95 protein-coding genes, 1 tRNA gene and 1 pseudogene are annotated in these 104,272 nt (G+C 69.7%); 46 read left to right on the top strand and 51 right to left on the bottom strand.

Annotation, left to right across the window (positions count from 1 at the left end; translation table 11 throughout):
• Positions 1–439 precede the first annotated feature (439 nt).
• A pseudogene (locus BP68_RS07900) lies at positions 440–556 on the bottom strand (DUF1153 domain-containing protein); the annotation flags it as partial.
• Positions 557–1,305: 749 nt separating this feature from the next.
• Entirely contained in the window at positions 1,306–1,533 is a 228-nt protein-coding gene (locus BP68_RS07895; RefSeq protein ID WP_496370377.1) for a hypothetical protein, read from the bottom strand.
• A gap of 217 nt (positions 1,534–1,750) precedes the next feature.
• On the opposite strand from BP68_RS07895, the gene BP68_RS07890 reads away from it, so the two are divergent.
• The 7 genes from BP68_RS07890 to BP68_RS07860 all read left to right on the top strand — a co-directional run bounded on the left by BP68_RS07890 (position 1,751) and on the right by BP68_RS07860 (position 8,846).
• Positions 1,751–2,125: a CidA/LrgA family protein gene (locus BP68_RS07890; RefSeq protein ID WP_496370375.1), complete on the top strand. Its 375-nt coding sequence runs from the start codon at positions 1,751–1,753 to the stop codon at positions 2,123–2,125.
• A complete protein-coding gene (locus tag BP68_RS07885) occupies positions 2,125–2,844 on the top strand; it encodes an LrgB family protein (RefSeq protein WP_496370373.1) in 720 nt (239 codons plus the stop codon). The genes BP68_RS07890 and BP68_RS07885 overlap by 1 nt, the downstream gene beginning before the upstream one ends.
• A 272-nt stretch (positions 2,845–3,116) precedes the next feature.
• Complete coding sequence (locus BP68_RS07880; protein WP_496370371.1) at positions 3,117–4,328, top strand: urate hydroxylase PuuD; 1,212 nt, start codon at positions 3,117–3,119, stop codon at positions 4,326–4,328.
• Between the two features lie 20 nt (positions 4,329–4,348).
• The gene (guaD, locus tag BP68_RS07875; protein ID WP_496370369.1) at positions 4,349–5,623 is read left to right on the top strand and encodes a guanine deaminase; all 1,275 of its coding nucleotides are present in this window, start codon (positions 4,349–4,351) and stop codon (positions 5,621–5,623) included.
• Positions 5,624–5,711: 88 nt separating this feature from the next.
• A complete protein-coding gene (dcd, locus tag BP68_RS07870; RefSeq protein WP_496370367.1) occupies positions 5,712–6,278 on the top strand; it encodes a dCTP deaminase in 567 nt (188 codons plus the stop codon).
• Positions 6,279–6,443: 165 nt separating this feature from the next.
• Positions 6,444–7,307: a KPN_02809 family neutral zinc metallopeptidase gene (gene ypfJ, locus BP68_RS07865; RefSeq protein ID WP_496370365.1), complete on the top strand. Its 864-nt coding sequence runs from the start codon at positions 6,444–6,446 to the stop codon at positions 7,305–7,307.
• A 99-nt stretch (positions 7,308–7,406) separates the two neighbouring features.
• Complete coding sequence (locus BP68_RS07860; protein ID WP_496370363.1) at positions 7,407–8,846, top strand: DEAD/DEAH box helicase; 1,440 nt, start codon at positions 7,407–7,409, stop codon at positions 8,844–8,846.
• A gap of 71 nt (positions 8,847–8,917) precedes the next feature.
• On the opposite strand, the gene xdhC is transcribed toward BP68_RS07860, so the two are convergent.
• Complete coding sequence (gene xdhC, locus BP68_RS07855; RefSeq protein ID WP_496370361.1) at positions 8,918–9,757, bottom strand: xanthine dehydrogenase accessory protein XdhC; 840 nt, start codon at positions 9,755–9,757, stop codon at positions 8,918–8,920.
• Positions 9,758–9,898: 141 nt separating this feature from the next.
• Here xdhC and BP68_RS07850 point away from each other — a divergent pair, with 141 nt between their 5' ends.
• The gene (locus BP68_RS07850; protein WP_496370403.1) at positions 9,899–10,372 is read left to right on the top strand and encodes a hypothetical protein; all 474 of its coding nucleotides are present in this window, start codon (positions 9,899–9,901) and stop codon (positions 10,370–10,372) included.
• A 16-nt stretch (positions 10,373–10,388) separates the two neighbouring features.
• On the opposite strand, the gene uraH is transcribed toward BP68_RS07850, so the two are convergent.
• Positions 10,389–10,739 carry a hydroxyisourate hydrolase gene (gene uraH, locus BP68_RS07845; RefSeq protein WP_496370359.1) on the bottom strand — a complete coding sequence of 117 codons (351 nt, stop codon included), beginning with the start codon at positions 10,737–10,739 and terminating at the stop codon, positions 10,389–10,391.
• 84 nt (positions 10,740–10,823) lie between these two features.
• Positions 10,824–12,146, bottom strand: a complete 1,323-nt coding sequence (locus BP68_RS07840) for a glycerate kinase type-2 family protein (RefSeq protein ID WP_496370357.1) — start codon at positions 12,144–12,146, stop codon at positions 10,824–10,826.
• Between the two features lie 115 nt (positions 12,147–12,261).
• Here BP68_RS07840 and puuE point away from each other — a divergent pair, with 115 nt between their 5' ends.
• The 6 genes from puuE (at position 12,262) to BP68_RS07810 (ending at position 20,724) form a co-directional block, all read left to right on the top strand.
• Positions 12,262–13,221 (top strand): allantoinase PuuE, encoded by a 960-nt coding sequence (gene puuE / locus BP68_RS07835; protein WP_496370355.1) that lies wholly within the window; start codon positions 12,262–12,264, stop codon positions 13,219–13,221.
• Between the two features lie 72 nt (positions 13,222–13,293).
• On the top strand, positions 13,294–15,066 hold the full coding sequence (gene uraD / locus BP68_RS07830; RefSeq protein WP_496370353.1) for a 2-oxo-4-hydroxy-4-carboxy-5-ureidoimidazoline decarboxylase: 1,773 nt from the start codon (positions 13,294–13,296) through the stop codon (positions 15,064–15,066).
• Between the two features lie 20 nt (positions 15,067–15,086).
• Positions 15,087–16,361 (top strand): M20 family metallopeptidase, encoded by a 1,275-nt coding sequence (locus BP68_RS07825; protein ID WP_496370351.1) that lies wholly within the window; start codon positions 15,087–15,089, stop codon positions 16,359–16,361.
• Between the two features lie 340 nt (positions 16,362–16,701).
• Entirely contained in the window at positions 16,702–19,008 is a 2,307-nt protein-coding gene (locus BP68_RS07820) for an NADP-dependent malic enzyme (protein WP_496370349.1), read from the top strand.
• A gap of 95 nt (positions 19,009–19,103) precedes the next feature.
• Entirely contained in the window at positions 19,104–19,580 is a 477-nt protein-coding gene (locus BP68_RS07815; protein ID WP_496370347.1) for a MarR family winged helix-turn-helix transcriptional regulator, read from the top strand.
• 4 nt (positions 19,581–19,584) lie between these two features.
• Complete coding sequence (locus tag BP68_RS07810) at positions 19,585–20,724, top strand: FUSC family protein (RefSeq protein ID WP_496370345.1); 1,140 nt, start codon at positions 19,585–19,587, stop codon at positions 20,722–20,724.
• 62 nt (positions 20,725–20,786) lie between these two features.
• Here BP68_RS07810 and BP68_RS07805 read toward each other — a convergent pair whose 3' ends face one another.
• From BP68_RS07805 to BP68_RS07790, 4 genes are all read right to left on the bottom strand, one after another.
• Positions 20,787–22,034 (bottom strand): MFS transporter, encoded by a 1,248-nt coding sequence (locus BP68_RS07805; protein ID WP_496370343.1) that lies wholly within the window; start codon positions 22,032–22,034, stop codon positions 20,787–20,789.
• A 205-nt stretch (positions 22,035–22,239) separates the two neighbouring features.
• Complete coding sequence (locus BP68_RS07800; RefSeq protein WP_496370341.1) at positions 22,240–22,815, bottom strand: YceI family protein; 576 nt, start codon at positions 22,813–22,815, stop codon at positions 22,240–22,242.
• 59 nt (positions 22,816–22,874) lie between these two features.
• The gene (locus BP68_RS07795) at positions 22,875–23,456 is read right to left on the bottom strand and encodes a YceI family protein (RefSeq protein ID WP_496370339.1); all 582 of its coding nucleotides are present in this window, start codon (positions 23,454–23,456) and stop codon (positions 22,875–22,877) included.
• A 52-nt stretch (positions 23,457–23,508) separates the two neighbouring features.
• Positions 23,509–24,075 (bottom strand): cytochrome b, encoded by a 567-nt coding sequence (locus BP68_RS07790; RefSeq protein WP_496370337.1) that lies wholly within the window; start codon positions 24,073–24,075, stop codon positions 23,509–23,511.
• A 260-nt stretch (positions 24,076–24,335) separates the two neighbouring features.
• Between BP68_RS07790 and BP68_RS07785 the strand changes: the two genes are divergently transcribed.
• The 3 genes from BP68_RS07785 (at position 24,336) to BP68_RS07775 (ending at position 26,360) form a co-directional block, all read left to right on the top strand.
• Complete coding sequence (locus BP68_RS07785; protein WP_496370335.1) at positions 24,336–25,025, top strand: DUF3334 family protein; 690 nt, start codon at positions 24,336–24,338, stop codon at positions 25,023–25,025.
• Between the two features lie 219 nt (positions 25,026–25,244).
• Positions 25,245–25,332, top strand: a tRNA-Ser gene (locus BP68_RS07780).
• A gap of 215 nt (positions 25,333–25,547) precedes the next feature.
• A complete protein-coding gene (locus BP68_RS07775; protein WP_496370333.1) occupies positions 25,548–26,360 on the top strand; it encodes an IclR family transcriptional regulator in 813 nt (270 codons plus the stop codon).
• Between the two features lie 19 nt (positions 26,361–26,379).
• Here BP68_RS07775 and BP68_RS07770 read toward each other — a convergent pair whose 3' ends face one another.
• The 12 genes from BP68_RS07770 to BP68_RS07715 all read right to left on the bottom strand — a co-directional run bounded on the left by BP68_RS07770 (position 26,380) and on the right by BP68_RS07715 (position 40,881).
• Entirely contained in the window at positions 26,380–27,258 is an 879-nt protein-coding gene (locus BP68_RS07770) for an alpha/beta fold hydrolase (protein ID WP_496370331.1), read from the bottom strand.
• A gap of 52 nt (positions 27,259–27,310) precedes the next feature.
• Positions 27,311–28,465 (bottom strand): ABC transporter substrate-binding protein, encoded by a 1,155-nt coding sequence (locus BP68_RS07765; protein ID WP_496370329.1) that lies wholly within the window; start codon positions 28,463–28,465, stop codon positions 27,311–27,313.
• A gap of 34 nt (positions 28,466–28,499) precedes the next feature.
• Complete coding sequence (locus tag BP68_RS07760; protein WP_496370327.1) at positions 28,500–30,680, bottom strand: 3-hydroxybutyrate oligomer hydrolase family protein; 2,181 nt, start codon at positions 30,678–30,680, stop codon at positions 28,500–28,502.
• Between the two features lie 51 nt (positions 30,681–30,731).
• Complete coding sequence (locus BP68_RS07755; protein ID WP_496370325.1) at positions 30,732–31,799, bottom strand: branched-chain amino acid ABC transporter permease; 1,068 nt, start codon at positions 31,797–31,799, stop codon at positions 30,732–30,734.
• A gap of 156 nt (positions 31,800–31,955) precedes the next feature.
• Entirely contained in the window at positions 31,956–33,014 is a 1,059-nt protein-coding gene (locus BP68_RS07750) for a branched-chain amino acid ABC transporter permease (RefSeq protein WP_496370323.1), read from the bottom strand.
• On the bottom strand, positions 33,011–33,742 hold the full coding sequence (locus tag BP68_RS07745; RefSeq protein WP_496370321.1) for an ABC transporter ATP-binding protein: 732 nt from the start codon (positions 33,740–33,742) through the stop codon (positions 33,011–33,013). The genes BP68_RS07750 and BP68_RS07745 overlap by 4 nt, the downstream gene beginning before the upstream one ends.
• The gene (locus BP68_RS07740) at positions 33,739–34,503 is read right to left on the bottom strand and encodes an ABC transporter ATP-binding protein (RefSeq protein ID WP_496370319.1); all 765 of its coding nucleotides are present in this window, start codon (positions 34,501–34,503) and stop codon (positions 33,739–33,741) included. The genes BP68_RS07745 and BP68_RS07740 overlap by 4 nt, the downstream gene beginning before the upstream one ends.
• A gap of 81 nt (positions 34,504–34,584) precedes the next feature.
• Positions 34,585–35,784, bottom strand: a complete 1,200-nt coding sequence (locus BP68_RS07735; RefSeq protein WP_496370317.1) for a substrate-binding domain-containing protein — start codon at positions 35,782–35,784, stop codon at positions 34,585–34,587.
• A 204-nt stretch (positions 35,785–35,988) separates the two neighbouring features.
• Positions 35,989–37,509 (bottom strand): sigma-54 interaction domain-containing protein, encoded by a 1,521-nt coding sequence (locus BP68_RS07730; RefSeq protein WP_496370315.1) that lies wholly within the window; start codon positions 37,507–37,509, stop codon positions 35,989–35,991.
• A 168-nt stretch (positions 37,510–37,677) separates the two neighbouring features.
• Complete coding sequence (locus BP68_RS07725) at positions 37,678–39,201, bottom strand: tripartite tricarboxylate transporter permease (protein WP_496370313.1); 1,524 nt, start codon at positions 39,199–39,201, stop codon at positions 37,678–37,680.
• On the bottom strand, positions 39,202–39,750 hold the full coding sequence (locus tag BP68_RS07720; protein ID WP_496370311.1) for a tripartite tricarboxylate transporter TctB family protein: 549 nt from the start codon (positions 39,748–39,750) through the stop codon (positions 39,202–39,204).
• Between the two features lie 171 nt (positions 39,751–39,921).
• On the bottom strand, positions 39,922–40,881 hold the full coding sequence (locus BP68_RS07715) for a Bug family tripartite tricarboxylate transporter substrate binding protein (protein ID WP_496370309.1): 960 nt from the start codon (positions 40,879–40,881) through the stop codon (positions 39,922–39,924).
• Positions 40,882–41,038: 157 nt separating this feature from the next.
• Between BP68_RS07715 and BP68_RS07710 the strand changes: the two genes are divergently transcribed.
• The 4 genes from BP68_RS07710 to BP68_RS07695 are packed head-to-tail and all read left to right on the top strand — an operon-like array spanning position 41,039 to position 44,135.
• On the top strand, positions 41,039–41,725 hold the full coding sequence (locus tag BP68_RS07710; protein WP_496370307.1) for a response regulator: 687 nt from the start codon (positions 41,039–41,041) through the stop codon (positions 41,723–41,725).
• A 4-nt stretch (positions 41,726–41,729) separates the two neighbouring features.
• Positions 41,730–43,145: a sensor histidine kinase gene (locus BP68_RS07705; protein ID WP_496370305.1), complete on the top strand. Its 1,416-nt coding sequence runs from the start codon at positions 41,730–41,732 to the stop codon at positions 43,143–43,145.
• Positions 43,146–43,164: 19 nt separating this feature from the next.
• Entirely contained in the window at positions 43,165–43,608 is a 444-nt protein-coding gene (locus tag BP68_RS07700) for an RNA-binding S4 domain-containing protein (protein WP_496370303.1), read from the top strand.
• A 14-nt stretch (positions 43,609–43,622) separates the two neighbouring features.
• Entirely contained in the window at positions 43,623–44,135 is a 513-nt protein-coding gene (locus BP68_RS07695; protein WP_496370301.1) for a GNAT family N-acetyltransferase, read from the top strand.
• 78 nt (positions 44,136–44,213) lie between these two features.
• Here BP68_RS07695 and BP68_RS07690 read toward each other — a convergent pair whose 3' ends face one another.
• Positions 44,214–45,677, bottom strand: coding sequence for a short-chain fatty acyl-CoA regulator family protein (locus BP68_RS07690; RefSeq protein WP_496370299.1), 1,464 nt, complete (start codon positions 45,675–45,677; stop codon positions 44,214–44,216).
• 101 nt (positions 45,678–45,778) lie between these two features.
• On the opposite strand from BP68_RS07690, the gene BP68_RS07685 reads away from it, so the two are divergent.
• The 7 genes from BP68_RS07685 (at position 45,779) to BP68_RS07655 (ending at position 53,157) form a co-directional block, all read left to right on the top strand.
• Positions 45,779–46,174: an acyl-CoA thioesterase gene (locus tag BP68_RS07685; RefSeq protein ID WP_496370297.1), complete on the top strand. Its 396-nt coding sequence runs from the start codon at positions 45,779–45,781 to the stop codon at positions 46,172–46,174.
• Complete coding sequence (gene prpC / locus BP68_RS07680; protein ID WP_496370295.1) at positions 46,171–47,328, top strand: bifunctional 2-methylcitrate synthase/citrate synthase; 1,158 nt, start codon at positions 46,171–46,173, stop codon at positions 47,326–47,328. The genes BP68_RS07685 and prpC overlap by 4 nt, the downstream gene beginning before the upstream one ends.
• A gap of 117 nt (positions 47,329–47,445) precedes the next feature.
• The gene (acnD, locus tag BP68_RS07675) at positions 47,446–50,094 is read left to right on the top strand and encodes a Fe/S-dependent 2-methylisocitrate dehydratase AcnD (protein ID WP_496370293.1); all 2,649 of its coding nucleotides are present in this window, start codon (positions 47,446–47,448) and stop codon (positions 50,092–50,094) included.
• 21 nt (positions 50,095–50,115) lie between these two features.
• A complete protein-coding gene (gene prpF / locus BP68_RS07670) occupies positions 50,116–51,303 on the top strand; it encodes a 2-methylaconitate cis-trans isomerase PrpF (RefSeq protein WP_496370291.1) in 1,188 nt (395 codons plus the stop codon).
• Between the two features lie 10 nt (positions 51,304–51,313).
• On the top strand, positions 51,314–52,171 hold the full coding sequence (locus BP68_RS07665; RefSeq protein ID WP_496370289.1) for an isocitrate lyase/PEP mutase family protein: 858 nt from the start codon (positions 51,314–51,316) through the stop codon (positions 52,169–52,171).
• A gap of 54 nt (positions 52,172–52,225) precedes the next feature.
• Entirely contained in the window at positions 52,226–52,546 is a 321-nt protein-coding gene (locus BP68_RS07660) for a TA system antitoxin ParD family protein (protein ID WP_496370287.1), read from the top strand.
• Between the two features lie 5 nt (positions 52,547–52,551).
• Positions 52,552–53,157, top strand: a complete 606-nt coding sequence (locus tag BP68_RS07655; protein WP_496370285.1) for an ATPase — start codon at positions 52,552–52,554, stop codon at positions 53,155–53,157.
• Between the two features lie 59 nt (positions 53,158–53,216).
• Here BP68_RS07655 and BP68_RS07650 read toward each other — a convergent pair whose 3' ends face one another.
• Entirely contained in the window at positions 53,217–54,143 is a 927-nt protein-coding gene (locus BP68_RS07650; RefSeq protein WP_496370283.1) for a LysR family transcriptional regulator, read from the bottom strand.
• Positions 54,144–54,243: 100 nt separating this feature from the next.
• Here BP68_RS07650 and metE point away from each other — a divergent pair, with 100 nt between their 5' ends.
• The 5 genes from metE (at position 54,244) to BP68_RS07625 (ending at position 58,684) form a co-directional block, all read left to right on the top strand.
• Positions 54,244–56,613 carry a 5-methyltetrahydropteroyltriglutamate--homocysteine S-methyltransferase gene (gene metE, locus BP68_RS07645; protein WP_496370281.1) on the top strand — a complete coding sequence of 790 codons (2,370 nt, stop codon included), beginning with the start codon at positions 54,244–54,246 and terminating at the stop codon, positions 56,611–56,613.
• Positions 56,614–56,700: 87 nt separating this feature from the next.
• Positions 56,701–57,159, top strand: a complete 459-nt coding sequence (locus BP68_RS07640) for a CopD family protein (RefSeq protein ID WP_496370279.1) — start codon at positions 56,701–56,703, stop codon at positions 57,157–57,159.
• Positions 57,160–57,192: 33 nt separating this feature from the next.
• Complete coding sequence (locus BP68_RS07635; protein ID WP_496370277.1) at positions 57,193–57,582, top strand: DUF4260 domain-containing protein; 390 nt, start codon at positions 57,193–57,195, stop codon at positions 57,580–57,582.
• A gap of 7 nt (positions 57,583–57,589) precedes the next feature.
• Complete coding sequence (locus tag BP68_RS07630) at positions 57,590–58,204, top strand: DUF938 domain-containing protein (protein WP_496370275.1); 615 nt, start codon at positions 57,590–57,592, stop codon at positions 58,202–58,204.
• Positions 58,205–58,243: 39 nt separating this feature from the next.
• On the top strand, positions 58,244–58,684 hold the full coding sequence (locus BP68_RS07625; protein ID WP_496370273.1) for a GFA family protein: 441 nt from the start codon (positions 58,244–58,246) through the stop codon (positions 58,682–58,684).
• Between the two features lie 39 nt (positions 58,685–58,723).
• On the opposite strand, the gene BP68_RS07620 is transcribed toward BP68_RS07625, so the two are convergent.
• Together BP68_RS07620 and BP68_RS07615 are read right to left on the bottom strand one after the other, a co-directional pair.
• Positions 58,724–59,635 (bottom strand): bifunctional GNAT family N-acetyltransferase/nucleoside diphosphate kinase regulator, encoded by a 912-nt coding sequence (locus BP68_RS07620; protein ID WP_496370271.1) that lies wholly within the window; start codon positions 59,633–59,635, stop codon positions 58,724–58,726.
• Between the two features lie 266 nt (positions 59,636–59,901).
• Positions 59,902–61,251, bottom strand: coding sequence for a hypothetical protein (locus tag BP68_RS07615; RefSeq protein ID WP_496370269.1), 1,350 nt, complete (start codon positions 61,249–61,251; stop codon positions 59,902–59,904).
• Positions 61,252–61,663: 412 nt separating this feature from the next.
• On the opposite strand from BP68_RS07615, the gene murI reads away from it, so the two are divergent.
• The gene (murI, locus tag BP68_RS07610) at positions 61,664–62,539 is read left to right on the top strand and encodes a glutamate racemase (RefSeq protein WP_496370267.1); all 876 of its coding nucleotides are present in this window, start codon (positions 61,664–61,666) and stop codon (positions 62,537–62,539) included.
• A 67-nt stretch (positions 62,540–62,606) separates the two neighbouring features.
• Here the strand turns inward: murI and BP68_RS07605 are convergent, their stop codons facing one another.
• The 4 genes from BP68_RS07605 to BP68_RS07590 form a co-directional block, all read right to left on the bottom strand.
• Positions 62,607–63,122, bottom strand: a complete 516-nt coding sequence (locus tag BP68_RS07605; RefSeq protein WP_496370265.1) for a M48 metallopeptidase family protein — start codon at positions 63,120–63,122, stop codon at positions 62,607–62,609.
• Between the two features lie 107 nt (positions 63,123–63,229).
• Positions 63,230–64,207: a Bug family tripartite tricarboxylate transporter substrate binding protein gene (locus BP68_RS07600; RefSeq protein WP_496370263.1), complete on the bottom strand. Its 978-nt coding sequence runs from the start codon at positions 64,205–64,207 to the stop codon at positions 63,230–63,232.
• A gap of 34 nt (positions 64,208–64,241) precedes the next feature.
• Entirely contained in the window at positions 64,242–65,222 is a 981-nt protein-coding gene (locus BP68_RS07595) for a hydroxymethylglutaryl-CoA lyase (RefSeq protein ID WP_496370261.1), read from the bottom strand.
• Positions 65,219–66,445 (bottom strand): CaiB/BaiF CoA transferase family protein, encoded by a 1,227-nt coding sequence (locus tag BP68_RS07590; RefSeq protein WP_496370259.1) that lies wholly within the window; start codon positions 66,443–66,445, stop codon positions 65,219–65,221. Before BP68_RS07590 ends, BP68_RS07595 begins: the two co-directional genes overlap by 4 nt.
• 131 nt (positions 66,446–66,576) lie before the next feature.
• On the opposite strand from BP68_RS07590, the gene BP68_RS07585 reads away from it, so the two are divergent.
• From BP68_RS07585 to efp, 3 genes are all read left to right on the top strand, one after another.
• Positions 66,577–67,479: a LysR family transcriptional regulator gene (locus tag BP68_RS07585; RefSeq protein ID WP_496370257.1), complete on the top strand. Its 903-nt coding sequence runs from the start codon at positions 66,577–66,579 to the stop codon at positions 67,477–67,479.
• Positions 67,476–68,573, top strand: a complete 1,098-nt coding sequence (gene earP, locus BP68_RS07580) for an elongation factor P maturation arginine rhamnosyltransferase EarP (protein WP_496370255.1) — start codon at positions 67,476–67,478, stop codon at positions 68,571–68,573. Before BP68_RS07585 ends, earP begins: the two co-directional genes overlap by 4 nt.
• A gap of 154 nt (positions 68,574–68,727) precedes the next feature.
• The gene (efp, locus tag BP68_RS07575) at positions 68,728–69,282 is read left to right on the top strand and encodes an elongation factor P (protein WP_496370253.1); all 555 of its coding nucleotides are present in this window, start codon (positions 68,728–68,730) and stop codon (positions 69,280–69,282) included.
• 108 nt (positions 69,283–69,390) lie between these two features.
• Here efp and BP68_RS07570 read toward each other — a convergent pair whose 3' ends face one another.
• The 4 genes from BP68_RS07570 to ppsA form a co-directional block, all read right to left on the bottom strand.
• Positions 69,391–69,876, bottom strand: a complete 486-nt coding sequence (locus BP68_RS07570; protein ID WP_496370251.1) for a hypothetical protein — start codon at positions 69,874–69,876, stop codon at positions 69,391–69,393.
• Positions 69,877–69,991: 115 nt separating this feature from the next.
• Positions 69,992–72,076 carry a VC_2705 family sodium/solute symporter gene (locus BP68_RS07565; RefSeq protein ID WP_496370249.1) on the bottom strand — a complete coding sequence of 695 codons (2,085 nt, stop codon included), beginning with the start codon at positions 72,074–72,076 and terminating at the stop codon, positions 69,992–69,994.
• A complete protein-coding gene (locus BP68_RS07560) occupies positions 72,069–72,386 on the bottom strand; it encodes a DUF4212 domain-containing protein (protein WP_496370247.1) in 318 nt (105 codons plus the stop codon). The genes BP68_RS07565 and BP68_RS07560 overlap by 8 nt, the downstream gene beginning before the upstream one ends.
• 20 nt (positions 72,387–72,406) lie before the next feature.
• Entirely contained in the window at positions 72,407–74,797 is a 2,391-nt protein-coding gene (gene ppsA / locus BP68_RS07555) for a phosphoenolpyruvate synthase (RefSeq protein ID WP_496370246.1), read from the bottom strand.
• A gap of 238 nt (positions 74,798–75,035) precedes the next feature.
• Between ppsA and ppsR the strand changes: the two genes are divergently transcribed.
• Positions 75,036–75,866, top strand: coding sequence for a posphoenolpyruvate synthetase regulatory kinase/phosphorylase PpsR (gene ppsR / locus BP68_RS07550; RefSeq protein WP_496370244.1), 831 nt, complete (start codon positions 75,036–75,038; stop codon positions 75,864–75,866).
• 94 nt (positions 75,867–75,960) lie between these two features.
• Here ppsR and BP68_RS07545 read toward each other — a convergent pair whose 3' ends face one another.
• From BP68_RS07545 to BP68_RS07535, 3 genes are all read right to left on the bottom strand, one after another.
• Positions 75,961–76,824, bottom strand: a complete 864-nt coding sequence (locus BP68_RS07545) for a YbgC/FadM family acyl-CoA thioesterase (RefSeq protein ID WP_496370242.1) — start codon at positions 76,822–76,824, stop codon at positions 75,961–75,963.
• 8 nt (positions 76,825–76,832) lie between these two features.
• Entirely contained in the window at positions 76,833–77,753 is a 921-nt protein-coding gene (locus BP68_RS07540; protein ID WP_496370401.1) for an alpha/beta hydrolase, read from the bottom strand.
• 77 nt (positions 77,754–77,830) lie between these two features.
• Positions 77,831–78,706: a 2-keto-4-pentenoate hydratase gene (locus BP68_RS07535; protein ID WP_496370240.1), complete on the bottom strand. Its 876-nt coding sequence runs from the start codon at positions 78,704–78,706 to the stop codon at positions 77,831–77,833.
• 62 nt (positions 78,707–78,768) lie between these two features.
• On the opposite strand from BP68_RS07535, the gene gbd reads away from it, so the two are divergent.
• Positions 78,769–79,917, top strand: coding sequence for a 4-hydroxybutyrate dehydrogenase (gbd, locus tag BP68_RS07530; protein WP_496370238.1), 1,149 nt, complete (start codon positions 78,769–78,771; stop codon positions 79,915–79,917).
• Positions 79,918–79,972: 55 nt separating this feature from the next.
• Here gbd and BP68_RS07525 read toward each other — a convergent pair whose 3' ends face one another.
• From BP68_RS07525 to BP68_RS07515, 3 genes are all read right to left on the bottom strand, one after another.
• Positions 79,973–81,118: a patatin-like phospholipase domain-containing protein gene (locus BP68_RS07525; RefSeq protein ID WP_496370236.1), complete on the bottom strand. Its 1,146-nt coding sequence runs from the start codon at positions 81,116–81,118 to the stop codon at positions 79,973–79,975.
• Positions 81,119–81,134: 16 nt separating this feature from the next.
• Positions 81,135–81,959, bottom strand: coding sequence for an HDOD domain-containing protein (locus BP68_RS07520; RefSeq protein WP_496370234.1), 825 nt, complete (start codon positions 81,957–81,959; stop codon positions 81,135–81,137).
• Between the two features lie 74 nt (positions 81,960–82,033).
• Positions 82,034–84,409, bottom strand: coding sequence for a Tex family protein (locus BP68_RS07515; RefSeq protein ID WP_496370232.1), 2,376 nt, complete (start codon positions 84,407–84,409; stop codon positions 82,034–82,036).
• Between the two features lie 103 nt (positions 84,410–84,512).
• Between BP68_RS07515 and BP68_RS07510 the strand changes: the two genes are divergently transcribed.
• Both BP68_RS07510 and BP68_RS07505 read left to right on the top strand, forming a co-directional pair.
• On the top strand, positions 84,513–84,917 hold the full coding sequence (locus BP68_RS07510; RefSeq protein ID WP_496370230.1) for a hypothetical protein: 405 nt from the start codon (positions 84,513–84,515) through the stop codon (positions 84,915–84,917).
• A 3-nt stretch (positions 84,918–84,920) separates the two neighbouring features.
• Complete coding sequence (locus tag BP68_RS07505) at positions 84,921–85,976, top strand: DUF72 domain-containing protein (protein WP_496370228.1); 1,056 nt, start codon at positions 84,921–84,923, stop codon at positions 85,974–85,976.
• A gap of 117 nt (positions 85,977–86,093) precedes the next feature.
• On the opposite strand, the gene BP68_RS07500 is transcribed toward BP68_RS07505, so the two are convergent.
• From BP68_RS07500 to BP68_RS07490, 3 genes are read right to left on the bottom strand one after another with little or no spacing between them, the layout of a single operon-like run.
• Positions 86,094–87,587: a cryptochrome/photolyase family protein gene (locus BP68_RS07500; RefSeq protein ID WP_496370226.1), complete on the bottom strand. Its 1,494-nt coding sequence runs from the start codon at positions 87,585–87,587 to the stop codon at positions 86,094–86,096.
• A complete protein-coding gene (locus BP68_RS07495; protein WP_496370399.1) occupies positions 87,584–89,005 on the bottom strand; it encodes an MFS transporter in 1,422 nt (473 codons plus the stop codon). Before BP68_RS07495 ends, BP68_RS07500 begins: the two co-directional genes overlap by 4 nt.
• Positions 89,006–89,019: 14 nt before the next feature.
• On the bottom strand, positions 89,020–90,234 hold the full coding sequence (locus BP68_RS07490) for a multidrug effflux MFS transporter (protein WP_496370224.1): 1,215 nt from the start codon (positions 90,232–90,234) through the stop codon (positions 89,020–89,022).
• Positions 90,235–90,420: 186 nt separating this feature from the next.
• Between BP68_RS07490 and BP68_RS07485 the strand changes: the two genes are divergently transcribed.
• Entirely contained in the window at positions 90,421–91,062 is a 642-nt protein-coding gene (locus tag BP68_RS07485) for an Lcl C-terminal domain-containing protein (protein ID WP_496370222.1), read from the top strand.
• On the opposite strand, the gene BP68_RS07480 is transcribed toward BP68_RS07485, so the two are convergent.
• From BP68_RS07480 to BP68_RS07450, 7 genes are all read right to left on the bottom strand, one after another.
• Complete coding sequence (locus tag BP68_RS07480; RefSeq protein ID WP_496370220.1) at positions 91,063–91,635, bottom strand: methylated-DNA--[protein]-cysteine S-methyltransferase; 573 nt, start codon at positions 91,633–91,635, stop codon at positions 91,063–91,065.
• Positions 91,636–91,863: 228 nt separating this feature from the next.
• The gene (locus tag BP68_RS07475) at positions 91,864–92,769 is read right to left on the bottom strand and encodes an SDR family oxidoreductase (RefSeq protein ID WP_496370218.1); all 906 of its coding nucleotides are present in this window, start codon (positions 92,767–92,769) and stop codon (positions 91,864–91,866) included.
• Between the two features lie 60 nt (positions 92,770–92,829).
• Complete coding sequence (locus BP68_RS07470) at positions 92,830–93,771, bottom strand: glutathione S-transferase family protein (RefSeq protein ID WP_496370216.1); 942 nt, start codon at positions 93,769–93,771, stop codon at positions 92,830–92,832.
• A 62-nt stretch (positions 93,772–93,833) separates the two neighbouring features.
• The gene (locus BP68_RS07465; protein WP_496370214.1) at positions 93,834–94,292 is read right to left on the bottom strand and encodes a GNAT family N-acetyltransferase; all 459 of its coding nucleotides are present in this window, start codon (positions 94,290–94,292) and stop codon (positions 93,834–93,836) included.
• A 9-nt stretch (positions 94,293–94,301) separates the two neighbouring features.
• The gene (locus BP68_RS07460) at positions 94,302–95,318 is read right to left on the bottom strand and encodes an NADP-dependent oxidoreductase (protein ID WP_496370212.1); all 1,017 of its coding nucleotides are present in this window, start codon (positions 95,316–95,318) and stop codon (positions 94,302–94,304) included.
• Between the two features lie 90 nt (positions 95,319–95,408).
• Positions 95,409–95,816: a PaaI family thioesterase gene (locus BP68_RS07455; RefSeq protein WP_496370397.1), complete on the bottom strand. Its 408-nt coding sequence runs from the start codon at positions 95,814–95,816 to the stop codon at positions 95,409–95,411.
• Between the two features lie 82 nt (positions 95,817–95,898).
• A complete protein-coding gene (locus BP68_RS07450; RefSeq protein WP_496370210.1) occupies positions 95,899–96,690 on the bottom strand; it encodes an SDR family oxidoreductase in 792 nt (263 codons plus the stop codon).
• 482 nt (positions 96,691–97,172) lie between these two features.
• Between BP68_RS07450 and BP68_RS07445 the strand changes: the two genes are divergently transcribed.
• The 4 genes from BP68_RS07445 (at position 97,173) to BP68_RS07430 (ending at position 101,851) form a co-directional block, all read left to right on the top strand.
• A complete protein-coding gene (locus BP68_RS07445; protein WP_496370208.1) occupies positions 97,173–98,306 on the top strand; it encodes an ABC transporter substrate-binding protein in 1,134 nt (377 codons plus the stop codon).
• Between the two features lie 129 nt (positions 98,307–98,435).
• The gene (locus BP68_RS07440) at positions 98,436–99,332 is read left to right on the top strand and encodes a putative selenate ABC transporter substrate-binding protein (RefSeq protein WP_496370206.1); all 897 of its coding nucleotides are present in this window, start codon (positions 98,436–98,438) and stop codon (positions 99,330–99,332) included.
• Between the two features lie 93 nt (positions 99,333–99,425).
• Positions 99,426–100,253: a phosphonate ABC transporter ATP-binding protein gene (locus BP68_RS07435; protein ID WP_496370204.1), complete on the top strand. Its 828-nt coding sequence runs from the start codon at positions 99,426–99,428 to the stop codon at positions 100,251–100,253.
• Positions 100,244–101,851, top strand: coding sequence for a PhnE/PtxC family ABC transporter permease (locus tag BP68_RS07430; RefSeq protein ID WP_496370202.1), 1,608 nt, complete (start codon positions 100,244–100,246; stop codon positions 101,849–101,851). The genes BP68_RS07435 and BP68_RS07430 overlap by 10 nt, the downstream gene beginning before the upstream one ends.
• A gap of 24 nt (positions 101,852–101,875) precedes the next feature.
• Here BP68_RS07430 and BP68_RS07425 read toward each other — a convergent pair whose 3' ends face one another.
• Both BP68_RS07425 and BP68_RS07420 read right to left on the bottom strand, forming a co-directional pair.
• A complete protein-coding gene (locus BP68_RS07425; RefSeq protein ID WP_496370200.1) occupies positions 101,876–102,376 on the bottom strand; it encodes a flavodoxin family protein in 501 nt (166 codons plus the stop codon).
• Between the two features lie 17 nt (positions 102,377–102,393).
• On the bottom strand, positions 102,394–104,232 hold the full coding sequence (locus BP68_RS07420) for an acyl-CoA dehydrogenase (protein WP_496370198.1): 1,839 nt from the start codon (positions 104,230–104,232) through the stop codon (positions 102,394–102,396).
• Between the last annotated feature and the right edge of the window lie 40 nt (positions 104,233–104,272).

The raw sequence follows: 104,272 nt of genomic DNA, 5'->3' as shown, positions 1-104,272 counted from the left end.
GAATTGAAGTGAACTTCACTTCTATTCTCATGAGCGTTTGATAGTTCCAAAGAACTTGGCACCCGCCATCAAACGCCCACGCTTATCGGCTGTATGTTTTTAATGAACCAAAAGCCAAAATTTTTTCTGACTTTCTAGCTTTGCTGCGATCAGCGAAGCCTTGAATTCTAACACAGTTTTAAAAGACCTGTCAAACTTTGTGGCCTTTCGGCCTTTTCGCTTTATTCACCAATCTGCAACTTTCATCGCAGACCGCCTCAGCAGCGAAGCCTTGAATTCTATACCGGTTTTAAGCACCGAATCAACTCAAGGCAGAGGAATTTTTTACCTTCCCCTTTTTGCTGCAAAGAACTCGCCTCATTTGCCAATCTGAAGCTTTCACCGCAGATCGCCTCATCAGCAAAGCCTTAGTCAGCCAGTCCCTGCTGAAGGCCGGGGATCATTTCTCGTCCTCGCTACCCAGCAAGGAAGCCCGCTTTTTTCGCGCACGCAGCTCCAGCATGGCCTCTCTATAGGCCTCCTTCAGTTCGCACAGTTGTCTCTCGTATTGCTCTTTGAACCCAACGACTTACTTCGCAGAGCGCTCTGCTTGATCTCGTATCCCATCAGGCTGCTCATCGTCGTTTCCGCCAGCGTTAACGCCTGAGCAGAAATACTGGGTCAATACAGCAGCACATCCCGCGCCCTAGGCATGAAAAAGCCCCATGGATGGGGCTGGATGGCGCAGGCTTCAACAAGCCGCATGGGGCGGTGTGTCCGCTGGCTCGGGCGGTGGCGCCGGAATGTCGGGCTCCACGGGCTGATCCGCCGGCTGGCGGGGTGTGGATGCGATGCTGTGACCCATGGTATGCGGCCTCCTCGCTGGCTACTCGTGCCTGTCCCGACAGGGCAGCGGCAATGCGGTTGTGCCTGCCTGCCGTGCTTCGCCAATCGAAGCACAGAGCCCGGCGGATGCTCTGTCCACCGGAACGCTGCCAATGCGTGCGGCGGTGGGCAGGGCCGGCTGTATTCTCCGCGTCCCTGCGTGGCGCCTGCCAGCACCCGCAGGCCATAGCCACGGGAAGCAGGCCTTGCCAAGCCAAGGCGCGGCATGAATCCAACCACGGCGTCAGCACCGCGCCTTGCGCTGGAGCGCCAGCAATAGGCGCTACCCGCGAAAGACCGTTGCCACCGCCATCCACCGCGGCCTCAAGACACGCGGTGCCTGCACATCCGGCTGCTGTCGCTGGTGCATACCTTAAAGGCCCGTGCGGCGAAGGCACGTAGGACGAAGGCGAGTCTCAAGCCCGGGCCCCTGTCGCATCGTCAGTTGTCCTGGCGCTTGATGAGCTTGCGGCCATTCTCGGTGATGCTGAACTGCCCGGTCGGCGACTTGCCGATGTAGCCCCACTCCAGCAGGCGCCCCGAGAGATGGTGCTTGAGCGCGTCGGGCACGCCGAGGGCCTGACCCATCTCGAGTTGCTTGAGCGTGGCGATCTCATCCACGGTAGGCTCGAATGTCGGCGCATGGTAGAGGGGTTGAACAGTGGCCATGACAGGTTCTCCTTGTACGGATTGGATTGCGCGGCGCCGCCCCCGTTCCGCAGGAATCCGATCGTGCCCGGCACCGCGTGGGTAGCAGGGTATTCCTGCCGATCACGGCGCGCAATCGGCCAATCACCCAAGGGCCAGCACATACCTTGCGGGATGGGCGATGATCGCGCTCCCCTCCCTGGCACACCGCCCCCCTGCGCCGCCTCTTTTCTGCCCCATGCTCTACGCCCTTACCGCGCTCTTCGCCTTCCAGTTTCTGGGGGAGCTTCTCGTGCGATTGCTGCACCTGCCGTTGCCTGGCGCACTGGCCGGCATGCTGCTGCTGCTCGTGGCGCTGCTTGCGCTTGGCCGGGTGCCGCAACCGCTGGAGCGCACGGCAGGCGGGCTGCTGCAGAACATGATGCTGCTGTTCATCCCCGCCATCGTGGGAGTGATGCTGCACTTCGACCGCATCGCACGCGAATGGCTGCCCTTCCTCGTGGCCTGCATTGCCGGGGCGGCCGTCACGCTGCTGGTCACAGCCTGGACGCTGCGCTGGCTGCTGCGCGATGCGCCTGAAAAACGGCCCTGCGGCCAAACGGATCAGTCCTGATGGAAGCCCTGGACGCCCTCGCCCCCTGGCTGGCCCGCACGCCCCTGCCCTGGCTGGTGCTGACACTGCTGGCCTACGTGGGCGCACTGGCACTGTACCGGCGCAGTGGCGCGCACCCGCTGCTCATTCCCGTGCTCACGGCCGTGGTGGCCATCGTGGCCGTGCTGCTGGCCACGGGAACGCCCTACGCCACCTACAGCCGGGGAGTGGAGTTGCTAAGCTTCCTGGTCGGCCCCGCCACCGTGGCCCTGGCCGTGCCCCTGTTCGCGCAGCGCGAGCGCATCCGCCAGCTCTGGCGCCCGCTCGGCTGCGCCCTGCTCGCGGGCTGCACGGCGGCCATCGTCTCGGCCCTGCTGCTGGCCTGGTTGCTCGGGGGCACGCGCGAGACGCTGATGTCGCTGGCACCCAAGTCCGCCACCATGCCCATCGCCCTGCCCGTGGCCGAGCGCATGGGCGGCCTGCCCTCGCTGGCGGCTGTGGCCGTGGCCATCACAGGGATTGCAGGCGCAGTGATGGCGGGGCCGCTGCTGCGGCTGCTGCGCGTACGCAATCCCGCCGTGCGGGGCTTCGCCATCGGCCTCACGGCCCACGCGATCGGCACCGCGCGCGAACTGCAGGTGCACCCGGTGGCCGGCGCCTTCGCGGCACTGGCCATGAGCCTGAACGGCGTGGCCACGGCGCTGCTGGTGCCGTTGTGCGTGGCCCTGCTGCCCGTGTAGCCACGCCCCGACGGGGGCGCCCCCTCGCAACACGCTCCACCGGCGCACGCCAGCGCATTATGCATACACTTCGGTCCATGCTGAACAGTTCCCGGCGATGTGCCTTGCAGGCGGGAGCGGCTCGGCACGGCCATACTGATCTCCCTTGGTCGCAGCGGTGCCCCGGCGGTTGTGCGCCAAGGTGCGCGGCCTGTCGTGTTCCTGCTCAGAGCGCCCGCCGTGGTGAGCAGATTGCAGATGGCGCCCGTGCGCGCTATCGAGGTTGAGAGTCCATGGAAAGCTATCTTCTCGACTGGGCCAATCTGCTGCTGCGCTGGCTCCACGTCATCACCGCCATTGCCTGGGTCGGCTCGTCGTTCTACTTCGTGTTCCTGGACAGCAGCCTCACGCCGCCGGTCGATGACGACCTGAAGAAGCAGGGCGTGAACGGCGAGCTGTGGGCCGTGCACGGCGGTGGCTTCTACCACCCGGTCAAGTTCAACGTGGCTCCGCCCAGGCTGCCGGACCATCTGCACTGGTTCTTCTGGGAAAGCTACACCACCTGGCTCAGCGGGTTTGCGCTGCTCACGGTGTCGTATCTGTGGAATGCCGGCATCTATCTGGTGAACCCGGCCTATCCCCTCCTGTCGCCCGCCATGGCCATCGCGGCGGCGCTGGCCTTTCTGGTGGTGTTCTGGCTGCTGTATGACGGCATCTGCCGCCTGTTCGGCCAGCGCAGGAACGGCGACGCCATCGTGGGCGCCCTGGTCCTGGTGCTGGTGTGCGCAGCGGCGTGGCTGGCCTGCCGCCTCTTCCCCGGCCAGGCGGCCTTCCTGCTCATGGGCGCCATGCTGGCCACCGCGATGAGCGCCAATGTGTTCTTCTGGATCATCCCGGGCCAACGCAAGGTGGTGGCGGCCCTGAAGGCCGGCCAGCCGGTCGACCCTATCCACGGCCAGCGCGGCAAGCAGCGCAGCGTGCACAACACCTATTTCACGCTGCCCGTGCTGTTCGCCATGCTGTCCAACCATTACGGCTGGCTGTACAACCATGCGCTGAACTGGCTGGTGCTGATCCTGATGATGTTCGCGGGCGCGGCCATCCGCCAGTTCTTCGTGATGCGCCATGGCTACAAGCTGGGCCGCAACCCCCATCCGTGGCCCTACGCGGCGGTGGGCGTGGCCGTGCTGCTGGGCGTGGTGGCGTGGCTCAAGCCCGCGCCCCAGGCTGCGGCCGTGCCCGTGGCTTCCCAGGCCGCGGCGGGCTACGGGCAGGTGCGCGCCATCCTGCAGCAGCACTGCGTGGTTTGCCACAGCGCCAACACCGTCGCGCAGAAGAACGTCAGGTTCGACACCCCGCAGGACATTCAAGGCCATGCGCAGCAGATCTACCAGCAGGTGGTGCAGCTGCGCAAGATGCCCTTCGGCAACCCCGGCGCACTGTCCGACGCAGAGCGCGACATCTTCAGGCGCTGGTACGAAGCCGGCGCACCCGTGTCGCCCTGAGCGCAATGGAAACCCAGGCCATGCACCTCTACCGATCCGCGCTCCTGCGCTTTGCCGACGACGGCACGGCCCAATACGACGAGGACGGGCTGCTGGCCGTCGCCCCCGATGCGCGTGGCGTGCAGCGCGTGCTGGCCGCCGGTGCCTGGAGCGTGCTGCACCCCCGCTACGCCCACCTGCCCGTGACGCACTGGCCGGGCCGCATCATTGCGCCGGGCTTCGTGGACATGCATGTGCACTATCCGCAGACGGACGTGATCGGCTCGCCCGCCGACGGCCTGCTGCCCTGGCTGGAGCGCTACACCTTTCCGCACGAGGCGCGCTTTGCCGACGGTGCCTACGCTAGCGCGGTGGCGCGCTTCTTTCTGGACGAGCTGCTGCGCAACGGCGTGACCACGGCGCTCGCCTTCGCCACCTCCCACCCTGGCTCGGTGGACGCGCTCATGGCCGAGGCACAGGCGCGGCGCCTGCGCCTGATCGCGGGCAAGGTGCTGCAGGACCGCCATTCGCCCGACGGCGTGCGCGACGACACCGAACAATCCCTCATCGACACCGAGGCACTGATCCACCGCTGGCATGGCCGGGACCGCCTGGGCTACGCCATCACGCCGCGCTTCGCCCCCACCAGCACCGAGGCGCAGTTGCGCGGCGCGGGCGCGCTGGCCGCGCGCTACCCGGACGTGTGGATCCAGTCCCATGTGGCCGAGAACCGGGACGAGATCCGCTGGGCGCGGGAGCTGTTTCCCGCCGCCCGCAGCTACCTGGGTGTGTACGACGACGCCGGCCTGCTGCGCGAACGCGCGGTGTACGCGCACTGCATCCACTTCGACGACGACGACCGCGCCCTCATGCGCGAGCGCGGCGCCGTGGCGGCGGTGTGCCCCACGAGCAACCTGTTCCTGGGCAGCGGCTTCTTCGACAGCGCGGGCGCCGACCGCGCGGGCATGGGCTACGGCCTGGCCAGCGACGTGGGCGGCGGCACCAGCTTCAGCCCCTTTCGCACCATGCTGGCCGCCTACTACGTGGGCCGCGAGGGGCATGCCAAGCCCGGCCTGAGCCTGTCGCCCCAGCGGTTGTGGTGGCAGCACACGGCCGGCGCCGCGCGCGCACTGGGCCTGGCGGGCGTGGTGGGCAACCTGCAGCCGGGCTGCGAGGCGGACTTCGTGGTGCTCCACCCCGGCGCCACGCCGCTGCTGGCGCGCCGCACGGGCGACGCGGCCAGCCTGGACGAACTGCTGTTCGCCCTGATCGTGCTGGGCGACGATCGCCTGGTTGAACGCACGGTTATTGCATGAAATATGCCCCTGACGCCCGCGCACAAAGCGTCAATAGCTACAATTTATATAGCATTGCGTACCCTAGAATACGCGCCAGGAGTACCCCATGAGCATCAAGAGCGATAAATGGATCCGCCGCATGGCCGAGCAGCACGGCATGATCGAGCCGTTCGAGCCCGGCCAGATCCGCGAGCAGGACGGCCGCAAGATCATCAGCTACGGCACCAGCAGCTACGGCTACGACATCCGCTGCGCGCGCGAATTCAAGGTTTTCACCAACATCCACAGCACCGTGGTGGACCCGAAGAATTTCGACGAAAAGAGCTTCGTCGACTTCGAGGGCGACTACTGCATCATCCCGCCCAACAGCTTCGCGCTGGCGCGCACGGTGGAGTATTTCCGCATCCCGCGCGACGTGCTCACCGTGTGCCTGGGCAAGAGCACCTACGCGCGCTGCGGCATCATCGTCAACGTCACGCCGTTCGAGCCCGAGTGGGAAGGCTACGTGACGCTGGAGTTCAGCAACACCACGCCGCTGCCTGCCAAGATCTACGCGGGCGAGGGCTGCGCCCAGGTGCTGTTCTTCCAGGGCGACGAGCAGTGCGAGGTCAGCTACCGCGACCGCAACGGCAAGTACCAGGGCCAGCACGGCGTGACACTGCCCAAGGCCTGAGCGCCAGGGGCGTGCCGCTGCCCGGTGAGCGGCCCGGGCGCCACACAAATGTGAAATTTGTTGAACTTCGCGTCCGAAAGTGCCGGGCATGCGTTGGGACGGCGTACGCGCTGGTGGCGGGCGTACCATTCGCAATCGGCGCATGGCGCACACGGGAGAAGGCCCATGAAATGGGAAGGTAATCGCGAATCGGACAACGTCGAAGACCGGCGCAGCGGAGGCGGCGGCGGCTTCGTGGGCGGCCGCTCCATCGGCATCGGCACGGTGGTGCTGGCGCTGATCGGCTGGGGCGTATTCGGCATCAACCCGCTCACCACCATCGGCGTGCTGTCGGGCGGCGGCGCCCCTCAGGTGCAGCAGGGGCCCGCGCAGCGCCCGCCCGAGGGCGACCGCCAGGCCGCGTTCGTCTCCACGGTGCTGGCATCCACCGAGGATGTCTGGACGCAGATCTTCCAGCAAGGCGGAGCCCAGTACCGCGCGCCGAAGCTGGTGCTGTTTCGCGGCGCCACGCCCACGGCCTGCGGCACGGGGCAAAGCGCCATGGGGCCGTTCTACTGCCCCGGCGACCACAAGGTCTATCTGGACATGGATTTCTTCGACACCCTGAGCCGCCAGTTGGGCGCGCCCGGCGAATTCGCCCGCGCCTACGTGATCGCCCATGAGGTGGGCCACCACGTACAGACCCTGCTGGGCGCCACGGGCAAGGTGGACAGCATGCGCGGGCGCGTCAGCCAGCGCGAACAGAACGCGCTCTCGGTGCGCCTGGAACTGCAGGCCGACTGCTACGCCGGCATCTGGACGCGCCACTCGCAGCAGGCCAAGAACTGGCTGGACCAGAGCGACATCGAATCCGCCCTGAACGCGGCCCAGCAGATCGGGGACGACACGCTGCAGCGCCAGCAGACGGGCACCGTGCGCCCCGACGCCTTCACCCACGGCTCCAGCGCCCAGCGCATGCGCTGGTTCACCCAGGGCATGAAGACCGGCAGCGTGCAGGCCTGCGACACGTTCAACGCGCAGGCGCTGTAGACACAGTACGCGCATCGGCGCACTTCTCCAGCGGCACAAACCGGGCGAACGCCCCGGAAGCGGTCCCCGTTTCTGCTGCAATGCGACAATAGCGGTCTGATGACACAACCCTACTCCACCCTCTCGCTGGCAGAGCCTCTCAAGCGCGCCGTGGCCGACATGGGCTACGAGAACATGACGCCCATCCAGGCTCAGGCGATTCCCGTCGTGCTGACCGGCAAGGACGTGATGGGCGCAGCGCAGACCGGCACCGGCAAGACGGCGGCCTTTTCGCTGCCGCTGCTGCAGCGCCTGCTCAAGCATGAAAACAGCTCGGCCTCGCCGGCGCGCCACCCCGTGCGCGCCCTGGTGCTGCTGCCCACGCGTGAGCTGGCCGACCAGGTCGCCCAGCAGATCGCGCTGTACGCCAAGTACACCAAGCTGCGCAGCACCGTGGTGTTCGGCGGCATGGACATGAAGCCGCAGACCATCGAGCTGAAAAAGGGCGTCGAGGTCCTGGTGGCCACGCCGGGCCGGCTGCTGGACCACATCGAGGCCAAGAACGCCGTGCTCAACCAGGTCGAGTACGTGGTGCTCGACGAGGCGGACCGCATGCTGGACATCGGCTTCCTGCCCGACCTGCAGCGCATCCTGAGCTACCTGCCCAAGCAGCGCACCACGCTGCTGTTCTCGGCCACCTTCTCGCCCGAGATCAAGCGCCTGGCCAGCAGCTACCTGCAAGACCCGATCACCATCGAGGTCGCGCGCCCCAACGAAACCGCATCCACGGTCGAGCAGCGCTTCTTCTCGGTGGACGGCGACGACAAGCGCCGCGCCATCCGCCATGTGCTGACCGAGCGCGGCCTCAAGCAGGCCTTCATCTTCGTCAACAGCAAGCTCGGCTGCGCCCGCCTGGCGCGCAGCCTGGAGCGTGACGGCCTGAAGACGGCCGCGCTGCACGGCGACAAGAGCCAGGACGAGCGCCTGAAGGCGCTGGAGGCCTTCAAGAGCGGCGACGTGGACCTGCTGGTGTGCACCGACGTGGCCGCGCGCGGCCTGGACATCAAGGACGTGCCCGCGGTGTTCAACCACGACGTGCCCTTCAACGCCGAGGACTACGTGCACCGCATCGGCCGCACGGGTCGCGCCGGCGCCTCGGGCCTGGCCGTCACGCTGGTGGCCAGCAGCGATACGCGCCTGGTGGCCGACATCGAGAAGCTCATCAAGAAGAAGATCGAGCTGGAGGCGCTGGAACTGGACGACGAGCGCCCGCGCGGCCGCTTCAACGACGGCCGCCGCACCTGGCGCGAGGGCGCGGAAGGCAGCGCGCCATCGCCGCGCGCCCCACGCGAGCGCGAGCGTGAACGCGGCTCCTACCGCTCGGCCCCGGCCGCAGCGCGCGACCCGTTCTTCGACAAGCCCTATGAAGCCAGTGCCGCCAGCGACGGCTCGGCCAGCTGGGAAATCACGCCCAAGGCCGGCGCGGCACGCGGCAGCATCTCCGCCAACATCAAGCCCAAGCGCAAGGTGGCGGCCCTGTTCAAGGCACCGCAGCCCTAGCCGTCCACCCGGTAATCCGGGCAAGCGCTTTCGGCGCTCTGCCCATGCCGTGATGCCCCCGGCGGCGGGCATCAACCCGGCGCGGTGATCGACTCCAGCCTCTGCAGCAGCTGCGCCGCCACGGCCACGGCGATCACCTCGGGCGCCTTGCCCTTGATGCCTGCCACGCCGATCGGGCAGGTCACCTGCGCCAGTTCCGCCTCGCCAAAACCACGCGCCCGCAGGCGGCGGGCAAAGGCAGCCCACTTGCTGCGGCTGCCGATCAGGCCGATGAAGGGCAGATCGCCCCGCTCGCGCTGGCGCGCCAGGCAGGCGGCCACGATGTCCAGGTCTTCGGCATGGCTGAAGCTCATGATGAGCACGAAGGAGCGCGGCGCCAAGCCGGGCACGGCAGCCTGCACCGGCTCCGACTGCTCGCAGACGGTGCCCGCATCCACCAGCGGCGGGAACACGCCGTCGCGGCTGTCGATCCAGTGCAGCGCAAACGGCAGCGGCGCCAGTGCCCGCGCCAGCGCATGCCCCACATGGCCGCCCCCGAACAGCGCCACCGGATGCAGGCACGGCTGCAGGCGCGCGCGCAGGGCCGGCGCGTCGGCCGCGCCCACGCACTCGAAACGCAGGTGCACCACACCGCCGCAGCACTGGCCCAGGCCCGGGCCCAGCGCATGGCGCACCAGCGGCGGCCTGGCCGGGCGGCCGGCCAGGTGGTCGGCCAGGCGTGCGCGCCCCTCGTGCATGGCCTGCAGCTCCAGGTGGCCGCCGCCGATGGTGCCCAGCGGCTCTGTTTCGCCCGCACACAAAGCCATCCAGGCGCCAGGTTCACGCGGCGCCGAGCCTTGGGTAGACTCCACCGTCACCAGGCACGCGGGTGCGGACTGGATGCGCTTGAGCAGACATTCCAACGCCGTCACTCGCACTCACCTCCAATCCACAAGCAGCGTGCCGCGGATGCGCGGCGCAGCAGGTACAGCATAGCGACACCGACCATGCCCCAGCAGCCATCCGACGCTCCCCGGCGCGCCAAGCGCCCCTTCTGGCTGCCCGCCAGCCTCATGGCGGCGGTGGCCGCCATCGTCGCCGCCTGCAAGTCCGCGCCCGAGGCGCCCGCGCCGCAGGACTCGCTGCCCCCCGGGGCGGATTCGCGCATCACCGGCCCCGTGCCGGCGTCCAAGGGATCGGCACGCACCTCGGCGGCCGCCACGCCGCGCGCCTACCGCCAGGATGCGGCCAGCCACCTCTATGGATTGAACGCGCAGCGCATCTACAAGGGCAAGCTGCCGCCGCTGCTGTACGCCATTGGCGTGCTGGAGGTGGACATCGACCGCGCCGGCCGCGTGACGACCCTGCGCTGGATGCGCGCGCCGCGCCACGCGCCCGAGGTGGTGGCCGAGATCGAGCGCACGGTGCGCGCCGCCGCCCCCTTCCCCGTCCCCGCGCGCATGCAGCGCGTGACCTACACCGACACCTGGCTGTGGGACAAGTCGGGCAGCTTTCAGCTCGACACGCTGACCGAGGGCCAGCTCTGAGCGCACGCCGGCGTGCTCAGGAACCACGGTAGGTGGAATAGCTCCACGGGCTCACGAGCAGGGGCACGTGGTAGTGCTGGTCGGCGTGGGCAATGCCGAAATCCAGGCTCACGCGATCCAAGAAGTTGGGCTCGGGCAGCACCACGCCCCGGGCCTTGAAGTACGCGGCCACGTCGAAGGTCAGCCGGTAGGTGCCCGGGCGCAGGCTGGCGTTGTCGAACAGCGGCGCATCGGTGCGGCCGTCGTGGTTCAGCACCAGGCGCTTGATCAGCGTGGCCTGGTCGCCGGCGGTGGCATACAGCGCGACCGACATGCCCGCCGCGGGGCAGCCGTGCATGGTGTCGAGGACGTGGGTGCTCAAGCCCATGGAAGTCTCCTGGAAGGCGGCGGCCGGCCGCCACGAAATTCAAACAAAATCAGGCCACAGCGCCCACCCATAAAGCGCAATTAGCTACAAAATCAATAGCGCACGAAAATCATTCACATTGGTGTGCGTGGGCCCGGTGACGATCAAATCGCCCAGCGCCTCGAAGTAGCCGTAGGCGTCGTTGCGGTCCAGATGCCCGTCGATGCGCAGGCCCTTGCCGGCAGCGCGCGCCAGCGTGTCCGGCGCCACGCGAGCGCCGGCGTTGTCTTCCATGCCGTCGATGCCGTCGGTGTCCGCCGCCAGCGCCCACACGCCCTCCTGTCCCTGCAGCGCCTGCGCCAGCCCCAGGCAAAACTCCCCCGCGCGCCCGCCGCGTCCCTTGGGCGCACCCGGGGGCCGCGGGCGGATGGTGACCGTGGTCTCGCCGCCCGACAGGATCACGCACGGCCTGACGAACGGCTGGCCCTGGCGGGCCACGGCTCGGGCCAGGGCGGCATGGACCTTGCCCACCTCGCGCGACTCGCCTTCGATCTCGTCGGACAGGATGTATGCCGCCAGCCCGGCCGCGCGCGCCGCCTGGGCCGCGGCCTCCAGCGACTGCTGCGGCGTGGCGATCATGTGCACCGCCTGGCCGGCAAAGCAGGGGTCGCCGGGCTTTGGGGTTTCCAGTGCTGCGGCCTCCAGCGCGGCGCGCACGGGTGCGGGGACGGCGATGCGGTAGCGGTCCAGAATGGCCAGGGCGTCGGCGCAGGTCGTGACGTCGGGCACCGTGGGGCCGCTGGCGATCACCGAGGGGGCGTCGCCCGGCACGTCGCTGATGGTGAGCGTGACCAGGCGCGCCGGCGCGCAGGCCGCCGCCAGCCGCCCGCCCTTGATGCGCGAGAGGTGCTTGCGCACGCAGTTCATCTCCCCGATGGCCGCGCCGCTGTCCAGCAGCGCGCGGTTGATGCCCTGCTTCTCCTCCAGCGACAGGCCATCGGCCGGCAGCGTGAGCAGCGCCGAGCCGCCGCCCGATATCAGGCACAGCACCAGGTCGTCCGCGGTCAGCCCCTGCGTGAGCGCCAGCACGCGCTCGGCCGCGGCCAGGCCCGCGGCGTCGGGCACGGGGTGGGCCGCCTCGACCACCTCCAGACGCTGGCGCAGGCCCTGCGGGCGGGGCGGCGTATGGCCATAGCGCGTGACCACCAGCCCCGACAGCGGGGCGTCCTGCGGCCACAGCGCCTCCAGCGCCTGCGCCATCGAGCCGCCCGCCTTGCCGGCGCCCAGCACCACGGTGCGGCCCTTGGGCACGGGCGGCAGGTACCGGGCCATGCTGTGCAGGGGCTGGGCGCGCTGCACCGCCACGCGGTACAGGTCGAGCAGGAAGGCCTGGGGGTTCGCGAAGGGTTCTGTCTGCGTCACGTTCATGCGGTGTTGTCTCCTGCGCCCGATTATGGAAGCCCTGCGGAAGTTGCGGATGCCGGCGCCGCCCGGCCCCCATAAACTCGGGCGCAGCACGCCCGCCACCCGCCTTCGCCCCGCCATGACCTACGACGCCACCGCCCCCTACCCCCGCGACCTGGCCGGCTACGGCCGCACGCCCCCGCACCCGCAATGGCCGGGCAACGCCCGCGTGGCCGTGCAGTTCGTGCTGAACTACGAGGAAGGCGGCGAAAACCATGTGCTGCACGGCGACCCGGCCAGCGAGCAGTTCCTGTCCGAGCTGTTCAACCCCGCCGCCTACCCCGCGCGCCACATGAGCATGGACGGCATCTACGAATACGGCGCACGCGCCGGCGTGTGGCGCATCCTGCGCGAGTTCGAAAGGCGCGGCCTGCCGCTGACGGTGTTTGGCGTGGCCACGGCGCTGCAGCGCCACCGCGAGCTGGCCCAGGCCTTTGCCGAGCTAGGTCACGAGGTGGCCTGCCACGGCCTGAAGTGGATCCACTACCAGAACGTGCCCGAAGAAGTGGAGCGCGCCCACATGGCGCAGTGCCTGGAGATTTTTGGCGAGCTGTATGGCACGAACAACGACCACGGCCTGGGCTGGTACACCGGCCGCGACAGCCCCCACACCCACCGCCTGGTGGCCGACGAAGGCCGCTTTGCCTACGACAGCGACTACTACGGCGACGACCTGCCGTTCTGGATGAAGGTGCAGAAGACCGATGGCAGCGCGCACCACCAGCTCGTCGTGCCCTACACGCTGGACGTGAACGACATGCGCTTCGCCCTGCCCCAGGGCTACTCGCACGCCGACCCGTTCTTTCAGTACATGAAGGACAGCTTCGACACGCTGTACGCCGAAGGAGCGCCCGACGGCGACAACGCGCCCAAGATGATGAGCATCGGCATGCACTGCCGCCTGCTGGGCCGCCCCGGCCGCATCACGGCGCTGCAGCGCTTTCTGGACCATGTGCAGAGCCACGGCGACGTGTGGGTGTGCCGCCGCATCGACCTGGCGCGCCACTGGGCGCAGCGCTTTCCAGCGCCCCTTCTTTGAATCAAATTGCACCGCAGCGCTTATGCAACAAGCGCAAATAGCTCACTTTTTAATAGCAAAAGGACAAACCCCATGGCCCTGACACTGGAGCAACTGAACGCCGCATCCGCCGCCGAGGCCGCGCGCATGCTCGACGGCCTGTACGAGCATTCCCCCTGGATCGCCGAGGCGGCGCTGGCCCGGCGCCCCTTCACCTCGCTGGCCCAGCTCAAGTACGCCCTGGTGCAGGTGCTGGCCGGCGCGCCCGAGCAGGCCCGCCTGGACCTGATCCGCGCCCACCCGGAGCTGGCCGGCCAGGCCATGGCGGCCCAGTCGCTCACGGCCGAATCCACCCGCGAGCAGCACACCGCCGGCCTGACCCAGTGCACGCCCGAGGAGCTGGCGCGCATCCGGCAGCTCAACGCCGACTACCACGCCCGCTTCGGCTTTCCCTTCGTGCTGGCCGTGCGCGGCCCGCGCGGCGCCGGCCTGCGCAAGCAGGAGATCATCGATACCTGTGCGCGGCGCCTTGCCAACCACCCGGACTTCGAGCGCGCCGAGGCCATCCGCAACATCCACCGCATCGCCGAGATCCGCCTCAACGACCGGTTCGGCCATGCGCCCGCGCTGGGCAACGACGTCTGGGACTGGCAGGAACAGCTGGCCCGGCACTCGGACCCCGGCTTTGCCGAAAAGGGCCAGCTCACCGTCACCTACCTGACCGATGCGCACCGCGCCTGCGCCGCGGACATCGGCCAATGGATGCGCGACTGCGGCTTCGACGACGTCCAGACGGACGCCGTGGGCAACGTGGTGGGCCGCTACCACCCGGCCACGCCCGGCGCCCGGTACCTGATGACCGGCAGCCACTACGACACCGTGCGCAACGCCGGCAAGCACGACGGGCGCCTGGGCATCTTCGTGCCCATGGCCTGCGTGCGCGAGCTGCACCGCGCCGGCAGGCGCCTGCCCTTCGGCATCGAAGTGGTGGCCTTCGCCGAAGAGGAAGGCCAGCGCTACAAGGCCACCTTTCTGGGCTCGGGCGCGCTGATCGGCGCCTTCAAGCCCGAATGGCTGGACCAGAAGGACGCCAACGGCATCGCCATGCGCGACGCCATGCGGCAGGCCGGCCTGCGCATCGACGACATTCCCCAGCTCAAGCGCGATGCGGCGCAGTACCTGGGCTTCGTCGAGGTGCACATCGAGCAGGGCCCGGTGCTCAACGAGCTGGACATTCCGCTGGGCGTGGTCACCTCGATCAACGGCGGCGTGCGCTACGTGTGCGAGATGCACGGCATGGCCAGCCACGCCGGCACCACCCCCATGGACCGCCGCCGCGACGCCGCGCTGGGCGTGGCCGAGCTGGCCCTGTACATGGAACAGCGCGCCGCGCAAGACGGCGACAGCGTGGCCACCATCGGCATGTTGCAGGTGCCTGGCGGCTCCATCAACGTGGTGCCCGGCAAATGCAGCTTCAGCATGGACATGCGCGCCCCCACCGACGCCCAGCGCGACGCCATGGTGGCCGACGTGCTGGCCCAGCTGGACGAGATCGCCCTGCGCCGCGGCCTGCAGTCCAAGGCCGAACTATCCATGCAGGTGGCCGCCGCCCCCAGCGACCCCGCCTGGCAGCAGCGCTGGGAAAAGGCCGTCGCCGCACTGGGCCTGCCCGTGTTCCGCATGCCCAGCGGCGCCGGCCACGACGCCATGAAGCTGCACGAAATCATGCCCCAGGCCATGCTGTTCGTGCGCGGACTCAACGCCGGCATCAGCCACAACCCGCTGGAATCCACCACCAGCGACGACATGCAGCTGGCCGTGGACGCCTTCAGCCATGTGCTGCAGCAACTGGCGTCGCACGCCTGACCCCGCCCCCGAAAGCCCCCATGCCCCAAGACCGCCAAGCCACCTACGCCGCGCTGGACGCCTGGATCGACCAGCACTTTGACGAACAGGTGCAGTTCCTGCAGGCGCTGGTGCGCGTGCCCACCGACACGCCGCCCGGCGACAACGCGCCGCATGCCGAGCGCACGGCCGCACTGATCCAGGCGTTCGGCTTCAAGGCCGAGAAGCACGCCGTGCCAGCGCAGGAGGTGAAGGACTACGGCATGCAGTCCATCACCAACCTGATCGTGCGCCGCCCCTACGGCCCCGCGGGCTCGGGCCGCACCATCGCCCTCAATGCCCACGGCGACGTGGTGCCCCCCGGCGAGGGCTGGTCGCACGCCCCCTACGGCGCCGAGATCGTGGACGGCAAGATGTACGGCCGCGCCACGGCCGTGAGCAAGAGCGACTTTTCCACCTTCACCTTCGCCGTGCGCGCGCTGGAGGCCGTGGCCAGGCCGACCCAAGGGGCGATCGAACTGCACTTCACCTACGACGAGGAGTTTGGCGGCGAACTGGGCCCCGGCTGGCTGCTGAAGAACGGCCTGACGAAGCCCGACCTGATGGTGGCCGCCGGCTTCAGCTACGAGGTGGTGACGGCCCACAACGGCTGCCTGCAGATGGAGGTCACCGTGCACGGCAAGATGGCCCATGCCGCCGTGCCGCACACCGGGGTGGACGCACTGCAGGGCGCCGTGGCCCTCATGAACGCGCTGTACGCCGAGAACGTGGCGTACCGGCAGGTGCTGTCCCAGATGCCGGGCATCACCCATCCGTACCTGAACATCGGCCGCATCGAGGGCGGCACCAACACCAACGTGGTCCCGGGCAAGGTGGTGCTCAGGCTGGACCGCCGCATGATCCCCGAGGAGAACCCGGCCGAGGTGGAGGCCCGCATCCGCACCGTGATCGCCCAGGCCGTGGACGCCTTCAACGCCCAGCGCGGCTACGCTGGCGAAGACGCCGTGCGCGCAGACATCAAGCGCCTGCTGCTGGCCCAGGCCATGACGCCGCTGGCAGGCAGCCAGCCCTTGGTGGACGTCATCCAGAAGCATGGCGCGGCCGTGTTCGGCGAAAGGCCTCCGGCCGTGGGCACGCCGCTGTACACCGACGTGCGCCTGTACGGGCAGCGCGGCATTCCCGGCGTGATCTACGGCGCCGGCCCGCGCACGGTGCTGGAGTCGCACGCCAAGCGCGCGGACGAGCGCATCGAGCTGGAAGACCTGCGCCGCGCCACCCAGGTGATCGCCCGCAGCCTGGCCGACCTGCTGGGCTGAGCGCCGCCACCGCCGCCCCGCGGATACCCCGCACGGTTCCAACCCGGCCCGAATCCGGTATCCTGCGGGGCATACGCCACCACCGTGGATTTGAACGTTTTTCCGCACCGCCAGCCGCGACACCTCTGCGGCTGTCGGCGCCACCGGCGGCCGATGCGCACAGAGCATCCCGCCGCCCCGGCCTTCCATCCGAAGGCACACGCCCCGAGCACCGAAAGGAGCCGGGGCGTTTTGGTCTTGTACCGAGCACGCCTATTGCATGCCGAACGTCCGCCCTGGCGTCAGCATCAAGTAAGCTAGCCCGGCGTTTTACCTAGAGCATCTGTAGTACCACTTTCGTATGACCCAGCCCCTGACCGCCGCCGAAGCCGCCCTGCGCGAAGCCGCGCTTGAGTACCACCGCAACATGACCCGCGGCAAGATTGCCGTGACGCCGACCAAGCCACTGTCCAACCAGCGCGACCTGTCGCTGGCCTACTCGCCCGGCGTGGCCTATCCCTGCCTGGACATCCAGGCCGACCCGGCCAAGGCGTTCGACTACACCTCGCGCGGCAACCTGGTGGGCGTGATCACCAACGGCACGGCTGTGCTGGGCCTGGGCGACATCGGCCCGCTGGCCGGCAAGCCGGTGATGGAGGGCAAGGGCTGCTTGTTCAAGAAGTTCGCCGGTGTGGACGTGTTCGACATCGAGCTGGACGCGCGCGACCCCGACAAGATCATCGAGATCGTCGCCGCGCTGGAACCCACGCTGGGCGGCATCAACCTGGAAGACATCAAGGCGCCCGAGTGCTTCTACATCGAGCGCGAGCTGAGCAAGCGCATGAACATCCCGGTGTTCCATGACGACCAGCACGGCACGGCCATCATCTCCAGCGCCGCGCTGCTCAACGGCCTGGAGCTGGTGGGCAAGCAGATCGACGCGGTGAAGGTCGCCGTCTCGGGCGCCGGCGCCGCCGCCATCGCCTGCGTGGACGTGATGGTGGGCCTGGGCGTGAAGCGCGAGAACGTCTTCATGGTCGACTCCAAGGGCGTGATCTACGAAGGCCGCCCCGGCGGCTACGACGAGTCCAAGGCCCGCTACGCCCAGAAGACCGAGGCCCGCACCCTGGCCGACGTGGTCAACGGCGCCGACGTGTTCCTGGGCTGCTCGGCCCCCGGCGTGCTCACGGCCGACATGGTCAAGACCATGGCGGACAAGCCCATCATCCTGGCGCTGGCCAACCCCGAGCCCGAAATCCGCCCCGAGCTGGCCAAGGCCGTGCGCCCGGACTGCATCATCGCCACGGGCCGTTCGGACTACCCGAACCAGGTCAACAACGTCCTGTGCTTCCCGTACATCTTCCGCGGCGCGCTCGACTGCGGCGCCACCAAGATCACCGAGGCCATGAAGCTGGCCTGCGTGCGCCAGATCGCCGCGCTGGCCAAGGAGAACATCAGCGAGGAAGTGGCCGCCGCCTACGCCGGCAAGGAACTGTCGTTCGGCCCCGACTACCTGATCCCCACGCCGTTCGACTCGCGCCTGATCCTGAAGATCGCGCCCGCCGTGGCCCAGGCCGCGCTGGAGTCGGGCGTGGCCACGCGCCCCATCACCGACATGGAGGCGTACAAGGAAAGCCTGTCGCGCTACGTCTACCAGACCGGCATGCTGATGCGCCCGGTCATCAACGCCGCCAAAGCCCTGCCCGCCGAGCAAAAGCGAGTGGCCTACGCCGACGGCGAGGACGAGCGCGCGCTGCGCGCGGCGCAGATCGCCATCGACGACGGCATTGCCCGCCCCATCCTGATCGGCCGCCCGGCCGTGATCCAGGCGCGCATCGACAAGGCCGGCCTGCGCATGCAGCCGGGCAAGGACGTGGAGATCTGCGACCCTTCCGACGACCCGCGCTTTCGCCAGTACTGGGAGCACTACCACCAGCTCATGAAACGCGACGGCGCCACGCCCGAGGTGGCCAAGGCGGCGGTGCGCCGCTCCAACACCATCATCGCCTCGCTGATGGTCAAGCTGGGTGACGCCGACGCCATGATCTGCGGCCTGGTGGGCACCTACGAGACGCACCTGGAACGCATCCACAGCATCCTCGGGCGCGAGCCCGGCGTGGCCCAGTACGCCGCGCTGAATGCGGTGATGACCAACCAGGGCACGCTGTTCATCGCCGACACCTACGTGAACGAGAACCCCTCGGCCGAAGAGCTGGCCGACATCGCCTGGGCGGCGGTGCAGGAGGTGCGCCGCTTCGGCATTCCGCCCAAGGTGGCCTTCCTGTCGCACTCCAGCTACGGCTCGTCCAAGCGCGCCTCGGCCCGCAAGATGCGCGAGGCGCGCGACCTGTTCGTGGCCCGCCACCCCGAGATCGAGTGCGACGGCGAACTGCACGGCGATGCCGCGCTCGACCCCAAGATCCGCAGCGCCTACCTGCCCGACGCCACGCTCACCGGCTCGGCCAACCTGCTGATCTGCCCGAACATCGACGCCGCCAACATCCTCTACAACGTGCTCAAGACCACCGCCAGCGGCGGCGTGACCGTGGGCCCGATCCTCATGGGCGCGGCCGGCACGGCCTACATCCTGACGCCGGCCGCCACCGTGCGCCGCGTGCTCAACATGACGGCCCTGGCCGTCGCCAGCAGCGCCGCGCGCCGCAAGTAAGCGCCTGGCGCAGCGGGGCCGCATGCCTGCAACGGGCATGCGGCCTTTCTTTTGGATAAATCATTTGAATTCAAATAATTTGCCAAAATAACTACATGCCAGCCCATGCCTCCTCCGATGCCTCCCTCCCCACCGACCCCAAGCGCCTGCTGGGGGTGCAGCTGGTGGGCCTGGGGCGGCGCTGGCGCAAGACGCTCGACACCCAACTGGCCGCCGAGGGCCTGAGCGACGCCGTCTGGACGCCGCTGGTGCATTTGCTCCACCTGGGCGACGGCATCTCGCAGACCGAGCTGGCGGCGGCCGTGGGGCTGGACGGTTCCAGCCTGGTGCGCCTGCTGGACGCGCTGGTGGCCCAGGGCCTGGTCGAACGCCAGGCCCATGCGAGCGACCGCCGCATCAAGCTCGTGCATCTCACCACCGCCGGCAAGCGTACGGCCCGCAGCATCCAGCAGCGTCTGGCCGCCATCGAGGACACGCTGCTGGCCGACCTGGACGACGCCACGGCTCACACCCTGCTGCAGGCCTTTGGGCAGATCGAGGCGCGCATCGCCACGGCCCAGCGCAAGGACTGATGCCATGCCCCTGAACGCCCGTCCCCCGCACACCGGCTCGCACAGCCGCGCCCTGCGCCACATGGCGGCGCCCGCGCGGCTGCGCGAGAGCCTGGCCCTGCAGCGCCCTCCCTCGGTGCGCAACGCCACCGTGGCGGGCGCGCAGGTTGCGCTGGCCGTGGTGCTGGTCGCGGGCCTGCTGCATGTCTCGCCCTGGGCCCACATGGCCGGCTTTGGTGGCCTGGGGGCCCTGGCGGCGCTGTTCGGGCGCTTTGCGCCGCCGGCGCACCGCCGGCATGTCGTGCTCATGGCCGGCGGCCTGCTGGTCATGCCGGTGGCGCTGCTCTCGCTGCTCGCCTGGCTGGGCCTGGGGCCCGTGGCCATGCTACTGGCCCTGTCGGCCATGGCGGGGCTGCTGGCGTCGCTGGCCCACCGGGCGCAGCTGGGCGCGCCGGGCGCGGTGATCTTCATCTTCGCCGCCAGTGCCGCGATCGGCCCGTTCGGCGGCCCCCTGGTACTGGCCGAGCGCACGGGCGCCACCGCCCTGGGCGTGGCCGCCGCCTGGCTGCTGTACCTGCTGACCGATCGCCTGCGCGACCTGGACGTGGCGCCGCCCGCCTCCGCCGCCGTCCATGCACCGGACGGCATGCACGCGCCGAAGCCGCTGGCGCCCGGCTACGCCCCCGTGCAGTCAGTACGCGTGGCGCTGTGCGCCGCGCTGGCCGCGCTGCTGGCGCATGCCGCGGGGTGGGCGCACCCGGCCTGGGCCGCGATCGGCGCGGTGGCCGTGCTGCAAGGAGCCCACCTGCCGGGCACGGTGCACCGCGGCTGGCAGCGCACGCTGGGAACGGTGATCGGCGCGGGCATCGCCTGGGCCATCCTGTCGTCCGCGCCCTCGTTCGGGTGGCTGCTGCTGGCCGTGGCGGTGCTGCAGGTGCTCACCGAGGTGGTGATTGGCTTCAACTATGCGCTGGGCCAGATCTTCATCACCCCCATGGCGCTGCTGATGACCAGCATGGCGCACCACGGCGAGGCGGCGGAGATGGCCCTGTCGCGCATCTTCGACACCACCCTCGGCGCGGCCGTGGGCATCGTGCTGGCGCTGGTGCTGTCGTCGCTGGACGAGCGGGTGCACCTGGCGCGCCACCATGGCAGTGCGCATTGAATCAAGACAAAATCAGCCCCAACCGCCCACCAGACAAACGCCAACAGCTACGTTTTTGATAGCTATTGCGTGACCAGCCCCGGGCGCGCGCGCCGGTCGCTGGCCAGCGCCGCGGCGTACACGGCCAGGCCACCCAACCCCAGCAGCGCCCCGACCCAGCCGGTGGATGTCCAGCCACCGCCCGCGGCGATGGCCAGGCCGCCCAGCCAGGCACCCAGCGCATTCGCGGCGTTGAAGGCCGAATGGTTGAGAGCGGCGGCCAGGGTCTGCGCGTCCCCGGCGACATCCATGAGCCGGATCTGCAACGCCGGCCCGATGGCCACCACCGTGCCCAGCAGGAAGACGGACGCCGCCGCCGTCACCGCATGGTGCGCCGCCGCAACGAACACCACCATCACGCCCACCGACCACAGCAGCAGCTTGCCCACCGTGGGCATGAGCGCCCGGTCGGCCATGCGCGAGCCCACCAGGTTGCCCGCCACCATGCCCAGGCCGAACAGGGACAGCGTGAACGGCACCAGCGCCGGCGGCATGCCCGCCACCTCCAGCAGCGTGGGCTTGATGTAGCTGAACACCGCAAACATGCCGCCAAAGCCGATGGCGCCGATGCCCAGCGTGAACCACACCTGTCCCCGCGCCAGCGCCCCCAGCTCGCGCCACGGGCTGGCACCCTGCGGCGCCGGCATGTCGGGCACCCAGCGGCGCATCATGAACACCGCCGCCAGCGCAATGGCCCCCACGAACACGAAGGCCGCGCGCCAGCCCAGCAGGCTGCCCAGCCCCGCAGCGATGGGCACGCCCACCAGCGTGGCGCTGGTCAGCCCCAGCATCACCCAGCCCACGGCCCGCGCCCGCTGGCCCGGCCTCGCCAGTGCGGCGGCCACCAGGGCGGCCACGCCGAAGTAGGTGCCATGCGGCAGGCCGCTGACCAGGCGCAGCAGCCCCAGTGATGCATAGCCCGGCGCCAGCGCCGACGCAAAGTTGCCCAGGGCATAGACCACCATCAGCGCCATCAGCAGCGCCCGCCGGCCCCAGTGCGCCGCCAGCACGGCCAGCACCGGCGCCCCCACCACCACGCCCAGCGCATAGGCGCTGATCACATGGCCGGCCTGCGGAATGCTCACATCCAGGTCGCGGGCCACCTCGGGCAGCAGGCCCATGATGACGAACTCCCCGGTGCCGATGGAAAAGCCCCCCACGCCCATGGCCAGCACGGCGCGGACCAGCGTGCGCTCATCCGCCGGGCCACGTGCCGGCGCATCGACGGGGTGGGTCGCGGGCGGAGTGGAGGGTGCGGCAGAGACGGTCATGGCATGGCAAAAAACAAGGGAAAACCCCAGGGCGCGCGACCATAGCACGCACGCGCTTGCCACGCAGGCGCGTGGGCTTGGGCTGGGTGCCTGAGCGCTGACGCGCTCGCCCCCTGCGCAAAAAAAGGGCTGGCGCCCCATGGCGCCAGCCCTTGAACGATGCGGCGCAGGCCTGCACGCGCAGGCGCGGCGCCGGCCTGCCGGCTTACTGCTTGACGGCCTCGATCTGCGCCACGATGCGCACGTTCTTGGGGAAGCCGTACTGCACGCCGTAGTCCATTCCGAAGGCGGTGCGGTCGATGGTGGTTTCGAAGTCGCCGCCGCACACCTCGCGCTTGAGCATGGGGCTGTCGTAGCAGGCGAACTGGTTGGCCTTGAAGGTGACAGGCTGGGTCTTGCCCTTGATGGTCAGGTTGCCCGACACGGCCGTGACCTTGTCGCCCTCGAACGTGAACTTGTCGCCCACGAACTTGGCCGTGGGGAACTGAGCCACGTTGAAGATGTCCGCGCTTTGCAGGTGCTTGTCGAACGGCGCCGTGCCCGTGTTGATGGAGTCGATGTGCAGCGTGAGCTCCACCTTGCCGGACTTGGCGGCCTTGTCCAGCTGCACCGAGCCTTCCTTCTTGTCGAAGCGGCCGCGGTTCACGCTGGCGCCGAAGTGGCTGATCTCGAACGTGGCAAAGGTGTGCGTCGGGTCCACGGCATAGGTGGCGGGCTGGGCCTGCACGGCACCGGCGGTCAGGGCGGCTGCGGCCGCAATGGCCAGGAAGGTGGAACGCATGGGTGGTTACTCCGTAAGGTGTGATGAAAAGAAAAGGGACTGCAAGGGCCTGAAGAGGCTCAGAACTTGGGAACGCCCGTCAGGGCCAGCTTGAACTTGACCTGCACCTCGTCGGCCACCATGGACGTGTCCGCCCACTCGTTCTCGCCGATCTTGAAGGCCAGGCGCTTGATGGCAAAGCTGCCGGCAGCCGTGGTGGTGGCGCCGCTTTGCGTGAGGGTGACGGGCACCACCACGTCCTGCGATGCGCCCTTGATGCTCAGCTTGCCTGCCACCTCGTACTTGCCCGCGCCCACGGCCTTGATGGCGCCGGACTGGAAGGTGGCCTTCGGAAACTGGGGCACGTTGAACCACACGGCCTTGGGCAGCTCGGCGTCGGTTTCCTTCACGCCCAGCGTGGCGCTGCCGGTATCCACCGTGAACGCCACCTTGCTCGTGGCCGGCTTGGCCGGGTCGAGCGACACCTGGGCGTCGAACTTCTTGAACTTGCCCTCGACGGGCACGCCCATCTGCTTGCTGACGAAGGCGATCTCGCTCTGCTCGGGCACCAGTTTTTGCTGTGCGAAGGCGGCACCCGCGTTCAGCAGGGCGGCGCCGGCCAAGGCCATGCCGGCCAGGCGCGGGAAGGTGAATTGCGTCATGGTGGTTTGCTCCATCCGTTGAACGATAAGAAATTGGTGTGCCGTCGCGGCCTCAGCCGCGGCCGGGCAGCATGCGGCCAATCAGGCCGTCACGGTCGATGAGCTGGTGCTTGAGAGCGGCGGCCACATGCAGCGCCACCAAGGTGGCCAGCGCATAGGCCGTCAGCTCATGCCAGGGCTTGATGGCCTCGGCCAGTGCGGGGCTGGCGGGCACGAAGTCCGGCAGCGGCACCATGCCCAGGAAGACGATGGAGAAACCCGCGGCCGAGCTGTAGGCCCAGCCCACCAGCGGCACGATGAAGAACAGCGCATACAGCAGGTGGTGCACGCCATGGTGGGCCAGTTGCTGCCAGCGCGGCATGGTGGACTGCACCTGGGCGGGCAGAGCCGGCGGCCGGTGCGTGATGCGCCACACCAGGCGCAGCGCCGACAGCGTGAGCAGCGCCACACCGGCCCACTTGTGCCAGTTGTAGAGCTTGAGGCGCTGGGGAGAGAACGGCAGCCCGGTCATGTACCAGCCCACGCAGAACACGGCCACGATGGCCAGGCCCAGGACCCAATGCAGGGCGATGGCGGTTGCGCCATAGCGGGCGGCGCGTTGCGTGGTGGCAGTGCTCATGAAATGCGTGTGCTGAAGGCGGCAAATGAAACCTCGTGAGAGGGCTTGGACGGGCCGCCACGCAGGCGGCAGCTCATCACGCCGTGCAGTCTAGAGTGGCCTTCATGCGCAAAGTTTCAATTGAATTCACGTGTCACTTCAAAATTTATGAACAACAAAGAGCGGGGATGCGACTCCCGCCCGGCTTTGCACGCGGCGCGCACCCGCCGTGTCATGATTCGCCATGTGCAGCCCTGCCTGCATTCCCTTCCTGCAGCCCCATGACCTCTCCTGCCACTCCCGTCGTCTACGGCACCGAAGACGTGCTGACCTCCCTGTGCAACTCCGTGACCCGCGTGCTTTCGGTCGCCACCCAGGGGCCCGTGCATTACTCGGGCATGGTGCAGCGCATCACCAAGACCTGCCTCAAGCCAGACATCGGCTGCTTCGTGCTGTTCGACGGCGGCTTTTCCGGCCTGGTGATCATCAACTTCTCGGCGGCAGCGGCCATGGAGATCTATGAGCGCTACATGCTGAGCATGGGCATGTCGGCCGACGACCTGGCCAGCGCCTTCACCTCCGACGAAGTGAGCAACGTCATGGGCGAGCTCATGAACCAGGTGGTGGGCGACTTCACGGGCAAGGTGCGGCGCGAACTGCAAACCCACATCACGCAGAACCAGCCCAAGATGCTAGTGCTGAACCAGCAGGTCATGTTGAGCGTGGACGCCAACCTGGACCAGCCCGAGGCGCGCCGCGTCACCTTCTATACCGGCAACAACAACATCTTCTACCTGGAACTGGCGATCGACCGCACGCAGTTCATCAAGCTCTACGACTTCGAGCCGCAAGAGGCCCCCGACCCCGACGCCCTCATGGCCCAGGCAGCGGCAGCCGCCCCGGCCGCTGCACCAGCCGCATCGGCCTCCGACGCGGACACCGAGGCATTGCTCAAATCCCTGGGCATGTAGGCCGAATCATCAAAAACAATAGCAGTCTGCGCTTGTCCCAAGGGCGCCCTATGCACATAAGGCCCCTGGCGGCCCCGCCTGGGGCCGCTTGAAAGAGACGGGCATGGAGAACCGCGCAGGAGCCCGAAAGAGGCGCGGCGCCCGCGTAGAATAGGCCCCTTCTCGGAGCCTGGGGAGGCCGCCACATGGCGTGACTCTCCGGTCACGAAGACCAATGCAGGAAGCGTGGCAGAGTGGTCGATTGCACCGGTCTTGAAAACCGGCGACGGGCAACCGTCCGTGAGTTCGAATCTCACCGCTTCCGCCAGAAAGCAAACAAACCAGCGCCCCCCGGGGCGCTTTTTTGTTGTGTCGCCACGGTGCGGCCTCGATTTGCCTGGGCCCAGGCCAACGCCTGTGCAGTGAATGGCGATCCCTCGCATCGCAGACAAGATTGGCGGTTCGGCCCGGGTATCGTGCCGTGCGCTTCTGCGACGATTTTCATTATCTAAAATGGGGGGCTTAGAAACTGCCTGCATCGTCATGAAGAAACGCCACCCGGACGTGCCCGCCAAACCCAGCGTTCAGGTGCTGGAGCGCATGTTCCAGCTGATCGACGTGCTGGCCTCCCGCGAAGAGGCCATATCCCTCAAGGAAATCAGCGAAAAGACGGGGCTGCACCCGTCCACCACGCACCGCATCCTCAACGACCTGACCATCGGCCGCTTTGTCGACCGGCCCGAGTCGGGCAGCTACCGCCTGGGCATGCGCCTGCTGGAGCTGGGCAACCTGGTCAAGGCCCGCCTGAGCGTGCGCGACGCCGCCATGGCGCCCATGCGCCAGCTGCACAAGCTGATCCAGCAGCCGGTGAACCTCAGCGTGCGCCAGGGGGACGAAATCGTCTACATCGAGCGCGCGTACAGCGAACGCTCGGGCATGCAGGTTGTGCGCGCCATTGGCGGCCATGCGCCGCTGCACCTCACCTCCACGGGCAAGCTGTTCCTCGCGGCCGACGACCCGCAGCGCGTGCGGGCCTACGCCACGCGCACCGGCCTGCCGGGCCATACGCGCAACAGCATCACCCAACTGCCCATGCTGGAGCGCGAGCTGGGCAAGGCGCGGCAGTACGGCATTGCGCGCGACAACGAGGAGCTGGAGCTGGGCGTGCGCTGCATGGCCGCTGGCGTGTTCGACGACCAGGGCCAGCTTGTGGCCGGCCTGTCGATCTCGGCCCCCGCCGACCGACTGGACGAAGGCTGGCTGCCCAAGCTGCAGGCGACAGCGGGCGAGATCTCGTTGGCGCTGGGCTACTCGGCCGGCCTGCGCACGGCGCTCAACGGCCCGCTGAAGTCCTGAACCCGCGCCCCCCGCAGCCTCAGCCCTGGACCGGCCGGCCCTGCAGGAAGCGCTGCACCCAGGCCAGTTGGTCCGGCACGTTGAGCGCGGGCGCATGGCCGCAGGCCGGCACCTCCACGACCTGCAGCAGCCCCCGCGCGCCGGGGCCGCGCCTGCGCATCTCCGCCACCACCTCGGGCAGCACCAGATCGGACTCGGCCCCGCGCAGGCACAGCACCGGAATGTCGAGAAGGTCGTAGTGCTGCCAGACCAGGTAATCGTTCTCGTGCCGCGTGAACTGCTGGACCATGGCCGGGTCGTAATGCGGCGTGACGCGCCCATCGGGCAGGCGGCGCATCGATGTCTCCGTCAGCCGCCGCCACTGCGCGTCGCTGAGCCAGCCAAAGGGCGCGTAGGTCTGGCGAAAGAAGGCCTCCAGTTCCAGCATGGTGTCGAACACCGGCGGCCGGCCCGCATAGGCCTTGATGCGCTCCAGCGCCGGGGCGGCCAGCTGCGGCGCGTTGTCATTAAGTACCAGATGCGTGATGCGCCCGCGCAGCCGCGGCGCCAGCAGGCCCGCGGCGCAGACGGTGCCGATGGCGCCGCCCATTGACGTGCCCACCCACTGGGCCTGGGCCACGCCCAATTGATCCAGCAGGTCCTCCACCAGGCGTGCATAGAAGGCCAGTGTGTATTCGCTGTGCGGGTCGCGGCTCCACTGGCTCAGGCCACGGCCCAGCGTGTCGGGGCACAGCACGCGCCAGCCCTGCCCTGCCAGGTGCGCGGCCAGTTCGTCCATGTCGCGGCCGGTGCGCGCCAGGCCGTGCCAGGCCACCACCACGGGGGCGCCCGGCTCGCCCCAGTCCGTCAGGTGGATTTCATAGCCGGCGCAGCGGACGTAGCGCGAGGTGAAGGACATGGTGAAAGCCTGTGCGTTGGAACGTGAAAGCCCTGTGCTGCGCGGGCCGCGCTCACTTCATGAGGCGGCCGCTGCCACCGATCACCGTGACCTCGACGAAGCGCGAGCCCACGCGGTTGTCGGGCCCGTAGCCCATGGTGATGCCGCCCAGGTCGAAGCCGTGCAGCGATTCGAGCGCGCGCAGCACGCGGGCCCGCGTGGGCCGGGGGCCGGCCCGGCGCAGGGCCTCCACCAGCACCTTGGCGCCCAGGAACAGCTCGAAGCTGGTGTAGTTGACCTCGGCCTCGGGCGCATATTGCTTGAGCAGCTGCTGGTACTCGCGCACCGCCGGCAGCTGCGGGCGGTACGGGTAGGGAACCACCTGGCTGATGGCCAGGCCATGGGCGTTCTTCAGGCCGGCCAGCTTCACGATCTCGGCCGGGTCTACCACCGAGATGTTGAACAGCCGCGCACCGCCGCCCTGTTCTCGGTAGCGCTTGACGAAGGCCGCCGCCGGCTTGTTGATGGCGATCATGATCACGGCCTGCGCATCCGTGGCACGGATGGCCTGCACCGCCGCATCCACCCGGTCGGTGTTGCGCTCGTAGCCGGCCGCGGCCACCAGCTGGAGCTGGCGCCGCGCCAGAGCGGCCTCCACGCCCGCCAGCCCCGCCTTGCCAAAGCCATCGTCCTGGTACATGACGGCGATGCGCGTGATGCCCAGCGTGACGAGCTGCTGCACCATGTGCTCGGCCTCGTCGGCATAGCCCGCGCGCACATGGAAGATCCAGGGATTGAACGGGGTGCGCAGCGCCTCGCCGCCCGTGTAGGGCGCGACCAGCGCGGCGCCGCCGCGCTCGAGCACCTTGTCCGACAGCAGCTGTGCCAGATTGGCGGTGCCGGCAAAGCCGAACAGCGCCACCACCTCCGGGCGGTCCAGCATCGCGCGCGTGTGGCGCACGGTGTCCTCGACCTTGTAGCCGTCATCCACCACGGCCTGGCGGATCCGGGCTCCGTGCACCCCGCCCTGGTCATTCACCCAGTCGAAGTAGATCTTGCCGCCCAGCACCATCTGCTCGCCGGTGGAGGCAAGCACGCCCGACAGCGGCGCCACCTGGCCCACCACCACCTCGGCGGCCGGGTTGGCCAGGGCCCGGCCCGCGAGAGCGCACAGCGCAAGCGCCGCCAGCAACCGCTTGCCATAGTGACTCCAAGCACATGTCTTCATGGAAGTCTCCTCGCGGATCGGGCCGTGCATCCGCTCAGCGCGGCACGGTGATGGACGTGCCGGCAAAGCCGATCTGGTCGCCGGCCACCGGCGCCATCGCAAACGGCGGCACGTTGGCGGCCGTGATGGCCGGCGCCGCGCCCGCGGCCCCACCGCGCGGCGTGGTGCGCACCACCTGGCTGGCGGGCAGCGCACCACCGCTCTTCAGGTGGGCCCACATCACGTCCATGGCCTGGTTGAAGTACGGGTGCAGCGGCACGAAGCGCGAGTCGAAGCCGCCGAACGGCAGGAAGCCATCGAAGTGCTGGCCGTTCAGGATCTCGATGTAGCGCAGCTGGGTGGATGCACCCTCCACCGAGCGGTTCAGCGCCGCATAGGCCCGCGCGTTGTTGTTCACCGGCACCAGCGCGTCGCTGCGGCCCGCCACGACGATGGTCGGCTTGCCGCGCAGGTTGGCGTTGACCAGCACCTGCGCCACGCCAGCGCGCACCGCGTCGCTCTGCGCCTTCGTCGGCGTGCTGGCGGCCGTGAGGGCCACGCCCGTGACCGGGTCCTTGCCGCTCACCAGCGCGTGCTGGCACAGGGCGTTGTCCAGGCCCAGGTCGGCCACGCCGGTGGAAGGCGACACGGCGAACTGCCAGGCCTTGGCCCCGCCGACCGAGTCGTTGTAGACCACCGCAGCCGGTGCGCCATTGGACGTGCCGTTGGCCGTGGCAAAGCTCTGCGCGAACGCCGTCGCCGACGCCGCCACCACGTCGCCCGTGGCATTGACCGCCGCAAAGCTGGTGTTGCACAGGTTGGCCTCCACGCCAAAGCGGCCGTAGGCCATGGTGTACATGGCCGACAGGATGGGGCCGTTGCCCAGCGCGTAGTGGGCGTTGTGCATGGTGTCGTGCTCGGCCGTCCAGCCGTAGGCGCGCAGCTTGGCCAGTGCGTCGGCCGCGCGCTCCGCCGTGGTGGCGCCGCTGACCAGGCCCTTGGCGGCCAGGCCGTCGCAACGCGCCGTGGCGCGGGCCGTCATGCCGGTGAGGGCAATGTAGTTGTAGATCGACGTCTCGCCGATCGCGGCATCGGCCGCCAGCGCCGCGCAGGGCTGGTAGATGTTGCCCCAGGTGGTGTATTCGGCCAGGGGCTTGCCGTAGCCGGCCACGGGTGCGCCGTCGAACTGGATGCCGTAGCCCGTGGTGGTGGCGATCTCGGTCACGGGCTCGGAGGCCACCACGCCGTCGATGAGGCCGTCGCTGTCCAGCTCGGCCGCACGCAGGGACGCCGCACCGCCGTTGGACACCGAGCCCGCGATCACCAGCGTGTTGGCCTTGGTGAAGGGCACGGGGTTGTCTGCCGTGCCGTAGCGCGCGTTCAGCACATACAGCGCGTAGCGGCCCGCGGCCAGCGTGTCGCTGCCCCAGTCCTTTTCCGGGTTCTGCTGCGAATGCGCGTGCTTGATGGCGATGCGGTTGGGAAAGGCCGCGTTGTAGGCGGCGCGCGCGGCGTCCGTCAGGCTGGCGGCGAAGAAGCCCAGGGCGCCCGCCGCGGTGCGCGTGGCGCGCGTGCCGTCCACCTTGTTCACCGTGTCGTCGGTCAGGTTGTGCAGGCCCACGCCCTTGCCCGCATCGGTCAGCGCCACGGCGCAGCCCTTCTTCAGGCCCCACTCGGCCGCCGAGCCGATGGCTCCGTACACGCCGCGCGACCCCGACGAGGGGCCGAGCACCACGCAGGGGTTGGCGGTGCTGAAGCTGTCGGGCACCTGCACGGCGATCACCGTCTGCTTGCGGCCCGAACCATCGTCGAGCACGGCCAGGTGTTCACGGCCCGGGATCAGCCCCTCGCCCCCGGTCACCTGGCCCTGGGCCGTGACGTTGGGGCCGTAGAGCGTGCCATAGCCGCCCTTGGCCGAGGGGTCCACGATGCCGCGGTAGTTGGAGAACAGCGCATTGCGGCGCAGCTCCGCCACCGTGGGATTGGCCGGGTCGGCATAGGCCGGCGCGGCCGCCGCGCCCAGGCCGGTCTTGCCGATGCCGCCTGTCAGCAGGTCCTGCGTGGCCGCCGTGGCGCCCGTCCCCACCGTGGTGGCCGGGTAGACCGTGGCACTGATCTCCTTGATGCCCTGAGGCAGATCATTGGATGGACCCGACCCGCCGCCGCAGGCCGCCAGCGTGGCCCCGGCCAGGGCCATCAGCACCCAGCGCACTGTCGCTCGATCATTCACTCGCATGTTGTCTCCTAGGTTTTTTGGTAATGCCAGTACGAGAAAAAGCGCACCCCTTCAGGGGCGGGTGCGCGGGGAACGCAGGCGCCCCACCACGCCGGTGGGGAAGTAATAGACGGACAGGACGAACAGCAGGCCCAGCCACAGCAGCCAGCGGTCGGGCGACAGCAGCGTGGCCAGCCACGGCAGGCCGGCGGCGGCTTCCGCGCCGATGCGCAGCAGGTCCTGCAGGTAGCTTTGCGCCACCACGAACAGCACCGAGCCGATCACCGCGCCATAGACCGTGCCCATGCCGCCGATCACGACAATGAGCAGGCAGTCCATCATGATCTCGAAGGACAGCGAGGTGTCGGGCCCGTTGTAGCGCAGCCAGAGCGCGAGCATGGCGCCGGCAGCGCAAGCGAACAGCGCCGACAGCACGCTGGACGTGGTGCGGTACACCACCACGCGGTAGCCGATGGCCTCGGCGCGGAACTCGTTTTCGCGGATCGCCTGCAGCACGCGGCCGAAGGGCGAGTTCACGATGCGCAGCAGCGCCAGCACCAGCACCACGGCCGCCGCGAACAGCAAGTAGTAGGTGACGATGCGCCCGTCGATGAGCAGGCCCAGCACCTCGTCCTCGAAGGGCTCGAAGCTCGGCGACAGCAGCTCGGGCAGCTTGAAGGTCAGGCCGTCCTCGCCGCCCGTCCAGTGCGACAGCTGCGAGGCCAGCGTCTGGAACGCCGCCGCCACGGCCAGCGTGATCATGGCGAAGAAGATGGCGCGCACGCGCAGCGAAAACAGCCCGATGGCCAGCGCCAGCAGCAGCGACAGCACCAGCGCCCCGCCCAGCCCCGCCGCCAGCGCGCCCCAGGTGGCGCCCAGGCGGCTGGTGGCGATGGCGATGCCGTAGGCGCCGATGCCGAAGAACATGGTGTGCGCGAAGCTCACGATGCCGGTGTAACCCAGCAGCAGGTCGAAGCTGGCCACCAGCACCACGAACACCAGCACCTTGGCCGCCACGTTGAGCGCCTTCACGCCGGGAAAGACGAAGGGCGCGGCCGCCAGCCCGAGGAAAACGGCCATGAGCAGCACCGCCAGTATGCGGCTGCGCGGGTAGTCGCCGGAGAGAAGTCGGTTCAACATGCGAATCTGTCTTTCAAGGTCCCTTGGCGCTACGCGCTGGCCCCGGCGTCTGGCACTGGCGCATCCCAGGCCAGCAGCCGCCGTGCAAGGGCCGCCCCGCCGCACGGGCGGCGTCCCCCTTCCAGGGGGAAGGCGCGAAGCGACTCAGGGGGTATTTCATCTGTTCGCCACCGGGTACACGCCCTGCGGCCGCCACAGGAGCACCGCCACCATGAGCGCGATGTTGGAAAACAGCGCCACCTTGGGCACCAGGAAACCCGTGTAGTTGGCCATCAGGCCCACCAGCAGCGCCCCGATCAGCGCCCCGCCCGTGCTGCCCAGCCCGCCGATGATGATGACGATGAAGATCAGCACGTTGACCTGCGCGCCCATCTGCGGCACCACGTTCTGCTGGTACAAGCCCCACATCACGCCGCCCAGGCCGGCCAGCGCGCTACCGGCCACGAACACGCCCACGAACAGGCGGCGCACGCGGTAGCCCAGGCTCTCGACCATCTCGCGGTCCTGCACGCCGGCGCGGATCAGCAGGCCCAGCTTGGTGCGCGACAGAATGAAGGCCAGCAGCGCGAACACGCCCAGGCCCACGCACACGGCGAGCACGCGGTATTTCTCCACGGCGACATCGCCGATGAGCCACGATCCGCGCATGCCGCCCGGCAGCGGCAGCGGGATCTGCTGCGGCCCCCAGATCACCTTGATCAGCTCCTCGCCGATGATCATGCCGCCCATGGTGATCAGGATCTGCTTGAGGTGCTGGCCGTACACGGGCCGCACGATGCAGCGCTCGAACGCCAGGCCGATCGCGCCCGCCACCAGCATGGCGACGACCATGGCCGGCAGCACGGCCAGCAGGTTGCGCCACAGCGCGGTGCTCTGCGTGTAGTCGCCCATGGCGCCCAGCACGCTGGTGGCCACGAAGGCGCCCAGCGCGATGAACACACCATGGCCGAAGTTCAGCACGTCCATGAGACCGAACACCAGCGTGAGGCCCGAGGCGATGATGAAGATGATCATGCCCATGGCCAGCCCGGCCACGGTAAGCGTGAGCCAGGTGCTGGCCGACCCGATGAAGGGCAGCACGATGAGCGCCAGCAGCGGCACCAGGGCGATGGGCTTCCAGTCGATGTCGCGGAGGGCACCCAACGCTTCACTATTGATAGCTGCTTGCGCTTGATGGACGGGCGCTACGGCCTGATTTTGCTTGAATCCGCTCATAGTGCCAGCCCCAGCAGCGAACGCTGCAATGCCTCGTCCTCGGCCAGCGCGGCCATGGGCCCGGCGTGCACCACCACGCCGTTGTCCATCACCGCCACCCGGTCGCCCAGGCGCTTGGCGAAGTGGATGTTCTGCTCCACCAGCAAGATGGTGGTGCCGCTTTGCTTGAGCTGCGCGAAGGCGTCGATCATGTTGTTCACGATGGCGGGCGCCAGGCCCTTGCTGGGCTCGTCCACGATCAGCAGCGCGCGCGGCTCCACGATGGCGCGGGCCACGGCCACCATCTGCTTTTGGCCGCCGCTGAGCTTGCCGGCCGGGTGGTTCCAGAACTTCTGCACAGCGGGAAAGAGGCCGAAGATCCACTCCAGCCGCGCCTCGTCCATCCGCGCCGCGGTGCGCGCGCCGCGGGCGGCCAGCAGCAGGTTCTCCTGCACCGTGAGGTCCGCGAAGATGCCCATGTTCTCGGGCACGTAGGCCACGCCCAGCTGCGCGATGCGCGGCGTGTGCAGGCGCGTGATGTCCTGCCCGTCGAAGGTGACGCGGCCCTGGCTGGCCTGCCACAGGCCCATGATGGTGCGCAGCGTGGTCGTCTTGCCCGCGCCGTTGCGCCCCAGCAGCAGCGTCAGCTCGCCGCGCGGCACCGTCAGGTCGACGCCGTGCAGGATGTGGTACGCGCCGATGTGCGTGTGCACGCCGGACAGCTCCAGCAGATTCGCCCCGGCGCTCATGCGGCCTCCTTGGCGGTGCCCAGGTAGGCCTCCTGCACGATGGGCGAGGCGATCACCGCCGCCGGCTCGCCGTCGGCCACCAGCGCGCCGTTGTGCAGCACGATGATGCGGTCGGCCAGCTCGCGCACCACGTCCATCTTGTGCTCCACGAGCAGGATGGTCTTGCTCCTGTCCTTCTTGAGCGCGCGGATCAGGTCCAGGATCACCGGCGCCTCGTCGTGGCTCATGCCGGCCGTGGGCTCGTCGAACATGTAGACCTGCGGCTGCAGCGCCATGAGCAGCGCCACCTCCAGCTTGCGCTGGTCGCCGTGCGGCAGGCTGGCCACGGGCGTGTCGTGCCGGTCCATCATGGCCACGGCGCGCAGGATCTCCTGCGCCCGCGCGGTGAGCGCGGCATGGTCGCTCCAGATGCTCCACAGGTTCAGGCCGCGGCGGTGCGGCCCGTCCTGCGCGGACTGCACGGCCAGGCGCACGTTCTCCAGCACCGACAGGTGCGGAAACAGGTTGGTGAGCTGGAACGCCCGGCCCAGGCCGGCGCGCGTGCGCGCCGAGGGCGGCAGGCCCGTGAGGTCCCGCCCGTTCAGCGACACGCGGCCCGCCGTGGCCTTGAGCTGGCCCGAGATCAGGTTGAAGTACGTGGTCTTGCCCGCGCCGTTCGGGCCCACGATGGCCGTGAGCGTGCCCGGAGCAAAGGCGCAGGTCACCGCATTCACCGCCACATGGCCGCCGAAGCGCACGGTCAGGTCCTGGGTTGCAAGCATTTTCTAAGCCAAACAAGCCCTCAGCGCTTATTAGGAAAGCGCCAACAGCTATTAAATAAATAGCAAATAAATCAGGACAGATCAGCGCTTGTTGCGCACCGGCACCTGCATCTCGTCGGGCTTGATCTCGCGCACCAACTCCGGCACGCCCCAGGCGAAGGCCGGGTCGTTCTTGATGCGGAAGTGGTACATGCTCTGCAGGGCCTGGTGGTCCTCGCGCCGGAAGGTCATGGTGCCCTTGGGCGTGTCGAAGCTCATGCCCTCCATGGCCTTGATGAGGGTGTTGCTCTTGGTGTCGCCGTTCGTCTTCTTCAGCGCCGTGACGATGGCCATGGCCGCCGAGAAGCCGCCGGCGGTGAAGAAGTCCGGCGGCGCCTTGTACTGCTTGTAGTGCATGGCCACCAGCGCCTCGTTCACCGGGTTCTTGGGAATGCCGAAGTAGTAGTAGGTGGCACCCTCCATACCCGGCATGCCCTTGAAGGCCGCCATGGCCGGCAGGATGTTGCCGCCGGTGGCGATCTCGATGCCGTAGCGCTTCAGGTCCATGTCGTTGATCTTGAACGGGTTGCCCGCGCCGGCCCACAGCACCCAGATCACCTTCTTGCCCGGCTGGTCCTTGAGCTTGTCGATCAGGCGCTGCGCGCCGGCCGTGAAGTCGGTGGTGGCCGCGGGCAGGTACTCCTCGTGCGCCAGCCTGGCGCTCTTGATCGCGTCCTTGAAGGCCTTCACGCCGTCGCGGCCAAAGGCGTTGTCCTGCGCCAGCGTGGCGATGGTGGTGCCCGCCCGGTCGATGGCCACGGCGTTGCCGACGGCGTCCTGGCTGGAGTTGCGGCCGGTGCGGAAGATGTACTTGTTCCACTTGTCGCCGGTGATCGAGTCGGCCACGGCGGGCTCGACGATCAGGATCTTCTTGTACTCCTCGGCCACCGGCAGCATGGCCAGCGCCACGCCCGAGGCGCTGGGGCCCACGGCCAGGTCGGCCTTGTCGTCGGAGTACGCCGTCGCCAGCTGGCTCTTGCCCAGGTCGGGCTTGCCCTGGTCGTCCTTCTCGATCACCACCAGCTTGCGCCCCGCCACGGTCATGGTGCCGCCCGTGGCGTATTCCAGGCCCATCATCAGCCCGGCCTGGGTCTGCTTGCCGTAGGCCTCCAGCGGCCCGGTCTTGCTGTAGACATGGGCGATGCGGATGTCGGACTGCGCGAAGGCGGCGGGTGCGGCCAGGGTGGCTGCCAGGACTGCGGCCAGGCCGGTGGCGCGGGCCGCGAAGCTGCGACGGTGCATGGGGTCTCCTTGATCGTTATGCCTTCCCCCCCATTGCATGCACCGTGCCAGGGCGCGCCAGCGGCGCACATGGTCGCCGGCAAGCGCCTGCGGCGTCAGTTCGGCGTCAGTTCAGGCCGGCATCGGCCCGCCACCTCGCCCTTCATCTTGGATTTGCATAAATTTCAGACAAATTGATTGCCTGAAGTTCAGACATTTGCCTGATTATTTGTCAGGGTTTCCATCCAGGCTGTCCATGCGCTCGTAGAGCGTGGCGCGCGAGATGCCCAGGTGCCGCGCCGTCGCCAGCTTGTTGCCGCCATGCAGCGCCAGCGCGGCGCCAATGGCGCGGCGCTCCAGCTCGGCCACCTGCACGGCCAGCGGGCGCAGCAGCCCGGCCTCGTCGTCGCCCGCCGGGCCGCCGGGGCCCGTGTCGGTGGCGGGCGCGGCCGGCTCCACGCCGCTTGCGCGCAGCACGTCCTTGAGCTGCTCGGCGTCGATGGCCAGCGTCTCGCTGCGCATGGCGGCCTGCTCCAGCACGTTGCGCAGCTCGCGGATGTTGCCGCGCCAGGCCTGGCCCGCGAGCAGGGCCAGCGCATCGGGCAGCAGCTCCGGCGGCGCCGTGCCGTTGCGCAGCGCCAGGTCGTCCGCCAGCGCCTCGATCAGGGCGGGAATGTCGGCGCGCCGCTCGCGCAGCGGCGGCACGCGAATGGGCAGCACATGCAGGCGGTAGAACAGGTCTTCGCGGAACAGCCCCTCGCGCACCAGCGCACCCAGGTCGCGCGAGGTGGCGGCCACCACGCGCACGTCGAAGGGCACGAGCTGGTTGCTGCCCAGGGGCTCGATCTCGCCCTCCTGCAGCGCGCGCAGCAGCTTGGCCTGCAGGCTGGCGGGCATGTCGCCGATCTCGTCGAGGAACAGCGTGCCGCCGTCGGCCAGCTTGAACTTGCCCTCGCGCCCGCGCGTGGACGCGCCGGTGTAGGCGCCCGGCGCCACGCCGAAGAACTCGGCCTCCAGCAGGGTGTCGGGCACGGCGGCGATGTTCACGCTCACGAAGGGCCCGCCCGCGCGGCCGGACGCCGCATGGATGGCATGCGCCAGCAGCTCCTTGCCCGTGCCGGTCTCGCCCAGCAACAGCACGGGGCTCAGGGACTGCGCCGCGCGGCGCGCCTGGCGCTTGACCTCGGCCGCCGCGGGGCTGGCCCCCACGAAGCTGGCGAACGTGTGCTTGGCCCGGCGCACGCCGGCCCCCGCCGGCGGCAAGCGGCTGCGCTGCGCCGCCAGCTCGCGCCGCGCGTCGTCCAGCTCGCGCTGCATCTGCGCGAACTTGGCGATCAGCGGCTGCAGCGTCGTCTCCGGGTGGTCGAACAGCACGATGCCGATGCCGCCGATCACCGCGCCCGCTTCGTCGAGCAGCGGCAGGCGGCTGACCACGAACGTGCCCGCCTTGTTGGTCAGCAGATCAACCAGCACCGGCTGGCCCGTCTCCAGCACGCGGCGCATCTGGGTGTTGGGGATCACCTCCTCCACCATGCGGCCCACGAAGTCGTCCACCGACTGCACACCCAGCGCGGGCAGGAAGCGCCGGTAGCCCTCGTTGACCCAGACGATGCGCCCGCGCAGGTCCATGAGGAACATGCCCTGGCTCACGCTGGAAAAGAGCTGGAACATCGAGCGCGCGGCCAGCTCCAGGATGCCCTGTGCATCCATGGGCAGGGGCGAGGCGTCGTGGGTGTTCAGCGGCATGCGCACATGGTAGCGGCCGCGCCGGGGGCCCAATTCATTCAAATGCGAATTGTTATTATTTGAGTGCTACACTCGCGCCCTGCGAGCACCAGCCCTGGTGGGGAAGGCCCGGGGGATATGGAGTCCCCCGGGGTGCTGGCAGCCCGGCGCCGCCAGCCCCAGGCTCTTTCACGCCTCGGCGGCTTGGCGCGCACGCGCCAGGTTGCGCTCGGCCCAGCGGCGCAGCACGCGCGGCACGATGAGCACGGCCAGCACGATCACCAGCAGCGTGGCCGACATGGGCCGCTGCAGGAAGATCATCCAGCTGCCTTCGCCGATGGAGATGGCGTTGCGCATCTGCGCCTCGGCCAGCGGGCCCAGGATCATGCCCACGACCACCGGTGCCGTGGGAAAGTCGAAGCGCCGCATCAGCACACCCAGCAGGCCGATGCCGTACAGCAGGAACAGGTCGAACGTGCTCTGGCGCATGCCGTACGCGCCCACGGTGGCAAAGATCAGGATGCCGGCGTACAGCTGCGGGCGCGGAATCTTCAGCAGCTTCACCCACAGGCCCACCATCGGCAAGTTCAGCACCAGCAGCATCAGGTTGCCGATGTACAGCGAGGCGATCAGCGCCCACACCAGCGACGCCGAACTGGTGAACAGCTGCGGCCCCGGGTTGATGCCGTAGTTCTGGAACGCGCCCAGCAGCACGGCCGTGGTGTTGCTGGTGGGAATGCCCAGGGTCAGCAGCGGGATCAGCGCCGCCGTCACCGTGGCGTTGTTCGCCGCCTCGGGGCCGGCGACGCCTTCGATGGCGCCCTTGGTGCCGAACTCGGCCTTGTCCTCGCCCTTGGCCAGCTTCTTCTCGGTGGCATAGCTCAGGAAGGTCGGGATCTCGGTGCCGCCGGCGGGAATGCAGCCAAAGGGCGTGCCGATGGCCGTGCCGCGCAGCCAGGCGGGCACCGAGCGCTTCCAGTCACGCGCCGTCATGTGCACGCGCGTGAGCTTGTTCTGCGACTCCTCCACCTTGCCCTCGTAGAGCGCGGCGTACAGCACCTCGGCCACGGCGAACAGGCCCACGGCCACCAGCACGATGTCCACGCCGTCCAGCAGCTCCATCTTGCCGCCGGTGTAGCGCGCCGCGCCCGAGATCTGGTCCATGCCCACGCAGCCCAGCGCCAGGCCGATGAACAGGGCCGTCATGCCGCGCAGGCTGCTCTGTCCCAGCACCGCGCTCACGGTGGTGAAGGCCAGCACCATGAGCATGAAGTACTCCGGCGGCCCCAGGCGCACGGCGAACTCGGCCACGCCCGGCGCGAACAGCGTCACCACCACGGTGGCGAAGGTGCCGGCCACGAACGAGCCGATGGCCGACGTGGCCAGCGCCGCGCCCGCGCGGCCGCTCTTGGCCATCTTGTTGCCCTCCATGGCCGTGACCATGCTGGCCGTCTCGCCCGGCGTGTTCAGCAGGATGGAGGTGGTGGAGCCGCCATACATGGCGCCGTAGTAGATGCCGGCGAAGAAGATCATCGAGGCCGTCATGTCCACCTTGGCGGTGATGGGCAGCAGCATGGCCACGGCCACGGCCGGGCCGATACCGGGCAGCACGCCCACGGCCGTGCCCAGGGCGCAGCCCACCAGGGCCCACAGCAGGTTGGCCGGCGTGGCTGCCGCGGCAAAGCCCGCCATCAATGCGTCAAAGATTTCCATTTACAGCCACCCCGTGTTCGTCAGGCCCGGCAGGTTGATGGCCAGGAATTGCGTGAACAGCCAGAACACCGGCGCCGAGATCGCCAGCCCCGTGAACAGGTCCACGGCCAGCACGCGCGGCGACAGCAGGCCCGTCTGCCCACCGGCGCGGCGCAGGCCCTGCACGGCCAGCGCGTAGCACAGCGTGCAGCCGACGATGAAGCCCAGCTCGACGATCAGCGCCGCGTTCAGCAGCAGGCCGGCCGACACCCAGGCGAACGGCCCGAACGCGGCGCGCGGCGCGCCGCCCGGGTCGGCCGCCTGGCGGTAGCCGCCCGTGAGCGCCTCCCAGACGAGCCAGCCGCCGCACAGGGCCAGCACCGCGGCGCACATCCAGGGCAGAAAGTTGGGCCCCACGCCGCCATAGCCGGCGTCGCCCGGAATCTGCAGCGCGCCGAAGGCCATGCCGGCGGCCACCAGGAACACGGCCGCGCCCACGGCGGCCTGCCAGCCCGCGGAGGGCACGGAGCCGGCGTCGGCCGGCTCGGGGGAAGAGGAAAGCTCAGACATGGCTGCAGCCTCCGAAGATGGGCCGCGACGGGGCGGCACGAAAATTCAAACAAAAAGAGGCCCTGGCGCCCTGTCGGCGGGCGCCATTAGCTCTCATAACAGGAGCACCGCGAACGCATGGCCCGGTGCTGTGTGGCGCACCCGCCGGCAGGCACCGGCGGGCGGGCGGCATCACACCATGCCGGACTTGACCATGGTGGCGCGCAGGCTGGCGAACTCGTTGTCCACGAAGTTGGCGAACTCGTCGCCGGCCAGCCAGGCGGGCGTCCAGCCGTTCTTCTCCAGCGCCTCTTGCCAGGCCTTGCTCTTGACGGCCTTCTCCACCATGGTGATCAGGGCCTTGCGCTGCTCGGCCGTGATGCCGGGCGCGGCATACACGCCGCGCCAGTTGCCGATCTCCACATTGATGCCCTGCTCCTTGAGCGTGGGAATCTGCACGCCCTGGAGGCGCTGGCCCGAGGTCACGCCGATGGCCTTCATCTTGCCCGCGGCGATGTACTCGGCGAACTCGCTGTAGCCGCTGCCGCCCACGGTGACGTTGCCGCCCAGGATGGCGGCCGTGGCCTCGCCGCCCCCACGGAAGGCCACGTAGTTGATCTTGGACGGGTCCACGCCCACCTCGCGCGCGATCATGGCCGCGGCGATGTGCTCGGTGGCGCCGCGCGAACCGCCGCCCCACTTCACGCTGCCCGGGTCCTTCTTGAGCTGCGCCACCACCTCGGCCATGCTCTTGAACGGCGAGTTGGCGGGCAGCACGAAGACGTTGTATTCGCTGGTCAGGCGCGCGATCGGCGTGGCCTGGCTCAGGTTCACCGGCGGCTTGCCGGTGATGATGCCGCCCAGCATCACGGCGCCCATCACCATCAGCGCGTTCGGGTCGCCCTTGCTGCCGTTCACGAACTGCGCCAGGCCGATGGCGCCGGCCGCACCGCCCTTGTTCTCATAGGTCACGCTGGAGGCCACGCCCGCGTCCTGCAGCGCCTTGCCCAGGGCGCGGCCCGTGCTGTCCCAGCCGCCGCCGGGGTTGGCCGGCAGCATCATCTTGACGGCTGCGGCGGCCTGTGCCGACAGCGGCAGGCTGCCCGCAGCGGCCAGTGCCGCCAGGGACTTCAGGAAGGTGTCACGACGCATGTCTGTCTCCTCGTTGGTGAAAAATGGAATAGGTGAACGGCGCGATGATGCGCGCGCAAGCTGTCAAACGGCTGTCTGCGGCACTAGGGTTAACACCAGGGCGGCGCGCCCGCCAACCAGCCGCCGATGCGGCCTGCAAACCCGTTCTAATCGCCGGATGCAACTGCTTCTCGTCGAAGATGACGCCACCATGCAGGCCACGCTGCAGCGCTCGCTCACGCGCCGCGGCATGGCCGTGACGGCCCTGGCCGACGGCCGCGCCGCGCTGGCCGAGTGGCGCGCGCACCCGCCCGATGCCGTGGTGCTGGACCTGACCCTGCCCGGCCTGGACGGCCTGCAGGTGCTGCAGCAGGCGCGCGCGGGCGGCCTGCGCACCCCCGTGCTGCTGCTGACGGCGCGCGGCACCGTGGGCGACCGCGTGCTGGGCCTGAACGCCGGCGCCGACGACTACCTGCCCAAGCCCTTCGACCTGGACGAGCTGGAGGCGCGCCTGCGCGCCCTGGTGCGCCGCAGCGGCGACGCGCTGCAGGCCCCGCCGGCCCCCAGCACCCAGGCACTGGGCGCGCTGCGCTACGACAAGGACGGCGGCGCTGTCTACGTGCAGGACGCGCCCATGGACCTGACGCCGCGCGAGCTGGCGCTGCTGCGCGCCCTGCTCGCCCAGCCCGGGCGCGCCGTCACCAAGGAGCGGCTGTACGAGCTGGTCTTTCCCGGCCAGCCCGAGGTGCAGTACGAGGCCATCGAGGTCGTGGTCTACCGCGTGCGCAAGAAGCTCGCCGGCACGGGCGTGGCGCTGATGACGCTGCGCGGCCTGGGCTACCTCATCAAGCCCGAGCACGGGTAGCGGCATGGCCCGCCAGATATCGCTGCGCCGCCAGCTGCTGCTGGGCATCCTGCTGCCCACGCTGCTGTTCGTCAGCATCAACACCTACAGCCTGCACCGCCAGGCGCTGGCCGCGCTGCACACGGCCTACGACCGCACGCTGCTCGCCTCGGCCAAGACCATCAGCGAGCAGCTCGACGTGCGCGGCTACGACGACATGGCCGAGCTGCGCGCCATCGTGCCCTACGCCGCGCTCGAGGCCTTCGAGGCCGACAACCAGAGCCGCATGTTCTACCGCGTCTCCAACCTGCACGGCGAGCTGATCTCCGGCTTTGCCGAGCTGCCCACCTGGCACGGCAGCATCCCGCAGCGCCCGCCCTACGCCGCGCTGGTGGACTTCTACGACGCGCGCTTTCGCGGCGATCCCGTGCGCGTGGCCGTGCTGCTGCAGCCCGTGGCCAGCAGCGAGGGCCGCGGCATGGCCGTGATCCAGGTGGCCGAGACGCTGGAGCTGCGCGAGGCCGCGGCGCTGCAGATTTTGTGGGACACGCTGGCGCGCCAGGCGCTGCTGCTGGCGGTGATCGCCGCCGTCGTGGTGCTGGTGGTGCAGCGCGCCACGCGGCCGGTGCGCCAGCTGAGCAGCGACCTGCAGGAGCGCACCGCGGGCGACCTGGCCCCGATCGCCGCGCCCGTGGCCCCGCTGGAGCTGCAGCCGCTGATTGACGCCACGAACGCCGTGATGCTGCGCCTGTCGCGCCTGCTGGCGCACCAAAAGCGCTTCGTGCGCGACGCCTCGCACCAACTGCGCACGCCGCTGGCCGTGCTCAAGACCCAGGTGCAGTCCGCACTGCGCGGCGACATGCCGCCCGAACAGGCGCTGCACGAAATCGGCGACACGGTGGACCGCGCCACCCAGCTCGCCAACCAGATGCTGGCCCTGGCCAAGGTGGAGCAGCTGCGCCAGCAGGGCGAGGTGCCCGTGACCCGGCTGGACCGGGTGCTGCGCGAGGTGGCGCTGGAGCTGTCGCCCCTGATCGCCCAGGGCGACCTGGACTTCGGCATCGACACCGCCGCCGCCCCGGTCCACGCGCATGAATGGATGCTGCGCGAGCTGTGCCGCAACCTGCTGCACAACGCCATCCGCCACGCGCCACCCGCCACCGAGCTGGCCGTGACGCTGCGCCGCGACGGCCCGCACGCCACGCTCACCATCGCCGACGCCGGCCCCGGCATCGACGACGAGTTGGCGGCGCGGCTGTTCCAGCCGTTTTCGGCCGGCGACGTGCGCAAGGGCTCGGGCCTGGGCCTGGCCATCTGCCAGGAGATCGTGCAGGCCATCGGCGGCACTATCGCCCTCACCAACCGCCACGCCACCGCCACCGGCAGCGCGCGCGTGCTGGGGCTGGACGCGGTGGTGCGCCTGCCCCTGGCACGGGCCTGAGCAGGTGCAAAATCGCCCCATGACGACTCCCCCCGATGCGATGCGCCTGGACAAATGGCTGTGGTGCGCGCGCTTCTTCAAGACCCGCAGCCTGGCCGTGGAAGAGATCGGCAAGGGCCGCGTCACCATCAACGGCCAGGCCGCCAAGGCCTCGCGCGAGCTGCGCGCCGGCGACACCGTGGCCCTGCGCCAGGGCCAGGTGCCGCGCACGGTGGTCGTGCGCACGCTCAGCAACTTCCGCGGCCCGGCGCCAGTGGCGCAGCAGCTCTATGAGGAAACGCCCGAGAGCCTCGCCGCCCGCGCCCAGGCCGCCGAGGCCCGCCGCCTGGCCCCCGAGCCCGCCGCCAGCCTGCGCGAAGGCCGCCCCACCAAGCGCGACCGGCGCAGCATCGACCACCTGCGCGACGGCTGGGGCGACCGCTGGAGCGCATCGATAGACGACGAGCCGCCCGGCAAGTCCTGACCCAGACAACACGCATGCCCCACCTCTCCCTCCCCACTGCCGATACGGAAGACATCGTCGTCGCCGACTGGGCCGATCCGCGGCACGCCCACGCCGTCGTGCATCTGCTCGACGCCTACGCCCAGGACGCCATGGGCGGCGGCACGCCGCTCCCGGAGTTCGTGAAGAACAACCTTGTCGCCGAGCTGCGCAAACGCCCGCAGGCCCTGGCGGTCCTGGCCTTCGTCGGCGGCGAGCCCGCCGGCCTGGCGATCTGCATGGAAGGCTTTTCCAGCTTCGCCTGCCAGCCGCTGCTCAACGTCCACGACATGATGGTGGCGCCGCGGTTTCGCGGCCGGCGCCTGTCGCACAAAATCCTCACCAAGGTCGAGGAATGCGCCCGCCAACGCCAGTGCTGCAAGCTGACCCTGGAGGTGCTGGAGGGGAACGCCGTGGCGCAGCACGCCTACCGCGCCTTCGGCTTTGCCGGCTACGAGCTGGCCCCCACGATGGGCAAGGCCATGTTCTGGCAGAAAAAGCTCGCCTGACCCCGCGCTCCCGGTTTCAGGCATTTTTGGCCTCTGGCGCTTATCCAGCAAGCGCCAGCAGCTCCTGTTTACATAGCATCACGCCACCCGGTACGGCACCAGGCTGCTGCGGCTCTCGTCCACCTCCAGTGCCCGCCCGATGGGCGGGAACGCCCGCTGCGGGCAGGCCGTGCGCTCGCACACCTTGCAGCCCATGCCGATGGGCACCGGCGCCTCGGGGTCGGCCAGGTCCAGCCCGCGGGCGTAGGCAAGCTGGCTGGCGTGCTGCACGTCGCAGCCCAGCGCCACCGAGAAGGTCTTGCCCGGCGCGCCCCAGCCGCCCGCGCTGCGCGTGACGGTGCGCGCGATCCACAGGTAGGCGCGCCCGTCGGGCATGCGCGCGAGCTGGCGCACGATGCGCCCCGGCTGGGCAAAGGCCTCGTACACGTTCCACAGCGGGCAGGTGCCGCCGATCTTGCTGAAGTGGAAATGCGTGGCCGACTGGCGCTTGCTGATGTTGCCCGCCCGGTCCACGCGGATGAAGAAGAACGGCACGCCGCGCGCGCCGGGCCGCTGCAGCGTGGACAGGCGGTGGCACACCGTCTCGAAGCCCACGCCCCAGCGCTGCTCCAGGCGTTCGATGTCGTAGTGCAGCGCCTCGGCCGAGTGCAGGAACGGCGCATAGGGCAGCAGCAAGGCGCCGGCGAAGTAGTTGGCCAGCCCGATGCGGGCCAGCGACCGCGCCGCGTCGCCCGACAGGCCGGCGCCGTCCACGATGCGGCTCAGCTCCTGCGCCATCTCCAGAAAGGCCAGCTGCGTCGCCATCTGGAAGGCGCGCTGCGCGGGCTGCAGCGCGGGCGACAGGTACAGCACGCGCGCCGCCGCGTCGAAGCGGCGCTGCGCCGACTCGCCCGCGCCGCCTGGCTCCGGGCCGGGGCGCGGCTCGGCCAGCTGCGCCACGCGCACGCCGTGGGCGGTCTCCAGCCGGTGCAGCAGGCCGGGCTCGGGCGCGCCGGGCGGTAGCTGCCAGGCGGCGGCCAGGCGCTCGGCGGCGTCGTCCAGCTCGGAGATGTGGTTGTGGCGCGCGAAGAAGAAGTCGCGCACCTCCTCGTAAGCCATGGGCGCCTGCGCGGCCGGGCCCGCGCGGTCGTCGCCCAGGTGCAGGGACAGCGCCTCCAGCTGCTCGTGCGCCTCGCGCCGGCCCCGGTGCAGCGCCAGCAGCGTGCGCGCCACGGCCGGCATGTTGGCCGCCAGCTCGCGGATCTCGGCCAGCGACACCGCCTCGCCCGCGCCGCCGGCCGCCCTGTCGGTGGCGGTGTCCGCCAGCACGTCGCGCAGGCCGGCGATCAGGCGCGCCTCGTCGTCGTCGGAAAAGCGCTGCACGTCCACGCCGAACACGGCGTTGATCTTGAGCAGCACCGGCACCGTCAGCGGGCGCTGGTTCTGCTCGATCTGGTTGAGGTAGCTGGCCGACAGGTCCAGCGCGCGCGCCAGCGCCACCTGGGTCATGCCGCGCTCCTCGCGCAGGCGCCGCAGGCGCACGCCCATGAAGGTTTTCTTCATTCTCGTCCTTCGCAACATTTGCAAAACCCCGGCGCTGCATTCGCAACCATTCGCCAATTCAGGGCTTATGCGGAGGCAGCATTGTGCGTAGATTGCGAAGCATGACAACCCCCAACGGCACCGTCGAGCTGACGGATATCGTCTTTCCCGGCCAGGCGAACCACTACGGCACGCTGTTCGCCGGGAATGCCCTGAACCGCATGGCCCAGGCCGCGTTCCTAGCCGCGCGCGGCGCGGCGCAGCGCAACGTGGTGATGGCCGGCGTGACCCAGGTGGACTTTCTGTCGCCCGTGCCCGTGGGCCATGTGCTCACGCTGCGCGCCTGGGTCAGCCGCGTGGGCCGCAGCTCGCTCACCGTGTGCGTGACGGGCCTGGCCGAGGCGCTGGGCACGCCGCCCGAGGAAGTGCTCAAGGGGGTGTTCGAGATGGTGGCCGTGGACGGCAACGGCCGCCCCGCCCCCATCGCCACCGCTTATCTGAACCAGGAGACCACATGACCACGACCACCGCCACCCCGGCCCCCAAGGCCAAGAAGTCCGTCGCCCTCTCGGGCGTGACGGCCGGCAACACCGCCCTGTGCACCGTGGGCCGCACCGGCAACGACCTGCACTACCGCGGCTACGACATCCTCGACATCGCCGAGGTCTGCGAGTTCGAGGAAATCGCCCACCTGCTGGTGCACGGCAAGCTGCCCACGCGCGCCGAACTCAAGGCCTACAAGGCCAAGCTGCGCGCCCTGCGCGGCCTGCCCGGCAGCGTGAAGGCGGCCCTGGAGCAACTGCCCGCCGCCAGCCACCCCATGGACGTGATGCGCACCGGCGTCTCCGCCCTGGGCTGCGCCCTGCCCGAGAAGGACGACCACAACCTGCCGGGCGCGCGCGACATTGCCGACCGCCTGATGGCCAGCCTTGGCAGCATGCTGCTGTACTGGTACCACTTCAGCAACTCGGGCCGCCGCATCGAGGTGGAGACTGACGATGATTCGATCGGCGGCCACTTCCTGCACCTGCTGCACGGCGACAAGCCGTCCGAGGGCTGGGTGCGCGCCATGCACACCTCGCTGAACCTGTATGCCGAGCACGAGTTCAACGCCAGCACCTTCACGGCGCGCGTGATCGCCGGCACGGGCAGCGACATGTATTCGAGCATCTCGGGCGCCATCGGCGCGCTGCGCGGCCCCAAGCATGGCGGCGCCAACGAGGTGGCGTTCGAGATCCAGAAGCGCTACGACAACCCGGAGCAGGCCGAGGCCGACATCCGCCGCCGCGTGGAGGCCAAGGAGGTCGTGATCGGCTTCGGCCACCCGGTCTACACGGTGAGCGACCCGCGCAACGTCATCATCAAGGGCGTGGCCCAGCGCCTGTCGCAGGAGGCCGGATCGACCAAGATGTACGACATCGCCGAGCGGCTGGAGAGCGTGATGTGGGAGGTGAAGAAGATGTTCCCCAACCTCGACTGGTTCAGCGCCGTGAGCTACCACATGATGCAGGTGCCCACCGCCATGTTCACGCCGCTGTTCGTCATCGCCCGCACTAGCGGCTGGGCCGCGCATGTGATCGAGCAGCGCGTGGACAACAAGATCATTCGCCCCAGCGCCCACTACACCGGGCCGGAAGACCAGCAGTTCGTGCCGATCGAGGAACGCCGCTGACATAAAAAACCATAGCTGCCAGCGCTTGTCAGCAGCCATTTTCAAGCCATTCATTGCTGAAAATGGCTTGCATCCAGCGCTGGCAGCTATCAAAAAATAGTGACCCCGCCCGCCCCCATGACGAACACCGCCCACCGCAAACCCCTTCCCGGCACGTCCCTGCAGTACTACGACGCGCGCGAGGCCGTCGACGCCCTGCAGCCCGGCGCCTGGGCCCGCCTGCCCTACACGGCGCGCGTGCACGCCGAAAACCTGGTGCGCCGCGCCGAGCCGGCGCAGCTCCATGCCTATCTGCGCCAGCTCATCGAGCGCCAGCGCACCATCGACTTCCCCTGGTTCCCCGTGCGCGTGGTGTGCCACGACATCCTGGGCCAGACCGCGCTGGTCGATCTGGCGGGCCTGCGCGACGCGATTGCGAAGGAAGGCGGCGACCCGGCTGCCGTGAACCCCGTGGTGCCGGTGCAGCTCATCGTGGACCATTCGCTGGCCGTGGAGTGCGGCGGCTTCGACCCCGACGCCTTTGCCAAGAACCGCGCCATCGAAGACCGCCGCAACGAGGACCGCTTTCACTTCATCGAGTGGACGAAGAAGGCCTTTGCCAACGTGGACGTGATCCCGGCGGGCAACGGGATCATGCACCAGATCAACCTGGAGAAGATGTCGCCGGTCGTGTACGTGCAAGACGGCGTGGCCTTCCCCGACACCTGCGTGGGCACCGACAGCCACACGCCCCACGTCGATGCGCTGGGCGTGATCGCCGTGGGCGTGGGCGGGCTGGAGGCCGAGAACGTGATGCTGGGCCGCGCCAGCTGGATGCGCCTGCCCGACATCGTGGGCGTGGAGCTGACCGGCCAGCGCCAGAGCGGCATCACCGCCACCGACATCGTGCTGGCCCTCACCGAATTCCTGCGCCAGGAAAAGGTGGTGGGCGCCTATGTGGAGTTCTACGGCGCGGGCGCCGAGAGCCTGTCCATCGGCGACCGCGCCACCATCAGCAACATGTGCCCCGAATACGGCGCCACCGCCGCGCTGTTCGCCATCGACGAGCAGACGCTGCAGTACCTGCGTCTCACGGGCCGCGACGAGCCGCAGGTGCGGCTGGTGGAAACCTATGCCAAGGCGGCGGGCTTCTGGGCCGACACGCTGCGCGAGGTGCAGTACGAGCGCGTGCTGCGCTTCGACCTGTCCAGCGTGGTGCGCAACATGGCCGGCCCCAGCAACCCGCACCGCCGCCTGCCCACCTCGGCCCTGGTGGACCGCGGCATCGCCGGCGCCATCAAGCTGGAGATGGCCCGCGCCGAAGAGGCCGAGGGCCTGATGCCCGACGGCGCCGTGATCATCGCCGCCATCACCAGCTGCACCAACACCAGCAACCCGCGCAACGTCATCGCCGCCGCGCTGCTGGCGCGCAACGCCCGCCGCCTGGGCCTGGTGCGCAAGCCCTGGGTCAAGACCTCGCTGGCGCCCGGCTCCAAGGCCGTGGAGCTGTATTTGAAGGAAGCCGGCCTGATGGAAGACCTGGAGGCGCTGGGCTTTGGCATCGTCGCCTTCGCCTGCACCACCTGCAACGGCATGAGCGGCGCGCTCGACCCGAAGATCCAGCAAGAGATCATCGACCGCGACCTGTACGCCACAGCCGTGCTCTCGGGCAACCGCAACTTCGACGGGCGCATCCACCCCTATGCCAAGCAGGCCTTCCTGGCCAGCCCGCCGCTGGTGGTGGCCTACGCCATCGCCGGCACGGTGCGCTTCGACATCGAGAACGACGCCTTTGCCGTGGTCCATGGCCAACCCGTGCGCCTGAAGGACCTGTGGCCCAGCGACGAGGAGATCGACGCCATCGTCGCCAAGGCCGTCAAGCCCGCGCAGTTCCGCGCCGTGTACGAGCCGATGTTCGCCATCCGGCAGGACGATGGCGAGGCCGTGAGCCCGCAGTACGACTGGCGAGCGCAGTCCACCTACATCCGCCGCCCGCCCTACTGGGACACGGAGGGCGTGGGCGCGCTGGCGGCCTTCCCGCGCACGCTGAAAAACATGCGCCCGCTGGCGCTGCTGCCGGACAACATCACCACCGACCACCTGTCGCCGTCCAACGCCATCCTGGCCGACAGCGCGGCCGGCGAGTACCTGGCGAAGATGGGCCTGCCCGAGGAGGACTTCAACTCCTACGCCACGCACCGCGGCGACCACCTGACGGCCATGCGCGCCACCTTTGCCAACCCGCAGCTCGTCAACGAGATGGCGGTGGTGGGCGGCCAGGTGAAGAAGGGCTCGCTGGCGCGCATCGAGCCCGAGGGCCAGGTGGTGCGCATGTGGGAGGCCATCGAGACCTACCTGCACCGCCGCCAGCCGCTGATCATCATCGCCGGCGCCGACTACGGCCAGGGGTCGAGCCGCGACTGGGCCGCCAAGGGCGTGCGCCTGGCCGGCGTGGAGACCGTGGTGGCCGAGGGCTTCGAGCGCATCCACCGCACCAACCTGATCGGCATGGGCGTGCTGCCGCTGGAGTTCACGCCCGGCGTGAGCCGCCTGACGCTGGGCCTGGACGGCACCGAGACCTACGATGTGATCGGCGAACGCACGCCGCGCGCCACGCTCACGCTGGTGGTGCACCGGCGCAGCGGCGAAACGCTGCAGGTGCCCGTGACCTGCCGCCTGGACACGGCCGAGGAAGTCTCGGTGTACGAGGCCGGCGGCGTGCTGCAGCGCTTCGCGCAGGACTTTCTGGCATCCAATGAAAAATCGGCCTCTGGCGCCCTTCTGTAAAGCGCAAGCAGCTATCAAAACATGAGCAAACCGCAAACCAAGATCCCCGCCACCTATCTGCGCGGCGGCACCAGCAAGGGCGTGTTCTTTCACCTGCGGGATCTGCCCGCCGCCGCGCAGCAGCCCGGCCCGGCGCGCGACGCCCTGCTGCTGCGCGTGCTGGGCAGCCCCGACCCGTACGGCAAGCAGATCGACGGGCTGGGCAATGCCTCGTCCTCCACCAGCAAGGCCGTGATCCTGAGCCGCGGCACCCAGCCGGGGCATGACGTGGACTATTTGTTCGGCCAGGTGTCCATCGACCGGCCCTTCGTGGACTGGAGCGGCAACTGCGGCAACCTCTCGGCCGCCGTGGGGCCCTGCGCCATCCACATGGGGCTGGTCGACCCGGCGCGCATTCCCCTGAACGGCAGCGTGACGGTGCGCATCTGGCAGGCCAACATCGGCAAGACCATCGTGGCCCATGTGCCCATCCGTAACGGCCAGGTGCAGGAGACGGGCGACTTCACGCTGGACGGCGTGGCCTTCCCCGCCGCCGAGGTGGCGCTGGAGTTCATCGCCCCGGCCGCCGAGGGCGGCGCCATGTTCCCCACCGGCAACGTGGTGGACCGGCTGGACGTGCCCGGCATCGGCAGCTTCCAGGCCACGCTCATCAACGCCGGCATTCCCACCATCTTCCTGAACGCGCGCGACATCGGCTACACCGGCACCGAACTGCAGGGCGACATCAACGGCGACGCGGCCGCGCTGGCGCGCTTCGAGGCCATCCGCGCCCATGGCGCCGTAAAGATGGGCCTGATCCAGAACGTGGCCGAGGCCGCCCAGCGCCAGCACACGCCCAAGATCGCCTTCGTCGCCCCGCCCACCGGCTACACCACCTCGAGCGGCCAGCGCATCGAGGCGGGCGATATCGACCTGCTGGTGCGCGCCCTCTCCATGGGCCAGCTGCACCACGCCATGATGGGCACGGCGGCCGTGGCCATCGGCACGGCGGCGGCCATTCCCGGCACGCTGGTCCACCTGGCCGCGGGCGGCGGTGCGCGCAGCGCGGTGCCTGGGTCGGTACGTTTCGGCCACCCCTCGGGCACCCTGCGCGTGGGCGCGGAGGCCGCGCAGGTGGGCGGCCAATGGCAGGTCACCAAGGCCCTCATGAGCCGCAGCGCACGCATCCTGATGGAAGGCTTCGTGCGCGTCCCCGCCGACACTTTCTGACACACACACCATGAATACCAAGCAACAACTCAAGGCCCTCGCCGAAGCCCGCCGCGGCGTGCTGGTGCCCGGCGCGTTCAACGCCCTGTCCGCCCGCGTGGTGGCCGACCTGGGCTTCGAGGCGATCTACGTCACCGGCGCGGGCGTGACCAACATGTGGTTCGGCCTGCCCGACCAGGGCTTCATGGGCCTGACCGACATCGCCGACCACACGGCCCGCATCCGCGACGCGGTGGAGCTGCCGCTGATCGTGGACGCCGACACCGGCTTCGGCAACGCGCTCAACACCTACCACGCGGTGCGCACGCTGGAGCGCGCGGGGGCCGACTGCATCCAGCTCGAAGACCAGGTGTCTCCGAAGCGCTGCGGCCACTTCAACGGCAAGGCCGTGATCGAGGCGAGCGAGATGACGGCCAAGATCAAAGCCGCCGTGGATGCGCGGCGCGACGGCATGCTGGTCATGGCCCGCACCGACGCGGCGGCCGTGCACGGCTTCGACGCCGCCGTGGAGCGCGCGCAGCAGTACGCCGAGGCCGGCGCCGACATCCTCTTCGTCGAGGCCGTGACCACGGCCGAGCATGTGCGCGCCCTGCCCCAGCGCCTGGCCGCGCCGCAGCTCATGAACATGGTGATCGGCGGCAAGACGCCCATCGTCGGCGCCGAGGAACTGGGCCAGTTGGGCTACGGCTTTGTGCTCTACGCCAACGCCGCGCTGCAGGGCGCCGTGGCCGGCATGCAGAAGGTGCTGACCCAGCTGCGCGACGTGCGCGAGGTGCGCGAAGACCCGGCCCTGGTCGCACCGTTTGCCGAGCGCCAGCGGCTGGTGGGCAAGCCCTTCTGGGATGCGCTGGAGCAGCGTTACCGCTGACCCTCCGGCAGGCGAAGGCGTTTTGGCGCAAAATGCGCCATAAAGGAGCACACCATGGCCCAATCCGCTTTCGCCTCCGTCAAACTGCCCGGCGCCCTTGTGGAGCAGGCGCGCCAGGCCGCCCAGCCCCTGCGCCGCTCCGTGGCCAGCCAGATCGAGTACTGGGCCACGCTCGGCCAGGTGGTCGAGCACACGGGCCTGAGCGTGCAGGAGGCGCGCGCCGCCATCGAGCAGTACGAGGCCGCCGTGCAGCAGGCCACGGCGCCGGCCTCGGTCGATGCGCTCACCCAGCGCCTGCTGGCCGCCCAGGCACGCGGCACGCTGGCCGAGCGCGTGCGCGAGGTGGTGCGCGACAACCAGGCGCGCGCCCGCTGACGCGCATGGCGGCGCCGCCCTGCTGGTTCCACCTGCTGGCCGGCCCCAACGGGGCGGGCAAGTCCACGCTGTACCGCGCCCTGGTGCGCGAGGGGCTGCTCGGCCCGCCGCTGGAGTTCGTGAACGCCGACCTGCACGAGCGCGACCAGCTGCAGCACATCGCCGACCCGCTGCAGCGCTCGGAAGCCGCCCGCGCCTGGGACGATGCGCGGCGCGCGGCGCTCATCGCGGCACGCACGCCGTTCGCCAGCGAGACGGTGTTCTCGCACCCCTCCAAGCTGGATCTTATCGACCAGGCCCGCCGCCACGGCTTCACGGTGGCCCTGCATGTGGTGGCGCTGGACGATCCCGCGCGGCTGCTGGAGCGCGTGGCCCAGCGCGTGCGCGAAGGCGGCCACCCCGTGCCGCCCGAGCGCATCCTGGCACGCTATCCGCGCACGCTGGCGCTGCTGGCCCAGGCGGTGCGCCGGGCCGACGTGGCCTATCTGTACGATGCCGCCGACACGCAGGACGGCGGCCCGCGGCTGGTGGCCCTGTGCACGCCGCAGGGGGTGACGGAGCTGGCGGCCCCGCTGCCCGGCTGGGCCCGGGAGATGCTCTCGCCCGCCTGAGAAATTCAAGCCAAAACAGCCTCCAGCGCTTACCCATCAAGCGCAAACAGCTATTTAATTTATAGCAATTCCAACCCCTTGAGGGTGACGAAGCTCGTCTCGCGCGTCACGCCCACGAAGTCCTGCAGGTAGGGCCGCGCCGACAGCGCCGGCAGGCAGGCCGCGTGCAGCTCGCCGCGCAGCCCCTGCGGGCCGATGGGCCGGGCCGTCACGTAGCCCCGGTCCAAATAGCCCTGCACGGCCCACAGCGGCAGGGCCGCCACGCCGCGGCCGCTGGCCACCAGCTGCAGCATGGCCACCGTCAGCTCGGTGGTGCGCCGGGGCGGGCGCACGCCGACGGGCTCCAGCACCTGGCGCACCAGGTCCAGCATCTCGTCGGGCACCGGGTAGGTGATGAGGGTCTGGTCCGCGAAGTCCTGCGCGCGCAGATGGGGCCGCGCCAGCAGCGGGTGGCTGTTGGCCAGCAGCGCGCGTATCTCGAAGCCGAACAGCGGGTGGTAGTCCACGCCGGCCTCCGCCGCATCGACCTCGGAGACGATGGCCACGTCGGCCCGCCCCTGGTGCAGCAGGCCCACGGGGTCGGCGTGGAAGCCGCTCACGATGTCCAGCTCCACCTCGGGCCAGCGGGAGCGGAAGGCGTCCATCGCCGGCATCAGCCAGTCGAAGCAGGTGTGGCACTCCACGGCGATGCGCATCTGCCCGCCCTGCCCGCGCAGCAGCCGCGCCACGTCGCGCTCGGCCGCCTCCACCTGGGGCAGCACGGCGTCGGCCAGCTGCAACAGGCGCGCGCCGGTGGCGCTGAACTGCGGCGGCACGGACTTGCGCTCGAACAGCGGCGCGCCGTAGCGATCCTCCAGCAGCTTGATCTGGTGCGACAGCGCCGACTGCGTCAGGTTCAGCAGCTGCGCCGCACGCACCAGGCTGCCGCTGTCGCGCAGCGCCTGCAGCGTGCGCAGGTGGCGTATCTCCAGAATCGACTGCATCATTAAAAGTATTCAAGTTGAACGGACAAAACTTTCGTTTGAATCATAAACACACCTGGCCGACCATCGCTGCTTTCATTGACACACCAAGGAACAGCGACACATGGCCGCGACCCACACCACCACCGCCATCCTCACGCACACGCTGGGCTTTCCGCGCATGGGCGCGCAGCGCGAACTGAAAGCGGCGCTGGAAAGCCACTGGCGCGGCGAGACTGACGCCGCCGCACTCGAAGCCGTGGGCGCCGGGCTGCGCGCGCGCCACTGGCAGGCCCAGCGCGACGCGGGCCTGGCCTTCGCCACGGTGGGCGACTTCGCCTACTACGACCACATGGCCCACCACATCCAGCTGCTGGGCTGCGAGAGCCCGCGCTTCGGCTTCGCGCCGGACACGCCCGAGCTGTCGCGCTACTTCGCCATGGCGCGCGGCGTGCAGGCCCGGCCGGCGCAGGCCTGCGGCGCGGGCTGCGCGCACGCGGCCACGGCGGACGGCGGCCAGCCCGCGCTGGAGATGACCAAGTGGTTCGACACCAACTACCACTACCTCGTGCCCGAGCTGCATGCGGACACGCAGTTCCACGTCGCCAGCGAGCGCCTGTTCGACGAAGTGGTCCAGGCCCTGGCGCTGGGCCACCGCGTGAAGGCGCAGCTCGTGGGGCCGCTCACCTTTCTGTGGCTGTCCAAGGAAAAGGGCGACACGCCGTTCGACAGGCTGGCGCTGCTCGACCGCCTGCTGCCAGTCTATGCGCAGATCCTGGCGCGGCTGAAGGCCCAGGGCGTGGAATGGGTGCAGATCGACGAGCCCATCCTGGGCCTTCAGCTCCCCGCCGCCTGGGCCCAGGCCTTCGAGCCCGCCTACTGGCAGCTGGGCAAGGCCGGCCCGCAGGTGCTTCTGGCCACCTACTTCTCGCCACTGGAGGCCCACCTGCGCCTGGCCTGCCAACTGCCCGTGGCCGGCCTGCACGTGGACGCCGTGCGCGCGCCGCAGGAGCTGACCGGCGTGGCCGACTGGCTGCCCGGCTACAAGGTGCTGTCGGTGGGCGTGGTGGACGGCCGCAACATCTGGCGCACCGACCCCGACGCCGCCCTGGCCCTGCTGCGCCCCGTGGCCGCCAAGCACACCGGGCCGCTGTGGATCGCGCCGTCGTGCTCGCTGCTGCACGTGCCCGTCACGCTCGCGGGCGAGGACGGGCTGGATGCCGAGCTGCGCTCCTGGCTGGCCTTCGCCACCGAGAAGCTCGATGAACTGGCGCTGCTGGCCGGCCTGCTGGACGGCAGCGTGGCCGCGGGCGACCCACGCCTGGCCGAGGCCCGCGCCGCCATCGCCAGCCGCCGCGCCAGCGCGCGCGTGCACCGCCCCGAGGTGGCCCGCCGCCTGGCCGAAGCACCGGCCGGCGCGGACCGGCGCCACGCCCCGTTCGCCGTGCGCCAGCCCGTGCAGCGCGCGCGCCTGCGCCTGCCGCCGCTGCCCACCACCACCATCGGCTCCTTCCCGCAGACCCCGGCCATCCGCGCCGCGCGCGCGGCCTACCGGCGCGGCGCGCTGGGCGAGGCCGACTACCAGGCGCAGATGCGTGCCGAAATCGAGCGCGCCGTGCGCAAGCAGGAAGAGCTGGGCCTGGACGTGCTGGTGCACGGCGAGGCCGAGCGCAACGACATGGTGGAGTACTTTGGCGAGCAGCTCGACGGCTTCGCCTTCACGGCCAACGGCTGGGTGCAAAGCTACGGCTCGCGCTGCGTCAAGCCCCCCGTGCTCTACGGCGACGTGGCCCGCCCGCGCGCCATGACGGTCGACTGGACGGTGTACGCGCAAAGCCTGACGGCCCTGCCCATGAAGGGCATGCTGACCGGGCCGGTGACCATCCTGCAATGGTCCTTCGTGCGCGACGACCAGCCGCGCAGCCGCACCTGCGAGCAGATCGCCTGGGCCATCCGCGACGAGGTGGTGGACCTGGAGCGCGCCGGCATCGCCATCGTGCAGATCGACGAGCCCGCCATCCGCGAGGGCCTGCCGCTGCGCCGCGCGCTCTGGAAGCCGTACCTGGACTGGGCCACGCGGGCCTTCCGCATCAGCGCCAGCGGCGTGCAGGACACCACGCAGATCCACACCCACATGTGCTACAGCGAGTTCAACGACATCCTGCCCGAGATCGCCGCCATGGATGCCGACGTCATCACCATCGAAACCAGCCGCTCCGACATGGAGCTGCTGCGCGGCTTCGGCAGCTTCAAATACCCCAACGAGATCGGCCCCGGCGTGTACGACATCCACTCGCCGCGCGTACCCGCCGTGGAGGAGATGACGCGCCTGCTGCGCAAGGCCGCCGAAGTGGTGCCCGCACAGAACCTCTGGGTCAACCCCGACTGCGGCCTCAAGACCCGCGGCTGGCCCGAGACCGAGGCCGCGCTGCGCCACATGGTGCAGGCCGCGCGTGCGCTGCGCCCCGCCCTGGCCGACGCAGCGGCGGCCTGATGCGGGCTTGACCGAGGGCAGCAGCAACCCTGCTGCCCATCGGTGCATGGCGCGCACCGGGCGGGTGCGGCGGCACAATGCCCCGCCATGCTCTACAACGCCCTCAAGCTCGCCCATGTGCTGTCCATCGTTTTGTGGATCGGTGGCATGGCCTTCGCCCATTTCTTCCTGCGGCCCGCCGCGCAGATGCTGGAGCCGCAGCTGCGCGTGCGGCTGATGCACGGCGTGCTGCAGCGCTTTCTGGGCGCCGTGGCCGTGGCCATCGTGATCGCGCTGACCAGCGGGCTGGGCATGATCGGCGCCGTGAGCATGGGCGCGGGCAGCGCCTTCCGCATGCCGCTGGACTGGACCCTCATGGCCACGCTGGGCCTGGTGATGATGGGCATCTTCGCCTACATCTACTTCGCGCTGCTCGGCCGGCTGGACCACGCCGTCGCCGCGTCCGACTGGCCGGCCGGCGGCCGGGCTCTGGGCAGCATACGCACCTGGGTGGGCGTCAACCTGGCCATCGGCGTGGCGATCGTGGCTTTAACGCTGTTGATGTAGGCTCGTCCCTTTCTCTGCACACGGAGTCACAGCATGACGGGTACGGCCAACGGCGGCCTTCGCATTCTTCTGCGCCTGGAGGGCCTGTGCGTCCTGCTGGCCAGCGCATGGGCGTACGCGCAGCATGGCGCCGGCTGGGGCGTGTTCGCGCTGTGCTTTCTGGTGCCCGACCTGTCGCTCCTGGGCTACCTGGCGGGGCCGCGCGTGGGCGCGGCGGCCTACAACATCGCGCACTCGTACACGGGCGCGGTGCTGACGCTGGCGGCCGGCGCGCTGCTGGCCAGCCCCGTGGCGCTGGCCGCGGGGCTGATCTGGACGGCGCACATCGGCTTCGACCGCGCGCTGGGCTACGGGCTCAAGTACGCAGCCGGCTTTCACCTGACGCACCTGGGCCCGATAGGCCGCCCGCGCGGCAACGCCTGAGGCGCCCATGACGCAACCCCTGCCCCTCCCGTTTTCCCAGGCCTGCGAGAACAACCAGGCCCCCATCCTGGCCGTGCTGCAGCAGGCCTTTGCGGACCGGCGGCATGTGCTGGAGATCGGCTCGGGCACGGGGCAGCACGGCGTGTACTTTGCGCCGCGCCTGCCGCACCTTGTCTGGCAGACCAGCGACCTGGAAGACAACCACGCGGGCATACGCGCCTGGCACGCGCAGCACCCGGCGCCCAACCTGCGGCCGCCGCTGCTGCTGGACCTGCAGGCCAGCGACTGGCCGGCCGGCGCGTTCGACGCGGTGTTCTCCAGCAACACCGCGCACATCGTGGCCTGGCCGCTGGTGCAGCGCATGTTCGCGCTGGCGGGCGCCCACCTGCCGCAAGGCGGCGTGCTGGCGCTGTACGGCCCCTTCAACTACGGCGGCACCTACACCAGCGACAGCAACCGCAGTTTTGACGCCTGGCTGCGCCAGCGCGATCCGCGCAGCGGCATACGCCACTGCGAGGACATCGTGGCCCTGGCCGCCCGCCACGGCCTGGCGCTGGAGCACGACCATGCCATGCCCGCCAACAACCGCCTGCTGGTCTTTCGCCGCGGCGGCGCGGAGTAAGGCCCACCACGCCCCAGCCACGCCGACCAGGAGCCCGCCATGAACCCACCCCATGACCTGCACCACGGCGCCTGCCTGTGCCAGGGCGTGCGCTTCACCATAGAGGGCCCGCTGGCGCCCATCCAGATCTGCCACTGCGCCCAGTGCCGGCGCGCGCAGGGTGGCCCCTTTGCCGCCAACATCCCCGTCGCCCGCGACCGGCTGCGGCTGGAGTCGGGCCAGGAGCTGCTGCGGTACTTTGAATCGTCGCCCGGCAAGCTGCGCGCGTTCTGCTCGGTCTGCGGCTCGCCGGTGTTCAGCGAACGCGCCAGCCTGCCCGGCGTGGTGCGCATCCGCGCGGGCCTGCTGGCCGAGCCCGTGAGCACGGCGCCGCAATTCCACATGCATGTGGATTCGCGCTGCAGCTGGTGGCCCATCCAGGACGATCTGCCGCAACATGCCCAGGGCTATGTGCCACCGCCGGATGGCGCCCAACCCTAGCGCCCATGCGCGATCCGCAGCGGTGGCCGCTGCACGCGCCTACAGGTGGAAATCGCCCGCGGCCTCGGGCTGGTACAGCACCTTTCTGATGCGGATATGGCAGGTGCGGTTGGGAATCCGCCAGCTGAAGGCGTCGCCCTCCTTGTAGCCCAGGATGGCGGTGCCGATGCCGGAGCAGACCGATAGCTTGCCGGCATGGTCGTCCGCATCTTCCGGGTAGACCAGCGCCACCTCCACCTCCTCGTCGTCCACCTCCAGCAAGGCCTTGGAGTTCATCGTGACGACATCGTCCGCCACCTGCTGCGGATCGACGACGATGGCCCGCTCGATCTCGTGCTCCAGCTCAAAAATCTCCGCGCCCCCATCGATTTCGACCAGGCTCTTGAGCCGCACCCGGTCGATTTCGGTGATGTAGATGTCGGACGTGTGCGCCGCTGGGCTTTCGCGCAACAGCCGCAGGTAGCGCTCCGAGGGCATGGCAAAGGACTTCATCGCCGGCGTTTCGCTTTCCAGCAAGAAGCCGCTGCGCAGAAAGGCCTTCAGCGACCGCGCGTTGTCGGGGTGGATCTTGGCGATGAGCTTCTCGGCCCGCATATCGAAGAAGGCGAGCTTCATGCCTTCGCGGATGGCGCTGGCGCCGAGCCTGCGGCCCCAGTTGTCGCGGTTGCCAATGACCAGGACCATCTCGCAGTCCGAGCCCTTCTTGACGAGGCGCACAAAGCCCACGGGCACGTCATACCGGTCATAGGCCATGAAGAAGCGGCCGCCCTGGTTGAAAAGATGGGTGAGGATCGGCAGCTGGACCCGGCCGATCACCTGCTCGATGAACCGGGAGACATGGCGCGAATCGCTCAGGTAGCGGGTAACGCCCTCATCCTCCAACCAGTCCATCAAAGTCAGCGCGTTGGCCCGAGTGATCTCGGGACACAGGGAAACGAAAGGCTTGTTCATCTTCACCCCGGTGGGTTTCAAGAATGAAAGCCTTTCATGGCCTTGGCCATGACGGTTCTTTCGACGAACCGCCGATTCTAGGGCGCTGCGCGAGCGCGGGGGCTGTGCCTGGCTGAAGCCGTGATGTGGGTGTCGCGGACGGCCTGTTGCGGCCATGAACTGTCACTGGGGGTGTAAAGAAGCAGCCCCTCGAATGAGCTGGGCTTACAGGTTCAGCCGCAGCAGGTTAATTGAGCGAGCGGTTAAGCTCCGCCCGTTCGCTACCACTACCAACGAACCTTCCACATACCACCGCCCGTGCATGTGCCACAGTGCAGCAGACTCTTCCAGTCGTTCCTGCCGGTCAGGCGCTCAAGACCCTTCCGCGCTTTATCTGCGGAGGCAGAGTTCTGCCACGATGTGTGACTGCAGCCCTTGACTTCCACCAGAACGTCATACGTACCCTTCGTGTGGGTCTTCTTGTAAAACCTAGTTTCGTCGGCGACTGGCTCAGTGGATACGGTTTGGCTCTGATCAGACTCGTCGTCGGTCTCGATGGCTTTCAATTGGCTCAACGAATGTGCAGCAGCGTCTGCACGAGCAGCCGTTTTAGCCAAGTCCAACTCAAGTTGTTCAACTTGCTTCTTAAGCTGCTCATTTTCAAAAAGATAAAGACGAGCAATCGCCAGTTCTTCCGAGTCAGGTCCAGATCGCTTCTCAAGTTCGGCCATTCGCAGGCGGGAGACTTCCCCTTCGATCTCACGCGCAGCTGACGGAAAGGGAATAGACAATGCAGCCGTTGCCATGAGCCTACTGCGTAGCGCTGCTCTCAATCGACTCAGCCCTTTGCCGTCTTGATCATTCGAAATCAGCTCAGAGGCTGTCCAGACAGTACTGTTGAGGTGAAGCGAATCGTCAGCACGCTTGCGCGGTGGCCAATAAAGTCTGACGGCGCCTCGGTAGCATGAATGAAGTTTCCCCACTTCGTCGGAGAGAGCCCACGTGGCGTCGTCGTCAATCGTGACGACCTGTGCCAGTCCAGCGAGGTCAAATGCAAGTTTGTTGGACAAGTTGGGCCATAGTTGTTCGCCCTCAATCTCAGAAACTACAACGAAAGGGAGACTTCTGGCCGTGTCCCTGATCTGGCTTGCAAGCGTGACGCCTCCCGCCGTACCGCTCCGGGGCATTGGTTTACCTGAACTAACAGGCCACCCGTTGAGATGCCAGTCGTTCGAAGAGGAAAGGAACGTCCGCAGGATGGATGGGCATCGCGGATCCACTGGCATCGGCGCAACCACAGTCGCTGCATTGGCAACTGCGAGTGTGCAGTGAATACGAAGCCGATCTTGTGATGCGATAGCTGTCAACTGCGTGGTGAAAATCTGCCCTGCCCTTGTGAACTCTTCAAGCTTGACACTCTCCATCCTTCCGGAAAGACCTTCGATCTTCACGCGATTAAAGCTACCGCTCCCGTCTTTCGTCAGTGATTGAAACTCACCAGATGAAGCATCTGTGTCATGGGCACCCTTATTTTTCAGCCAGGCAGAAAACTCTGCGCTGACCGAGGCAAAGCGGGTAGAGAGTTGTTCTGCGTTGAGGGACGAACTTTCAAGCAGGTAGGCTGAGAGAGTTTGCATGATGCGAAGATTGCGAGAGTAATTGCTGTGGGACTAACGTAATGTCGAACACACAAAACCGCAGGCCATATCTGCCGCCTGCGGTCTGAATTGAACAGTCCAAAGTCTGGGCAATGGCTTTTCGCCGTTGGCCCTCTTTCCCAAAACTGACTTCCAAGAAATGTAACCGTGCCGCGCTGACGCCGCCCTGACTGACACCTTCTGCGATCTATCTTGAAAGACCGCAATGGGTCGACTCCAGCCAGAAACAACTCCGCAGCAAAGCGAACCCAGCCACCAAGACCGCCGCCCGTGAAAAGCTGCACCCCGCAGCAGCAGCCAACGCACCGCGCAGGCATACTCACCGCTTTCGCCCGCGCCGCCCCTCCTCGCGGCGCCCCGCGCATCCACCCGCTTCTTGCCTACCCATCCCATGACATCGTCCCCCGCCGCTCGGCCCATTGGTGTGTTCGACAGCGGCATTGGCGGCCTGAGCGTGCTGCAGGCCCTGCGCCACGAGCTGCCGCACGAGCATTTCGTGTACCTGGCCGACAGCGGCAACGCGCCCTACGGCGATGCGAAGGGCGATGCCTTCGTGCAGCGGCGCACGCTGGCGATTGCCGACTTTCTGCGCCAGCGCCACGGCATCAAGGCCCTGGTGGTGGCCTGCAACACGGCCACGGCGGCCGCGGTGGAGCAGTTGCGCGCCGCCATGCCCGACCTGCCCGTGATCGGTGTGGAGCCCGCGCTCAAGCCCGCCGCCGCGCGCAGCCAGACGCACCATGTGGGCGTGCTGGCCACGCGCGGCACGGTGAGCAGCGCCCGCTTTGCGCGCCTGCAGGGCGAGCATTCGGCGCGCACGCACTTTGCGGTGCAGCCCTGCGACGGCCTGGCCCGCGCCATTGAGCAGAGCACCGAAGAGCCCCTGCCCGCCACCGCATCGATGGAAAAAATAAGAGCGCTTTGCGCCCAGTACACGGGCGCTTTGGGCAGTTTTGGCCTGAAAACCGGCGACATCGACACGCTGGTGCTGGGTTGCACGCACTATGTGTTTGCCAAGGACCTGCTGCGCGCGCTGGTGGGGCCGGACGTGCAGCTCATCGACACCGGCGCCGCCGTGGCGCGGCAGACGCGCCGCATCCTCACCCAGGCCGGCACGCTGGCGCCCGAGCAGGCGCCAGACGGCCAGCCCGCCGCGCCGGGGCCGGTGGAGCTGTACACCACCGGGCAACTGGCCGCGCTGCAGGCCGCCGCCGACCGCTGGCTAGGCCTGCCCGCGCGGTGCTGCGCGGCGCTGCCGGCGGCCTGAATTTCAAACCAAAACAGCCTCTAGCGCTTACCCATCAAGCGCAAATAGCTATTGTTTTAATAGCAAACTACCACAACTGCGCACCGCCCGCATCCAGGTGCGTGAGGTACAGGCGCAGGTCGAACTCGTACTGGTGGTACTGCGGCTCCATGTGCGTGCACAGTTGGTAGAAGGCCTTGCCGTGGTCCTTCTCGCGCAGGTGCGCGAGTTCGTGCACGACGATCATGCGCAGGAATTCGTCGGGCCCCTGCTTGAACAGCGAGGCCACGCGGATCTCGTGCCGCGCCGCCAGCCGGCCGCCCTGCACGCGCGCCAGGTGGGTGTGCAGCCCCAGCGCGTGGCGCACCACGTGAATCTTGCTGTCGAACAGCACCTTGTTGACCGTGCCCGCGTTGCGCAGGTGGCGCGCCTTCAGCGCCTGGGTGTAGTCGTACAGCGCCCGGTCGCTGCGCACGGCATGCGCCTCGGTGTACTTGCGCTGCAGCAGCGCACCCAGCCTGTCCTGCGCCAGCAGGGCCTGCGCCTGGGCCTGCAGCGCGGGCGCGTAGGCCCGCAGGTAAGGCAGATCGTGGGAAGAGGTCATGAACGCGCCGCGCGGCGGCCGGGTGCCGCCTTGGTCTCAAAGGGCGCAGAGTGTAGGGGAAGCGGCCGCCGCGCGGGGCGGCCGGCCCCGCGCGGGCGGGGCGGGGGTTATTCCGCCTCGATCTTCGAGCTCTTGACCACGCCGGCCCAGTTGGCCAGGTCGGCCTTCACGCGCTCGCCCAGTTGTTGGGGGCCCAGGTAGTCGGCCGCGGCGCCCTGCTCCTGCGCCTTCTTGCGGAAGGCCGGGTCTTCCACCACCTTCTTCAGGTCGGCGGCCAGCTTGTCGATGACCGGCTTGGGCACGGCGGCGGGCGCGAACAGCGCGAACCACGAGGTGGCGTTCACGCCGGGATAGCCGGCCTCGGCCGTGGTGGGCGCGTCGGGCAGACTGCTCAGGCGCTCCTTGCCCGTGACGGCCAGCACGCGCAGCTTGCCGGACTGGATGTGGGGCATGAACGGCGGCGCGGTACCGAAGGTCAGGTCCACCTGGCCGCCCAGCAGGTCCTGCAGCGCGGGACCCGTGCCCTTGTAGGGCACGTGCACCATCTTGATGCCGCCCTGCTGCTCCAGCATGGCGCCGGTCACGTGCTGCAGCGAGCCGTTGCCCGACGAGGCGTAGTTGAGCTTGCCGGGGTTGGCCTTGGCGTAGGCGACCAGATCGGCCAGCGTCTTCACGGGCAGGCCGTCGCGCACCACGATGATCTGCGGGGCCGAGACCACGTTGGCGACGGGCTGGAAGTCCTTTTGCTCCCACTGCGGCACCTTGGTCAGGTGCGGCGAGATGACGTGAAAGCCCGAGTACTGCATGAACAGCGTGTAGCCGTCGGGCTCGGCGCGCTTGACGATGGCCGCAGCAATGTTGCCGTTGCCGCCGCCCTTGTTGTCCACCACCACCGACTGGCCCAGCACGGGCGCCAGCGCCTGCGCCACCATGCGTGCCGAGATATCGGTCGTGCCGCCGGCCGCCGCCGGCACGACGAAGGTCACGGTCTTGGCGGGGTACGCGCCCTGCGCCCAGGCCGTGGACGTGGAAAGCGCCAGCGCGGCCAGCGCCAGGGTGGTGAATTGCTTGCGGTTCATCGTCATCGTGGTCTCCTCGTTATAGAAAAAGAAAAGGGGTTCAGGCCGCGGCACGCGCCAGCGCGCGCTCGCGGATGGCGGCGAAGTCCGCCGGCACGGGGTGCAGGTCCAGCCGCTGGCCGGCCTTGGCGATCTGGCCCGGAATCTCATGGCCGATCAGCCCCGGCAGGCGACGCGCCACGGCCAGCAGCGCGGGCAGGTCGATGCCCGTGTCGTAGCCCATGAGCTGCAGGGCGTGCACCACTTCTTCGGTGCACACGTTGCCCGATGCGCCGGGCGCGTAGGGGCAGCCGCCCAGGCCGCCCAGCGATGCGTCCAGCCGGTCCGCCCCCGCGTCGATGGCCGCCAGCACATTGGCCAGGCCCATGCCGCGCGTGTTGTGAAAGTGCAGCGTGAAGGCCATGGCCGGCCAGCGCGCGCGCGCGGCCGCCACCACCTGCGCCACTTGCGTGGGAAAGGCCATGCCCGTGGTGTCGCACAGCGTGATGCCCGCCACGCCCAGGTCGGCAAAGCGCTGCACCCAGCCCCAAACCGCGTCCAGGGCCACGTCGCCCTCCATGGGGCAGCCGAACACGCACGACAGCGACACATTCACCGGCACCTGCGCGTCCCGCGCCATGGCCACCACCTGGGCCAGCGCGGCGAACGACTGGGCGCGCGTCATGCGCAGGTTGGCCAGGTTGTGCGTTTCGCTCACCGACATGACCAGGTTCAGCTCGTCGGTGCGCGACTCGATGGCACGCTCGGCGCCGCGCGCGTTGGGCACCAGCGCGGTGTAGGTCACGCCGGGGCGGCGCTCGATCTCGCGCATCACCACCTCGGCGTCGCGCAGCGCCGGGATCGCCGTGGGCGAGGTGAACGAGGTCACCTCGATCTTTGGCAGGCCCGCCGCCGCCAAAGCGTTCACCAGCGCGATCTTGTCCTCGGTGGGCACGAACTGCGCTTCCATCTGCAGGCCGTCGCGCAGGCCCACGTCGCACAGCACGATGCGGCGGCCCGCGCCGTTCCACACGGTGTTCATTGAATGACTCCCTTGCTGCGCAGCAGCGCGATCTGTTCCGCCGTGAGGCCCGCCTCGGCCAGCACGGCATCGGTGTCGTCGCCCAGGCGCGGCGCGCTGGTGCGCACCGTGCCCGGCGTGCCCGACAGCTTGGGTACGATGCCCGGCACCGTGACGCTGTAGCCGTCCCGCGTGGGCTGGTTCAGCAGCATGCCGCGCGCCTGGTAGTGCGGGTCCTCCGCGATGTCCTTGGCCGTGTAGACCTTGCCCGCGGGCACGCGCGCGGCGCCCAGCAGGTCCATGACCTGGGCCACGGTGCGCCCGCCGGTCCAGGCGCCAATGGCGGCGTCGATCTCGGCCACGCGCGCCACGCGGCCGGCGTTGTCGGCCAGGTCGGGGGCGTCGGCCAGGTCCTGGCGGCCGATGGCGGCCATCAGGCGCTTGAAGATGCTGTCGCCATTGCCGGCCACCAGCACCCAGCCGTCCTGGCAGGGGTAGGCGTTGCTGGGCGCGATGCCCGGCAGCGCGCTGCCGGCGGCCTCGCGCACGGCGCCGAAGGCGCTGTACTCGGGGACCAGGCTTTCCATCACGTTGAACACGGCCTCGTGCAGCGCCACGTCGATCACCTGGCCCGCCCCGCCGTTCACCTTGCGGTGGTACAGCGCCATCATCACGCCGATGGCGCCGTGCAGCGCGGCCAGCGTGTCGCCGATGGACACGCCCACGCGCACCGGCACGCGGCCCGGCTCGGCCGTGAGGTGGCGCAGGCCGCCCATGGCCTCGCCGATCACGCCGAAGCCCGGCAGGTCGCGGTACGGCCCGGTCTGGCCGTAGCCCGAGATGCGCAGGATGACCAGGCCGGGGTTGAGCGCATGCAGCTCGTCGGGCGACATGCCCCAGCCTTCCAGCGTGCCGGGGCGGAAGTTCTCGATGAGCACATCGGCCTCGGCGATCAACTGGCGGGCAATGGCCTGCCCTTCGGCCTGGCGCAGGTCCAGCGCCACCGACTTCTTGTTGCGCGACTGCACCTGCCACCAGACCGAGGTGCCTTCCTTGATGAGCCGCCAGTTGCGCAGCGGGTCGCCGGCCCCGACGGCCTCGATCTTGACCACGTCGGCGCCGAACTCGCCCAGCGTCTTGCCGCAGAACGGCCCGGCGATGAGCTGGCCCATCTCGATCACGCGCACGCCCGCCAGGGCGGAGGGTGTGGCGGCGGGGGCGTTGGCTGCAATGCTGTCTTGCATGGTCGTCCTATGTCTCCTGAAATCCAGCCGCGCATGATGGGCCGCCCCGCCGCGTGCGCAAAACGCTCAAGCACGACGCTGCCATCGCAAACCGGCATGGCCAGCGCGCCGCCGCAGTACCATCGCCGACCATGAAGCTCGACCCGGTCTCCCTGCGCCTGTTCGTCGCGGTGATGGAGGAAAACGCCATCGCCCGCGCGGCCGCGCGCGAACACATCGCCCCCTCGGCCGCCAGCCGCCGCCTGGCGGAACTGGAGGACGTGCTGCGCGTGGAGCTGTTCACGCGCAGCAACCGCGGCACCGAGCCCACGGCCGCCGCCTACGCGCTGGCGCACCTGGCGCGCGGCGTGCTCAACGACCTGGACTGCATCGCCACGCAGATGCGCGACTACGGCGCCGGCGTGCGCGGCCATGTGCGCGTGGTGGCCAACATCTCGACCATCACGCAGTTCCTGCCCGGCGAGCTGCAGCGCTTCATGGCCGCGCACCCGCAGGTGCATGTCCAGCTGCAGGAGCAGATCAGCAGCGCCGTGGCCCATTCGGTGGCCGAGAACGCGGCCGACGTGGGCATCCTGAACCACGGCAGCTACGGCGAGCGCGTGACGCTGCTGCCCTACCGCGAGGACGAGCTGGTGCTGATCGTGCCCGCCGGCCACGCGCTGGCGCGCAGGCAGCGCGTGCGGCTGCAGGACGCCCTGCCCTGCGACTTCGTGGGCATGCACCCGGGCAGCGCCATCAACAACCTGCTCACGCGCGCAGCGGCCGAGCTGGAGATGCCGCTCAAGCTGCGCATCCAGGTCACCAGCTACGACGCGCTGTGCCTGATGGTCTCCGCCGGCCTGGGCGTGGGCGTGATGCCGCGCGGCAGCGCGCAGATCTACCGCGGCACGCTGGCGATCCGCGCCATCGCGCTGGCCGAGCCCTGGGCGCGGCGGCGGCTGTCGCTGTGCGTGCGTTCGGAAGAATCCCTGTCCAGCGTGGCCCGGCTGCTGGTGGACCACCTGCGCGCGGGCGCCCCGGAGGCCGCGCCATGAGCCTGCGCTGGGACATCTTCTGCCAGGTGATCGACAACTACGGCGACATCGGCGTGTGCTGGCGCCTGGCCGCCGACTTGGGCAGCCGCGGCCACGCCGTGCGCCTGTGGGTGGACGACGCCAGCGCCCTGGCCTGGATGGCGCCGCAGGGCGCACCCGGCGTGCAGGTGCTGCCCTGGCCCAGCCATGCCCCGCAGGACGGGCCGGGCGACGTGGTGGTGGAGGCCTTCGGCTGCGAGATTGCTCCGCAATTCATAGCTGCCATCGCCCATTCCACGGGCGCAAAAGGCACAAGACCCTTGTGGATCAACCTGGAGTACCTGTCGGCCGAGGACTATGTGGAGCGCTGCCACCGCCTGCCCTCGCCCATCATGAGCGGCCCCGGCGCGGGCCTGACGCGCTGGTTCTTCTACCCCGGCTTCACCGCGCGCACGGGCGGCCTGCTGCGCGAGCCCGGCCTGGCGGCCCGCCAGGCGGCGTTCGACCGCAGCGCCTGGCGCGCGCGCCACGGCATCGCGGCGGACGACCTGGCCGTCTCGCTGTTTTGCTACGAGCCCCCCGCCCTGCCCCTGCTGCTGGCGCAGCTGCAGCCCCGCGCCGATGCGCGGCTGCTGGTCACGCCGGGGCGGGCCACGGCAGCCGTGCAGGCCTGGGAAGCCCATTTTCCGCATGAAAATAGGCTGCAACGCCCGCCACACAAGCGCGAGGCGCTATCTATTTCATACCTGCAGCCCTGTCCGCAGCCGGCCTTCGACGACATGCTCTGGGCCTGCGACCTGAATTTCGTGCGCGGCGAGGACTCGCTGGTACGCGCGCTGTGGGCCGGCCAGCCCTTCGTGTGGCAGATCTACCCACAGCACGACGATGCGCACCACGCCAAGCTCCTGGCCTTTCTGGACTGGCTGCGCGCCCCGGCGTCGCTGCGGCGCTTTCACGCGCTGTGGAACGGGCTGGAAACGGCGGATGCACTGCCGCCGCTGGACGCCGCCACGCTGGCCGAGTGGCGCGCCTGCGCGGCCGAGGCGCGCGCCCGTCTGCTGGAGCAAGACGACTTATTGACCTTACTGCTAGGGTTTGTCGCGGAGAAAAGCTAGAATCCCCTGTTTTGCGCCATACCTAGGCAGCACATCCCGTGCCCAGCCGGCGCCCCCGCCGCGGAACATGCGCCGGGGTGGAAGGCAGCCCGCCGCGGCCACGCCCACCCGCCCCGACCTGTGGAGCGGCCCAACCTTTCTTCGCAAGCAAGCCATGAAAATCGCTCAAGAAATCCGCGCCGGCAACGTGATCATGCAGGGCAAGGACCCGATGATCGTCCTGAAGACCGAATACGCCCGCGGCGGCCGCGGCGCCGCCACCGTGCGCATGAAGCTCAAGGCCCTGCTCAACAACATGGGCACGGAAGTGGTCTTCAAGGCCGACGACAAGATCGACAACGTGATCCTGGACAAGAAGGACTGCACCTACTCCTACTTCGCCGATCCGATGTACGTGTGCATGGACTCCGAGTACAACCAGTACGAAGTCGAAGCCGAGAACATGGGCGACGCGCTGAACTACCTGGAAGACGGCATGGCCGTGGAAGTGGTGTTCTACGACGGCAAGGCCATCTCGGTGGAACTGCCCACCAGCGTGGAGCGCGAAATCACCTGGACCGAACCCGCCGTCAAGGGCGACACGTCCGGCAAGGTGCTCAAGCCCGCCAAGATTGCCACCGGCTTCGAAGTGGCCGTGCCCCTGTTCGTGGGCCAGGGCGACAAGATCGAAATCGACACCCGCACGGGCGAGTACCGCAAGCGCGTCTGATCGGCGCCGGCGCCCCACCGGGGCGCATCCAAAAAGAAAGGGAACGCGGCCTGCCACGTTCCCTTTTTTGCGCATCCACGCGCCGCCGCCGTGGCGACCACCCGCGCGTCAGGCAAACAGCGCCTGCTCCAGCCGCGTGTACTTTGGGTCGCCCACGGCCTCGCGGATCTTCGGGGCCAGCGCCGCCAGTTCCTCGAAGCCGGTGGTGCCCTCCACGGCCAGGTTCAGGCGGAACCCCCGCAGGCCCAGGCCGGCGGTGAGCTCGGTGGCAATCGGATAGGCCGCCTGGTAGCGCTCGCGCGGCGAACGGCCGCTGCCCTCGCCCGCCACCTGGACAGGCGCCTCGGCCGGCGCCCCGAACAGCAGCATCGCGTCGCCCGCCAGCGGCGCTCCATGGGCATCCTCCAGCAGCCCCTGCTCAATCATGAGCTGCACATCGTCCTGCGTGATTCCCATGGCCGCCGTGGCCGCAAGCACCTGTTGCAGCGTGCGCTTGCCGTCGAACAGGATGAAGGCCGAACGCTGGCGCGGCGAGAGCACGCCCTGGCGCTCCTTGAGCGCCTGCTGCCCGGCCAGTGTCTTGACAAGAATCATGAAGCCCCCTTGCTTCGCAGTACATCGGAGCGGCGCCGTGGCGCCGCATGGGTTTCAGCCTCGCATGGATGTGTCCATTTGTGAATGAGGACAATCCAGATGTTCCCCGCAGCCATCAAAGGCCATCCGCCACCACCGGCCGCACCTTCGCGGGCCGCGTGGCCAGGCTCACCACCCAGGCCACGGCCAGCCCGGCCGGCACGCCGAACACGCCCGCCGATATCGGATGGATGCCAAACCAGAGCCCATCCACGAGCAGCATGCGGGGCACCAGTTCGCGCACGCCATCCACCTGTGCGAGCAGGTAGTACATGGTGACCAGCAGGCCCGCCAGCATGCCGGCCACAGCCCCTTGCCGCGTGGTCCCGCGCCAGAAGATGCCCAGCACCATGGCCGGCACGAAGGCCGATGCGGCGATCGAGAACGATGCCGAGACCATGGGCAGAATCTCCGAGGGCTTGAGCGCCGCCACGAAGGCCGCCGACAGGGCCACCGTGAGCAGCGTGAACTTGGTGAGGATCACGCGCTGCTCGGACGATGCCTTGCGCCGCGTCTCCTGGAAGTACAGGTCGCGCACCAGCGCGTTGCTGATGGTGAGCAGCAGGCCGTCGGCGGTGGACAGCGCCGAGGCTAGCCCGCCCGCGGCCACCAGGCCCGAGATCACGTACGGCAGGCCGCCGATCTCGGGCGTGGCCAGCACGATCAGGTCGGCGCCGAAGTGGATTTCGCCGAACTGCACGACGCCGTCGCCATTCACGTCCTCCACCGACAACAGCGACGCATCCACGCGCGCCCATTGCGCCATCCAGTTGGGCAGCTGGTCGAAGCTGCTGCCCACGAGATTGTTCATGACCTCGAACTTCACCAGCACCGCCAGCGCCGGCGCGCTCAGGTACAGCAGGGCGATGAAGAACAGCGACCACGCCACCGAGGTACGCGCGCCCGCCACCGATGGCGCGGTGTAATAGCGCGTGAGCAAATGCGGCAGGCCCGCCGTGCCCACCATGAGGCAGAACATCAGCGCGAGGAAGTTGCGCCGCGCGTGGTCGAAATCCTGCTGCTCCTGCGCCGTGCCCCGCGGATCGCCCGCGAAGGCCTGGCTGTGGCGCGGCAGCCCGCCGAGCGCCCTGGCATGCTCGTAGTTGCCCTGCATCTCCCGCGTCCAGCGCTCGCGCGCGGCCGCCTCGTCGCGCGGCATGGCGGCCAGGTCGCGGCTGGCCGCGACGATCAGGCCCACGTCGGCGTTCTGCGCGCGCAGGCGCTGAACGCGCTCGCGTGCCGCCTCGCGCTCGCGCGCCAGCGCCGCTGGAACATCCTCAAGCCGAGCCTCGAAGTCACGCGCGCGGTGCAGGTAGGCGGCCACGACCTCGCGCTCGGCATCGGAGGCCAGCAGCCCCTCCTCCAGCTCCGCGATCTTGCCGATCTGCGCCCCGGCCACGGCCGGCGCCACGGGATTGCCGAGCTGCTTGTAGGCCAGCCAGGACACCGGGATCAGGAACGCCAGCAGGATCACCACGTACTGCGCCACCTGCGTCCAGGTGATGGCGCGCATGCCACCCAGGAAGGAGCACAGCAGCACGCCGCCCAGGCCCAGCATGATGCCGATCTCGAACTGCACCCCCGTGAGGCGCGATGCGATCAGCCCCACGCCGTAGATCTGCGCCACCACGTAGGTGAACGAACACAGCACGGCCGACAGCGCGGCGATGATGCGCGGCCAGCGCCCGCCAAAGCGCACCTGGAAGAAATCGGGAATGGTGTAGAGGTTCATCGCCCGCAGGTGCGGTGCGATCAGCATGGCCACGAGCACGAAGCCGCCCGTCCAGCCCAGCAGATAGGCCAGGCCGCCGGGCTGGCCGGGCGTACCCGAGAAGCCCTGCAGGTACAGCGCGCCCGAGAGGCTGATGAACGAGGCCGCGCTCATCCAGTCCGCCGCGGCGGCCATGCCGTTGTAGAAGGGGGGAATGCGGCGGCCCGCGACGTAGTACTCGTCCGGATCCGAGGTGCGCCCGTAGACGCCGATGGCCGCATAGGCCATCACCGTCAGGAACAGGAAGATCGGGCCGATCCACTGCCGCGACAGGCCGCGCTGCTCGGCCCAGGCCATCAGGCCCACGAAGCCCAGCAGACCCGCTATGTACAGCGCCATGATGCGGTTCAGGCGCGCCAGGTAGGCGCGCCCTGCCCCGCGCTCAGTCATGGGGTGGGGCGTTGGCGGCATCGTGCTGGGCCGCCATGTCTTGCCGCTCGAAATAGCTCATCGCGGCACAGTAAACGCAGACCAGGACGATGAACATCAGGACTGCCCCTTGGGAGGCGATCCAGTAGCTCAGCGGCCATTGCCCCACCTGGAACTGCAGGTCGCGCGCGAAGTAGCAGGCCACGAAGGACACCAGCACCCACACGCACAGCAGCCCCGCCTTGAGCCACAGGTGACGCGCATCGTGCAGGTCGGGGGCGAAAGGGGCCCCCGCATGCTCGTCGTGCGTCAGTGTCCTGCGGTAGGGCATGGCGTGCGGCGAGGTGGCCGTCAGCCGGCCAGTTGCTGCCAGGTGCCGATCACGCTGTCAGGGTTCAGCGAGATGGAGGAAATGCCCTCCTTCGCCAGCCACTGCGCAAAGTCGGGATGGTCGCTGGGCCCCTGACCGCAGATGCCGATGTACTTGCCCTGCGCGCGGCAGGCCTTGATGGCCTGGTGGATCAGGGTTTCCACGGCGGGATCGCGCTCGTCGAAGTCCTGGGCCAGCAGCTCCAGGCCCGAATCGCGGTCCAGGCCCAGGGTGAGCTGGGTCAGGTCGTTGGAGCCGATGGAGAAACCGTCGAAAAACTCCAGGAAGCGCTCGGCCAGGATGGCATTGCTCGGCACCTCGCACATCATGATGACCTTGAGCGCGTTCTCACCGCGCTTCAGGCCGTGCGCCGCCAGCAGCTGGGTCACGCGGTCGGCCTGGCCCAGGGTGCGCACGAACGGCACCATCACCTGCACATTGGTCAGCCCCATGTCGTTGCGCACGCGCTTGAGCGCCTCGCACTCCATGGCGAAGGCCTCGCCGAAGTCTTCGCTGATGTAGCGCGCCGCGCCGCGGAAACCCAGCATGGGGTTCTCTTCCTCGGGCTCGTAGCGGCTGCCGCCGATGAGCTTGCGGTACTCATTGGACTTGAAGTCCGACAGGCGCACGATCACCGGCTTGGGCCAGAAGGCCGCGGCAATGGTGGCCACGCCTTCGGCCACCTTGTCCACGTAGAAGGCACGCGGCGAGGCATGGCCACGCGCCACGGACTCGACCGCCTTCTTCAGGTCGGCATCGACGTTCGGGTAGTCCAGGATGGCCTTGGGGTGCACGCCGATGTTGTTGTTGATGATGAATTCCAGGCGCGCCAGGCCCACGCCCTCGTTGGGCAGCTGGGCGAAGTCGAAGGCGAGCTGCGGGTTGCCCACATTCATCATGATCTTGACGTCGATGGCTGGCATCTCGCCGCGCTGCACCTCGGTCACCTCGGTCTCCAGCAGGCCGTCATAGATCTTGCCCGTGTCGCCCTCAGCGCAGCTCACGGTGACCAGGGTGCCGTCCTTGAGCAGGTCGGTGGCATGGCCGCAGCCCACCACGGCCGGAATTCCCAGCTCGCGCGCAATGATGGCCGCGTGGCAGGTGCGCCCGCCGCGGTTGGTGACGATGGCGCTGGCGCGCTTCATCACCGGCTCCCAGTTGGGGTCGGTCATGTCGGTCACGAGCACGTCGCCGGGCTGGACCTTGTCCATCTCGCTGATGTTGTGCACCAGGCGCACCGGGCCGGTGCCGATCTTCTGGCCGATGGCGCGGCCTTCGGCCAGCACGGTGCCGTGGCCCTTCAGCTTGAAGCGCTGTTCGGCCTGGCCCTTGGACTGGCTCTTCACCGTCTCGGGACGTGCCTGCAGGATGTACAGCTGGCCGTCCGTGCCGTCCTTGCCCCACTCGATGTCCATGGGACGGCCGTAGTGCTGTTCGATCACCAGCGCGTAGTGGGCCAGTTGCTCCACGTCGGCATCGGTCAGCGAATAGCGGTTGCGCAGCTCGGTCGCCACCTCGGTGGTCTTCACCAGCTTGCCGGTGGCCTGCTTTTCTTCGGGCGAGGAGAACACCATCTGGATCAGCTTGCTGCCCAGATTGCGGCGGATCACGGCCTTGTTGCCGGCCTTCAGCATGGGCTTGTGCACGTAGAACTCGTCGGGGTTCACGGCGCCCTGCACCACGGTCTCGCCCAGGCCGTAGCTCGAGGTGATAAACACCACTTCTTCAAAACCGGACTCGGTATCGATGGTGAACATCACGCCGGCCGCGCCCAGGTCGGAGCGCACCATGCGCTGCACGCCGGCCGACAGGGCCACCACGTCATGCGCGAAGCCCTTGTGCACGCGGTAGGAGATGGCGCGGTCGTTGTACAGCGACGCGAACACTTCCTTCATCTTGTGCAGCACGTCCTCGATGCCCACCACGTTCAGGAAGGTCTCCTGCTGGCCGGCGAACGAGGCGTCGGGCAGGTCCTCGGCCGTGGCGGACGAGCGCACGGCGAAGCTGGCCTTGTCGTTGCCCGCCGACAGTGCGGCGAAGGCCTCGCGCACGGCCTTTTCCAGATCGGCCGGGAACGGCTGGGCTTCCACCCAGCCACGGATCTGGGCGCCGGCCTCGGCCAGCGCGCGCACATCTTCGGTGTCCAGGGTGGCCAGGCGCTGGCTGATGCGGTCCGCCAGGCCCTCGTACTGGAGGAACTCGCGGAACGCGTGCGCCGTGGTGGCGAAGCCCGTGGGCACGCGCACCCCTTCGGGCAGCTGGGAGATCATCTCGCCGAGGGAGGCGTTTTTGCCGCCAACGACCTCGACGTCGCTCATTCTCAGGTTTTCAAACGGTACGACCAGGGCGGTCGCGTCGAAACGTGCAGACATGGGAAAGCTCCAGAAGTTAAAACCGGGTCTGCGCCTGCGTCGATGCCAGAAGGTGGCAGGCAAGCACCCATGCCGCGGCCTCGGCTTTGCTGTTGTGGTTGTGGGCCGGCGCGCTGCATGGTGAAGAATTTGGGAATAATGGGTGCCATTGTAGGCGTGCATGGCGCCGTGCGCCGGCGGCGCACCCGCACGCGCCGTCCCCCTGTTTCTTCAGACCGTGTCCCGGCCCTCTTTCTCCATGCTTGCAACGCACACGCGCACCGCGTTCTACATCTCCGACGGCACCGGCATCACGGCCGAGACCTTCGGCAACGCCATCCTGGCCCAGTTCGACGTGCGTCCGCGCCACGTCCGCCTGCCCTTCATCGACACCGAGGACAAGGCCCACCAGGTGGTGCGGCAGATCAACCACACGGCGGAGGTCGAGGGGCGCAAGCCCATCGTGTTCACCACGCTGGTGAACATGAGCGTGCTTCGCATCATCGAGGAGGGCTGCAAGGGCATGCTGCTGGACATGTTCGGCACCTTCATCCGCCCGCTGGAGGCGGAGCTGGGCATCAAGTCGCACCACCGCGTGGGGCGCTTCTCGGACATCAGCCTGTCCAAGGAGTACAGCGACCGCATCGAGGCCATCAACTTCAGCCTGGACCACGACGACGGCCAGAGCCACCGCGACCTGACGGGGGCGGACGTGATCCTGATCGGCGTCTCGCGCAGCGGCAAGACGCCCACCAGCCTGTACCTGGCCATGCAGTGCGGCCTGAAGGTGGCCAACTACCCGCTGATCCCCGAGGACTTCGAGCGCCGCCAGCTGCCCCCCGCCCTGGTGCCGCACGGCCGGAAGATCTTCGGGCTGACCATCGACCCGCAGCGGCTGTCGCAGATCCGCAATGAACGCCGGCCCGGCTCCAAGTACGCGGACCTGATGAACTGCCGCCAGGAAGTGGCCGAGGCCGAGGCCATGATGCGCCGCTCGGGGATCCGCTGGCTGTCCACCACCACCAAGAGCATCGAAGAGATCGCCACCACCATCCTGCAAGAGGTGCGTCCCGAGCGGCTGCAGTACTGACCGCGGCCCGGCGCGCAGCCGGGAAGCGATTCACGATAAAAATCGTCTTTTTCGCTTATCCATCAAGTGCAATTAGCTATAAAATGCATAGCAATTAAACCTGCAGCATGCGCCGCATGGTGATGTGGGCGATGCCCGCCTCCTCGTACGGCTCGCCCAGGACCTCGAAGCCCGCGCGGCGGTAGAAGCTCTCGGCGCTGCACTGCGCGTGCAGCGTGACCTGCGCGTCGCCCCGCGCCCGCGCGGCCTGCACCAGCGCATCCAGCACCATGCGGCCCCAGCGCTGGCCGCGCAGCACACGGTCCACCGCCATGCGGCCTATGCGTGCCTCGCCCGGCGCGCTCTGCAACAGCCGGCCCGTGGCCACGGCCTGGCCCAGGCGGTTGCAGACGACGGCATGCACGGCCGTGGCGTCCAGCGCGTCCAGCTCCAGCGCCGGGTCGATGCCCTGCTCCTGCACGAACACCGCCGTGCGCAGCGCCGTGGCGTCGCTGCCCAGCGTGGCCCAGTCGCCCACGCGCAGCTCTACCACCTCGCCGCCGGCCTCGAAGTGCTCGATCATGGCGCGCAGCGCCGGCGGCACGGCGCGCTTGGTCTGCGTGGCCGGGTCGGCGAACACATAGACCAGCTCCACGGCGACCAGCAGCCGGTCTCCCACGAACATGCCGGCCTCGAACACCATGGAGGTGGTGCCCACGCGGGCGCAGCGCATGCCCACGTCCAGCAGGTCATCGAGCCGGGCCGAGGCGTGGTATTCCACGCTGGCCTTCTTGAGGTACACCTCGCCGCCCAGGGCCTGCATGCCGGCCTCGTACGGCAGGGCCAGCGCGCGCCAGTACTCGGTCATGGCGCAGTCGGCATAGGTGAGGTAGTGGGCATTGAAGACGATCTTCTGGATGTCCACCTCCGACCAGCGCACGCGCAGGCGGTGAAAGCAGCGGAAGTCTTGGCGTTGCATGGGGCGTCTCAATCGGTTTGGAAGGCGGTGCGCAGGGCGCGCGCGGCGTCCTGATGGGCCTGGCGCGCCTCGGGAATGGCGCGGCCCATCTTGATGAATTCGTGCGTGACGCCGCGGTAGATCTCCAGGTCGACGGCCACGCCGGCGGCGCGCAGCTTGTCGGCGTATTCCACGCCCTCGTCCACCAGCGGGTCGCATTCGGCCAGGCCGATCCAGGCAGGCGCCACGCCCTCCGCGTCGGGCGCCAGCAGCGGGGCGAAGCGCCAGTCCTCGCGCTCGGCGCGGCTGGGGATGTACTGGTCGAAGAACCAGCCGATGGCCGCGCGCTCCAGCACCAGGCCGTGGGCGAACTCGGTGTGCGACGGCGTGTCCTGGTGCGCCGTGGTGCCGGGGTAGATCAAGAGCTGCAGCGCCAGCGGCAGGCCGGCATCACGCGCCAGGAGGGCATTGACGGCCGCCAGCGTGCCGCCCGCGCTGTCGCCGCCCACGGCCAGGCGCGCGGGGTCGGCGCCCAGCGCGGCAGCCTGCCGCGCCACCCAGGCCAGCGCGTCCCAGGCGTCGTTGCTGGCGGTAGGGAACGGGTGCTCGGGCGCGAGCCGGTAGTCCAGCGACACCACCATGCAGCCCGCCAGCCGCGCCAGCTCGCGGCACAGCACGTCGTGCGTGGCCACGCTGCCGATGGTGAAGCCGCCGCCGTGCAGGTACAGCAGCAGCGGCAGCGCCGCGCCGGTGCTGGGCGCGTACAGGCGCGCGGGCAGCAGCGTGCCGTCGCGCGCGGGAATGCGCAGCTCTTCGACCCGGGGCAGCGCGGCCTTCGGGATCTCGAGCACGCCCGCGCCCAGCTCATAGGCGGCGCGGGCCGCGGCGGGGCTCAACGTGTGCAGCGGGGGGCGACCGGCGCGCGCCATGCTGTGGATGACGCCGCGCATCTGCGGCGTGAGCCGCGCATGGTGCGCATAGGAAGGGGAAACGGAATCGGTCGTCGTCAACGCTGGGGGTCCTGTGCTTACTTGAAATGCACCTGCACCGGCTGCGCGCCAGGCAGGCCCTGGTAGGTGGCGGTCACGCTCAGGCCGGGGCGCGGCGGCAGCAGCGGCGAGAACGAGCCCAGGCTGACCAGGTCGCCGGGCCGCAGGGTGATCTCTTCCTTCTGAAGCGCCTGGGCCAGCCAGACCACGGCATGGAGCGGATGGCCGAGGATATCGCTGCCCTTGCCGCTGGCGAGCAGCGCGCCGGACTGGTCCGTGAGCTGCACGGTCATGCGCTCCATCGCGTCCAGCAGCGCGTAGCGCTCGGCGCGCGTGGCCGGCACGGCGACGGGCTGGCCCGCCACGCCCAGGCGCGCGCCCACGTTGATTGCGCCCACGCCCGGGCCGTTGAGCTGCGGCGGCGCCTGCACCACGAGGTCGGGCAGCTCGATGAACGGAATCACCTGGTCGACGGACTGCAGCACCTCGTAGGGCGTGCGCGCGTGGTTGATGGCCGCGTCCTTCACGCGCACCAGCAGGTCGGCCTCATACAGCGGGCGCGCGCCAAAGGCCGCCGGCGTGGTGAAGCCGCCGGGCTGGACCATGCCCTCATAGAGCTTGCCCCACACCGGCTTGTCCGTGTGGAAGCGCTTTTGCACTGCGGGATTGGTGAGGCCGGCCTTGTAGCCCACCACCTGGCCCAGGCTGGACGCCAGCAGCACATTGAACTTGGCCCGCGAGCAAGCGCCCTCCTCGTCCGTCAGCGCCTGAAAGTTGGGCGCCGGCGTCTTGGCCGAATAGTGCGACGCCATCACCCCCACCTGCTCGTCGCTGAGGCACTGGGCCTGCGCGCCCGCGACCGCCGCCAGTGCGGCGCCCGTCCCCAGCGCGATGAGGGTTTGCTTCATGGTCATGCCGGTCTCCTGGTTGTAGTGTGGCGGCTGATCGTAATTGCACTTGTCCCACCCTGCACACCATGGCTTTCATCTACTACGTCACCCAGATCCAGTTTGAATTCGGCGCCGTGCGGCTGCTGCAGCAGGAATGCGAGCGCATCGGCATCACGCGCCCCCTGGTGGTGACGGACCCCGGCGTCAAGGCCGCCGGCGTGCTGCAGCAGGCGCTGGACGCCCTTCAGTCCCCATCCGGCGGCCTGCGCGTCACGGTGTTCGACCAGACGCCCGCCAACCCCACCGAGGCCGCCGTGCGCGCCGCCGCCGATCTGTACCGGGCCCAGGGCTGCGACGGCCTGATCGCCGTGGGCGGCGGCTCGGCCATCGACTGCGCCAAGGGCATCGCCATCGCCGCCACGCACGAGGGGCCGCTCACGCGCTACGCCACCATCGAGGGCGGCTCGCAGCGCATCACCGAACGGGCCGCGCCGCTGATCGCCGTGCCCACCACCAGCGGCACCGGCAGCGAGGTGGCGCGCGGCGCCATCCTCATCGTGGACGACCACCGCAAGCTGGGCTTCCACTCCTGGCACCTGGTGCCCCGGGCCGCCATCTGCGACCCCGGCCTCACGCTGGGCCTGCCGCCGCTGCTGACGGCCGCCACGGGCATGGACGCCATCGCGCACTGCATGGAGACCTTCATGTCCGCCGCCTTCAACCCGCCGGCCGACGGCATCGCCCTGGACGGCCTGGAGCGCGGCTGGCACCACATCGAGGCCGCCACCAAGAACGGCCAGGACCGCGACGCCCGCCTGGCCATGATGAGCGCCAGCATGCAGGGCGCCATGGCCTTCCAGAAAGGCCTGGGAGCCGTGCATTCCTTGAGCCACAGCCTGGGCGGCCTGAACCCGCGCCTGCACCACGGCACGCTCAACGCCATGTTTCTGCCCGCCGTGGTGCGCTTCAACGCGCAGGCCGAATCGGTGCGCCAGGAGCGCCGCCTGGAGCGCATGGCCCACGCCATGGGCTTGGGTAGCGCGGGCGACATTCCCGACGCCATCCGCGACATGAACGCGCGCCTGGGCCTGCCCACCGGGCTGGCGGCCATGGGCGTGAGCGAGGCGATGTTTGACGACGTGATCCGCGGCGCGCTGGCGGACCATTGCCACAAGACCAATCCGCGCGAGGCCAGCGCGCAGGACTACCGGGAGATGCTGGCGGCCTCGCTGTAATCGCTGTGCCGGCGGCCCAAGAGGCGCCCCAAGAAGCCCCAAAAAAGGCCGCCGCTCACAGCCTGAGCACGCGCGCCGCATCCGGGCGGCGCAGCCACTCGGCCCATTCGTCCGCCAGCTGCCGCGCCGCCGCCACGGCCGTGCCCCAGGCCCGCGCGCGCGCCGCCGTGTCCATGCCGTAGTGGGTGAAGTCGTTGCGGTCGGGCAGCTTGGCGTGGGGCAGGCCGCGCACCCAGTCCGGGTGGGGCGACAGCAGCACCATGCGGTCCAGCGCCGGCGTGGCCTGGTGGCGCCAGCGCAGGCCCTTGTCCAGCCAGCCGGGCACCACGCGCGGCTGGAAATGCGGGTAGAGCACGATGCCGGGCGCTCTTTTGGCATCCAATACGGCCCCAGCGCTTGCTGGATAAGCGCTATCAGCTTCACTTTTGATAGCACCCGGCGCGCGGTAGCGCAGGTGCATGTGGTAGTCGGTGAGGCCGCCATCCCAATAGGCACCGGGCGGCGCGCCGGCGATGTCGTGCACGGCCCGCAGCACGAAGGGAATGGAGCAGCTGGCCTGCAGCGCGGGCATGAAGTTGTGCGCGTTCAGGGCCACCTGCTGCGTGCGCAAGTCGCCCGCGTCGAAGGGCAAGGCGCGGGGCGCGGGCGTGGAGAACACCACGCGCTCCAGCCACAGCCCCAGCGCGCGCCGGTGCAGCGCATTGGTGGCGAAGGCGGCCAGGTAGCCCAGCGGCGTGGCCACGCGGTGCTCGCGCGCGAGCAGATGGCGCCCATGCGCGGCGACGATGTGCAGGCGGTAGCGCGGGTGGGACAGCAGCTCGGCCACGCGCCCGCCGAAGAAGTCGCGCAGGTTCTGGCCGAACCGCGCGCTCACGGCCTCGGCCGGCGGGCGGCGCGCGCCGGGCGGCAGCTCGTACTCCTGGTGGATGTAGTCGTGCTCCAGCCGCTCGAAGGCCGGTGGGCTGTGCGCCAGGCAGGCCGTGGCCATGCGCCAGGCACCGATCGAGGCGCCCACCAGGTCCACCGGCTGCGTCGACCGCGGCAGCCAGTCGCCGAAGATGAAACGGTCCAGCGGCCCGAGGATCAGCCCCTTGGGCCCGCCCGCGGCGGCGGGGATCACGGCCACGTCGCCCGGCGAGAGGCCGTGGCGTTCGATGTGCCGCAGCGCCAGCGGCCCGGCATGGATGCACAGCGCCCTCACCGCCCGCCCTCCGCGCTCACACGTAGTCGCCCGCGTCGGGGCGCGCCTTCCAGTCGATGGGGTCTTGCTGCAGCACCATGTCGATGTCCAGGCCCAGCGCCACGCCCACCTCGCCGGGAAAGGACACGGCCAGCTCGCGCTCGTCCAGCCCCGCCTCGCGGGCGCGGGCGCGCCAGGCGGCCAGGTGCAGCACGCCCGCCAGCGGCTCGTAGGCGTCGTTGTCGAACGGCGCGTTGTGGTGGCGCAGCGCATCCACCACCGTTTCGGGCAGTTGCCAGCGCCAGGCCAGCCCGGCGCTGACCTGGCCGTAGCAGTAGCCGAACAGGTGCTTTTCCAGCTTGGCGCGGCGCAGGTCCAGCGGCGCCACCAGGCTGTTGATGGAATGCAGGCGCGCGGGATCGGCCAGGTGCAGCACCAGCTCGCCCACGGCGTGCAGCAGGCCGGCGGTGTAGGCCGTGATCTGGTTGTGGTGCACCAGGCCCGCGAGCGAGCGCGCCAGCTTGGCGGTGTTGAGGCTGTAGCGCCAGAAATGCTGCAGGTTCACCCCCGGCACCGAGCGCGAGGTGGTGCCCAGCGGCGCCGAGGCCACCAGCGAGCGCAGCTGGGGCACGCCCAGCAGGGCCAGCGCCTCGGGAATGCCGCAGATCTGGCGCTGCGCGGCGAAATGCGCAGAATTGGCCTCTTCCAGCAGGCGCGCGGCCAGCGCCGGGTCGGTGCCGAAGAGCTGGTTCAGGCGCCGCAGGCTCGGCTCGGCGGAGCCGAGCTCGCTCAACAGCAGCGCCACTGCACGTGGCAGGCTGGGCAGCACAAAGGGCTGCGCCAGCAGTGCATTCAACTCCATGGATTGCATCGCCCGGACAGGAAGGTCCGGGGATTATCCATGCAACTATTACGGTTGTTTACTTTTCCGCGGGTTCAGCGCTTGCCCTGCTGCAGCTTGGCAAAGGCCGAGGCCATGGCCGACTGCGGCGCGGGCTCGTTGGTACGGCGCGGTGCGGCATAGCCCCGGCCCGCCCCCTCGAAGCGGTTGTCGCGCGGGCCGTCGCGGCGCGCCGGTGCAGCATCGAGCTTCATGGTCAGGCTGATGCGCTTGCGCGCCACGTCCACCTCCAGCACCTTCACCTTGACGATGTCGCCGGTCTTGACCACCTCGCGCGCATCGCTCACGAACTTGTGCGCCAGCTGGCTCACGTGCACCAGCCCATCCTGGTGCACGCCCAGATCGACGAAGGCGCCGAACTGGGCCACGTTGCTCACCGTGCCCTCCAGCACCATGCCTTCCTTGAGGTCGGCAATGTCTTCCACGCCGTCGTTGAAGCGCGCCACCTTGAAGTCCGGGCGCGGGTCGCGGCCTGGCTTTTCCAGCTCGGCCAGGATGTCCTTGACGGTGATGGCGCCAAACTTCTCGTTGGCGAACAGCTCGGGGCGCAGGGTCTTGAGCATGTCGGCGCGGCCCATCAGCTCGGCCACGGCCTTGCCCGTCTTTTCCATGATCTGCTCGACCACGGGGTAGGTCTCGGGGTGCACGCCGGTCATGTCCAGCGGGTTGTCGCCGCCGCGGATGCGCAAGAAGCCGGCCGCCTGCTCGAAGGTCTTGGCGCCCAGGCCGCTGACCTCCATGAGCTGCTTGCGGCTTTGGAAGGCGCCGTTGGCCTCGCGCCAGCGCACCACCGACTTGGCCACGCTGCCCGACAGGCCCGACACGCGCGACAGCAGCGGCGCGCTGGCGGTGTTCAGGTCCACGCCCACGGAGTTCACGCAGTCCTCGACCACCGCGTCCAGCGTGCGCGCCAGCTCGCTCTGGTTCACGTCGTGCTGGTACTGGCCCACGCCAATGCTCTTGGGCTCGATCTTCACCAGCTCGGCCAGCGGGTCCTGCAGGCGGCGCGCAATGCTGGCGGCGCCGCGCAGGCTCACGTCCACGTCGGGCATCTCCTGGCTGGCGTATTCGCTGGCGGAGTACACCGAGGCGCCGGCCTCGCTCACCACTATCTTTTCGATAGCTTTCTGCGCTTGTTCCGTATGGCCTACAGCCTGTTTTTGCACTAACTTGATCAACTCGGCCGCCAGCTTGTCGGTCTCGCGGCTGGCCGTGCCGTTGCCAATGGCGATGAGCTGCACGCCGTGTTTCATGCACAGGCGCCCCAGCGTCGCCAGGCTGCCGTCCCAGTCGCGGCGCGGCTCGTGCGGGTAGACGGTGGCGGTCTCCACCAGCTTGCCGGTGCGGTCCACCACGGCCACCTTCACGCCGGTGCGGATGCCCGGGTCCAGCCCCATCACGGCGCGCGGGCCGGCGGGCGCGGCCAGCAGCAGGTCGCGCAGGTTGTCGGCAAACACCTTGATGGCCACCTTCTCGGCCTCTTCGCGCAGGCGCGAGAACAGGTCGCGCTCGGTGGAGAGGCTGAGCTTCACGCGCCAGGTCCAGGCCACGCACTTGCGCAGCAGGTCGTCGCTCTTGCGGCCCGCGTGGCTCCAGCCCAGGTGCAGGGCGATGCGGCCTTCGGCAATGCTGGGCTGGCCGGGCTCAGGCTCCACGGGCAGCACCAGCTTGGCTTCCAGAATCTCCAGCGCGCGGCCGCGGAACACCGCCAGCGCACGGTGCGAGGGCACGCGGCCGATCGGCTCGTCGTACTCGAAGTAGTCGCGGAACTTGGCGACCTCGGGGTCGTTCTCGTTCTTGCTCTCCACCTTCTTGGAGCGCAGCAGCCCCTCGGCCCACAGCCATTCGCGCAGCGACTGCACCAGCACGGCGTCCTCGGCCCAGCGCTCGGACAGGATGTCGCGCACGCCGTCGAGCACGGCGAAGGTGGTCGAAAAATCGGGCCCCGGCTTGCCATCGTCGAGCGTGGTGGCGGGCTGGCAGAAGGCCTGGGCCTCGGCGTGCGGGTCCAGCGTGGGGTCGGCCAGCAGCTTGTCGGCCAGCGGCTCGATGCCGAACTCCTTGGCAATCTGGCCCTTGGTGCGGCGCTTTTGCTTGAAGGGCAGGTAGATGTCTTCCAGCTCCTGCTTGGTGGGCGCGGCGGCGATTTGCGCGCGCAGGGCATCGGTCAGCTTGCCCTGCTCGTCGATGGCCTTGAGCACGGCCCCGCGGCGGTCTTCCAGCTCGCGCAGGTAGGACAGGCGGGCTTCGAGCTCGCGCAGTTGCACGTCGTCCAGCCCGCCGGTCACTTCCTTGCGGTAGCGCGCGATGAAGGGCACGGTGGCGCCGCCATCGAGCAGCTCCACGGCGGAGCGCACCTGGGCTTCGGTAATCTTGATTTCTGCGGCCAACTGCCGAACGATCTGCTGCATGTGCCTGGGGAAAAGACGCGAAAAACGAAGCGCGGAAGTTTGCCACAGGGCCCGGCAGGCATGGTGTGAACAAGCGTAGCCGCGCCCTAGAATGACCTGCGTCATGTCCGAGCCGCCCTTCCCCCTCCGCACCGAATGCCCGCCCGGCGCCTGCGTGTGCGAGCGCGACGCGCTGATGCGCGCACCCGGCGGCGACACGCGCATCCTGCGCCTGACGCGCGAGGAAGAAAAGCGCCTGGTGCAGCGGCTGGAAAACCTCACCAGCCTGCAGGACCTGCGCCACATGGAGCGGCGCCTGTTCGAGCAGCTCGGCGTGCGGCTGGCCATCCACACCAGCCCCCACGAGGTGCGCAGCCTGCGCGGCATCACGATCCTGGTGCAGGAGCAGCCGGGCCTGTGCCGCAAGACGCGCCAGGCCATTCCGGCCGCCATCAAGAAAAGCATGGACCAGCGGCCCGAGATCGCCTACGACCTGCTCGACGAGGGCGGCCTGTTCGAGGGCCTGTGAGCCATGCAGGACGACCTGTTCGGCGGCCCTGCGCCCGCGCCGCCATCGCCGCCCACCGCACAAGCCGCCACGCCCGCGCGCCGCGCGGGCATCCACCCCGCGGCCTGGGACCAGGGCCTGCGCGCCCTGGCCGCGCGGCTGCCGCCCACGCTGCGCCTGGGCACCTCGTCGTGGAGCTACCCGGGCTGGCAGGGCCTGGTCTGGGAGGGTGCGCATTCCGAGCAGCTGCTGGCCAAGAAGGGCCTGCCCGTCTACGCCCAACACCCGCTGCTGCGCACGGTGAGCATCGACCGCAGCTTCTACCGCCCGCTCAGCGCCAGCGACTACGCGCGCTACGCCGCCCAGGTGCCGGCGGACTTCCGCTTCGTGGTCAAGGCGCCCAGCCTGGTCACCGACGCGCTGGTGCGCAGCGAGGACGGCCGCGGCCGCGAGCCCAATCCGGCCTTCCTGAACCCGCAGCTCGCCGCGCAGGAGTTCGTGGCGCCCGCGCTCGAAGGGCTGGGCGCCCTGACCGGCGCGCTGGTGTTCCAGCTCAGCCCCCTGCCCTGGACGATGCTGGAGCGCCTGCCGGAGGTGCTGGAGCGCCTGCGCGCCCTGCTGCAGGCCCTGCCGCCCCTCACCGCGCCCGACGCCGTGCTGGCCGTGGAGGTGCGCGACCCCGAATGGCTGGCGCCGGAGCACCTGCACCATTTCGCCGACGTGCTCAAGGGCTGCGGCGCCACCTACTGCCTGGGCCTGCATGCGCGCATGCCGCCGCTGGCCGAGCAGCTGCCGCTGCTGCGCCTGCTGTGGCCCGGCCCGCTGGTGTGCCGCTGGAACCTGCACCCCGTGCACGGCCCGCACGGCTATGCGGATGCGGAGAAGCTCTACGCCCCCTACGACCGCATCCACCACCCCGACCCGGACAACCACCTGCTGCTGGCGCGCACGCTGGCGGGCGTGTGCGGGCGCGGGCAGAACGCCTACGTCACCATCAGCAACCATGCCGAGGGCTGCGCACCGCTGACCGTGCGCACCCTGGCCGAGCAGGTGGCTGCGCAAACGCTATGCAATTCATAGCTATTAGCGCTTGATGGACAAGCGCTAGAGCCTAAAAACACCGCAAACGGCGTGAACGCAGCCCTCCACGCCGCCGCGCCACGCCACGCCACGCCACGCCGCGCCACGCCACGCGGCCTACCCGCCCTCCTTGGCGCGCAGGAAGTGAAAGCGCATCAGCGTGCGCTCGCGCGCACGGGCATGGTCCACCACGGGCAGCGGGTAGTCCTGCCCCAGGCGCAGGCCGCAGGCCTGCAGCTCCAGCGGCTTCATGGCGGCGGGAAAGTGAATATGCCGGTCGGGCACCTGGGCCAGCTCGGGCAGGTAGCGGCGGATGAACTTGCCGTCGGGGTCGAACTTCTGCGATTGCGTCACCGGGTTGAAGATGCGAAACCACGGCTGGGCGTCGCAGCCGGTCGATGCCGCCCACTGCCAGCCGCCGTTGTTGGCGGCCAGGTCGTAGTCGTTCAGGTGCCGGGCAAAGAAGCGCTCGCCCCGGCGCCAGTCGATGCCCAGGTCCTTGGTCAGAAAGCTGGCCACCACCATGCGCAGGCGGTTGTGCATGTAGCCGGTCTGCAGCAGCTGGCGCAGGGCCGCGTCGACCAGCGGGTAGCCGGTACGGGCCTCGCACCAGGCCTGCCACAGCTCCGGGGCCTCGTCCCACTGCACGCGGTCGTACTCGGGGCGGAAGGACTGCGTGACCACCTGCGGGTGGTGCCACAGGATCATGAAATAAAAGTCGCGCCAGGCCAGCTCGGACAGCCAGGTCTGGGCGCCCTCGCAGCCCTGCGCCGCCTGCTGCGCGGCCAGGGCAGCCAGCTGGCGAATGGACACGGTGCCAAAGCGCAGGTGCACCGACAGGTAGGACACGCCCTTGCGGCCCGGAAAGTCCCGCGCCTCGTGGTAGGCCGCCATGCGCGGCACAAAGTCCTGCAGCAGTTGCCGCGCACCCGCCATGCCGGTGGGCAGGGCCAGTTGCCGCAGGTTGGTGGCCTCAAACCCCAGATCGGCCAGCGCGGGCAGCGCGGGCAGCGCCTCGCCGGCCGGCGGCGGCGCCAGGTGCTTGGCGTAGCGCTCCACCGGGTAGGGCGTGAGCTGGAAGGCGTCCAGCCTTTGCAGCCAGGCGCGCTTGTAGGGCGTGAACACGCTGTAGGGCTGGCCCTGCTGGGTCAGCACCTCGCCCTGCTCCAGCAGCACCTGGTCCTTGTAGTCGCTGAAGGCGATGCCGGCTGCGCGCAGCGCCTCGGCCACGCGCCGGTCGCGGGCGATGGCCTCGGGCTCGTAGTCGCGGTTGGCCAGCACCTCCCGCACGCCCAGGCTGCGCGCCAGCTGCACGATGCACTGCGGCGCGGGGCCGTGGCGCACGATCAGCCCGCCCCCGGTGGCGCCGCTGCGCTGGGCCAGCGCACGCAGATCCTGGTCCAGCGCCTGCACGCTGGCATGGATGAACTCCACGCGCCGGTCGCTGCGGCTGGGCAGCGCGTCGAGGATGTCGGTGTCGAAGACGAAGGCGCAGTACACGCGCTCGTAGCGGCGCAGCGCGTGGTACAGCGCGGCATGGTCGTCGCAGCGCAGGTCGCGCCGCAGCCACACCAGGGCGCAGGCGCCGCCTGCCGTTGCGGTATCCGTCATGTCTTCACCCTCAGAGAACTGCACACCCCCGCCACCGCCGCGCAGCCCGCGGCCACCAGCAGCGCCAGCGATTCGGCGCTGCCGTCATGCCCCGGCCGCAGCGCAAAGATGGCCGCCAGGGCCACGGCCCCCAGCGTCTGGCCGGTGAGGCGGGCCGTGCCCAGCATGCCGCTGGCCGCGCCGCTGCGGTGCAGCGGCGCCGAGGTGACGATGGTGTGGTTGTTGGGCGACTGGAACAGCGCAAAGCCCGCGCCGCACAGCGCCATGCGCCAGGCCACGTCCCAGTCGGCCGGCTGCGCCGGCAGCAGGCCCAGCGCCAGCAGGCCCGCCGCGAACACCGCCATGCCGATGCCGCCCAGCAGCCCGTCCGGGTAGCGGCCGATCAGCCGTCCCGCCAGCGGCGCCACCACCGCCGTGGCCAGCGGCCAGGCGGTGATGAGCAGGCCGGCCTCCAGGTGGCTGCGGCCCTGGGCCTCCAGCAGCAGGAAGGGCAGGCACAGAAAGCCGAGCATCTGCGCGCAGAACGCACCCACGGACGAGCCCATGGACAGGGCGAACACCGGAATGCGCAGCAGATCCACCGGAAACAGCGGCGCTGCCAGGCCCCGCTGGCGCCGCAGGAACACGGCCCCCACGGCCACGCCGGCGGCCAGCAGCAGCCAGCCCGAGGCCGTGCCCGCGCCCTGCGCCGCGCCGTGCACGCCGAGCTGCGAGCCCCCCAGGAACAGCAGCGTGAACATGGCGCCGTTGAGCAGCACGTCGATGGCGGAAAAGCGCGGCGCATCGCGCGGCGACGGAGGATTGGCCGGCAGCGCGCGCCGGCCCAGCCACCAGATGCCCAGGCCCAGCGGCAGGTTCATGGCGAACAGCCACGGCCACGAGGCCACCGACAGAACGGCCGCCGCCACCGACGGCCCGGCCATGGACGCGGTGGCCACCACCAGCGAATTCACGGCCATGCCCTGGCCCAGCTGCGCGCGCGGGTAGATCAGGCGCACCAGGGCCGCGTTCACGGCCATCACGCCGGCCGCTCCCAGCCCCTGCAGCGCCCGCGCGGCGATCAGCGTCGGCATCGACGCAGCCAGCATGGCCCCCACCGATGCCAGGGAAAACAGCGCCATGCCCACCAGGTACACGCGCCGGTAGCCCACGCGCTCACCCAGCGCCGCCAGGGGCAGCAGCACGATCAGCGTGGCGAGCTGGTAGGCGTTGACCACCCATACCGTCTGCGCCGCGCCGGACTGCAGCTGGCGCGCGATGTCGGGCAGCGCCAGGTTGACCAGGCTGCTGTCGAGCACGGCCAGCGTCAGCCCCAGGATGATGACCAGCATGGCCCGCCTGCGCTGCGCCGGCGGCAGGCCGTCGGGCTGCGCCAAAGCGGGCTCTGCATGCGGCACGGGCTCCGTCCCGGCCTGCATGGGACCGCCGTCCCTCATGGCTGCTCTTGCGCCAGCACGCGCCGCGCACCGGCGGCGCCCAGCGTGACCCAGGTGAGCAGCATGCCCAGCAGCGCGCCGGCCGCCATGCCGATCACCATGGGCAGCGGATGGCCGGTGGCGAAATGCCCCGCCACGGCCATGGCCACCGTCCCGATGAGCATGTGCAGCGTGCCCATCAGGGCCGATGCGGTGCCCGCGATCGCGCCATGCTCCTCCAGCGCCAGCACCGAGGTGGTCGGAATCACCAGCCCCATCAGGGCGCTGGCCAGGAAGTACAGCACCAGCAGCACCGCGAGCCGGTCGCCGCCCAGCAGGTAGTGCGCCAGCAGGGCCACCATGACGGCGCCCGCGCCGGTCACCGCCACCTTGACCACGGGCACCAGCCCGAAGCGCCGCCCCAGCCGCGCCGTCATCTGCGCGCTGGCGAAGAAGGCGGCGGCGTTCACAGAGAAGGCCACGCTGTACTCCACCGGCGACAGGCCGTAGTGGTTGATCAGCACGAAGGGCGAGCCCGCCAGGTAGACGAAGAACCCCGCCATGGCGCAGCCGCCAATGCCCACCAGCCCCAGGTAATGCCAGTCGCGCAGCAGCGCCAGATAGCCCGTGAACGCGCTGCCCCACCCGCTGTCGAGCCGCTGCTCGGCCGGGCGCGTCTCGCGCAGGGCGCGCTGCACCAGCACCAGGCCGGCCACCGCGGCCAGCGCCACCAGCCAGAACACGCCGCGCCAGCCCACCACGGCGATCACGCCGCTGCCCACCAGCGGCGCCAGCAGCGGCGACACGCTGAACACCAGCATGAGCAGGGACATGAGCCGCGCCGCCTCGGTGCCCGTGTGCAGGTCGCGCACCACGGCGCGCGGAATCACCATACCCGCCGCCGCGCCCAGCCCCTGCACGAAGCGCAGGGCCACCAGTGCCTCGATGTCCGTGGCCAGCGCGCAGCCCACGCTGGCCACCGTGAACAGGCCCAGCCCGGCATACAGCGGCGCCTTGCGTCCCCACATGTCCGACAGCGGCCCATAGGCCAGCTGGCCCACCGCCAGGGCCAGGAAGAACGCCGTCAGGCTCCACTGCACCGCGCTGGCGTCGGCCTGCAGGCTGGCGCCGATGGCGGGCAGCGCCGGCAGGTACATGTCGATCGCGAAGGGGCCGATGGCCGACAACAGGCCCAGGACCAGGGCCATGCGGAAAAAGGGGGAAAAAGCCATGCGCCGGATTGTCGCGGCAAGCGCCGCCATGCGCTGGCGTGGGGCCTGCGCGGCGCGGCATGCCGGCAATAGCGGCCATCGCGCGCCGCTCATCGCGCCATTGCGCCCCCGCGCCCGGCCGACAATGCGCACAGCGCATGATGGCCATGCGCCCGCCCTTCGACACCCCCGTTTTCCGGAACCGCCATGCGAACCACCCCAACGCCCCAGGCCAGGCCTCGCCCGCTGCTCGCGGCGCTGCTGCTGTGCACCCTGACGCTGCCCGCCCATGCCGCCGGCGACGACGACACCGATGCCGACGCCGAGGACGCGCCCGCCGCGACGCGCCCTGCCCAGGCGCCGCTGCCCGCGCTCCAGGTCTCGCCCGACGGCACGCTGGTGATCGACCCGCGCGCCCGCCTGGCCTGGCCGCGCTGCGTGGAGGGCATGCGCTGGACCGGCAGCGGCTGCACCGGCTTGCCGCAGCTGTTCACCTATGGCGAGGCGCAGGCCCTGGTGCGCCAGCGCTGGAAGGACGAGGGTGTGCGCTGGCGCCTGCCGCGCGTGAATGAGCTGCGCCGCCTGGTGAACCGCAGCGTGCAGCCGCCGTCGATGGACACGCGGCTGTTCCCCGCCGCCCCGCTGGAGTGGCACTGGACGGGCACGGCCAGCGTCAACGCCAGCGCCGTCAACCCCTATGCCTACGGCAACGTGACGCGCGGCGGCGCGGGCGAGAGCAATCTGTCGGTGCAGCAGGGCTGGGCCGTGGACATGGCCAGCGGCCAGGCCCGCGGCGACGTGGGCCGCGGCACGCGCCTGCCGGTGCGGCTGGTGCGGCCGGCTCCCTGATCAGAAATCGAACAGCGGCGCGCTGCCGCCCACCGGCGCGCCCTCGATGGCCAGCATGCGCAGCTTGGTCAGAGCGCCACCCGACGCGGAAAACCCGCCGGGCCGCCCACCGGCCGCCAGCACCCGGTGGCAGGGCACGACGGGCGCGAACGGGTTGGCCCCCAGCGCCTGGCCCACGGCGCGCGCCAAGCCCTTGCCGCCCAGTTCCTCGGCCATCTCGCCATAGGTACGCGTGCGGCCCGGCGCGATGGCGCGGGCCAGGGCGTACACGCGCTGCTGGAACGCGGGCAGGCCGCGCATGTCCAGCACCAGCTCGCACAGGTCGCGCGGCGCGCCTTCCATCAACGCCTGGATGCCCTCCACGGCCTGGCGCACCGCCTCGGGCGGCGGTGCCTGCCCGGCGCCGGGCGCCACCGCGCCCAGGCTGCGCAGCAGGCGCGCGCGCGTGCCGGCCGCGTCGGGCTCGGGCAGTTGCACGGCCAGAATACCCGCCTCGCCCCAGGCCAGGCCGCAAGCGCCCAGCGCCGTGGGAAACAGCAGCAGGCCGGTAGCGAGTGGTCGATTGCTATTCATTCAATAGCTGCTTGCGCTTGACTGCTTTGCGTTTCAAGCACTTTTATCCCAAAACCATCTCGATTCTCACCGTGTGCTGGGCGAGCCGCGCCCCATGAACTGGCGCGCCCCAAGCCAGGGCAGCCGAGCAAGGGCCGCCCCGCAGCGAGGGCTGCGTCCCCCTGCCCGCAGCGCGCAGCGCTGCGAGAGCAGGGGGAAGCGGCGCAGCCGCTCAGGGGGTGCCTCATTTCAAGCCGCACGCAGCGCCGCGCGCAGTTGGGCCCCCACCTGGGGCTTGTCGGCGAACGGGTCGGTGGGGTTGCGGGCCTGCAGCACGTCCTCCATGCGCGTGCGCACGGAGCCCAGGGCGTGCGGGTGGCTGTAGATGTAGAACTGCCCCGCGGCCACGGCGTCGAAGACCAGCTGCGCCACCTCGGCCGCCGTGACCTTGCCGCCCGTGACGGCCTTGGCCATCATGGCCTGGCCGATGAGCTGGCTCTGGGTGGGTGCCTCGTCGGCCAGGGCCTGCGGGCGGTTGCGCTCGCTGTGGCCGATGCCCGTGGGCACGAAGTACGGGCACAGTACGCTGGCGCCCACCTGGTCGGTGACCAGGGCCAGGTCCTGGTGGAGCGTCTCGCTCAGCGCCACCACGGCATGCTTGCTGACGTTGTAGATGCCCATGTTGGGCGGCGCCAGCAGGCCCGCCATGCTGGCGGTGTTGACGATGTGGCCGCGCCAGGCCGGGTCCTGGCGCGCGGCCTCCAGCATCATGGGCGTGAACAGGCGCACACCGTGCGCCACGCCCATGAGGTTCACGCCCAGCACCCATTCCCAGTCGCGCGCGCTGCTCTCCCACACCAGCCCGGCCGCGCCCACGCCGGCGTTGTTGAAGACCAGGTGCGGCGCGCCAAAGCGCTGCTGCACCTCACGCGCCAGCTGCTCCATCTGCGCGGCGCTGGACACGTCCACGCGCCGGGCGAGCACCGGGGCGCCGGCGGCGGCCATCTCGGCCGCGGCGGCGTCCAGCGCGTCCTGCTGCACGTCCACCAGCACCAGGTTCATGCCCAGGCGGGCGCCGATGCGCGCGCATTCCAGTCCAAAGCCCGAGCCTGCGCCCGTGAGCACGGCGGTCTTGCCGGCGAAGTGGTCGATCATGCCAATGTCTCCTGAAAGGTGTTGTGGTTCTGTCGTGGAATCGCCGTGGCCGCGGCGGGCTCAGCCCGCCCCGGCGCTGCGCAGCACATAGCCGATGCGCGGAAAGTGCACATGCAGCTCGCCCGCGCGGGCATCGGTGCGCGCCAGGGTGTAGCGCGTGCGCGTGGCGGCGATCAGCCGGCCCTCGGTGGGTTCGGTGAACTCGGCGCCCAGGCCCTCGGCGGCAATGCTGACCCGGCTGCCCAGGGCAATGCCGTGCTCGTCCTGGAAGTCCTGCGGCGGCAGCGGCTGGGGCTCGGCGCCCGCGGCGACGATGATCGCGTCCTCGGCGCTGAACTTCTCCGCGCGGCCCTGGCCCAGCGCGGCCATGCGGTCCATCCACTCCAGCACCGCCGGGGTGGCCGAAAGAATGTCGGCCATCACCGGCACGCACTGGCGCGTGAACCACAGCGGGTGGTAGGCCGCGAAGTCGGCCACGCAGGGCTCGGTGCCGAAGAGGAAGTCATGCTCCTCCACCATGTTGGCGATGCGCCGCAGGTAGGAACGGTAGGCGGCCGCGGCGTCCTGCGGATGCGTGCGGGCCGTGCCCGTGGCGCCGCGCTCGTCGCCGAAGGCCTGGGCCGCGCCCGCGGGGAAGTTGGCAAACAGCGCCTCGGCCGCGCGCGGCTGCAGGTTGTAGGCCATGGCGGCGGCGAACAGCGTGGTGTCCGCCCACTCGGCGAACACGCGTGACAGCCCCCGCAAGTGCGGCGGGTACAGCGCAGGCGCGGGCTGCTGGTGCTCCAGCACGTCGCAGATCAGCGCCGTGTCGCAGTAAATGTCGGCCCCGATCTGCAGGAAGGGCATGCGCCGGTAGCCGCCGGTGAGGGCCACCACGTCGGGCCGGGGCATGAGGCGCGGCACGACGACCGACTTCCAGGCCAGCCGCTTGAAGCCGAGCACGCAGCGCGCCTTGTGGGCGAAGGGCGATGCCGGGTAGTGGTGCAGGATCAATGCGGTCATGGTGCGGCGCCTGGTGCGGTGGTGGGACGGAGCCTCATGCCCTGGCCGGCGCCCGCCGGCCCTCAGCCCCGCGGCGGCGGGCTCCAGAGCATTTCGACATGGGGGATGTCGTCTTCCAGGTATTCGGCGGACACCGTAGCAAACCCCAGCCCGCCGTACAAGCGCTGCAGGTGCGCCTGCGCGCTGATGCGCACGCCCTGCCCCGGCCACGCGCCCTGGCAGCGCGCCAGGCCCTCGGCCACCAGCGCCCGGCCCAGGCCGGCGCCGCGCGCCTCGGGGGCGCAGACCACGCGGCCGATGGAGGGCTCGGCGTACTTCACGCCCGGGTCCACCACGCGCAGCGTAGCCAGCAGCGGGCCGCCCGCCTCGGCGCGGCCCAGCAGGTGCCAGGCCTGCTTGTCGGCGTCGTCGGGGTCCTGGTAGGGCCCCTGCTCCAGGATGAAGACGCGGCAGCGCAGGGCCAGGGCGTCGTGCAGCGCGTGCACGCCCAGGTCATCGAAGCGCGCCCAGGTCCACCGCATGTGCGCCTCTCAGACCAGCTTGACCAGCTGCTTGCCGAAGTTCCTGCCCTTGAGCAGGCCCAGGAAGGCCTCGGGCGCGGCGGCCAGGCCCTGGGCCACGCTCTCGCGCGGGCGCAGCTTGCCGCTGGCGACCAGGCCGCCCAGCTCCTGGAGCGCCTCGGGCCAGACCTCCATGTGTTCGCTGACGATGAAGCCCTGGAGCTTCATGCGGTTGATGAGGATGAGCGCCGGATTCTGCAGCGGCAGCGGCTGGCCGTCGTAGCCGGCGATCATGCCGCACACGGCCACGCGGGCGAAGGCGTTGGCGCGCAGCAGCACGGCGTCGAGGATGTAGCCGCCCACGTTCTCGAAGTGGCCGTCGATGCCGTCGGGGCAGGCCGCCTTGAGGGCCTGGGACATGGCCTTGAGGTCGCCGTGCGCGCGGTGGTCGATGCAGGCGTCGAAGCCCAGCTCCTCGGTCACATAGCGGCACTTGTCCGGCCCGCCGGCAATGCCCACCACGCGGCAGCCGCGCGCCTTGGCCAGCGCGCCGAAGGCGCTGCCCACGGCGCCGCTGGCGGCGCTCACCACCAGGGTCTCGCCGGCCTTGGGCGCGATGATCTTCACCAGGCCGTACCAGGCCGTCACGCCGGGCATGCCCACGGCGCCCAGGTAGTGCGACAGCGGCACATGCGTGGTGTCCACCTTGCGCAGCAGGCCGGGCGCATCGCCGTCGACCACGCTGTATTCCTGCCAGCCACCCATGCCCACCACCTTGTCGCCCACGGCGAACCGGGCGTGGCGGCTTTCCACCACCTCGCCCACGGTGCCGCCGAGCATCACCTCGCCCAGCGGCTGGCTGGCGGCGTAGCTCTTGCTGTCGTTCATGCGCCCGCGCATGTAGGGGTCCAGGCTGAGGTAATGGTGGCGCACCAGCACCTGGCCGCCTTGCAGCGCCGGCGTGTCGGTGGTCACCAGGCGGAAGTTGCCCGCCGTGGCCTCGCCCTGCGGGCGGTTGTCGAGCAGGATTTGTTGATTGCTTGGCATGGCGTCATCGCTCCTGTGAATCCAGTCACTCTGCTTTTGATAGCTGCCAGCGCTTGACTGGTAAGCGCTGCTGCCACTTTTCATTCAAATTCAGTCGGTGGCCACGTCGCCGGGCACCGCCCTGGGAACGTACTTGAAGGTGCCCGTGGCATGGCTGCACACGCGGCCCTCGGCGTCGTACACCCAGCCCTCGGTGAAGGCCATGGAGCGGGTGCGGTCGATCAGCCGCCCCTTGGCCACCAGCGGGCCGCGCGCCGGGCGCATGAAGGTGGTCTTCATCTCGATGGTGACCACGCCCATGTCGGGCGTGTCGCTGCGCGCGGCGGTGGCCAGCGTCACGTCCAGCAGCGTCATGGTGGCGCCGCCATGCGTCACGCCGAAGGAGTTCAAGTGCTCCTGCCGCGCCTCGTAGCGCAGCTCCGACGCCCCGCCCTGCATGTGGTGCAGGGTGAAGCCCAGCTCTGTGACGAAGGGAATGTCGGCACCAAAATCCAGCACGGAAATCTCCTGACTCATAGTTCAAAACAACAGGAGCGCAAGGATAGTCCCATCGCCGCCGCCGCACGCCCGCCGGCGCGCATCACCCTCCGATCACCGCGCTCACTCCGCCGTCCACCGCCAGCCACTGGCCGGTGATGTGCTTGCCGGCCTCGCTGGCGTACAGCAGCGTGACGCCCTTGAGGTCCTCGTCGTCGCCCAGGCGGCGCAGCGGCGCGTGCGCGGCCATCTTCTCCTCGCCCAGGGTCTCGATGAGCACGGTGGCCATCTTGGTCTTGAAGAAGCCCGGGCAGATCGCGTTCACGCCGATGCCGTACACGCCCCACTCGCAGGCCAGCGCGCGCGTGAAGTTGATCACCGCGCCCTTGGAGGTGTTGTAGGCGATCGTCTTCATCTCCACGGGGTTGCCCGCCAGCCCGGCGATGGAGGCCACGTTGATGATGCGGCCGCTGCGCCGCGGGATCATGCTGTGCTTGCCGATCGCCTGCGACAGCAGGAAGTAGCCGCGCACGTTCAGGTTCATCACCTTGTCCCAGGCGGCCGCGGGGTGGTCCTCGGCCGGCGCGCCCCAGCTGGCGCCGGCGTTGTTGATGAGGATGTCCACGTCGCCCATGCGCTGCAGCGTCTCGCTGGCCAGGCGGTGGATGTCTTCCTCCCTGGCGCAGTCGGCGGCGACCCAGCGCGCGTCGATGCCGGCGGCCTGCAGCTGGGCGCAGGCCTGCTCCAGGTCCTCGGCCTTGCGCGAGCTGAGCATGACGCGCGCGCCCGCCTCGCCCAGCGCATGCGCCATCTGCAGGCCCAGGCCGCGCGAGCCGCCGGTGACGAGGGCGGTCTTGCCCGTCAGGTCGAAGAGTTGTTGCACGGTGCGGGCCATGAATGGGTCTCCCAAAGTTGAGTGGCGCACCCGCCCCGCGCCGCCGCGTGCGGCCCTGGGCAGGGGACAGGACTGTGGCGGCTATTGTGGCGAGCCGGCGGCGGTTCGCGTGTCACCTGCGTGATTCGCAGCAGGTCTTTGCACCCCAAGGAAAATCGGCGCGCGCAGCCCGCCCATCGGGCGCTGGGCGCTCATGTTTCAGGAGTCCCATGCCCACCGATACCGCCCTGCTGCGCCAGGCCGTGCAGCTGGACACCGGCATTGCCGCCGAGCAACTGTACGGCGACGCCCCCTGGCCCGCGGGCACGGACGACGGCGCGCCCGCCTGACCCCCTGCCGCCACGGGGGCATCCCCGGGTGACACGATTCACGGTAAGGTAACAATACGTGGCCATGGCCGTGGTGGCCAAGCCGGCCGCCACGACATGCAGACTCTCAACCCTTCCGCCACCGCGGAGGCCATGCGAGCATATGGAGACACCATGAACCTGAGACCACATGGGCGCACCCGCGCCTGGCGCACCGCCTGCCTGCTGGCAGGCGCCCTGCTGACCGGCGGCGCCTCGGCCGACATCCTGATCGGGCAGACCACGGCCGTCAGCGGCCCAGTGGCCGCCAGCGTGGGGGAGACGCTGGTCGGCGTGCACCTCTATCTGGACCATGTCAACGCCAAGGGCGGCGTGCATGGCGAGCGCATCCAGCTGATCACGCTGGACGACAAGTTCGAACCCAAGCTGGCCGGCGAGAACGCCCGCCGCCTGATCGAGGAGGACAACGTGGCCGCGCTGTTCATGAGCCGCGCCACACCGCACACCGAGGCCATCCTGCCGCACCTGGCCAAGCACGGCGTTGCGCTGGTGGCGCCGTCCACCGGCGCCATGGCCTTCCACAAGCCGGTCAACCCGCTGGTCTTCAACGTGCGCTCCAGCTACCAGGCGGAGACCGAGAAGGCCGTCGAGCACCTGCACACCATCATGATCGAACGCATCGCCGTGGTGCATGTGGACGACAGCTTCGGCGAGGACTGCATGGCCGGCGCCGCCAAGGGCTTCGCCAACGTGGGCAGCCAGCCGGTCGCGGTGATCAAGGCCAACCGCTCCAAGCCCGACTACGCCGCCATCATTCCGCAGCTGCTGCAGTCCCAGGCCCAGGCCGTCATCTGGATCGGCTCCAGCGTCGCCGTGAGCGACGGCGTGAAGGCGCTGCGCAAGGCCGGCTCGTCCATGCAGGTGGTGACCGTGTCCAACAACGCCTCCTCGGGCTTCGTCAAGCAGTTGGGCGATTCGGTGCGCGGCGTGATCGTGACGCAGGTGTTTCCCAGCGTGCGCTCCATGGGATATGCCGTCAACCGCGAGGCCGCCGCCCTGGCCAAGGCCAAGGGCGGCGTGACGCTGTCGCCCTCGGTGATGGAAGGCTTCACCGCCGCCAAGGTGCTGGTGGAGGGCCTGCGCCGCGCCGGTCCAAAACCCACGCGCGACCGGATCGTCGCCGCGCTGGGGGGCATGAACCACTTCGACCTGGGCGGGCTGGAACTGGGCTTCGGCCCCGGCGACCGCACGGGCCTGAGCTACGTGGAACTGTCCATCATCGACGCGCAAGGCCTCTTCCGGCGCTGACGCGCCAGGCGGCCCGCCACGCGCGGGCCCGGCGCCTGGCGCCCGGGGTTGCGTCACAATCGCTTCCTGCGCACACCACGCCACGGGCCACCGCGGCAGCGCAGTCGATTCACCGAACCCCGTCCATCCATGAACCATCCAACGACCGCACGCCGTGCGGCGCTGCGCCGCATGGCCGCAGCCGCCGCCGCTGTCGCCAGCCTCTCCCCCCTGTTGTCCACCCCCGCCCTCGCGGCGGAACCGGCGGTGCTGCGCGTATCCGCCATTCCCGACGAGGCGCCCACCGAGCTGCAGCGCAAGTTCAAGCCGCTGGGCGAATACCTGTCGCAAGCCACCGGCATGAAGGTGGTGTTCACGCCCGTTTCGGACTACGCGGCCGTGGTCGAGTCGCTGGCCACGCGCAAGCTGGACCTGGCCTGGCTGGGCGGCTTCACCTACGTGCAGGCGCGCATCCGCACGAACGGCACGGCCATTCCGCTGGTGCAGCGCGAGGAAGACGCGCGCTTCACCTCGCGCTTCATCACGGCCGACCCGGCCATCCAGAGCCTGGCCGACCTCAAGGGCAAGACCTTCGCCTTCGGCGCGCCCTCGTCCACCTCGGGCAGCCTGATGCCGCGCTTCTTCCTGCAGCAGGCCGGCCTCCAGCCCGAGAAGGACTTCAAGACCGTCGCCTACTCCGGCGCGCACGACGCCACCGTGGCCTTCGTGGCCGCGGGCAAGGCCGAGGCCGGCGTGCTCAACGCCTCGGTGTGGGACAAGCTGGTCGAGACCAAGAAGGTGGACCCGGCCAAGGTGCGCGTGTTCGCCACCACGCCGCCCTACTTCGACTACAACTGGACGGTGCGCGGCGACCTCGACCCCGCCGTGGTGCAGAAGATCAAGGCTGCCTTCCTGGCGCTGGACGCATCCAGGCCCGAGCACAAGGCCATCCTGGACCTGCAGCGCGCCACGCGCTTCATCGAGACCAAGCCCGAGAACTACGACGGCATCCAGGAAGCGGCCAAGACCGCCGGCCTGCTGAAGTAAGCGGCCCCGCGCGGCCCGCCCGCGCGTTCATAGTCAAACAAGCCTCCAGCGCTTTACCACAAAGCGCTGACAGCTATTAAACATATAGCAATCATGAGCTTCCAGTTGGACGGCGTGGACCTGGTGCGCCCCGGCGGCCACCACACGCTGCACGGCATCACCCTGGCCGCGCGCCAGGGCGAGAGCGTGGCGCTGATCGGCCCGTCCGGCGCGGGCAAGACCACGCTGCTGAACATCCTGGGCACGGCGCTGCCCGCCACCCGCGGCAGCGCCAGCGTGCTGGGCACGCCCCTGTCCCCCACGGCGCAGCCGCCCCGGCAGCTGCGCGCGCGCATCGGCACCGTGCACCAGGCGCCGCCCCTGCCGCCGCGCCAGCGGGTGGTGACCGCCGTGCTGGCCGGCCGGCTGGGCCAGTGGCCCGCGTGGAAGGCCCTGGCCTCGCTGCTCTACCCCATGGACCTGCCCGGCGCGCGCGCGGAACTGGCCCGCGTGCAGCTGGAGGACAAGCTGTTCGTGCGCTGCGACCAGCTCTCGGGCGGGCAGCTGCAGCGCGTGGGCATCGCCCGCGTGCTCTACCAGCGGCCGGGGCTGATCCTGGCTGACGAGCCCGTGTCCGCCCTCGACCCGGCACTGGCGCTGGCCACCGCGCGGCTGCTGGTGCACGAAGCCGCCAGCCGCAACGCCACGCTGGTGGCCAGCCTGCATGCGGTGGACCTGGCGCTGGCCTGCTTCGCACGCATCGTCGGCCTGCGCGACGGGCGCATCGCCTTCGACCTGCCCGCCAGCCAGGTGACCGAGGCGCAGCTGCAGGCGCTGTACGCCAACGCCGTTCCCCACGACGGCACCGCCGTCCTGCATGGCGAAGGCCCCGGCGCCGCCCCCGCCGGCCCGGCCCTGCCCACCTACAACGCATGCCGCTGACACCGCCCCCCACCGGCCCCGCCGCCGCGCGCGATGGCCGCGGCGCCCACCGCCTGCGCGACCCCGCCGCGCCCGGCCGCGCCACGGCGCTGCTGCTGGCCGCCGTGCTGCTGTGGCCGCTGCTGCAGGCGGCGGGCTTCGACCCCGCGGCGCTCGTCGCGCCCGACAACCTGCGCGTGGCGGGCGGCTTTCTGGCCCAGTTCCTGCCGCCGGAAACCAGCACCGAATTCCTGGGCTACCTGGGCCGCGCCACGCTGGAGACCCTGGCCATCGCCACGGCCGGCATGGCCCTGGCCTTTGCGCTGGCCGTGCCGCTGGCCTACCTGACCACGGGCGCGGCGCGCGAGCGCCCCACGCTGAACCCCGTGGTGCGCGGCCTGCTCACCGTGCTGCGCGGCATTCCCGAGCTGGTGTGGGCGCTGCTCTTCGTGCGCGTGTTCGGCCTGGGGCCGGCCGCGGGCGTGCTGGCCCTCGGGCTGACCTACGGCGGCATGCTGGCCAAGGTGTATGCCGAGATCCTCGAATCGGTGGACGCCGCACCCGCCCAGGCCCTGGCGCGCAGCGGGGCGCGCCGGCCGCTGGCCCTGCTCTACGGCCTGCTGCCGCAGGCGGCGCGCGAACTCACGTCCTACACCGTGTACCGCTGGGAATGCGCGGTGCGCGCCTCGGTGGTGATGGGCTTCGTGGGCGCGGGCGGGCTGGGCCAGCTCATGGACCAGGCCATGAAGATGCTCAACGGCGGCGAGGCCTGCTCCATCCTCGTCACCTTCATGCTGCTGGTGCTGGCGGCCGACGCGCTGTCGGGCGCGCTGCGCCGCGCGCTGGACGCGCCGCCCGCCGCGCGCGCCGCGCCGCTGGGCTGGCGCAGCGCGCTGCTGGGCTCGGCGGTGGCCGGCGGCCTGGCGGCCAGCCTGTGGCTGCTGGACATGGACCTGCCCGCGCTCTTCACCGCCGAGGCGGCGCGCAGCATGGGCGAATTCGCGGCCGGCTTCTTCCCGCCCGACCTGGGCGGCGGCTGGCTGCGCCAGGTGGCGCGCGGCGTGTGGGAGACGCTGGCCATCTCCGTGCTGGGCACGCTGCTGGCCGCCGCGCTGGGGCTGCTGCTGGCCCTGCCCACGGTGCGCGCACCGTGGAATCTGCTGCTGAACGCGCTGCGCTCGGTGCCCGAGCTGGTGTGGGCCACGCTCACCGCGCTGGCCGTGGGCCTGGGGCCGTTCGCCGGCGCGCTGGCGCTGGCCCTGCACACCACGGGCGTGCTGGGCCGGCTGTATGCCGAGGCGCTGCAGAACACCCCGGCCACCGCCGCGCGCGCCCTGCGCCACGCGGGCAGCGGCCGCGCCATGGCCTTCCTGTACGGCACGCTGCCGGGGGCGGCGCCGCAGCTGGTGGCCTACACGCTGTACCGCTGGGAGATGAACATCCGCATGGCCGCCATCCTGGGCTTCGTGGGCGCGGGCGGGCTGGGGCAACTGCTGTACGTGGAGCTGTCGCTGTTCCACCATGCGCAGGCCGGCACGGTGATCCTGGCCATGCTGGCGCTGTCGGTGGCGGTGGACTGGGCCAGCGCCGCGCTGCGCCGGCGCATGGGGCCGCACTGAGAACCTGTTGACGTTCCGAGGGCGCTAGAACACCCCCAGCGCCAGCCCAGTGGCCAGCGCCTCGCCCAGCGCGCGGCAGCGCTCCAGGTCTTCGGCGGCGATCTGCTTGGGGGCCAGGATGGCCTCGGGCGTCTGGGCATGGGTGCAGACGATCAGCGGTTCTGCCACCGCCTTCAGGCGCCAGCCCGTGGCGATGCGCGCGATCTGCCGCGCGGCGTTCTGGCCGTCGCTGCCGGCGCAGATCAGGCTGGCGTAGGGCCGGCCGTTGATGCGGTCGAGCGCGGGGTAGTAGCAGCGGTCGAAGAAGTCCTTGAGCTGGCCGCTGATGGCCGCCAGGTTCTCGGGCGTGGCGAAAAGATAGCCGTCGGCGGCCAGCACATCGTCGGGGCCGGCCTGGCGGGCATGCAGCAGGCGCACCTCGACCGCCGGCTCGCCCGCGGCCCCGGCCTGCGCAGCCCGGGCCATCTGGTCGGTGCCGCCGGTCAGCGAGTGGTAGACGATCAGCAGGGTCTTGCGGTCGGGCATGGGCGCATTGTCCGCCGTCAGAAGGCGTCTGGCGCCATGGCGGCGCAGGTGGCGTCGCGGCTGCGCACCACGCCGAGCCAGGCGCCCATTTTGGGCAGCTCATAGTGAAAGAAATAGCGTGCAGCGCCCATCCTGCCTGCGTTAGCAGCTATGGATAGTGAAGCATCCTTGTTCAGCACGCTGTCGGCCATGTCCAGCCACATCCAGGCCAGCACCATGTGGCCGAAGGCCTGCATGTAGGGCACGGCGTTGGCCAGGGCCTCGCCGGCGTTGCCCGTGGCCCAGGCGGCCTTGGTGGCGGCGCCCACCTCCTGCAAGGCCTGGGCGAGCTGGTTGGCGTAGGCCGCAAGTTCGGGCCGCTGCATCGCCTTTTCGATGGTGGCGTTGACCGTGCGCGCCAGCAGCTGCAGGCCCGCCCCGCCCTGCATGACGACCTTGCGGCCCAGCAGGTCGGCAGCCTGGATGCCGTGCGTGCCCTCGTGGATCATGTTCAGGCGGTTGTCGCGCCAGTACTGTTCCACCGGGAAGTCGCGCGTGTAGCCGTAGCCGCCGTGGATCTGGATGGCCAGCGAATTGGCCTCCAGGCAGAACTCGCTGGGCCAGCTCTTGGCGATGGGGGTCAGCACCTCCAGCAGCAGCCTGGCGTTGGCGGCGGCCTCGCCGTCGCCCGTGCGGCCCTCATCGACCAGCTGGGCGCAGTACAGGTTGAGCGCCAGCGCGCCCTCACAATAGCTCTTTTGCGCGAGCAGCATGCGCTTGATGTCGGCATGCGCGATCAGCGCCACCTGCGGCTGCGTGGCGTCCTTGCCGCCCTCGCCCACCGGCCGGCCCTGCAGGCGCGTGCGCGCATAGTCCAGGCTGGCGTAGTAGCCCGCCAGCCCCAGCATGGTGGCCGCCATGCCGATGGAGATGCGCGCCTCGTTCATCATGTGGAACATGCACTTCAGGCCCTCGCCCGGCTGGCCCACCAGGTAGCCGATGGCGCCAGGGCCGCCGCGCACCGGGTACCTGCCCTCGCCAAAGTTCAGCAGCGTGTTGACGGTGCCGCGCCAGCCCAGCTTGTGGTTCAGGCCGGCCAGGGCCACGTCGTTGCGCTCGCCGGTCAGGCGGCCTTCGGCATCCACCAGATGCTTGGGTACGATGAACAGCGAAATGCCCTTCACACCCGGCACCAGCCTGCCGCCGGGCCCCGGAATCTTGGCCAGCACCAGGTGCACGATGTTCTCGGTCAGCTCATGGTCGCCCGCGCTGATCCACATCTTGTTGCCGCGCAGGCGGTAGCGCGGCCCCAGCGGATCGCCCTCGAATCCCTTGCCATCGGGCTGCGCCCGCGTGGCAATGTCCGACAGCGACGAGCCCGCCTGCGGCTCGCTCAGGCACATGGTGCCCGCCCAGCGCCCGTTGAACTCGTTGGCCGCGAACACCTGCCGCTGCAGGGGCGTGCCGTGGGCCAGGATGGCGTTGGCGTTGCCCGTGGTCAGCAGGTTGGCGCCGATGCTGATCGACGCGCAGGCAAAGAAGCTGTTGGCCGCCGACTCCACCAGGTAGGGCAGCTGCATGCCGCCCAGCGCGTAATCTTGCGCGGCGCCGAGCATGCCGCTGCCGGCATAGGCCTGGAGCGCATCGTGCGTGCATGGGGGCAGGATGACCTTCTCGCCGTCGAACTGCGGCTCCTGCACATCCACCGTGCGGTTGAACGGCGCGTACTTCTCGCGCGCAATGCGCTCGCAGGTGTCGAGCACGGCATCGAAGGTCTCACGCGAATGGTCGGCAAAGCGCTCGCGCGCGTTGAGCGATTCGGCCCGGAGCCAGTCGTAGAGCAGGAAGTCGAGGGTGGAGCGCAGCGGGGTCGTCATGCCGCAAATTATGGGAGCCCGGCCCGGGGAAGGCGTGTCC

This window comes from Diaphorobacter oryzae DSM 22780 (assembly GCF_059568935.1).
This window is presented reverse-complemented; position numbering and strand designations above follow the sequence as displayed.

What these genes read in the sequence shown, in the direction of transcription:
- BP68_RS07695 (WP_496370301.1), top strand. Translation starts at nt 43,623, where the DNA reads ATGCCCCACCTCTCCCTCCCCACTGCCGATACGGAAGACATCGTCGTC.
- BP68_RS07705 (WP_496370305.1), top strand. Translation starts at nt 41,730, where the DNA reads ATGGCCCGCCAGATATCGCTGCGCCGCCAGCTGCTGCTGGGCATCCTG.
- efp (WP_496370253.1), top strand. Translation starts at nt 68,728, where the DNA reads ATGAAAATCGCTCAAGAAATCCGCGCCGGCAACGTGATCATGCAGGGC.
- BP68_RS07510 (WP_496370230.1), top strand. Translation starts at nt 84,513, where the DNA reads ATGTCCGAGCCGCCCTTCCCCCTCCGCACCGAATGCCCGCCCGGCGCC.
- BP68_RS07715 (WP_496370309.1), bottom strand. Translation starts at nt 40,881, where the DNA reads ATGCGTCGTGACACCTTCCTGAAGTCCCTGGCGGCACTGGCCGCTGCG.
- BP68_RS07760 (WP_496370327.1), bottom strand. Translation starts at nt 30,680, where the DNA reads ATGCGAGTGAATGATCGAGCGACAGTGCGCTGGGTGCTGATGGCCCTG.
- BP68_RS07895 (WP_496370377.1), bottom strand. Translation starts at nt 1,533, where the DNA reads ATGGCCACTGTTCAACCCCTCTACCATGCGCCGACATTCGAGCCTACC.
- BP68_RS07745 (WP_496370321.1), bottom strand. Translation starts at nt 33,742, where the DNA reads ATGAGCGCCGGGGCGAATCTGCTGGAGCTGTCCGGCGTGCACACGCAC.
- BP68_RS07495 (WP_496370399.1), bottom strand. Translation starts at nt 89,005, where the DNA reads ATGCAGGCCGGGACGGAGCCCGTGCCGCATGCAGAGCCCGCTTTGGCG.
- BP68_RS07735 (WP_496370317.1), bottom strand. Translation starts at nt 35,784, where the DNA reads ATGCACCGTCGCAGCTTCGCGGCCCGCGCCACCGGCCTGGCCGCAGTC.
- BP68_RS07450 (WP_496370210.1), bottom strand. Translation starts at nt 96,690, where the DNA reads ATGGCCCGCACCGTGCAACAACTCTTCGACCTGACGGGCAAGACCGCC.
- BP68_RS07810 (WP_496370345.1), top strand. Translation starts at nt 19,585, where the DNA reads ATGCCCCTGAACGCCCGTCCCCCGCACACCGGCTCGCACAGCCGCGCC.
- BP68_RS07490 (WP_496370224.1), bottom strand. Translation starts at nt 90,234, where the DNA reads ATGGCTTTTTCCCCCTTTTTCCGCATGGCCCTGGTCCTGGGCCTGTTG.
- BP68_RS07860 (WP_496370363.1), top strand. Translation starts at nt 7,407, where the DNA reads ATGACACAACCCTACTCCACCCTCTCGCTGGCAGAGCCTCTCAAGCGC.
- acnD (WP_496370293.1), top strand. Translation starts at nt 47,446, where the DNA reads ATGACGAACACCGCCCACCGCAAACCCCTTCCCGGCACGTCCCTGCAG.
- BP68_RS07475 (WP_496370218.1), bottom strand. Translation starts at nt 92,769, where the DNA reads ATGATCGACCACTTCGCCGGCAAGACCGCCGTGCTCACGGGCGCAGGC.
- BP68_RS07655 (WP_496370285.1), top strand. Translation starts at nt 52,552, where the DNA reads ATGGCGGCGCCGCCCTGCTGGTTCCACCTGCTGGCCGGCCCCAACGGG.
- uraH (WP_496370359.1), bottom strand. Translation starts at nt 10,739, where the DNA reads ATGGGCTTGAGCACCCACGTCCTCGACACCATGCACGGCTGCCCCGCG.
- BP68_RS07625 (WP_496370273.1), top strand. Translation starts at nt 58,244, where the DNA reads ATGAACCCACCCCATGACCTGCACCACGGCGCCTGCCTGTGCCAGGGC.
- BP68_RS07795 (WP_496370339.1), bottom strand. Translation starts at nt 23,456, where the DNA reads ATGACGCAATTCACCTTCCCGCGCCTGGCCGGCATGGCCTTGGCCGGC.
- BP68_RS07805 (WP_496370343.1), bottom strand. Translation starts at nt 22,034, where the DNA reads ATGACCGTCTCTGCCGCACCCTCCACTCCGCCCGCGACCCACCCCGTC.
- BP68_RS07430 (WP_496370202.1), top strand. Translation starts at nt 100,244, where the DNA reads ATGCCGCTGACACCGCCCCCCACCGGCCCCGCCGCCGCGCGCGATGGC.
- BP68_RS07740 (WP_496370319.1), bottom strand. Translation starts at nt 34,503, where the DNA reads ATGCTTGCAACCCAGGACCTGACCGTGCGCTTCGGCGGCCATGTGGCG.
- BP68_RS07500 (WP_496370226.1), bottom strand. Translation starts at nt 87,587, where the DNA reads ATGACGGATACCGCAACGGCAGGCGGCGCCTGCGCCCTGGTGTGGCTG.
- BP68_RS07700 (WP_496370303.1), top strand. Translation starts at nt 43,165, where the DNA reads ATGACGACTCCCCCCGATGCGATGCGCCTGGACAAATGGCTGTGGTGC.
- BP68_RS07790 (WP_496370337.1), bottom strand. Translation starts at nt 24,075, where the DNA reads ATGAGCACTGCCACCACGCAACGCGCCGCCCGCTATGGCGCAACCGCC.
- metE (WP_496370281.1), top strand. Translation starts at nt 54,244, where the DNA reads ATGGCCGCGACCCACACCACCACCGCCATCCTCACGCACACGCTGGGC.
- BP68_RS07435 (WP_496370204.1), top strand. Translation starts at nt 99,426, where the DNA reads ATGAGCTTCCAGTTGGACGGCGTGGACCTGGTGCGCCCCGGCGGCCAC.
- BP68_RS07755 (WP_496370325.1), bottom strand. Translation starts at nt 31,799, where the DNA reads ATGTTGAACCGACTTCTCTCCGGCGACTACCCGCGCAGCCGCATACTG.
- puuE (WP_496370355.1), top strand. Translation starts at nt 12,262, where the DNA reads ATGACCTACGACGCCACCGCCCCCTACCCCCGCGACCTGGCCGGCTAC.
- BP68_RS07565 (WP_496370249.1), bottom strand. Translation starts at nt 72,076, where the DNA reads ATGACTGAGCGCGGGGCAGGGCGCGCCTACCTGGCGCGCCTGAACCGC.
- ppsA (WP_496370246.1), bottom strand. Translation starts at nt 74,797, where the DNA reads ATGTCTGCACGTTTCGACGCGACCGCCCTGGTCGTACCGTTTGAAAAC.
- BP68_RS07885 (WP_496370373.1), top strand. Translation starts at nt 2,125, where the DNA reads ATGGAAGCCCTGGACGCCCTCGCCCCCTGGCTGGCCCGCACGCCCCTG.
- BP68_RS07520 (WP_496370234.1), bottom strand. Translation starts at nt 81,959, where the DNA reads ATGGAGTTGAATGCACTGCTGGCGCAGCCCTTTGTGCTGCCCAGCCTG.
- BP68_RS07425 (WP_496370200.1), bottom strand. Translation starts at nt 102,376, where the DNA reads ATGCCCGACCGCAAGACCCTGCTGATCGTCTACCACTCGCTGACCGGC.
- BP68_RS07685 (WP_496370297.1), top strand. Translation starts at nt 45,779, where the DNA reads ATGACAACCCCCAACGGCACCGTCGAGCTGACGGATATCGTCTTTCCC.
- BP68_RS07545 (WP_496370242.1), bottom strand. Translation starts at nt 76,824, where the DNA reads ATGCAACGCCAAGACTTCCGCTGCTTTCACCGCCTGCGCGTGCGCTGG.
- BP68_RS07600 (WP_496370263.1), bottom strand. Translation starts at nt 64,207, where the DNA reads ATGACGATGAACCGCAAGCAATTCACCACCCTGGCGCTGGCCGCGCTG.
- BP68_RS07775 (WP_496370333.1), top strand. Translation starts at nt 25,548, where the DNA reads ATGAAGAAACGCCACCCGGACGTGCCCGCCAAACCCAGCGTTCAGGTG.
- BP68_RS07420 (WP_496370198.1), bottom strand. Translation starts at nt 104,232, where the DNA reads ATGACGACCCCGCTGCGCTCCACCCTCGACTTCCTGCTCTACGACTGG.
- BP68_RS07630 (WP_496370275.1), top strand. Translation starts at nt 57,590, where the DNA reads ATGACGCAACCCCTGCCCCTCCCGTTTTCCCAGGCCTGCGAGAACAAC.
- BP68_RS07445 (WP_496370208.1), top strand. Translation starts at nt 97,173, where the DNA reads ATGAACCTGAGACCACATGGGCGCACCCGCGCCTGGCGCACCGCCTGC.
- BP68_RS07570 (WP_496370251.1), bottom strand. Translation starts at nt 69,876, where the DNA reads ATGATTCTTGTCAAGACACTGGCCGGGCAGCAGGCGCTCAAGGAGCGC.
- BP68_RS07640 (WP_496370279.1), top strand. Translation starts at nt 56,701, where the DNA reads ATGCTCTACAACGCCCTCAAGCTCGCCCATGTGCTGTCCATCGTTTTG.
- BP68_RS07615 (WP_496370269.1), bottom strand. Translation starts at nt 61,251, where the DNA reads ATGCAAACTCTCTCAGCCTACCTGCTTGAAAGTTCGTCCCTCAACGCA.
- BP68_RS07815 (WP_496370347.1), top strand. Translation starts at nt 19,104, where the DNA reads ATGCCAGCCCATGCCTCCTCCGATGCCTCCCTCCCCACCGACCCCAAG.
- BP68_RS07605 (WP_496370265.1), bottom strand. Translation starts at nt 63,122, where the DNA reads ATGACCTCTTCCCACGATCTGCCTTACCTGCGGGCCTACGCGCCCGCG.
- BP68_RS07710 (WP_496370307.1), top strand. Translation starts at nt 41,039, where the DNA reads ATGCAACTGCTTCTCGTCGAAGATGACGCCACCATGCAGGCCACGCTG.
- BP68_RS07665 (WP_496370289.1), top strand. Translation starts at nt 51,314, where the DNA reads ATGAATACCAAGCAACAACTCAAGGCCCTCGCCGAAGCCCGCCGCGGC.
- dcd (WP_496370367.1), top strand. Translation starts at nt 5,712, where the DNA reads ATGAGCATCAAGAGCGATAAATGGATCCGCCGCATGGCCGAGCAGCAC.
- earP (WP_496370255.1), top strand. Translation starts at nt 67,476, where the DNA reads ATGAGCCTGCGCTGGGACATCTTCTGCCAGGTGATCGACAACTACGGC.
- BP68_RS07560 (WP_496370247.1), bottom strand. Translation starts at nt 72,386, where the DNA reads ATGCCCTACCGCAGGACACTGACGCACGACGAGCATGCGGGGGCCCCT.
- BP68_RS07485 (WP_496370222.1), top strand. Translation starts at nt 90,421, where the DNA reads ATGCGAACCACCCCAACGCCCCAGGCCAGGCCTCGCCCGCTGCTCGCG.
- ppsR (WP_496370244.1), top strand. Translation starts at nt 75,036, where the DNA reads ATGCTTGCAACGCACACGCGCACCGCGTTCTACATCTCCGACGGCACC.
- BP68_RS07770 (WP_496370331.1), bottom strand. Translation starts at nt 27,258, where the DNA reads ATGTCCTTCACCTCGCGCTACGTCCGCTGCGCCGGCTATGAAATCCAC.
- murI (WP_496370267.1), top strand. Translation starts at nt 61,664, where the DNA reads ATGACATCGTCCCCCGCCGCTCGGCCCATTGGTGTGTTCGACAGCGGC.
- gbd (WP_496370238.1), top strand. Translation starts at nt 78,769, where the DNA reads ATGGCTTTCATCTACTACGTCACCCAGATCCAGTTTGAATTCGGCGCC.
- BP68_RS07825 (WP_496370351.1), top strand. Translation starts at nt 15,087, where the DNA reads ATGCCCCAAGACCGCCAAGCCACCTACGCCGCGCTGGACGCCTGGATC.
- BP68_RS07730 (WP_496370315.1), bottom strand. Translation starts at nt 37,509, where the DNA reads ATGCCGCTGAACACCCACGACGCCTCGCCCCTGCCCATGGATGCACAG.
- BP68_RS07440 (WP_496370206.1), top strand. Translation starts at nt 98,436, where the DNA reads ATGAACCATCCAACGACCGCACGCCGTGCGGCGCTGCGCCGCATGGCC.
- BP68_RS07540 (WP_496370401.1), bottom strand. Translation starts at nt 77,753, where the DNA reads ATGCGCGGCGTCATCCACAGCATGGCGCGCGCCGGTCGCCCCCCGCTG.
- BP68_RS07850 (WP_496370403.1), top strand. Translation starts at nt 9,899, where the DNA reads ATGGCGGCGGTGGCCGCCATCGTCGCCGCCTGCAAGTCCGCGCCCGAG.
- guaD (WP_496370369.1), top strand. Translation starts at nt 4,349, where the DNA reads ATGCACCTCTACCGATCCGCGCTCCTGCGCTTTGCCGACGACGGCACG.
- BP68_RS07460 (WP_496370212.1), bottom strand. Translation starts at nt 95,318, where the DNA reads ATGCCAAGCAATCAACAAATCCTGCTCGACAACCGCCCGCAGGGCGAG.
- BP68_RS07595 (WP_496370261.1), bottom strand. Translation starts at nt 65,222, where the DNA reads ATGAACACCGTGTGGAACGGCGCGGGCCGCCGCATCGTGCTGTGCGAC.
- BP68_RS07785 (WP_496370335.1), top strand. Translation starts at nt 24,336, where the DNA reads ATGACCTCTCCTGCCACTCCCGTCGTCTACGGCACCGAAGACGTGCTG.
- BP68_RS07720 (WP_496370311.1), bottom strand. Translation starts at nt 39,750, where the DNA reads ATGTCTGAGCTTTCCTCTTCCCCCGAGCCGGCCGACGCCGGCTCCGTG.
- BP68_RS07620 (WP_496370271.1), bottom strand. Translation starts at nt 59,635, where the DNA reads ATGAACAAGCCTTTCGTTTCCCTGTGTCCCGAGATCACTCGGGCCAAC.
- ypfJ (WP_496370365.1), top strand. Translation starts at nt 6,444, where the DNA reads ATGAAATGGGAAGGTAATCGCGAATCGGACAACGTCGAAGACCGGCGC.
- BP68_RS07515 (WP_496370232.1), bottom strand. Translation starts at nt 84,409, where the DNA reads ATGCAGCAGATCGTTCGGCAGTTGGCCGCAGAAATCAAGATTACCGAA.
- BP68_RS07800 (WP_496370341.1), bottom strand. Translation starts at nt 22,815, where the DNA reads ATGCGTTCCACCTTCCTGGCCATTGCGGCCGCAGCCGCCCTGACCGCC.
- BP68_RS07465 (WP_496370214.1), bottom strand. Translation starts at nt 94,292, where the DNA reads ATGCGGTGGACCTGGGCGCGCTTCGATGACCTGGGCGTGCACGCGCTG.
- BP68_RS07880 (WP_496370371.1), top strand. Translation starts at nt 3,117, where the DNA reads ATGGAAAGCTATCTTCTCGACTGGGCCAATCTGCTGCTGCGCTGGCTC.
- prpC (WP_496370295.1), top strand. Translation starts at nt 46,171, where the DNA reads ATGACCACGACCACCGCCACCCCGGCCCCCAAGGCCAAGAAGTCCGTC.
- BP68_RS07725 (WP_496370313.1), bottom strand. Translation starts at nt 39,201, where the DNA reads ATGGAAATCTTTGACGCATTGATGGCGGGCTTTGCCGCGGCAGCCACG.
- BP68_RS07505 (WP_496370228.1), top strand. Translation starts at nt 84,921, where the DNA reads ATGCAGGACGACCTGTTCGGCGGCCCTGCGCCCGCGCCGCCATCGCCG.
- BP68_RS07650 (WP_496370283.1), bottom strand. Translation starts at nt 54,143, where the DNA reads ATGATGCAGTCGATTCTGGAGATACGCCACCTGCGCACGCTGCAGGCG.
- BP68_RS07890 (WP_496370375.1), top strand. Translation starts at nt 1,751, where the DNA reads ATGCTCTACGCCCTTACCGCGCTCTTCGCCTTCCAGTTTCTGGGGGAG.
- BP68_RS07585 (WP_496370257.1), top strand. Translation starts at nt 66,577, where the DNA reads ATGAAGCTCGACCCGGTCTCCCTGCGCCTGTTCGTCGCGGTGATGGAG.
- BP68_RS07765 (WP_496370329.1), bottom strand. Translation starts at nt 28,465, where the DNA reads ATGAAGACATGTGCTTGGAGTCACTATGGCAAGCGGTTGCTGGCGGCG.
- BP68_RS07480 (WP_496370220.1), bottom strand. Translation starts at nt 91,635, where the DNA reads ATGAATAGCAATCGACCACTCGCTACCGGCCTGCTGCTGTTTCCCACG.
- BP68_RS07535 (WP_496370240.1), bottom strand. Translation starts at nt 78,706, where the DNA reads ATGACCATGAAGCAAACCCTCATCGCGCTGGGGACGGGCGCCGCACTG.
- BP68_RS07840 (WP_496370357.1), bottom strand. Translation starts at nt 12,146, where the DNA reads ATGAACGTGACGCAGACAGAACCCTTCGCGAACCCCCAGGCCTTCCTG.
- uraD (WP_496370353.1), top strand. Translation starts at nt 13,294, where the DNA reads ATGGCCCTGACACTGGAGCAACTGAACGCCGCATCCGCCGCCGAGGCC.
- BP68_RS07660 (WP_496370287.1), top strand. Translation starts at nt 52,226, where the DNA reads ATGGCCCAATCCGCTTTCGCCTCCGTCAAACTGCCCGGCGCCCTTGTG.
- BP68_RS07750 (WP_496370323.1), bottom strand. Translation starts at nt 33,014, where the DNA reads ATGAGCGGATTCAAGCAAAATCAGGCCGTAGCGCCCGTCCATCAAGCG.
- BP68_RS07470 (WP_496370216.1), bottom strand. Translation starts at nt 93,771, where the DNA reads ATGACCGCATTGATCCTGCACCACTACCCGGCATCGCCCTTCGCCCAC.
- BP68_RS07590 (WP_496370259.1), bottom strand. Translation starts at nt 66,445, where the DNA reads ATGCAAGACAGCATTGCAGCCAACGCCCCCGCCGCCACACCCTCCGCC.
- BP68_RS07635 (WP_496370277.1), top strand. Translation starts at nt 57,193, where the DNA reads ATGACGGGTACGGCCAACGGCGGCCTTCGCATTCTTCTGCGCCTGGAG.
- prpF (WP_496370291.1), top strand. Translation starts at nt 50,116, where the DNA reads ATGAGCAAACCGCAAACCAAGATCCCCGCCACCTATCTGCGCGGCGGC.
- BP68_RS07690 (WP_496370299.1), bottom strand. Translation starts at nt 45,677, where the DNA reads ATGAAGAAAACCTTCATGGGCGTGCGCCTGCGGCGCCTGCGCGAGGAG.
- BP68_RS07820 (WP_496370349.1), top strand. Translation starts at nt 16,702, where the DNA reads ATGACCCAGCCCCTGACCGCCGCCGAAGCCGCCCTGCGCGAAGCCGCG.